The following is a 115,343-nucleotide window of genomic DNA, read 5'->3' as shown; positions in this document are numbered from 1 at the left end:
GAAATTTAGATAAGTTTGAATAAAATAATTCAAACTTTATTTACTAGCGCTATAATTCTATTTGTGACCTCTTCAATCGATAATCCTGTTGTATCAATTTCTACAGCGTCATCTGCTTTTTTTAATGGTGAAATTTCACGATTCATATCATAGGCATCTCTTTCGGCAATATCTTTTTTTAATTGTTCGATTGAGGATACAATTCCGCGTTCTTGGTTATCTTTGAAGCGGCGCTCAGCACGCTCTTCAACAGATGCAATCATATATACTTTCACTTCGGCATCAGGAAGAACAGTTGTGCCAATATCTCGGCCATCCATAACGATGCCTTTTTTAGCCGCTAATTTTTGTTGTGCTTGTACTAAAAACGCACGTACCTCTTTGATTGAAGCAACATAGGATACTTCTTGCGTGACATCGTTTTCTCGTAGAAAATCAGTGACATCTTCATCATTTAAATAGACACGCTGCCCTTTTTCTGGATCATATGCAAGATGTAAATCAATTTGATCCATCATTTTGTCAAAATGCACAATGCGGTCCTTATGTTGTAAGTAATAATAAGTGATCGCACGATACATAGCCCCTGTATCGACGTAGACCATTCCGAGTTGTCCTGCAACTCTTTTCGCTATAGTACTTTTACCAGCAGCCGCTGGTCCATCTAATGCAATGTTTATCGCTGTCATTTGTTACCTTCCTTGTCGTTTGTTTAACATTATTTTATCATAAGAATGGATGGCTTTACGAGGAGGAACTTATATGAAAAAATTATTAGTCATACATACAGGGGGCACCATAAGTATGTCGGAAGATGAATCGAATAAAGTCAGTACGACTGCTGACAACCCTATCTCACATCATCAGGATGTCATTGCGAAATATGCAAAAATTGATGAAATTATGCCTTTTAACGTGCCTTCGCCACATATGACAATAGAGCATGTGAAGATATTAAAAAATACGATTGAAACACCAGAAAACTTGAATTATTATGATGGCTTTGTCATTACTCACGGTACAGATACATTAGAAGAAACTGCTTTTTTATTAGATTTAACAGTTGCTACTTCTAAACCGATTGTTATCACGGGTGCCATGCGGTCTTCAAATGAAATTGGTTCCGATGGTCTATACAATTTTATCGCTGCAATTCGTGTTGCGATATCGGATGACTCTGAAAATAAAGGTGTAATGGTTGTATTTAATGATGAAATTCACACGGCACGTAATGTGACTAAAACACATACATCAAATACGAATACATTTCAAAGTCCCAATCACGGGCCGCTTGGTGTGATAACGAAAGCAGGCATTTACTTTCATCATAAACCTTATGAAAGCCAAAATTTTCATTTGATTGACTCTACACTGAACATTCCACTTGTTAAAGCGTATATGGGAATGGGAAGTGAAATGTTGCAATTTTATGCAGATACACAAGTAGATGGATTAATCGTCGAAGCATTAGGGCAAGGTAATCTGCCGCATACTGCAATGCAAGGGCTGAATGCATGTTTAGCACAAGGTATACCCATTGTGTTAGTTTCACGTTCTTTTAACGGTATTGTAAGTGCTGTGTATGCGTATGAAGGTGGCGGTCATCAACTGTATGAAAAAGGTGTTATCTTTTCTAATGGGTTAAATGGTCAAAAAGCTAGACTTAAATTGTTAGTGGCATTAAGTAATCAATTGACGCATCCACAAATACAAAACTATTTTAATGAATAAAACCATATAAATTGGATTTTTTAAGATAGGATAAAAGTGATTGTGGATGAGTCTAACTGGTGTTATGCGCGCACGCATTGACGAACATAAGTTTGTTCTTTAATGCGTGGACTGATTAATTTAAAATAAGCAAAAATTGGGGTTAATATACGTAAAACTGAATTTATGAGAAGATTATAAATAAACAACAGAGCAGTAGTTGTCTATGTCATGCTTGCCTTAGACAACTACTGTTCTGTTTAGATACGCTAAAGGCAGCGTATCATTTATGATTCTAGCGGCGCTTGCTTTTTAGTTAAAATATCTTGCGCAATTGCATCGCCATGATATTTGCCATTTTCTATAAAAATTGTGTTCGCATCATTTCCTGCTACAATAACACCTGCAATATAGCAATTTTCGATATTTGTTTCATACGTTTCGTGATGGTATACTGGCGCTGTTCCAAAATCGTTTGTATGCACTTCGATACCGATAGATTTCAAAAATTCATAATCTGGATGATAGCCAATCATTGCAAATACATAATCGTTTGGAATGGTGATACGTTCACCCTCTTTTTCAAAAGTAACATGACTGTCAGTAATTTGAGTGACAACACTATTAAAATGCATTTTTACGTTTCCTCTACGGACCAATGATTCAAAATTAGGTAAAATCCATGGCTTAATAGAAGGTGAATAAGCTGCACCACGATAGATTACGGTTACTCGTGCTCCCGCTTTTTCTAATTCAATTGCAGCATCGACTGCTGAATTTTTCCCACCGATAACAACGACATCTTGGTCAAAATAAGGATGGGGTTCTTTGAAATAATGCATGACTTTTGAAAGTTCAGCGCCTTCAACCTCTAATGTGTTATGTTGACCATAATAACCCGTTGCAACAGTTAAAAAACGACATTGATAAACATCTTTCGTAGTAGTTAAAGTGAAATGATCGTCCATTTTCTTCACTGTTAAAACTTCTTCAAAAGCATTAATATTTAACTGATGATACTTTACGACTTCTCTATAATAAACAAGTGCTTGATTTCTTCTAGGTTTAAGCTCCTCAACAATAAAAGGAACATCACCAATGCTGAGTTTATCACTTGAAGAGAAAAATGTTTGGTGTGTAGGGTAATGATAAATGGCATCTACTACATTACCTTTCTCAATAATAAGCGTTTCAATCCCTTTTTTCTTTTGTTCTATAGCAGCACTTAAGCCACAAGGACCGCCACCGATGATGATACTCTCTACAGTTTTCATTTTTAAACAAGAACATTAAAAAATGATGGTGAGTTACCACATATTATGCTACTTTAATGTTCTATATAGCCTCCTAATTCACATACTAGCACAGTATATTATAAGAACTGTTATTTTCCTTAAGTATTATAACAAGTTTTTTTATGAATCTAAATTGAAATGTATGTATAAAGTGTTAAATTTTTCAGGCTAATGAAGTGACTAGAATACTGGTTTATGCGTTTTTTCCTTCTTTTATATGACTTGTAATTTTGACTCCCTCAAAATTTAAAACATAAATAAGACTAGAAAATCTTAATTTATTTAGATTTCCTAGTCTTATTTTTAATCATCTGTATTGGCTGAGGATGATAGTACTGTATATGCGTCTTCCCAGTCATATAAAATATAATAATTATGGAATAATCAATTGTTGTCCATTTCTAATATTATTACCTTGGATACCATTTGCACGTCTAATTTTTTCGACATTTTCAGGAGAACCATTTCCATAGTATTGAATGGCAATGCGGTATAAGTTTTGGTTACCTGTTACCGTATGGGTATGGCCAGTATTATTTTGTGCTTGTTGATTATTCGCTTGACCATTTTGTTGGCCATATTGTTGATTACTTTGATTATATTGTTGTTGATTTTGATCTGTAGGATCTTGTGCACTGTTGTTATTTTGATCTGAAGCATTTGAGTCATCAGTGGCATTGTCATTATCAGCACTATTATTGTCATCTTGACTGTCTGATTGTGCTTTATCATCGTCTTTAGTCGATTTATCTTTCTCTTTATCTGATTTACTGTGCTCTTTCGTTTCATGTTTTTGAGCAACGTGTGATGCATGGTCGCCTTGTTGATTATGGTTAACGAGATAAATACCACCAAAAATCGCTAAAGTACCTAATAAAATAATCGCTGCTAATAAAGGTAACAATTTCTTGAATCTACCACCGCCTGATCTACCATTTGAAACATGTGTCTCATAAGCGGGTTGACTGTTTTCAGTACCTGTATGTGATGATTGATGTGTTTGTGACGCGCCTGCTCCTACTGCTGCACCACTTACTGCATTTTCTTTATCTGTTTTATTTTCATGCTGCGCTTTTTTATCGCTTGAAGATGCATCATCTTGGTTTGAATGGACACTTTCTGAAGACTCATGATGAGAGGTTGTTTTATTGTGATGATGTTTAGCGATAGCGCCACCCCCTACAGCGGCAGCACCTGTTAAGGCAGCTTTGTCTTTAGTATTGCTTTTTTTGTGATTGCCTGTCTGCGCAGTATGATTTTGATTATGTGTTTGCTCTGCTTTATGATCTTTTATACTTTGGTCATTTTGTTGAGCCTCTTGCGTTGAATGCTCTGTTGCCTCATCTTTGGCGATAGGTTGATCGTTTTTCGCTTTTGTATGTTCACCCTGATGATTGACAAAGCCCCCTACTTTCCCAGGTCTTTTTTGAGATTTTTCATTAGTTTCTTGTTCGCTCGAATCAATTTGTTGATCTGCTTGATTTTCGTCATTTACAGGTGATGGACCATGTTCTCTCTTTCTATGACGTCTTGATGCATTTCGAGGTGGGAATTGTTGGTTGTTTTCAGTTTGTTGTTCTGAATCGTCTACATGAATCTCACTTGATGGTTCATCATGATTATGAGATTTAATTTCTTGACGACTCTGTTCGAATTCATCCTTAAAATTATCTTTTGACACATACATTCATCCTTTCTACTTATATTAAATATATAGCTATATTTAAGGAATTTAAAACATGATAACCTCAATTATTAAAGAAAATTTACCAACCGTTTACATATCCCGATGATTGAAATAGCTATTAAGTATTTATATTGATTATAGCGGTTTTAAAAACGCTGTGTAAAGCATTGTGAAAACTAATGAAATAAATTTTCTAATTTTTCATTGTAGTCTAACTTTCGCTTCACTTTTTTCTTATTTTTTTCATATATAGGTTCGATTGTTTCACAACGATCACAACATTGTGACGTAGTTTCATTAGGCATTTGAAAATAAGAAAGGAGATGCTGTCTTCTACATTTTTGAGTTAAAACATAATGATGCATATGGCGGAAAGCGCGCAATTTTATTTCTTCATTTTGTTTGAAAATGGCACGTAATTGTGCGAGTGTAAATGCCTCGCTCAAAACATCTAAAATCTCTATTATTTCTGAGTCTATCAATTGTCCGAGTTCATATTGTTGAATATCTTCTTCTCTTATAATATTTCCTGTTGCCAGAGTTTCCATTAAATATTGGTCATCTGGCTGAAACAATGCAATCGCTTGGCTTTGTTGACCATCTCTACCAGCACGTCCAATTTCTTGCATATAGCTAGAAGGACTTGGAGAAAGATGAAAGTGAATGATTGTCCGGATATCTGGTTTATTAATTCCCATTCCAAAAGCACTCGTCGCTACAATGATGCGAATATCATTTTTTAAAAACTGCTGTTGTACCGTTAATCGTTCTTGATAAGATAAATCTCCATGATAAATTCCTGTTAAATACCCAGCTTGATAAATAGTCTGTGCAAGCGCTAAGCAAACTTTTTTTGAAGAGACATAAACGATGGTTGGTCCTGAATGCGCAATTTTGTTAATTAACCATGTAACTTTCTCTTCATGAGAAGCCATTAATTCTACGGATAGAGAAATATTAGGACGGTCCATTGAAAATTGAATCTTGTGCATCGGTTGTTGAATAACCCTTTCAATATCTTGTTGTAAGTGAGTTGTCGCTGTTGCTGTCAATGCTAAAACAGTTGCCTGTTCAAACTGTTGCGTTATCTTTCCGATTAAAGCATAATGCGGTCGAAAGTCAAACCCCCACTCAGAAAGACAGTGGACTTCATCTAATACCACAATGCCAAAGGAAATATTTTTAAATTGGTTGAAGTTATGCGGTTGTAAAATGAACTCTGGGCTCACAAAAACAAAACGCGAAGATTTTATTTGTGCAAGCGCTACTCTTTTTTCAGCATCTTCTAAACCAGAATGAATGGCAACAACCTTTTGCTCCCCTTTCATTTTCATTTGCATCACTTGATCGTCCATTAAAGAAATAAGAGGTGAGATAATAAGTGTTGGCTGTTGTTTTATATAAGTAGGCAATTGATAGCAAAGTGTTTTACCTGTACCGGTTGGTAAAATACCCAGCGTATTCTGATGTTGTAACACACTGGAAATGATTTCTTCTTGCCCTGGTCTAAATGATGTGAAGCCGAAAAATTGTTTTAAAGCTGCTTTAAGCATCTAATTCTCCTTTAGCAATACCTACAATTGCAAGTTTAATTTCGAAGTACGACATGTTATCAAATCGTTCTTTATAACGTTTTAAACGCTGATACGGTTCAGCATTATATTGATTAATAAATTCTTGATTAAAGTGATGGAGAAAATCCTGATAGTTATGCATTTGATTTTTCATAAATAAATCTAAAATATGATCCTCGATTGTATTTTCTCTCACACCTTCAATTTGAGCAATTTTTTGGAGGGTGTAGCCTTGATTCAATAGTTGCGCTGTCCGATGAACCGGTTGTGAAACGTCAAGTCTCAGTGCACATTGTGAAAGTATAGGAAAGTCACCGCTTTCGTTTATCATTATATAAATTTGAACAAGTTCTTCGTAAAACATTTTGAATAAATCGTCGCTCTCGATAGATTCAATCATACTGATTTGGGTAAAAGTATACATCGGCTCATCAAAACCTGTTAATAAATAATGGGTACAAATTTTTTCTCGTTGTGCTTCTAATTTTTGATAAAGCGTACGCAATTCTTGCTCTAATTGAGATAAAATATTTTCTGTTTGATCAGATTGATAAATTTGCTTTACAACATGATGGACTTCAGTTTGAGAAGAAATCGGTTGAAAAGTCATTTGATTGTGTCTGGCATATGAATAAGTTTGTATGAGTAGTTGTATTGCATTAAAAGAAGCTTGTAAACATGGAAAAGTAATTTGATTTGTTATTTTTAGGTCGGTTGTAACGGGTTCTTCTTTAATGATTTCTTCAAAAGTTTGCATTTTAAGCTTAGGTGCACAACCATATAAAGACAACAGATTTAAAGAGACAGCATCAAAAAAAGTTTGATGAGATTTTTTTCCTATGATAATATTAAAGATGCTTTTTTTAGTTTTGTAGGCTGATGCATGATGATATGCATAATTAATTAAGTGTTTCATCATTAGACCTCATTCTAAAACGAATATATTGAAAATTTAAGTACACAGAACTACAATAAAATTATAATGTTAGTGTGGCACTTTGAAAAGGGAGGCGAAAAAAATTGGCTAAATATACGATAGTTGATATGGATACTTGTATCGCTTGTGGTGCATGTGGTGCAGCGGCTCCAGATATTTATGACTACGACGATGAGGGTATCGCATATGTGATTTTAGATGACAACCAAGGTACAACGCCAGTACCAGAAGAATTGTATGAAGACCTTGAAGATGCTTTTGAAGGTTGCCCTACTGATTCTATTAAAGTTGAAGAGGAATCATTTGACGGCGATGCACTCAAATTTGAGTAGACAATAAACAGAGATGATTGCTAGAGACAAGATGTCTTTAATATAAATATAAAACAATTGAATGTCTAAGTATAGACAGAAGTTGAGTGGATGTTTTCATGTTGTACATCCTACTCAACTTATTTATTTTAAAGTTGTAAATGGTGCGTTCAGCTACACTTGTCATTAAAATTTCCGCATAAAAAAAGAGATGTATCTTCTACAATTTGTGAAGAGGCATCTCTTTTTTGTTTGATAACAACATCAACGTTAAGCAAAGTCATCTAGGTTGATTCGGCTTTGTGTCAGACTACCCACTCATGCGCTTCGTTTTGATATGTTTTTATTTTAGAATGTGGCCAATACGTCGATGTAACAATATAAAGATAACTGATACTAACGCACCTTTAATGATATTGAAAGGAATGATGCCCGCTGCAATGATAAGCTTTAGATTATTCGCTACATCGGCTAAATTCATAATCATTCCAAACAATGGAAGCAGTACGAAATAATTTAAAATGCTTAGTAAAATAGTCATAGCTAATGTCCCAACGACGAGGCCAATGATTAATTGATGTGTTGTTTGGCGTGATTGATATACCCAATAACTCACTAATAACAATGTTGTTCCAGCTAAGAAGTTGGCAACTGGTCCAACAGGATCACTCACATTGAAGAAGAAATTAAGTAAATTCTTAATTAATTCTACTAAAACGCCAGCAATGGGTCCTAAAGTAAAAGTAGCTAATAAAGATGGTACATCACTAAAGTCAATCGTTAAATATGGCGGTAAAAATGGAAGAGGGAATTTAATAAACATTAAGACAACCGATATGGCACTTAACATTCCCACAATAATCAAATGTCGTGTTTGCTTTTGTTTCATGAAAAAACCTCCTATTAAATTCATCTTAGTTGAATAGGAGGATTAAAAAGCAACACAAATAAACCTCCATCTTCTCCCATCCAGACTTTACTGTCGGCTCTAGAATCTCACTAGATCAGCCACAAAACATCAAGATTTTGATTTTTTGCAGGTCGCAGGCTTTAAATTTACTGCCGGTTGGGAATTGCACCCTACCCCGAAGATGAATTCGTTTTTCTATTTTAATGAGTATAGTGTACATGAGAATCCAGTCCAAAACAATGTTTTTGCAATCATTTGACAGTGAGCTTCTTTGAGAGGATGGTTTTATTTGAAATTTATACTATGATGCAATGCCGATTGTGATTGACGTAAAAAACAGATATAAGCGTATTATCTCTTTAATTATAAGTTGTCGGATACTTCTAATTGTAGAAAGGATTGTGCGCTTTTTGTATCAAATATGAATTTGGGAAATACAATATTTAATCACTTTTCCTTCTTGAACGCGCTTGCTTAGAGGACAAAAGCTATAGGCTAAGTTACTTCGTTATAAAAGCGAAGTTATACAATATGAAGTTTTATCATAAAAAGAAAGTGCTCAGACGATTTCTATTAAAAATCATCTGAGTACTATTGATTTTGGATTTGATGTCCTAATCTTATTGGTCTACTAAAGTGTGATAAGTATTAAGTAGATAAGAAAACGGTCACTTTATGATTTTTTAAACTTTATGCCTTCTTTTTAGGCAGTGTGATGGTAAAGATTGTTCCCTCGTTGATACGACTGTCAACATCGATGTGGCCACCATGCGCTTCAATAATCATTCGCGTGATAAATAGCCCAAGTCCAGTACCTTGTTTTCCGCGTTTACGAGCGGCATCAACTTTATAAAAGCGTTCAAAAACTTTTTCTAAATGTTCGGATGGAATACCCACACCTGTATCTTTAACGATCAAAATTTGTTGGTCTACAGTTGATTTCGCATGAATAGATATCGTATCCCCTGGTTGTGTGTATCGAGATGCATTATCAACTAAGTTAGTTAGTACTTGCTCCATACGATCAAAGTCATAATACCAAGGTGACGCCATTTCACCATCAAGTTGAAAATCAAGATGTAAATCGAGCTCATAAGCTTGTTGTCTATATTTAATCGCCATTTTTTTAATTAAATCACTCATAGGCTGGACTTCTTGCGTTACATTTAGGCCTTCAGCATCCATTTTTGCTACGTTTAACAGTTCATTAACGAGTCGACTGAGGCGCTTAGATTCATCTAAAACGATAGACAAAAATTCATTAATTTCATCAGGTTCTGTGACCACGCCATCAACAATTGACTCGGTATAGCCTTGTAATAAAGAAATAGGTGTTCTAAGTTCATGAGAGACACTAGCAATAAAATCTTTCTTCACTTGTTCAAGCTCATGTTCATTCGTCATATCTCTGATGATTACCACAAGTCCACCTTCACCATTCGTTTGAATATTATGAATGTAACTCATAATGACCACATAAAAACGTTGATTCATTTCATATTCTCTGAATTCTGTACTTTGACTTTTAAAAGTATCATCAATCTGTTGATCGAACATCTCTTTATCATGCGCGTTCATTTCTGACAACATCCGTTGCGCGAGCTGATTTGAGATGATAGTTTGTCGTTGGTGATTAATCCCTAGCACACCTTCAACCATTGAATTAATTAATGTATCTCGAATATTTTTAGAAGTGACTAATGCATCGATATGATTTTGGATGCTTCGACTCATTTTGTTAAAAGTCATCGCCAATTCGCCAATTTCATCTTTTGTTTGGACGGGGACACGCTTATCATAATTTCCACGTGCGACCTCTCTTGCCTGCGTTTTAAGTTGACGTAAAGGATGGGTAATACGTGTTGATAAGAAAAATGCGAAAACGGTCGTAACTGCTAAAAAGACGACAGCAGTAATTAAAATAATGATGGTAATAATGTTATTTGTTTCATCAATGCTTTTTAAGTCTTGATAAATAAAAATAACAGAAGCTTTGCCGGTTGAATCTTTCGACGGATACCCAAGCAATACAAAAGTGTGCTTTTTCCCATCAATATTAAACATGACATGTTGAAGTTTCGATTTGTTTTGTGTTAAAACTTTATCAAATAATGCATGGTGATTGATTTCTTTTAACATTTTAGATTTGACCATATCGTGCTCGTTGATATGAAGGCGATCGGGTAAGATAATGAGACCTTTATTATTTTCCAATAGGTCTTCACTATGTTCAATCGCAATTTTACGATTATGACTATTTTCAATCACTTTACTTACATTTTCAGCACTTTTATAGAGAGAGCGTTCTGTTTCTTGCGTAAAATAATATTGGAAAAATGTGATGAGCGCAGCACTTAATAAAATTAAAACTGTCGTTACTATTAATAAAATAGTTAACCACAGTTTTATAACGACATTATTGAGTCGTTTCATCCGACTGAATAACTTCAAACTTATAGCCTACTCCCCATACAGTTTGAATCATTTTAGCTGCATCTGCAGAAACTCGATTCAGTTTTTCACGCAAGCGTTTGACATGTGTATCCACAGTTCTTAAATCACCGTAAAATTCATAGTGCCAAACTTCTTTTAATAATTGCTCTCTATCAAAAACTTTATTTGGCGTTTTAGCTAAAAAGATGAGTAGCTCATATTCTTTAGGTGTTAAATTCACTGGTGTTTCATCCGCTAAAACTTTATGCGCATCATTGTCAATTGTGAGGTGTTTAAACTCAACCATGTCACGCGCATGAGGTTCATTTTGTTCAGCTGTTGCCGATTGTGTCCGGCGTAAAAGTGCTTTGACACGTAAAACGACTTCGCGAGGTGAAAAAGGTTTAACAATATAATCATCTGCACCGGATTCAAAACCTTCAACACGATTATTTTCTTCACCTTTAGCTGTAAGCATAATAATTGGCGTATCTTTCGTTTCGCGTAATTTCATCGCAACTTCAAGACCATCTAATTCAGGTAACATCAGGTCTAATAAAATACATGCATAATCGTATTTCGTTGCTAGTTCTAATGCTTCGCGACCATCACTCGCTTCAGCTATCTCGTAACCTTCTCTTTCTAAGTACAATTTTAATAATTTTCTAATACGATGTTCATCATCTACGACTAAGATTTCATTAGTCATCATGACATACCTCCCACACATGGTGACATTTATAACCTAAAGCTTATTATAGCATATCGAAATATCTGCTTGATAATAAAACAATGAATTTGAATTAAAATTCCATAAAAAAGAGTATGCCTGTAATTTTATTCTTAAAAAAGTATTATTTTTTAAAACAAAAGATTTAATAAGATGTGCTTGTTGGCCTCATACAAACAAAGTGCGTTCAATTATTGATTCGTTCCGCTTTCAGCGAGTTGTCTCAATGATTTAACTTCATGCGGTGATAGGATTCGACCCTCTCCTGCACCTAATCCTTTTAATGTCAATGGTCCAAATGAAACGCGAGATAGTTTTTGAACATTAAAACCAAAATGTTCAAACATACGTCTCACCTGTCTATTACGTCCTTCTGTAATTGTAATTTCTACTAAAGAACTGTTTTTCTCTTTATTTTGTTTTTTAACTTTCACTTTTGCAGGTTGTGTGAGTCCATCTTCAAGCTTAATTCCTTTTTCCAATGCTTTAACCTGATCTCTTAAAATATAACCTTCTATTTTAGCAACGTAAGTTTTTGGTATTTTAAAGCGAGGATGTGTCATTAGATGCGTAAAAGCACCATCATTCGTTAACAATAACAGACCAGAAGTATCATAATCTAAGCGACCTACTGGATATATGCGTGTTTCAAGGTCGTCGAAATAATCAGTGACTACTTTTCGACCACGATCATCTGAAACACTCGTAATGACTTGGGCAGGTTTATAAAATAAAATATATAATTTATCTTTCAGTTCAAGAGGAATCCCTTCTACACTGACTTCATCGGAAGGTCGGACTTTCGTTCCAAGTTCAGTGACTGTAACACCATTCACTTGGACCTTACCTTCTTGGATTAATGTTTCTGCTTTACGTCTTGACGTATAGCCGCTATTTGCGATCCGCTTTTGTAGTCTTTCTAATTCTTTGCTCATTATGATTCTCCTTTTTGATTCACTAACTGACTAAAAAAGGATTCGATTTCCTCTTCTTCCTCATCAGTTGTAGGCAATGCTTCTAAGTTTTCTAAGCCAAACACATTTAAAAACAATTCAGTTGTATATAATTGTTGACCTCGGGCTTCAGGGTTATTTCGAGGTTCAATTAGGCCTTTACCAATCAACGTTTTAACTGGACCATCTGAACTGACGCCTCTAATTAATTCTATATCATTTCTAGTAACAGGTTGATTATAAGCTATGATGGCTAAGACTTCCATGGCAGCTTGTGAAAGTTTTGTTGATGCTTTATTAATAATCAGCGACTCTATATAAGGTTCAGCTTCTCTTTGCGTTGTTAAAACAAAACGATTACCATATTGATGGATTTCAAGCCCCGGTATATTTAATTGAGAGATTGTCGTGTTTAACGTGTCTGAATCAATAGCTAGTGTTTCGAGTAATTGTGCTTCGTCAATGCCATCTTCACCGACTGTATACAAAATTGCGGAAAGTGCTTCTATTGTATTAAGTGTCATAATTAACCCCTTTACTGATTTCGATATTCTGAAATGCTTGGACTTGTTGTAATTGAATGATGCCATTTTTAGACATTTCTAACAAAGCTAAGAAATGCGTAACAACATGTTCAATAGATTCATGAAATGTAAACAAGTCAAAAAAAGAAATGCGAGTAGATGTTTTTAACTGATCATATATGTGTTGGGTGGATTGTTGAATCGTATATGTTTCTTTTCTTATATCTACTGTCGTTGGCTTTTTAAGTGCAACACGCGTTTTCATTTTTTGATATGCAACAATCAACTCAGTTAAATCGATTTGAGTATCGTGTGACATGCGCTCAGATTGCTCATAGTGTGACAAATCTGTTGGCGCTTTTGTATAATAATGCTCACGAAGTTCGCGTTGCTCGTTTAACATTTCAGAATAGGCTTTGTAATTTTGATATTCAATTAATTTTTCTACAAGTTCGTCACGTGGATCCTCTTCTAATAAATCCTCTTGAGGTGTGTCAGGTAATAACATTTTACTTTTAATCATTAAGAGTTCAGAAGCCATTAACAAATATTCACTTGCGATATTAATTTCAAGTTGCTTCATTGCATGAACGTACTGCATATATTGCTCTGTTAATTCACGCATAGGTATATCATAGATATCAATTTCGAATTCATTGATCAAGTGCAACAATAAATCCAACGGTCCGTTAAAGGCATCAAGTTTTACTTCATACATGGGTGATCCTCATTTCGTATTGCAAGTCATGTGCATAATAACAAAAAATATTATAGCATGTTTATGTATAACAATAAATTTTTGGAGTGATAAAATGAAAGAAAGTGATTTAGTTCATTTTTATTATCAATTTCATTATGAACAGCATTATTTTTTGTGCCATGATATTTTAGAGGAAGCGTGGAAACTGCAGTCTGAGTTTACCAAACAAGATGCTGTTGTAAGTTTAATCCTATTGGCTACAGGATGCTATCACTATCGTAGAGGTAACTATAAAGGTGCCCACAAAACCTTTAATAAGGCTTATCAAATCATTCAATCCTATAAACTGAATGAACTGGTATATTTAGGTTTAAATATTTCAGAATATAAGGAAGTATTAAAGCATTTAATACACGCAACATCTCTAGAAATCCCTTTTTCTCCAATTCAACTGCCTCTGACAAAAGAAATGGAACTACAAATTAAAGGGGAGTTTCCGAATTATTGTGTAACAAAGCATGTTGTTAGTACGCCTTATATTTTACATCATCATCAACTGAGAGATCGGACAGAAGTGATCGCAGCACGTCACCACGCACTAACACAAAGAAAAAAGGAATAAAACAGATGATTCTTAAATGAACTTCTGTTTTATTCCTTTTATTCTTTCATCTCTAAAGACCAAACGCTAACTTCAAACTAAGGACTAAGCTCTAGGATGATAGTCTTGGTAAATTTTACGAATCTGATTTTTAGTCACATGCGTATACAATTGTGTTGTAGAAATATCTGAATGTCCTAGCATGTCTTGTACAGCGCGCAAATCAGCGCCATTCTCCAATAAATGTGTAGCAAATGAATGACGTAATGTATGTGGTGTTAGTCTTTTGGTAATACCCGCTTTAAGCCCAACTTGCTTAATCATCTTCCAAACGCCTTGTCTTGACATTGGCTTACCATGCATGTTTAAAAATAAAACATGGGTAGTCGTATGTTTTAACAATTGTGGTCTTATCTCTTGTATATAATGCGCTAAACAATCGATGACCGTTTCACCTAAAGGCACAATTCTTTCTTTGCTCCCTTTACCAAACACTTTTGCAAAGCCCATGATAAGATTGACATCTTGGACTTCTATATGAATAAGTTCAGATACACGCATCCCAGTCGCATATAAAAGTTCAAGCATTGTTTTATCACGATAACCGTTAATTTTTGAAGTGTCAGGTGCCATTAATAATTGGTCAACCTCATCAATAGATAGTACATCAGGTAACTTTCTATCATATTTTGGTGTCGAGATAAGGACAGTTGGATCATGTGTCGTATAACCTTCTCTCAAAGCAAATTGATGAAAGCTTCGAATTGTCGAAGTGAATCTTGCAAGGGATTTCGCTGAACGTCCTTCGTCATGTAAAAAACCAAACCACTCTTGAATGATTTGCCGATTAACAAAATTTAAATGAGTAATTTTTTGCTCTTTCAAATAGCTTAAATAGTGGTTAAGATCACGACGATACGCAGCGATTGTGTTGTTGGACAAACCTTTTTCTATTTGAATAAATCTTAAATATTCATCTCGAATTTCTTCCATGCATTGACCTCAATTCTTGTCAATATCATTACATTTGCGCTTTTGTGCCTTTGCCCTCTTTTTGACACGCTTCACAAATACCATGAAATGTAAGTCTGTGATCTAAAATCTTAAAATTAAATTCATTTTCAACACGTTCTTCTACTTGTGGTAATAAGTCTTCTTCTATTTCATCTACTCTACCACACTCCATACAAACAAGATGGTGATGAAAATGCTTAGACCCCTCTTTTCGTAAATCAAAACGTGCAACACCATCACCAAAGCTCACCTTATCCACAACTTTTAAATCTGCTAAAAGTTCTAGTGTACGATAAACAGTGGCTAAACCAATTTCAGGTGCTTTTTCTTTTACTTTTAAGTAAACATCTTCGGCACTTAAATGATCAGTCTCATTTTCAATTAAAACACGCACCGTTGCTTCACGTTGCGGTGTTAATTTATATGAAGACTGCTGTAACTGTTGCTTCACGCGATTAAGTCTTTCCTCCACGGAAGCCTCACCCCTCTACTGAAAATTATAATTATTACAATTTGATTGTTTTACTTGTTATAAATTACCAGTAATTGAGAAAAAAAGCAACTCATAGCGGTTATTTATTTAGAATGATTATAATATAGTAATAGGTATTGGAATGCAATCAGCGTTTTAGCATCCTCTATTTCATGTGTTTCTACTGCACTTTTAACATCGGCCATTGAAAAATGTATTTTCTCAACAAACTCATCTTCATCTAAATGAACAGTGCCCTTTTGGAGTGAGTCCGTAAAATAAATAGATATTTTTTCATTTGCAAAACCGGGTGTACCATATACTTCGCCAATCAAATCTAATCGGTCAGTTTGATAACCTGTTTCTTCTTCAAGTTCTCTCATTGCTGCTTCTTTTCTATCTTCACCGGGTTCAAGCTTACCAGCAGGTATTTCTAATAATGTTTGTTCTAAAGGTTTGCGATATTGCTTCACTAGAATGACCTCATTTTCTGGTGTTACAGCACAAATCGCAACAGCACCATTATGTTTTACGACTTCTCTATAGGCTGTTTTTTGATTGGGTAAGCGAACTTCATGTTTCTCTACATTTATAATTTTGCCTTCGTAAATTGTTTCTTTTGATATTGTTTTTTCTTCAAAATTCATCAGTGATATGCCCCTTTTCAATTTTTCTCACAGTTTGCTATCATTAGTATACATAAATTTTATCGGAAGGAGCTTTAACATGCAAAAAAACACATTGAAAAGTGGTCTGACTTTATCAGAATTAGGATTGGGATGTATGAGTCTAGGTACAGATGAAAATGATGCTTCTAAAATTATAGAGACAGCCATTGAAGCGGGTATTACCTATTTTGATACGGCAGATATTTACGATAAAGGTGAAAATGAAAAGATTGTTGGGAAAGTTTTAAAAAAATATCAACAAAATAGTGATATTGTTATTGGCACAAAAGTCGGCAATCACTTAAAAGATAATGGAGAAACTTTTTGGGATCCTTCAAAAAAACACATTAAAAACAATGTTAAACAATCTTTAAAAAGACTTGGCTTAGAAACGCTTGACCTCTACATGCTTCACGGTGGAACAATTGAGGATCCATTAGATGAAACGATTAGTGCATTCGATGAATTGAAGCAAGAAGGACTGATCAAAGCTTCTGGTATTTCATCTATACGCCCTAATGTCATACGCTATTATTTGAAACATAGTCAAATTGAAACGATCATGTCGCAATTTAATTTAATTGATAATCGCCCGCTCGATTTACTTGACGAAATCAATCAAAAAGGTGTGAAACTTTTAGCTAGAGGCCCAGTTTTTAAAGGATTGCTCACCAACAAAGCGGAAGTCACTCTGAATAATAAATTTAAAGAAGGAATTTTTGATTACAGTTACGAAGAATTGAAACAAACAATTCAGTTGCTTCAACAGATGAATCCTCAGCTTACTGCGCTAGCCTTTGAATTCTTAAAGTCTCACGCAGTATTAGGATCGATCATCGTTGGCGCGAGCACACCTGAGCAACTGAGTGAAAATATTCAACAGTATCATTCAACGGTTACTAACGAACAACTTCAAGCTGCAATGGATGTTGTGAAACGCCTTCATTATGCAGAACATTGGGAAATGTAACTTACAGACCCTTCCTTTTCTTACCTAGAAAAAGAGGTTTAGCAAATTTTTCAATCCATCGGGGAGCAAGTTGATACCATTTCAACATTAAGTGGAGCCCTTTTGGAAGATTGACTTCAATTTTCTTTTGTCTCAGCGCTTTGATGATTTGTGCGGCTACAAATTCGGGTTGACGCATGATTCGTTTCACTTGATGTGCGTATTGTCCTGATGGATCCGCCTTACCATGAAAAGGTGTTTGAATCGGCCCTACGTTAACTGTCATAACGTGCCAATTAGGCTGTTCCATTCGTAACGCATTAAGCAGATGATTGAGCGCTGCCTTACTACCACCGTAATGAGCAGCGTAAGGTTGTGTAGCAAATGCAGCGAGGCTACTGATGCCTACAACAGTTGCATGGGCTTTAAAGAATGGTGCACATCGTTTAAGTAAAATCGCAAAATGCACGATATTGATTTGGTAAGTCTCTACCACTTCTACATCTTTATGCTGAAGCAATGATTTAAAATAGCCTAAACCTGCACAATGTATAAGACCCTCATATTGGATGTCTGGATTTAATTGAAGATTGATCTCACGCACTTGTCGGATATCAGAAAGGTCGCATTCAATCAAATGGACATTTTGATTCGAAAAGTACGCACGTGCTTTATTTTTATCTCGTACAATTAGTGTTAATTCACAATGGTCTTGAAGCATGGCTTGAGCCAATGCGAATCCGAGACCACTGGTACTACCAGTCATAATAAAATGTGGTTTTTGCATAAAATCACCCTTTATCTTTTAAATCGTTCCCATAGCGCTATGAATAACTGTAATGTAAAAGTACTAAATAAGGAAGTGAAATGTCGTATGAAAATCGTTTTTTATGGTGCCGGCAATATGGCACACGCCATTTTTACGGGTATTATTAATTCGAAAATTTTGGCGCCTGAGGATATTTATTTAACGAACCGTACTAATGAAGAAATGTTGCAATCTTATAAAGAAGATTTAGGTATTCAATATAGTTATGATGATGAAGCTTTATTAAAAGATGCCGATTATGTTTTTCTTGGATCAAAACCACATGATTTTGATCAACTTGCTACACGCATTAAAGGAAATATTCATAATCAAAATAAATTCATTTCAATCATGGCAGGATTACCGATTTCTTATATTAAACAGAAACTCGATACGCATGCTCCGATTGCGCGTATTATGCCAAATACAAATGCACATGTTGGCCATTCTGTAACCGGTGTGAGTTTCTCTTCGAATTTTGGTCCAACTTCTAAAGAAGAAGTTTTAGAAGTCATCAATGCATTTGGATCTGCAATCGAAGTTCAAGAAGCACATTTGCATCAAGTCACTGCGATAACAGGAAGTGGTCCTGCATTCTTATATCATGTATTCGAACAATATGTGATGGCAGGTACAAAATTAGGTCTTGAAAGAGCTCAAGTAGAAGAGTCTATACGCGAGTTGATTATAGGGACTAGTAAGATGATTGAGCGTTCTGACTTGAGTATGGAACAATTAAGAAAAAATATCACTTCAAAAGGTGGTACGACACAAGCTGGATTAAATGCATTGTCTGAATATAATTTAGAAGGTATATTTGAAGATTGCTTAAATGCAGCTGTCAATCGTAGCATCGAGCTATCAGCGCAAGAAGATGAATTGTAATTACAAAAGGTTTCATATATAAGTGTTGCAGTTGGGATATTAATTTTCACATAAATAGCGCTAAGATGAATTTTACTTGAAAATCGTCTTAGCGCTTCATTTTTATGATAAAACCTCGTATTGTATGACTTCGCTTTCATGGGCGACTGTCTTAGATTGTAGAGTTCGGATGTCCTGCTCCCGCCATTCTGCTTCAAATAAGCCAAATTGAGTTGAGATTTCAGTCCTCATGTAGCGAGTTCATGAATACAAGGTTTTCAAGAATTTTATGTCACGGACGCAACTTTTTGTTTGCGAGATCGCTATTAAAATGTATAACTATCAAAATCTTCAACAAACTGAAACGATTGTTCAGATTCTGCTTGGATTTGAGCTTCTATCAATTGAATGTCTTCTTTAGTGTAGCGTCCACTTAAGTGCGTCAACAACCCATGTTTAACTTGACCATCCGCCATTAATTGAAGGACATCTTCAATATGACTATGATGATAAGCATTGGCTAAAGACTTATCGCCTTCAATATATGTGGATTCATGAACTAATACATCAACGTGATGTGCAAGTTCGAGTGCATGCTCACTCGGTTTTGTATCACCGAAAATAGCAATGGTTTTCCCTGTTTTTTCAGGACCTTTGAATTGATTTGCATCATAGGTTTTGCCATCATATTCAAATGTATCTTGAGACTTAATCTTTTGATAGAGTGGGCCTGGCGGAATACCTAACGCTTTCAATTTCGAAACGTCTAATTTTCCTGGGGTATTCGGTGCCTTAATACGATATCCATAGCAAGGAATACCATGGTTTAAGGGCCTAGCATTAACTTCAAAATGATTAATACTTAAATCAAGACGCTTGTCTATTTCGATAATGTGTAACGGATAATTTAAATGTGAATAAGTTAATGATAAATTGTATTCAATAAAATCTTTTATGCCTTTTGGACCGATTACAGTCAGTGGCTTCGACTCTCCACCTTGAAATGAACGACTGGTCAAAATGCCCGGTAAGCCGAAAACATGATCACCATGCATATGTGTGATAAAAATGTGACTGACTTTTCCGAGTTTAATGGAATGGTGGAGTATTTGGTGCTGGGTTGCTTCCCCCACATCAAAAAGCCAAATATCTGTTAAATAAGGCTCAAGTTTTAAAGCGATAGATTGTGTATGACGCTCTTTAGTAGGTAACCCTGCACTGGTACCAAAAAATGTGATTTCCATGCTTCGTGCCTCCTTAGCGTTATATTACCATAATTGCCAATGAATCGGTAACGAAATCTGACTGTATAGCATGAAAGCAGAATTGTATGTCATTATGTACGATATGCTTTATAATGTACACATATTCAATATAAAAAGAATTGAGGTTTTGAATCTTGAATAAGACAAATAATCATATTCCAGCGCTTATTACCATATTCGGCGCAACTGGTGATTTAAGTCACCGTAAATTATTCCCTTCCCTTTTTCATCTCTATCAACAAGATAATTTAGATGAAAGAGTAGCGATTATTGGTATCGGTAGACGTCAATTGACTAACGATGATTTTAGAGCACAAGTAAAAGCATCTATTCAAGCGCATGTCCAAGATACAAAACATTTAGACAAATTTATGCAACATATCTTTTATCAACCCCATGATGTGAATGATGAAGCAAGTTATCAAACACTATTAGAGTTAAGTGAATCTTTAGATCGTACATTCTCTTTAGGGGGTAACCGTGTCTTTTATCTTGCGATGGCGCCCCAATTTTTTGGCATCGTAACAGATTATTTAAAATCTTCTGGCTTAACAAATACAGAAGGCTTTAAACGTTTAGTCATTGAAAAGCCGTTTGGTAGTGATTTGAAATCCGCGGAAGAATTAAATAAACAAATACGACGTTCTTTCAAAGAAGAAGAAATCTTTAGAATTGACCACTATTTAGGAAAAGATATGGTTCAAAATATTGAAGTTTTACGTTTTAGTAATGCAATGTTTGAACCTTTATGGAATAATAAATATATTTCAAATATTCAAGTCACTTCATCAGAAATATTAGGTGTTGAAGATCGTGGTGGCTATTATGAATCTAGTGGTGCTTTAAAAGATATGGTGCAAAACCATATGTTACAAATGGTAGCATTATTGGCAATGGAGCCGCCTATTAGTTTGAATAGTGCCGACATTCGAGCAGAAAAAGTTAAAGTTTTAAAATCTATGCACGTGTTAAAACCAGAAGAAGTACGTCAACAGTTTGTTAGAGGACAATATGATCGTGGAACGATTGACGGTCAACAAGTGAAAGCGTATCGTGAAGAAGATAAAGTTGCTTCTGATTCTAAGACCCCTACTTTTGTTTCTGGGAAAGTGCTCATTGATAACTTTAGATGGGCTGGCGTTCCATTTTATATCCGTACCGGTAAACGTTTAAAACGTAAATCAATTCAAGTTGTGGTTGAATTTAAAGAAGTTCCTATGAACCTTTATTATCAAAAAGATAAACATTTAGATTCTAATTTACTTGTCATCAATATTCAACCGAACGAAGGCGTTTCTATTCATCTGAATGGTAAAAAATATGTACAAGGAATTGAAACTGAACCCGTTCAATTGTCTTATGCGATGAGTGCACAAGATAAAATGAATACGGTCGATGCATATGAAAACTTGCTATATGATTGCTTAAAAGGTGATGCGACAAACTTTACGCATTGGGAAGAATTGAAATCAACATGGAAATTTGTCGATTCAATTCAAGAAGCTTGGGATAAATTTGAACCAGAATTTCCTAATTATGAATCTGGAACAGATGGTCCGTTAGATAGTGATTTATTGCTAAGCAGAGATGGTTTTAAATGGTGGAATGACATTCAATAATTTAAAAACATAAGGTTAATAGAAAATGAGCTAAGAGATACGGTTTTAGTATCACTTAGCTGTTTTTTGTTATATAATTGATAACTAGATACGAAAAATCGTATGTCGTGAGTTTTAAGAGTATAGGGAGTGAAAATTTTGGACGTTATCAAACAGTTGCAACGTGCTATAGTCTATATGGAAGATCATCTTTTAGAATCGTTTGATTTGCAAACATTAAGTGAATACGTTGAAATTTCTCCTTATCATTTAGAACAATCTTTTACGATGATTATAGGCCAAACCCCTCATGAATATTGTCGAGCTAGACGATTAACGTTAGCTGCCAAAGATTTAATTCAAGGTGCAAATCGGTTAATCAATGTGGCTAAACGCTATCATTATGAAGATGTGAATGATTTTGCACATGATTTTAGTGATTATCATGGGGTTTCGCCGTTACAAGCTAAATTGAAGCAAGATCAATTGAAAATGCAAGAAAGATTGTATTTGAAATTATCAACAACTTCACGTCCCCCACTTCCTTATCGTCTTGATAATATGGGAGGCTATACTTTAGTGGGACATTCTCGTTTTATCCCTTCTAATGAATTAGATAATCATTTTATTGTGCCTGACTTTCTTGAGGATTTGAAAGCAGATGGCCGATTGAAAGAGATGATCCGCTATAATGATCGCAGTCCTAGCGAATTATTTGTTGTAAGCTGTCCTTTAGACCAGGGCTTGGAAGTTTTTGTAGGTGTGCCAAGTGAGCGTTTGCCTGCACATTTAGAAGATCGTTTCTTTGCTGAACGTCAATTTGCATTGTTTAATTTACAAGGAGAGATTGATTATGTCACAAGTGAAGCTTGGCATTACATAGAAACTAGTTTACAACTGACTTTACCTTTTGAGCGTAATAGCCTTTACGTTGAAATTTATCCATTTGAGATTTCTTTTGAGGATCCATTTACGAAAGTACAACTTTGCGTACCAGTCAATATTGACGATGAATAATATTTGAAGTTACAGATAGCGTTTAAATAAAGATATTAAAAAGAGACTCGCAACTTATTGCTTGCGAAGTCTCTTTTTTTAATCAATTTATATCATCCAAAATGAATTACTCTGTCCAATGTGTATGGAATGTACCTTCTTTATCTTTACGTTGGTAAGTGTGCGCACCAAAGTAATCGCGTTGTGCTTGGATTAAGTTAGCAGGTAATTCAGCTGAACGATAACTATCATAGTAGTTAATACTTGCTGCAAAACCAGGAATTGCAATACCGTTTTGAACACTTGTTGCCACGACATCACGCAATGCAGATTGATATTCTGTAACAATATCTTTAAAGTAATCATCTAATAAAAGATTTTGTAATTGATTGTCTTTGTCGTAAGCATCTTTAATTTTTTGTAAGAATTGCGCACGAATGATACAACCTTCTCTCCAAATCATCGCAAGTTCGCCTAATTGTAAATTCCAATTATTGTCTTCACTTGCAGATTTCATTTGGTCAAATCCTTGCGCATATGAACAAATTTTACTCATGTATAAAGCGCGACGGATTTTTTCAAGAAATGCTTCTTTATCCCCATCAAATGAAGCAGAAGGACCATTTAAAAGCTTTGAAGCATTGACACGTTGTGTTTTTAATGAAGAAATAAAACGTGCAAATACAGATTCAGTAATGATTGTTAATGGTGCTCCTAATTCTAAAGCGTTAATCGATGTCCATTTACCAGTACCTTTTTGTCCAGCTTGGTCCATGATTTTTTCAACCAGGGGTTCGCCATTTTCATCTAATTTTGTAAAGATATCTCCAGTGATTTCAATAAGGTAACTTTCTAACTCGCCAGCATTCCAAGATTTGAATGTTTGAGAAATCTCTTCATGTTGCATACCGAGTAAATCTTTCATAATGATATAACTTTCAGCAATAAGTTGCATATCTGCATACTCGATACCATTATGTACCATTTTAACGTAATGACCAGCGCCGTTTGGTCCAATATAAGTCACACAAGGTGTTCCGTCTTTCGCTTTAGCAGAGATAGCTTCTAAAATGTCTGCCACTTTTTCATAAGCTTCTTTTTGTCCACCAGGCATCATTGAAGGACCAGTTAGGGCACCTACTTCACCACCAGAAACACCCATTCCGATAAAGTTAATACCACTTTCAGCTAATGCTTTATTTCTACGAATCGTATCTAAATAGTTTGTATTACCACCATCAATTAAAATATCGTCATTATCAAGTAAAGGTAATAAACTTTCGATTGTTTTATCTGTAGCTTCACCAGCTTTAACCATTAATAATATTTTACGTGGTTTTTCTAAAGAATTTACAAATTCTTCAATTGAATAAGTTGGAACAATGTTTTTTCCTTTAGATTCTTCAACCATTAAATCTGTTTTTTCAGAAGAACGATTAAATACTGATACACTGTAGCCACGGGATTCAATATTCCAAGCTAGGTTTTTACCCATTACGGCTAAACCTACTACACCAATTTGTTGTGTCATTTTACTAACCTCTCTTATTTATAAATTACGGACTTATTGTACCATATAATAAGTCATGAAACACTTTCGCAATCTTATTTAGCGATTTCAATGATTTTAAGAACGTAATTTGCTAAATCATTTAAAGATTGTTTAGAAATACGTTCTTCTGTCGTGTGTATTTTTTCATAGCCGACGCCTAAAATGACAGAAGGAATACCTAATTTATTAATGATGTTGCCGTCTGAACCGCCGCCACCGACATTGGCTTGCATATCAAAGCCAAGCGCACGGGAAGCTTGTTCAGCAATTTGATACACTTTGTCTTCAGGCTGAATTCGAAAGCCTGGATAAGAGAGTGAAGTTTCAACTTCTGCATGACAATTAAATTGCTCTGCAGTCGATTGAAAGGTTTTCTCCATATGTTCGATTTGTGCATCTAATTTTTCTTTTGAATGAGAGCGTACTTCTGCCCATATATTAACGAGATCAGTGACGACATTTGTGGGACCTCCCCCTTGGAACTTTCCAATATTTGCTGTTGTTTCATGATCAATTTGTCCTAATTTCATTTGACTGATGGCTTTTGCTGCAATATTGATAGCACTAATGCCTTCATCAGGTGTGCTCGCATGTGCTTTTTTACCATGAATTGTTGCATTAACTTTTGATTGATAAGGTGCTCCAGTAGTGATATGTCCGACTGGTACTGAAGAATCAATAGCGTACCCATAATCAGCATCTAGATCCTCTTTTCGTAATGCTTTAGCCCCTACTAAGCCTGATTCTTCTCCGACTGTAATCACAAATTGAATTTGTCCGTGTGGAAGATTTTTCTCTTGAATCACTTCAAGAACTTCAAATATAACGGCTAAACCTGCTTTATCATCTGCCCCTAAAACAGTAGTTCCATCTGAATAAATAAATCCATCTGCTTTGATAACAGGCTTCACACTTCGACCTGGCTCAACAGTATCCATGTGACTCGTAAAATAAATTTTGTCATACTCTGTATGAGTGGCTGGTAATGTACAGATTAAATTATTTGCACCAAATCCTGTTTCTTGTCGTGCTTGGTCTTCAACAACTTTTAATCCCAAAGTCTCGAATTTATGTTTTAAGATGGGTTGAATGATTTCTTCGTGCCCTGTTTCAGAATCAATTTGAACTAATTCAAGAAATGTATTTAACAATCTTTCTTCATTAACCATTATGTCACCTTCCTTTTAACTTTAATGTCATTTTATCGAAAAACCCACATTATGCAAAATATCTAATTTTGAAGCATAGTTAAAATTGCTTTGGCGTTTTGAATTAATGAATGTTATAATTTCGTTATTAGTCATTGATGATAAGCGTCAACGGTATTAAGTTCATTTAATAGTGACGTATTTAACGTAAGTATCAATGAATTGGCTATTTATTGTGATGTTATCGATGGTTTTCATCGAGGGATGAAGTACAGTTGATGTCATTTTTAAAACCATGAATGTATAGTCAAATTTCGAGATGATGACTTGGAGGCGTAGATTTTGTTAAATAAAAAGGTTAGAAAAGTTTTATTAATTGTCATGCTTTTAGCAATCGTCGCGTCACTTATTTTAACAGGTGTCGCACCTTTGTTAAGTATGTAGTGGATGTTAAAAAGCTGATGTCTCATGGGGACATCAGCTTTTTATATTTCTTTTATCGAATATTTCAGGCGACTATTGAACTTCGTGGTGCATTTTTAGTGATCCAAATTTAGATTTAATCGTTAAATATTCTTCAGTATCATATAAAATTTGTATCATACTTGAGCGTGTATGAAGCTCTTCATGTGTGGTGGGTAAAGGCAATTGTTCGATTTCCAAACGAATTTGGTAAAGTGTGTGAAGGCGTAACGCTGTATAGTTATTTTCATTCACATTTTCCGCCATTTCTTTAAATAAATGAGAGACACGTGCGCTCATGACATCATCAGCATGAATATGTTCGATATGATCCTTAATCCGTTTTAAAATTTCAACTTGGTCTTCTCGCATGTCGAAATAATGATAGTAACTATTTTCATTACGTACAAAGTGATTTTTAACATCTCTAAAAGCGAGTGATTTTGCTTCTTGTATTGTTTTAGAAAGAGAAACAAATGAAACATTAGGATGATTGTTATGTTGAGCGCAGGCATCGCTGTACACATAGAAAATCCGTTTAATTTGAGATTCTATCTCCCGCTTATATTTAGATAATGCGTGATCGAGATTTGGCATAATCGTATTCATTGTAAAAGCGATGGATAAGCCAACGATTAACAATAAAATCTCATTGATTACTAGGTCAAAATTGATTACTTTTGCATTAAAAAAGTGAAGTAAAATGACAATACTTGTGACGACACCTTCTTGCATGTTAATCATTACTGTTGTAGGAATAAAAAATAAAACAATTAAGCCGAGTACCCAAGCATGTTGACCGAGTAAAGTGAAAATCGTTGCTCCAAAGGCGATAGCGATAAGACAGGAAATAAAACGAGAAACGATGGCATGTACAGAGTTCATTTTTGTATCTTTGATACATAAAACAACTAAAATAGCACTAGATGCGTAATTATCCAACCCTAAAAGCTGTGCAATGATTACACCTAGTGCCATGCCTATCGCAGTTTTAATCGTTCTTAATCCGATACGGTATGGATTTAAACGTAACATGCGACGTCACCCTACTTTTCAACACAGTAGCGATCAAACAAACGTTGCAATTGAGTGATGACATCCATTGTATCGTGCCCCTCGATTTGGTGACGTTCCACCATTTCAGTAATTTTGCCATCTTTCATCAGTGCAAAAGAAGGACTAGATGGTGCATACCCTTCGAAATAATCTCTTGCACGTTGAGTCGCTTCTTTATCTTGACCGGCAAATACTGTAACAAGACGGTCAGGCAACACATCGTAATGTAAAGCGTGCATTGCAGCTGGACGTGCAATTCCTCCTGCACAGCCACATACAGAATTCACCATGACTAAAGTTGTACCCTCTTGCTTGAAAACTTGATCCACTTCTTCTTCTGTCGTTAATTGTTCATAACCAGCATGGTCCATTTCTGAACGCGCTTGCTGAACGACATTATTCATATATAAATCAAAATTTAAATCCATTTTGACATTCCTCCATACATTAGGCTTGAACTATTTTTATTTTACTAAACGTTCATGTGGACTGCAATCATTCTATGTCCGCTTTTAATGTCGAGCAAATATTCATACATAAGGTAACCGATATGATTCCCTATATAATACATCAAAAGCAGATGTATATTTTTCATAAAAAGAAAAAGTTGAGCGCTACATGCCCAACCTTTTCTTTATGATTATTATATAAAATGCTGATGCTTTTTTAAATAACTTAAATTGTATTATCCTAGACCTAGTACAACGAAAGAATTTAGCTTGTACTATAAGATTTGAATCGTTATTTTCAGATTAATATACTTGCGTATGCTCTACAGTGTAGCTTTCAATACGTTGTTTTACTTCATTTAGGAATTGCCCTGCTTGTAAACCATCAAGTATACGATGATCTATAGATAGACAGAGATTGACCATTTGACGGATTGCAATCATATCATCAATGACAACAGGTCGCTTTACAATCGATTCCACTTGAAGTATTGCAGCTTGTGGATGATTAATAATGCCCATAGAGCTTACAGAGCCGAATGTCCCTGTATTATTGACAGTAAAAGTACCGCCTTGCATATCTTCATGAGTTAATTGATGGCGACGTGCTTTTTGCGCTAATTCATTTATTTCACGCGCAATACCTTTGATGGATTTTTCATCCGCATGATGAATAACAGGTACGAATAGTTTGTCTTCATGCGCGACAGCGATTGAAATATTCACATCTGAATGAAGAATAATTTCATCTTCATGCCACGTACTATTGAGAAGTGGATATTTTTTTAAAGCTTCAGCAACAGCTTTTACAAAAAAGGCAAAATAAGTTAAATTATAGCCTTCCTGTGCTTTAAACTGTACTTTATAGTGATTTCTAGTTTTAGTTAATTCAGTGGCATCCACTTCTACTTTCATCCAAGCATGTGGAATTTCTTGAACACTTTGTACCATTTTTTTAGCAATTTGTCTGCGTACACCGTTAATTGGAATGGTTTGTGAATGCTTGTCATGTGAAGAAACATGCGTATTTTCATGATTTGTAGCTGGCTCCTGAATGACTGGTTCTTCAACAGTCTGGTTGTGTGTTCCAGATGTTTCGGATGTTTGCGTTGCTTGAGATGCTACCCCTTGGCCGGCGATATGCGCTTCAATATCTTTCTTTGTCACACGACCTTCAAAACCAGTACCTTCTACATTTGCTAAATCAATATTATGTTCCGATGCTAGACGAAATACGACTGGTGAAAAACGGCCGTTATTTTTAACTTTAGTATCCGCTTTATCTTGATTAGAAGCTACAGATTGAGCTGCATGTATGGCTTCAGTCGATGTTGATTCTTCTTGCTGTCCAATAGATGTACTTACGGATGAATCTGCATCATGATTTACAACTTCCATTTCGCATATCACTGCACCGACTTCGATTGTTTCGCCTGCTTGTGCAATAATTTTAGTGATTGTACCAGTATATGAAGAAGGCACTTCGGCTGTAACTTTATCTGTAATGACTTCGCATAAAGGATCATATTCTTCGATTTGATCGCCTTCATTGACTAACCATTGCTCAATCGTTCCTTCATGGACACTTTCTCCAAGTTTTGGCATTTTAATTTCCATGATGATCCTCCTTAAAAGCGCGCAAGTTCACGCATTTTATTTTTTATTTTATCTGGATAAATCATAAATTCGTCTTCGAGTGGAGGCGAAAATGGCATTGCTGGCACATCAGGACCAGCAAGTCGCATAATTGGCGCATCTAAATCAAATAAGCAATTTTCAGCGATAATTGCTGCCACTTCAGATAAAATACTTCCTTCTTTATTATCTTCAGTAACTAACAAACATTTACCTGTTTTTTTCGCGCAACGGACAATCGTTTCTTGATCAAGTGGATATACCGTCCGTAAATCTACAACCTCAACATCAATATTTTCATCTTTTAATACATCAGCGGCTTGTAAACAATAATTAACTGCAAGTCCATATGAAAATACTGTAATGTCTCTACCCTCACGCTTAACATCTGCTTTGCCTAACGGTACAGTGTAAAACGTTTCTGGTACTTCCTCTTTTAATAATCGATATGCCTTTTTATGTTCAAAAAAGAGCACAGGATCATTAGCTGCGATAGAAGCAAGTAATAAACCTTTCGCATCATACGGTGTTGAAGGAATGACAACTGTTAAACCTGGTGTTGACGCAAACACACTTTCAATACTTTGGGAATGGTATAAAGCGCCATGTATGCCACCTCCAAACGGGGCACGAATTGTTAAAGGTGCGTGCCAATCATTATTAGAACGGTAACGTAATTTTGCAGCTTCACTCATAATTTGGTTTGTTGCAGGTAGAATATACTCGGCAAACTGTATTTCAGCAATCGGACGTTTGCCCATCATGGCTGCACCTATAGCTGAACCGACTATATTTGATTCAGCCAATGGTGTATCTAATACCCGATACTTGCCATATTTCTCTTGTAAACCTGCTGTAACGCCAAATACGCCTCCCTTTTTACCCACATCTTCACCTAATATAAATGTTTGAGGGTCTTGTTCTAAAGAAAGATCCAACGCTTGTTTAATTGCTTCTAAGTAAGTAATTTTAGCCATGTTTAAAGCCCTCCTTCTTCATAGACATATTGGTAAGTTTCTGATGCATCAGGATAAGGTGAAGCTTCAGCCTCTTTTGTTGCTTTATTTACAATGGCTTGATTCTCTTGCTCGATTTCATCAAACCAATCACGATCGACTAATTCATTATCGATGAGATAAGATTTGAATTTTAAATTACAATCATTTTCTTTATCTTGCGCTTTTTCTTCATTAGAACGATAACGGTCATCATCGTCGGAGGAGTGTGCTGTTAATCGTGTACACATTGCTTCAATGAGTGTAGCGCCTTCACCGTTAATCGCGCGTTCTCGAGCAGCTTTAACAGCACCATAAACCGCGATAGGATCATTTCCATCAACTGTTTCTCCAAGCATACCATAACCTTTAGCACGGTCTGAGAGTTGTTCAGCGCCATACTGCAATTCTTTAGAAACTGAGATTGCATATTTATTGTTTTCTATTAAACAAATAAATGGTAAATCGTGAACGCCTGCAAAATTAAGCCCTTCATGAAAGTCGCCTTGGTTAGAACTTCCTTCGCCAAGTGTTGTCAACGCGACCTGTTGTTTGTTATCCATTTTAAATGTCAATGCCGCACCTACAGCATGTAATATTTGAGTGGCAACAGATGAACCTTGAGACATAATCCCTACTTCTTTTTTACTAAAATGTGAAGGCATTTGTTTTCCGCCAGAGCTAATATCATCTCTTTTACCGAATGCTGATTGCATTGTTTCTAATGGAGTCATCCCTAAATAAGTAACGAGTGCGAGGTCTCGATAATAAGGGGCTGTTACATCTCCTTTTTGAAGTGCATAAGCAGTCCCAATTTGAGTTGCTTCTTGCCCTTGACAACTAATTACGAATGGGATTTTACCTGCTCGATTTAATAACCACATTCGCTCATCAAGTTTTCTTCCTAAGTCCATTGCTTGATATATTATCTTTAAATCATCAACTTCTAGTCCTAGACTTTTATAATCTTTCATATTCATTTCCCTCCTTATATCTATATATGGATAGATTGATTATTCATTTTAAGACCGAGTTCCATCATTAATTCAGAAATCGATGGGTGTGCATGTGTAGATAAGCCCAATTCTAAAGCTGAACCATTCATAAATTGTAATACGCTGAGTTCATTAATTAATTCAGTCACATGTGGACCCACGAGTGTAGCGCCAATAAAACTTTCTGAATCTTTATCAAATAAAAGTTCAGCAAAGCCCTCAGGTTGATTGGCCGATTCAATCATCGCTTTTCCGTTCGCTCTAAATGGCGCCTTAACAATTTTAAAGTTCAATCCTTTTTGTTTCGCTGTTTCTTGGTTCACCCCTATAGATGCAATTTCTGGTGATGAATAAACACACTTTGGCATTTGATTATAGTCTATTGGTAATGGATTTTCATTAAACATATGTTCAACGGCTATAACGCCTTCCCGTGCAGCTACATGCGCTAATTGTAGATGACCAATCACATCGCCTGCAGCATAAATATGTTGATCCGCTGTCTGCATCCATGCATTCGTTAAAATCATCTGCTTTTCATTTAGCTCAACCTTTGTATTGTTAAGCCCAATGTCCTGCGTATTTACACTTCTACCGATTGAAACAAGAACTTTCTCAGTAGAGAAAGGATGTTCAACATTAAAAGTTACTTTATCAGTATGAATTTCAATATCTTCCTCATTGAGTGCTGTATTTGTATAGAAAGTGACGTCCTGTTGCTCTAATTCTTTTTGAATCAGACGACTACTCTGTTGACTTTCACTAGGAAGGATTCTTGGACCTGCCTCTATGACATAGACTTTGACACCAACGCTACTCAAAAATGATGCAAATTCTAACCCTATGACGCCACCCCCGATAATCGTCATTGACTGAGGTAGTGCGGTTAACGTCATCATGTCATCACTACTTAAAATTTGTTCGTGATCAAAAGGTAAAAATGGCAGCGCCAGTGGGTTTGATCCTGTTGCGATCAGAACATAATCATTAGGTAATAATTCAGAAGATCCGTCTTCATATTCAACTGAAACTGTTCCGCTTTGCGGTGTGAAAATAGAAGCACCTAACAAGCGACCAACCCCATCAAATACATCGATTTTATGTTGCTTCATTAAACTTTGAACGCCTTGATGCATTGTTTCTACAATTCGATTCTTGCGTTCCATCACTTGTGGGAGGCTAAACTGAAATGTAGAAGGTTCCGCTTGAATCCCATATTGATCGGCATTTTGCATTAAATGATAGACTTCAGCTGATTTGAGAAAAGATTTTGTTGGGATACATCCCTTATGTAAACATGTGCCTCCAACTTTTGATTTTTCTACTAAGGCCACATTTTTTCCTAATTGACTCGCCCTTATTGCAGCAGAATAACCTGCAATGCCACCACCTAAAATAACGACATCATATTTTTCTTTTGTCATAATATTTATCTCCTATCGATACGTTTGGATTGATATTTCTTGGTTAAATGCACGTTGTGATTGGTCGGCCAACGTTGTCATTTCATGTTCTCCGGCATAAACAGAAATAGGTGCGATCCAATCTACGTAAGTTGAGATCAATTCGACGAGTTGCTCATTATAAGTCATTCCACCTGTTAAAATAATTTGATCAACTTTTCCTTTCAAAATAGCAGCACGTTCTCCAATCACTTTTGAAATTTGAATTGCCATTGCACCAATGAAAAGTCGTACTTTTTCATCCGTATCGTAAGACATCATGATTTCTTTCAAATTTGAAGTCCCAAAATACGCAGTCAGTCCAGATTCACGACTGAGAATTGCATTTAACTTTTCAGCAGATAACTGATTCCTCTCCATATAAGTTATCAGTAAATCATTCGGTATACTTCCTGCTCTATCCATAGCCATTGGTCCTTCGCCATATAGTGCTTCGTTGACATCGATGACACGACCTTGTTGATGGGCACCAATACTAATCCCGCCACCCATGTGGGCGACTATCACATGGACATCTTCATAGTTTTTATTAATGCTTTTCGCATATTTGCGAGCCATCGCTTTTTGATTGAGTGCGTGAAAAACACTGCGTCGTTGGATATCCGGTATCCCTGTCACACGTACTTCATCGATTAATTCGTCTACAACAACAGGATCAGTTGTAAATACAGGAATATGATATTTTTGACCTAAACGATAACCAATCATTGCACTTAAGTTCGCAGCATGAGCACCATAATTAAATGATTTAAGGTCGTTATACATGGCTATATTCACTTCATAGGTTCCGCCTGACAATGGCTTTAGTAAACCGCCACGACAGGCAATAATATCTATATTATCAAGTGTTTGATGATGAGATAATAAATCTTGTTCAATCAATTGTTGACGTGTTTGTTCTTGTTCTAACAAAGTTTGATTAATAACTGAACTTGAATGTTTAATATTTTCATTTAAAATACATTCATCATTACGGTAGATTGCATATTTACTCGATGTACTACCAAGATTTAAAACGAGTGTCGTTACCATAGAATACCTTCTTTCAAAACTTCAACAAATTCCATTTTATATAATGGTTGCGAAACAGAACGCTAAATAAATTTTAGCGCAACCAATATTGAGTTCACTTTATTTTCTATACTATCTGCTCTAGATGTAAGTACAATAGGAAAGCGTGCGCCTAAAATCAAGCTCGCAACTTTTGCATGGCCAAAGTAAGTAAGCGATTTATAGAGAACATTTCCTGCATCAAGACCAGGTACGATTAAGACATCAGCATTGCCAGCTACTTTCGTGTGTATCCCTTTTTGGATTGCACTTTTCTTATCAATTGCATTATCTAAAGCATACGGCCCTTCAATTAGGATATCCTCATCGATTGGGTGCGACTCATAAAATTGCTGTAATGTTTGCGCTTTTAAAGTTGAAGGGATTTTGCTACTGACTTTTTCAACGGATGATAAAAGTGCAATATTTAATGAGTCATAGTCTAGTTGTCTCGCAAAACGGACAATATTATTAATCATTGCTTTCGTATCTTCAACTGAAGGGTCGATATTTAAGGCTACATCAGAAATCATGAGTAATTTGTGATAAGTCGGTATTTCACATATTGCAAGATGATTGAGGAAAGGTTTTGAATCCACTGCATTTCTTTTTAACACTGCTGATAAAATTTGAGCAGTCGGGATTTGCCCTTTCATCAAGATATGTGCTTTTTGATGATAGAGATCGTCTAAACAGTGTTCTATTGCTTCATCTTGAGATTCAAATGTATGAATATGAATGCGTGTTAATAACTCTGGCGATAGGTCAAATGAACGTATCATCTCTGAAGCATCTTGATAATTGTATAATATAAATTCCGCTTTAGTTTTATTCAAAACTTCAACAATCACGTTGATTAATGGCTCTTCAGTTGCATTAATCATTGCAATGGTTCCACTAAAATTTTGATGTCCTTTTAGTAATGCTTTAAAATTCATATCACATCATCCTTTAAGCCTTTGATTTTGTTCTATCATTTCTTTCGCATTTTGTTTTGTAAGATCAGTCACAGTCGCCCCTGAAATCATTCGAGCAACTTCAGTAATACGAGATTCCCCGTTTAGCTCTTGTACGGTTGTCGTTGTACGCCCCTCTTTTTCTTGTTTGGAGATATATAAATGATGGTCACTCATGGACGCAACTTGTGGCAAATGAGAAATACAGATGACTTGTATCACAACAGATATTTCTTTCATTTTTTCAGCCATTTTTTGAGCGGCCTGACCTGAAACACCTGAATCCACTTCATCGAATAGAATTGCTGTTTGTCCTCTAGAACGCACAAAAATACTTTTCAATGCCAGCATAATACGTGATAATTCGCCACCACTTGCAATTTTATTTAAACTTTTTAAAGGTTCACCTTTGTTTGGACTAATTAAAAATTCAACACGTTCAAGGCCTTCTTTTTGTGGTTGGTCGTATGGCTTAAATGATATTTCGAGATTTGCGTCCTTCATTTGTAAATTCTGTATTTCATTAACAATCCGATCTCTCAGTTGTCGGGCGACAAGTCTTCTTTCTTTGGACAAAACCTGACCATGCTCAATTAACTGAGCAGATAACTGCTTTATCTCATTTCGTAATTGTGAAGTGCTTTCTTCGTAGTTTTCAATCTTATCAATTTCCTCAGCGATTTTAGATTGATACGTGATTAACTCAGAAATGTCCTTTCCGTATTTTCTTTTTAAGTTGTTTAATAAATTCATACGTGATTCAAGTTCATTTAAATATTGCTCGTCGAAATCAGTTCGATTAATTTCATCATAGATCTGATGTTTTGCATCTTCTAAAGTATAGTAGAATTGGTCGACATCTTCTTTCAGTTTTTGAAATGTTTCTGGTAATATCTCATCAATTGTCTGCAAATGTGTGCTTAATGTATAAAGTCTATCAGGGATTGCTTGTTCGTCGGTCAACGTTTCATAAGCCGCATTAAGTGCAACACTTAAGTTTTCTGAGTTTTGAATTCGCTTAATATCAATTTCTAATTGTTCGATTTCGCCTTCTTTTAATTGGGCTTCTTTTAATTCGTCATATTGAAATTTCATTAAGTCCAGACGTTGTAACAAAGCTTGGTCTGCAGATTCAAGTGCTTCAAGCTCTTTAATTTTTGAGTGATGTTGATTAAATGTCTCTTCATATTGACTTAATGCTTCTGCATATTGTCCGTCTGAATAGCGATCAAGTAATTCGATATGATATTTTTGTTTAAGTAAAGTTTGAGTTTCGTGTTGTCCATGAATATCGAGCAGTGCCTGCATCACTTTCCTCAAATCTTGTAGCGTTACGGTTTGATTATTGATGCGGCAAATACTTTTACCCGAACTAAATATTTCACGTTTTACAATTAAGAAGTCTTCATTAATATCAATACCCAGCGCATTTAATTCTTGTATTGCCTCTTCAGCGTGATCAATATCGAAAATGCCTTCAATAATCGCTTTTTTCTCACCGTGTCGGACAAAATCGGACGATGCGCGCATACCAATTAATTGACCAATAGCATCGATAATAATTGATTTACCTGCACCTGTTTCACCACTTAATACTGTAAGTCCGTCTGAAAATTGAATATCTAGCGTTTCTATTATTGCAAATTGTTTTATAGAGAGACTTTGTAACATCTAACATCCACCCTTATAACATATTGAATATTCTTGCCTTAATTTCATCTGCCGATAAATGGTCTTTACAAATAATAAGGCATGTGTCATCTCCACAAATCGTCCCTAGAACTTCTTCCCAATCAATTTGATCGAGAATGGCACCTATTGATTGCGCATTACCTGGTAACGTTTTTAATACTAACAAATTGTTTGCACTATCAATTTTTACAAATGAATCCATAAGATAACGACCCAGCTTTTCTAAAGGATGATAGCGTCGGTCGTTAGGTAAGCTATAAATATATTGACCACTAGCGGCTGGAACTTTAATCAGTTGAAGTTCTTTAATATCACGAGACACAGTGGCTTGTGTTACATTCATTTCATAATCATTTAAGCGCTTTACAAGTTCGTCTTGTGTTTCAATTTGTTCATTAGAAATAATTTCTCTGATTTTTATATGTCTCACAGATTTTTTAGGCATATTTGACACCTCATAACGAATATTTATACATTGATTTTACCATAATCTTATATGATTTACCTAATCAAGACATGCGTAAGTATAGTCATTTATGCATACTAAGAATAACAAAAAGGGGTTGAGACTTCTTGGCGTCCCAACCCTGCTAAACCATACATATTTGACTACTGATTTTTATTTAAAAATTCTTGTACTGTATGAACAAGGGGTTGGCATGTTAAACCTAAATCTTCAAGAATTTGGTCTACATTCCCATGTTCGATATAAATATTATCAATACCTAGGCGCTTGACACGATTTGTAAATGAATGATCAGTGAAATAATTAGCAATTTGACTACCCAATCCACCATTAAGCATGCCTTCCTCTACAGTAAGTACTGGAATATTGATTTCACCTAATTGCTTTAATGTAGCCTCATCCATTGGCTTAATGTAGCGTGCATTAATAACACGGGCCTTGATGCCAAGTTTTGATAACTCATCCGCCACTTCCGTGAGTGTTGACACTGTAGGGCCGTAACTAATGAGAGCAATGTCGTCCCCTTCTGTTAGAGTTTCCCATGAGCCAATAGGGATATGACTGCGATTTTCATTAATTTTAACACCTAATCCATTGCCACGAGGATAACGAATTGCGATTGGACCTTGCTCATAATGCATAGCAGTATAAATTAAATCCTTCGCTTCATTTTCATCTTTAGGCATCATAACGGTCATATTTGGAAATTGCGTTAAGAAACCAACATCAAAGATACCTTGATGTGTTTCGCCATCAGCACCAACTAAACCTGAGCGATCAATACCAAAAATAACGTTTAAATTTTGACGATCTACATCATGTAACACTTGATCGTATGCACGTTGCAAGAAAGTTGAATAGATTGCAACGTATGGTTTCATACCTTCCATTGCAAGGCCAGCAGCCATTGTAACCGCATGTTGCTCTGCGATACCAACGTCAAAAAACTGTTCTGGGAGCTCAGATTGGAATTTAGTGAGTTTAGAACCGACTGGCATCGCAGGTGTAATCGCAACAACGCGTCTATCCTTTTTAGCATATGAAAGAATTTCGTCGCTCATCAATTGACTCCATGATGGTCCTACAGGTTGCCCTTTTATTTGCTCACCGGTATCAAGTTTATAAGGTCCAAGGCCATGCCAAGTTCCAATCTTATCGTTTTCGGCTGGATGATAACCTTTACCTTTTTTTGTTACCACATGAATTAATACAGGCTTATTAATCGAGTCGGCAGCTGTCAACGCATTTTCCAACTCTTCAAAATTGTGGCCATCAACAGGTCCGATATAACGAATACCTAATTCCTCGAAAAATGCACCATCTACAACTAAATATTTTAAACTATCTTTAATACGGTCAGCAGATTCACGTAATCGGCTCCCCCCAGGTAATCGACTTAACACGCTTTCTGCATCGATTTTAAGACGATTGTAGCTTTGATTCATTCTAATTCGGCCTAACATATTATGCATTGCACCCACGTTAGGCGCAATGCTCATCTCGTTATCATTTAATATAATCGTCATATTCGTACGATCATGGCCGATATTGTTTAAAGCTTCAAGCGCCATTCCTCCAGTTAGGGCACCGTCACCTATTACAGGGACAATGTGGTTATGCTTACCTAGTATATCTCGTGCTTTAGCCATGCCCATTGCTGCTGATAATGATGTGGAGCTATGCCCGGCTTCCCACACATCATGTTCAGATTCTTTTAATTTTGGAAATCCACATAATCCTTTATATTGTCTTAATGTATTAAAATCATGTCCACGACCCGTTAAAATTTTGTGCGTATAGCTTTGGTGGCCTACGTCCCAAATAATTTTATCTTCGGGGCTATTAAAATGCTTGTGTAAAGCAATCGTCAATTCAACGACACCTAGATTAGCACCGATATGCCCCCCGGTTACAGCACATGTTTGGATTAAAAACTGTCTTATATCGTGACTCAATGATTCAAGCTCACTTACAGAAAGACTTTTTAAAAATGAAGGATCCTGTATATTTCTTACGTCCATTGAAATCACCCTTAATTTTTATGTCATTATGATTATAACATTACATGACTTTTATAGTATAGATTGAAATTAATTCTGTCGCTGATAAAAAAGCGTTAATAATTGCATTAAATCGGTTGTGTTATAGTTTGTGGACAACTGATTTAACAGTGTTTCCGCATTTTGAATATGGTTTTGAAGTTGTACTTCAGCCTCAGCTTGACCTAGTAAAGAAACATATGTGCTTTTATGGTTGGCTTCATCACTACCTACAGGTTTACCTAACTGGTGTGCATCACCATAAACGTCCAAAAGGTCGTCTTTAATTTGAAATATGACGCCAAGATGCTTAGAAAATTGAATTAACTGCTGAGTTACTTCAACTGGGGGTTGTGCGATAATTGTTGCTGCTTCAATTGCAAATACAATAAGTGCCCCCGTTTTATGAGAATGAATTTGTTCCAATTGCTTAAGATCAATCGCTTGATTTTCACTTTGCATATCTAAAACTTGGCCACCCACCATACCTGTATGGCCACTTGCTTTACTAAGGGATTGAATCAATTTCACCTTTTTTTCTGCACTAATGTCTTCATTATTCGTAATCATTTCAAATGCCTTGGTAAGCAATGCATCACCAGCGAGTATTGCGAGCCATTCACCATAAACCGTATGATTTGTCGGTTTACCACGTCTTAAGTCATCATCGTCCATAGCAGGTAAGTCATCGTGTATTAACGAATATGTATGAACCATTTCAAGTCCTAAGGCGACACTAAAGCCACTTTTTAATTGCTTTGGATTTAACATTTGAAGGGTTGCTAGCAAGAGTAGGGGTCTAATACGCTTTCCTCCCGCTTCCAATGAATAACGCATACTTTCTTCTAAACGGGTTTTTAGACTCGTATCGTTAACTGAACGATGCAATACCTCGTTAAATTGGTCTAATAAGTTACTCAGATTTTGGTTCATCACTTTCATCTGCCTCTTCGTCCATAAGTTGTGAAACTTTCTTTTCTGCATTTTTTAAAGTTGTTTCACATGACTTTGATAGTGCTATTCCTTTTTGATACAGTTCTAATGATTTTTCTAAAGAAATCGTATCATTATCTAACTGATTCACAATTGATTCGAGTTCTTGCATCATTTCTTCAAATGAATTATTTTCTGTTGTCATTATTCCACCTTACCTTTTTAATTGTTGCATCTAGCTTCCCATCTTTCATTGTGACTTCAATATTGTCACCTTCGTGAATATCTTGGCTACTTGTGACTACATTATCGTCCTTCATCACAATCGAGTATCCTCTTAACATTGTTTTCGTTGGGCTTAAATTATCAAGCGTAAGCAACTTTTGTTCAAACTGCTGCTTCTTTTGTGTGATGATACGCTGCATTTGCTTATTCAATGCGCTTTTAAAATCTAAAGATTGCTGTTTTTGACGCTGAATATAATCATAAAAATACTTGATGCGAATACGTTGCTGAATGATATGAAGGCGCTGTTTTTCATATTGAAAACGATATTGCATAGACTGATGAAGCATTCGGTCTAAGTCGTCGCGCTTTTGTGTTTGTTGGTCGTACAAAAGCGAAGGTTGCTTAAATTTATAATAAGATTGATATTGATTCAATTGCTGTGTTGCTTGCTTTAAATATTGCTTTATAAAACGATTTAAGTAATGACGACTTTTTGCCAATATCTGCAAAAGCTCTTTTTGATCAGGTGTAGCTAACATAGCTGCTTGAGTCGGTGTAGCAGCCCGTAAATCTGCCACATAATCACTTAATGTGGTATCTGTTTCATGACCTACAGCAGAAATGACAGGTGTTTGGCATGAAAAAATAGCTTTAACCACTTCTTCTTCATTAAAGTTCCATAAATCCTCTATAGAGCCACCGCCACGACCTAAAATGATGACATCAACATCTAAACTATCTGCATATTGCAATTTTTCGATGATATCATTTTTAGCCTGACCCCCTTGTACAAGGGTACTGATTTTAATCTGTTCTGCCAAAGGATAACGGCTATTGAGTGTGTTTTGAATATCACGAATTGCAGCACCAGTGCTTGCGGTTAATATTGCAATTTTTTTCGGATATTTTGGCACTAATTTTTTATGTGATTGATCAAAATAGCCTTCTTTTGTGAGCTTAAGTTTTAACTGTTCGAATTTTTGATATAAGTTACCAACACCGTCAAGTTGCATTTTGTTTACATAGATTTGGTAATTACCACGACGTTCATAAACAGAGACACGTGCTTCAATGAGGACTTGATCGCCTTCTTTAGGTTCAAAATCCAAATGTGCCGCTTGGGCTTTGAACATCATAGCGGCAACAACGCTATCTGCATCTTTAACAGCAAAGTAAAGATGGCCACTGCTATGTCTTTTGAAATTTGAAAGTTCACCTTTGATTAGAACAGATTGGAGATGTGGATCTTGGTCGAATTTGAATTTAATGTATTTTGTTAACGCAGAAATTGTTAAATATTTTTCCATGTTATCACTCAATTTCTTTTGATATGACTTAATACGCCATTGATAAATTTATAATTGTCGTCATCACTAAATTGTTTAGCCAATTCAACAGCCTCGTTAATAATAACTTTTTCTGGTGTGTCACTATGATCAATTTCAAATGTCGCCATTCTTAAAATGATGCGGTCTGATTTTAGTAAACGTGGTATTGTCCAACCATTTAAATGTGGGCTAATCTTTTCATCTAACACATTTTGGTGGTCTTTGACACCAGAAACAAGCCATTTAATGAAGTCAAAATCTAAATCGGGATAGTCATCTTTAATAAAGCTAATGGCTTCATCGATTGTTAGTTCTGTATCTTTCATTTCTAGTTGAAATAATGTTTGAAAAGCTTGACTTCTCGCTTGTTTTCTACTCAATTTATTACGCTCCGTTCTTAAAAAATTAGTGACTATTTTTTAGCCATTTCTATATGTGTAATGTGAACATTAATTTGTTGTGGTGAAAGTGCAGTCATTGTATGAATAGCACTATGAATGGATTCTTGAACTTTCAATGCTGTTTCTGACACTTTAACGCCATATTGTAATGAACAATAGACATCGATAAAAATTTCATTGTCTTTCGTGTCAATTTTGATACCTTTGCTTAAATTTTTGCGTCCAAAACGTTCTAATGTGGAATTTTTCAAGTCAGAAAATACACCATGTACCCCTTTTACTTCTGAAACAGCAATACTAGCAATTAAGGAAATAACTTCGGGAACGATTTCGACTGTACCTAGATTTGGGTTAAAATTTTCAATTGATTTAACCATATGAAATACCTCCATTCAAATTAATCTTCATTATTCATGATATCGTATATCTCTAAAAACTTTGTGCTAAAGAAACCTTCATTAAAAACAGGATGGTTTAACAATCGGATATGAAATGGAATTGTTGTGTCAATACCTAAAACTACAAATTCGTTCAAAGCACGTAAACCAGACATAATGGCTTCTGCTCTAGTAGGTTGATGTACGATAAGTTTCGCAACCATTGAGTCATAGTACGGAGGTATTAAATAATTTGTATAACAAGCAGAGTCGATACGAACGCCAAACCCGCCTGGTGTCAAATATTGTTCGATTTTGCCAGGTGAAGGCATAAAGTTTTTATAAGGGTTTTCTGCATTGATACGGAACTCAATCGCATGCCCATTGATCTTGATATCTTCTTGTTTATAAGGGAGTTGCTCACCCATGGCAACTTTTATTTGTAGTTTCACTAAATCAACACCTGTTACCATTTCTGTAACAGGATGCTCAACTTGGATTCTCGTATTCATTTCCATAAAATAAAACTGGTTTTCATCCAAATCATAAATAAACTCTATGGTACCTGCATTAAAATAATTAACGGCTTTTGCTGCCCTTATTGCAGCATCGCCCATTTCTTTCCTTTTTTCTTCAGTTAAAATTGGTGATGGTGATTCTTCGACTAGCTTCTGCATGCGCCGTTGAATAGTACAATCGCGTTCTCCTAAATGAATCACATTGCCATGTTCATCCCCAATAACTTGTATTTCAATATGTCTGAAGTTCTCGATAAATTTTTCTAAATAAAGACCGCCATTACCAAATGCAGTTTCAGCTTCTTGTTGAGTCATTTTATAGCCATTAATCAATTCATCTTTGTCTCGTGCAATACGTATACCTTTACCGCCACCACCAGCTGTGGCTTTAATAATAACAGGATATCCAATTTTATCTGCAGTTTGAATCGCATCTTCTATTGTATTGACTAATCCTTCACTACCGGGTACGACAGGTACATTTGCGCGCTTCATCTCTTCTTTGGCAATATCTTTAATTCCCATTTTTTGAATAGATTCATAACTTGGCCCAATAAACTTAAGTTGAACCGCTTCACACAATTCAGCAAAATCCCCATTTTCTGCTAAAAAGCCATATCCTGGATGAATTGCATCGCAGCCAGTCGATGTCGCTATCGATAATATGTTAGGTATATTCAAATATGAATCTTTTGATTGCTTAGGTCCTACACAGTAGGCTTCGTCAGCTAGTTGAGTATGTAATGCATCTTTATCGCCTTCTGAATATATCGCTACTGTTTGGATACCTAATTCGTGGCACGCACGAATAATTCGTACTGCAATCTCACCACGGTTTGCAATTAATATTTTTTTCATGTTATTTCACCTTGAATAAGGCTTGGCCATACTCAACCATTTGTCCGTCTTCAACGAGAATTTCGACGATTTCTCCTGAGACTTCGGCTTGAATTTCATTAAACAATTTCATCGCTTCAAGAATGCAGACAGTCGTATCATTAGATACTTGATCTCCAACTTGAACATATGCGCTTTCTTCTGGTGAAGGTGATTTATAGAATGTACCAACCATTGGTGCGTTGATAGTTTGAAGTTGATCATCACTTGAAGTTGCTTGGTTCATATTTTGATCAGGTGTTGATGATACTTGTTCAGTAAATGTATTAGGAGCTCCAACAGGTTGCGTCGGTGCAATTTGTTGAGTGACAATTTCTTTTTCTTTTTTTAGATTAACGATAGTCCCTTTATCTTCTATATTAATTTCAGTTAAGTTAGAGTGATCTAGAATATCGATTAATTCTTTAATCTCTTTAAAATTCATTTTGGTTACTCCCTTATGATTGATTATTTCTACCTTACTATTTTACTTGAGTGAAAGGGGCAATTCAAGAAAAGTCGTAATTCATGTGTTGTCATATCGAAAAACATTAAATCAAAAAAAGACTTGCATCGGATGTATAAAACATGATGCAAGCCCTTTTTATTTAGGTATATGTTAGATATTGAACGATGAATACAATTACGCGCGTGAAACGTAACTTCCATCTGTTGTATTAATCACTAAGACGTCACCTTCGTTAACAAATAATGGTACGTTTAATGAATAACCTGTTTCAACAGTAGCTGATTTTGTTGCTCCTGTCGCAGTATCACCTTTGATACCTGGTTCTGTTTCAGTTACGCGTAGTTCAACAGTTTTTGGAAGTTCTACGCCAATTGTTTCGCCTTCATATGTTTGAATTTGAACATCCATATTAGCAACTAAAAACTTCAATTCATGTTCTAAATATTGTGTTGTAAGTTCTGTTTGTTCAAATGTTTCATTGTCCATAAATACATGGTTGTCTCCATCAGCATATAGATATTGCATACGACGGTTTTCAATCATAGCAGGTTCTACTTTTTCACCAGCACGGAATGTTTTTTCTTGAATTGCACCTGTTCTTAAATTACGTAATTTTGATCTCACAAAAGCAGACCCTTTACCAGGTTTAACATGTTGGAATTCTAAAACTTTCCAAATACCATTATCGACAGAAATGGTTAAACCTGTTTTAAAATCATTTACAGAAATCATTCAGTTTCCTCCTCAGATTCACTCTTCTTATAAAATAATAAGGTCTTTTCGACAATTAGTAAAGCATTGACCGCCATTTTCTGTAATTAAAATGTCATCTTCAATACGAACACCACCAAGACCATTTACATATATACCCGGTTCGATCGTAACACAGTGATTGATTTCAAGAACGGTATCAGATTTTTGAGAAAGCGCTGGTTGCTCATGTACATCTAATCCAATACCATGACCTAATGAATGACCAAAATTGTCGCCGTAGCCCGCATCAGTAATCACTTGACGTGCGATTGAGTCGATTTCTTTACCAGTCATACCTGCTTGAATCGCCTGGATTGCTGTTTCTTGACTTTTTAATACGATGTTATAAATTTTGATCATTTCGTCAGAAGGTTGCCCCACCGCAAATGTTCTCGTAATATCAGAACTGTAGCCTTGGTAGTAAGCTCCAAAATCTAAAGTAATCATATCCCCGGATTCGATTACTTTATCTGATGCGACGCCGTGTGGTAGTGCGCCTCTTTTACCAGAAGCAACGATTGTATCAAATGATGTATCATCTGCACCTAGATGTAACATTTTACTTTCCAAATGTGCTTTTAATTCTTTTTCTGTCATACCTGGTTTTGCCACAGTCAGAATATGTTCGTAAGCTTGGTCAACGATATCCGCTGCCTTTTGAATCAATTTAATTTCGTCCGCATCTTTTACGCGACGAATTTTTTCAATTTCATCTCCTATTGATATTAAATCGTGACGACCTTGATTTAATTTTAAAAAGGCATCATAAGAAACAAGGTGTCCTTCAAAGCCTATATTTTGAAGGTTTAATTCTTGAATTTGTGTGATTACACCAGAATAAAGATCGCTTTCTTGTTTAACAATTTCAAATAATGGTGCCTGTTCAGTTGCTTGATCGATATAGCGAAAATCCGTAATTAAACGGGCTTGATCCTGTGTAATTAATAAGCCGCCGCTTGTTCCAGTAAAGCCAGATAAATAACGTCTATTGAAATCTGTGAGAACAACTAGGCCATCTAAATGTTTTTCTTGTAATAGACTTCTTACTTTATTTATTCTATTTTTCATGATATTTTCCTCCTTGATATTTGTACTTAACTATATGATACCTTAAAATATAAACAAGTATAATGAAAAACTATTAATGTTTAGGAGTTTATTATGAAAAAAAGAATGTTTGCGAGTTTAGGGCTAACGTTGTTACTAGCGGGGTGTGGGAGTCAAAATTTATTGCCTATTGAAGAAAAAAGTACGGATTTGAGTGACAAAAATCATGATTTGAAATTAGAAAATCAAGAACTCAAAAATGAGAATCATAAAAAACAAAAGCAATTAGATGCGTTGAAAAAAGACTCAGAAAATACTGGACAAGCTAAAACAAACAAAAAAATTGCAGATTACTTACAAATATCTTCAAAATATTATAGCTCAGTAACAAAAACAATTAATGACTATCAAGCGATTGATAATCAAATTATGAAGAATAAAAAGGATCAAGATGTTATGGATCAACTTGATGGTGTTATTGAAGCGCATGATGATGCGATTAATCAATACAAAGAGAGCGTGAATGATTTATCGATTGTAAAAAAAGATGATAATGTAAAAAAACAACATAAACAAGTGTTGAAAGTACAAAAAGACATCAAAACAGCCTTAACTGAAATTAAAAAAGGTTATGCAAAAAAAGATTTGACTTCTATTCAAAGAGGACGTCAAAATTTGACAAACATTCAAGTAAAGAATGATAATTTGAAACAAAATTAAAGAGGTGTAAATAGAGATGAGTGCTTTGCAAAAAATCCTATTTGGTATCGTGATTATTATTGCGATAATCGGGTTAGTGTTGAATTTAGATCTTGTTTTATTTGGAATATTTAAATCAATTATCATGCTTATTGTGATGATTGCTGTGATTTATTTGATTTATTTCTTTTTCTTTTTAACGCCCGATCAAAGAAATTATAAATTGAGAGTGTGGAAAAATCGTTATCGACGCCGCAGATAATCCTTTAAGCGAGAAATATTAACTAAGAACAATAAAAAGCATGGCACAGTAATTCGTGTCATGCTTTTTATTCATTGATTTTATTTTCTGTATAAAAATGCTTCCGAGCGATATTTTTCTTCCAACGCTTTTACTTCTTCTTGTTGAGCCTCGGTCAATTCAAGCGGTTGATATTCCAAATCTAAAGCTTTTTTAAAGCCTTCTTTAAAGGCTACTTCCATTTCGGTTAATGATACATGACTATCAGACAAATCATTAATTGCAACCGCTTTTTCTACAAAAGCTTCCTTCATTTTGGCTTTTAATCGATCATTTTTAAAAATAAACATATCAAATAGATCATCGATATCGACATCTTGTAGTATTGAACCGTGTTGTAAGATAACACCTTTTTGACGTGTTTGCGCACTTCCGGCGATTTTTTTACCTTCGACAACAAGTTCATACCAGCTTGGCGCATCGAAACATACCGAACTTCGTGGTTGTTTAAGTTTCTCACGTTCCTCTTTAGAGCGAGGTACTGCAAAATATGCATCAAAACCGAGTGACTTGAAGCCTTCCAATAAACCTTCAGAAATGACGCGGTACGCTTCAGTTACTGTTTTAGGCATATCTGGATGAGACTCAGGAACGATCACACTATATGTTAACTCTTTATCATGTAAGACACCTCTACCTCCAGTTTGTCGTCTTACAAGTCCGTAACCTTTTTCTTTTACTTTGTCGATATCGATTTCTTTTGATAAACGTTGGAAATAACCAATCGACAATGTCGGTGGATTCCACGTGTAAAATCTGATGACGGGGTCGATTTCCCCTCTTGAGACAAAGTTTAATAATGCTTCATCTAATGCCATATTATAATATGGGTCATGGCTCCCTGTATTAATAAAATGCCAAGTTTCTGTCATTTGACTTAAAGCCTCCTATGAACGACTTTGGCATATGTAGTGATTATATAAAAATACTAACATATGTCACAATATAAAAATTTTGATAAATCAGTCTATCAGTCTTATAATAATAATATCGGTATTTTAGGGAGGATGCAAGATGAGTAACATAACATGGATTGTTTTGATTGTGTTGGCTGCCGTCATTATTTGGATGGTAATTAATTATTTGATTAATAAAAAATCTGTTACAGAATTGGATCAAGAAGCTTTTCAGCAAGGCATTCGAAAAGCACAAGTCATTGACCTTCGTGAAAAAGCAGATTATGACTATGGTCATATTAATGGTGCAAGAAACATACCTATGACCATGTTCCGTCAACGCTATCAAGGTTTGCGAAAAGACCAACCGATTTATTTGGTTGATGCCAATGGTATCGCAAGTTATCGTGCGGCAAGAACGTTAAAGAAAAAAGGATATAAAGACTTATACATGCTAAAAGGCGGTTACAAAAAGTGGACTGGCAAAATTAAGTCTAAAAAGTAATTTTTAAAGCTAGAATGCTCCAACTTGACGATGGGGGCTCTAGCTTTATTTTAATGCTCAGATAGGTTGGGCTCATCCTCCCTATGAGCTTGTGTTATATGTCATCGTGTTTAAATGTTACTGTTACTTTAATTGCACGCTTTAACTCAGTTCGATTGCGAATCAAACTGTGTATGCTTCGTATCCTATTGCAGTTAATCAAATCATTATATTCAATCAAAAGAACCCTAGCGTGTGCTGCTTTGCACGTACTAGGGTTATCTTTTTATTTTTCTTCTTTTAAATTCTCAAATTTTAATATAGGTTTACGTGCTGCTGTTGTTTCATCTAACCGGTCGATTATCGTTGTATGTGGCGCTTCTAAAACCTTATCAGGATCTTCTTCTGCTTCTTTAGCAATTTGAATTAAAGCGTCACAGAAATAATCTAACGTTTCTTTAGATTCTGTTTCAGTTGGTTCTATCATCATACCTTCATCAACAATGAGAGGGAAATAAACAGTAGGTGGATGAACACCAAAATCTAAAAGCCGTTTAGCCATATCTAATGTACGCACACCCAATTTTTTCTGTTTTGTACCGCTCAGTACAAATTCATGCTTACAATATTGGTCAAATGGAATGACAAAAGTATCTTTAAGTCTCGCTTTCATATAATTTGCATTAAGCACAGCTGCTTCTGACACTTCTCTCAAACCTTGGTAGCCCATTGAGCGAATATATGTGTAGGCACGTAAATAGATACCAAAATTACCATAAAACGGTTTAACGCGACCAATCGAATGTTTAATTTCATTATCGTATTCAAAACGATCTCCATTTTTAACAACAAGTGGTTTTGGTAAATATTCTCGAAGGGCCTTTTTAACACCAATTGGACCTGAACCTGGTCCACCGCCGCCATGCGGGCCAGTAAATGTTTTGTGTAAATTAAGATGTACAGCATCAAAGCCCATATCACCAGGTCTAACTTTATCCATTATGGCATTTAAATTAGCGCCATCGTAATAAAGCAATCCGCCTGCTTCGTGTACGATGTCTCGAATCTCCATAATATTAGTTTCAAATATTCCTAACGTATTAGGGTTTGTTAACATAATAGCTGCAGTTTTATCGCTGACTAATTCTTTAAGGTGATCTATATCGACTTCACCTTTTTCGTTAGATTTCACAGTGACTGCTTTAAAGCCAGCAAATACGGCTGATGCTGGATTTGTACCATGAGCGGAGTCAGGAACGATGACTTCATCACGCTGTGTGTCACCATTTTGTAAATGGTAGGCTTTGAAAATCATTAAAGCAGTCCACTCACCATGGGCACCTGCAGCGGGTTGTAAAGAAATTTCATCCATGCCGGTAATTTCTTTAAGCTCTTCTTGCAAATTGTAAATAATTTCTAATGAACCTTGAACTTGATTCACATTTTGAAGCGGGTGTGATTCAGCAAAGCCAGGTATGCGTGCGGCTTTTTCATTTACTTTAGGGTTGTATTTCATTGTACAAGAACCTAGTGGATAAAAGCCTGTATCTACACCGAAATTTTTATGAGATAGTTCTGTATAATGGCGAACAAGATCTAATTCTGATACTTCTGGAAATTCCGCCTTATTTTTACGAATGAATTTTGAATCTAGTAACTTTTCCGCGACATTCTCGTTTATCTCTTTTTTAGGTAATGCATAGGCAAAACGCCCTTCTTTTGAACGTTCAAATATTAATGGACTAGATTTACTTACCATTTAAATCACCCGCTTTCTTAACAAATGTATCAATTTCAGCTTTTGTTCTTAGTTCAGTTACAGCGACAAGCATATGATTTTTGTATTGGGGATCAACGACACTTAAGTCGAAGCCACCAATAATACCTTCTTCAAGTAATGATGCGTTTACTTCTTCGATAGGTTTGTTGAATTCAACGACAAATTCATTAAAAGAAGTGTCTTCATTGACTTTAAAACCATTGCTTTTAAACTGAGCTTTAGCATAATTTGCATTTTCAATATTTTGTTCAGCTATGTCATAAATGCCTTGTTTACCTAAAGCGGACATCGCTATTGAGGATGCGAGAGCATTTAAAGCTTGATTTGAACAAATGTTAGATGTAGCTGTTTCACGTCGAATATGTTGCTCGCGCGCCTGTAATGTTAAAACAAAACCGCGGTTACCTTCATCATCTTGTGTTTGACCTACTAAACGTCCAGGTATCTTTCTCATTAATTGCTTCGTTGTCGCAAAATATCCACAGTGAGGTCCGCCGAATTGAGAAGGGATTCCAAACACTTGTGTATCACCAACAACGATATCTGCACCAAATTCTCCTGGTGGCGTTAATAAACCTAATGAAAGTGGATTAGCATAGACAATAAATAAAGCTTTTTTGTCTTTAATAAGCGCTTGAATGGCTTCTAAATCTTCTATTGAACCATAGAAATTAGGATATTGAACAGCAACAGCTGCTGTGTCATCGTCGATTGCTGCTTCAAGTTTTTCTAAATCAGTGATTGTACCTTCTAAATCGACTTCCACAACTTCATATTGCTCACGAATTGCAGAATATGTGTGTAACACTTGTAATGCTTGATAGTGTAAGCCTTTTGAAACCACAATTTTACTTTTTTTAGTTTTTCCCCAAGCTAACAAACACGCTTCAGCAAAGCTTGTCATGCCGTCGTACATCGATGAGTTCGCTACGTCCATACCTGTTAACTCACAAATCATCGTTTGAAACTCAAATATAGCTTGTAGTTCACCTTGTGAAATTTCAGGTTGATAAGGTGTATAAGCAGTGTAGAATTCTGATCTAGAAATCATGGCATCTACCACTGCAGGTGCATAATGGTCATAAACACCCGCGCCAAGGAAACTTGTATGTGTTTCTTTAGTTGTATTCTTATTTGCAATTCGATTTAATCGCTTTAGCAATTGGGTCTCTGGTTCAGCCTCTTCGAGATTTAAATCTCGGTTTAGAAGTATATTTTCAGGAACGTCACTATATAAATCTTGAATTGAGTTTACCCCAATCATTTCTAACATGTCCTTCTCATCTTGTTCAGTTAATGGAATATAACGATGACTCACACGATTCACTCCCTATTTTTCAATTTGATTTTTTTTAACAATTTGCGCTTTTACTTGTTTTTTTCTAACTTGTATAATAATTTCTTTTCCCATTTCAAATTCATCACGTTGAATAATTCCCATGCCAATTGAATGTCCTGTAGAAGGGGACTGAGTTCCAGACGTGACTTCACCTATTTCTTTGCCTTCTAAATTGTAAATGGTATAACCTGTTCGAGGTATCCCTTTTTCAATCATTCGTAAGCCAATTGTACGTCTTGGCGCACCATTTTCTTTTTGTTCTTTGAGTACTGATTTTCCAATAAAATCGGCTTCAATGAGAGGTTTAGCGGCAAATGCAATTCCTCCTTCGTAAGGTGTAATCGTTTCACTTAAGTCTTGCCCATGCAGAGGTAAGCCAGCTTCTAAACGTAAAGTATCACGTGCACCTAAACCACAAGGTACCACATCAAGAGAAAGGAGCTTTTCCCAAATGGTAACAACGTCTGTACTATCGCAATATATTTCGAAACCATCTTCTCCTGTGTAGCCTGATTGAGATAAAATGACTTTTTTATCAAATAATTCTACCTCTTTTTTAAATTCAAACATTTTCATGTCGCTGATATCATCTTGAACCTGTGCTTGGATTAATTGACGTGCGTTTGGACCTTGTACAGCGAGTTGTCCGTAGCTTGATGATACATTTTCAATCTTTGCATCAAAATCTTGACTATGGTCAACAATCCATTGATAGTCTTTTTCTACATTTGCAGCATTAACAATAAGTAAATAACGTTGCGTATTCAATTGATAAATAACTAAATCATCAATTACACCACCGTGTTCATTGCACAATGCTGTATATTGCGCTTTTGAAAGTGTCAGTTGTTCTGTGTCGTTTGAAAGTACATACTGTACTAACTTTGCAGCATCAGGACCCTCGATGATAATTTCCCCCATATGACTCACATCGAATAACCCTACATTAGAACGAACAGCGTTATGCTCTTCTTTAATACTTGAAAATTGAACAGGCATTGCCCAACCACCGAATTCAACTATTTTTGCACCAGCATCAACATAGTGTTGATATAACGGGGTTTGTTTTAAACCTTCAGACATGAAAATACCCTCCTAATTGTTTAATAAAAAAACAGAAGAGTAGTTGAACTACTCCCCTGTTGAAATCCCTTCAGGAATGCGTCACAATATTATCCTTTTGCCTGAGAGATTCGTAATCCAAGTTACTTGCTCCTTCGGCGATGGCCCATGCCATGCTCTCTAATATTGATCGTTCGCAAATATTATGTTTTTAATTTCATTAAGTGTTTCTCGCAATGATATTTTGGATGAAATCTTAATGAATGCGATTTCATTATATCTTGAATTACGACTATAATACAAGCTTTTTAAGGTTTCATGACTTTTTTTGTTTGCATTAGGTCGATGCGCATCATTTTTGATGCGTTCATATAATATTTCAAAGGGGGCGTCTATCCAAACAACAGTTATTTGCTGTTTTTTTAGAAAATTGAATGTTTGATCATCTGATAGAATACCGCCACCTGTGGCTATAATATCATATTTTTCTAGTGCCTGTTTTAAATATTGATATTCATATTTTCTAAATGCTTTTTCACCTTCTAACTCAAAAATTTCTGGAATTGATTGATTCAATTGCGCTTCAATCAAGCTGTCTAAATCAGTAAATGAGCAATTGAGTTCATGTGATAAAATTTTGCCAATTGTGGATTTACCTGCGCCCATGAATCCTATTAGTACGATAGGCATTTTACTAGTTGTCTTCAATCGTTACTCACCTTTTTCTATTGTTTGCCTAATGTGATGTTCATAATCATCAGAAATAGCATCTATTGCTTGTAATTTTAGACTATAAATCATTAAATAAAAAGCATTAAATGAAAAATAAGCAGTAAATATAACGAGTAATAAAGGTAGTGTGAACCCTTTTTTAGAACAGAATTTCTTTTTCGTGAAAACCATTCCTTTCACGGTACTTTATATGCATTAAAATATATTTGTTACTAACTTTTGTGAAAACTACGTTCATAACCTCATTACATAGCGTAATATTTCCTCTATGATTTACAGTTTTAATAATCTTTTGATTTTGAAGATAATAAGTAATTTTAGATTGTTTGTTTTGAATTTCAATCCCCTTTTTTAGTATCAATACATCTTTAATATCAGTGCGGTTCAAATGGTCAGAGATATCTTTAATCATCATTTCTAAATCATAAGTTCTATCATCAAAGAGTGTGTGTTTAAGTTGGCTGAATGTCATGATAAAAAATGGCATGAGCATCATGATTAAGCATTGCGCTAGTAATGCAATCAAACTTTCAATGAGTGTGAATCCCCTTTTTGATATAACAATATTTTTGATGTGACTGTAAATTTTGTATACAAATCCTTTGTTTCTGAGGAATGACTTCATAATTTGCTATTCTTAACCTTTCATGTGGAATATTTTTTCTAACAATTTGGTATAGTGCTCGCTTTAGCTCCAATTGTTCGACTTGATTCCGGTAAGTGGCTAACATTTGTTGATTTAACGGAAGTATTTGATTCGTTAAAACAACTAAGATAGAAATCGCAAAAAGCGCTTCTATTAATAAGTAACCTTTTTTTATTTTAAATATTTGATACGGTACCTCCCTTGTTCAATATGAAAAATCAGAGCAATCGTTTGTCCTTGATATTCAAAATATAGCGTTCCAAACTTTGAAATTTGTCCTTTTTTATCAAATTTAAGATATGGTAGATTAGAACTCGTTTTTAAGTTAAGAGGATTTAATTTAAGCAAGCGTGTTGTTTGAGGATATGAAGTAACTATTTTAATGTCATTGTATTGTTTACGAAAAAGCATCAATATGGACTGATGATGTTTTATCGCCTGTGATTGATAGAAATCAATCTCGCTTGTAAGCTTTTTAATTTCATATTCACATTGTAGATGAGAGAAATCAAATTTTGGATGTGTAATCACAATGGATAGAAAAACTATGATAATTGATAACACAACTAGCATTTCTACAAGTGTATAGCCATCACGACGCAATCGCTTCGCCTGCATTTATAGAAATTGTTTCTCTGGATTTACATTGCTTTTGACTTTCTTTAATATAGCCTTCTCTAACTAAATCATCGATCGTTGCAGGTTTGTGATTGAACTTTAAAGCATAAGCTTCGATTTGACTATCTATCATTTTCAATTGTGCGCTACAGCCTGTTTTCTGAATGTGCTCAGATTGTTTAGCAATGTTAGGAATGATTAAAATTAGTAATACACTAATGATTAATAACACGAGTAACATTTCTATGAGTGTAAAGCCTTTTTTAACTAATAATTTTGTCATTATATTTTTAATCATATCAATATCTCCTATTCTTTTATCGTTTGCATCATTTCAAAAATGGGAAGCATCATGACTAAATAAACACATAATACGAGTAAGCCAATTAAGGTGAACATAATGGGCTGAATCCATTTAATGTGTTGGTGTAAAAAATATTCAATATGGTCAAGTAAAAATATGCTATACATTTGGAGTTCTACATCCAATTTATCTCGCATTTCACCATGTTGAATATAATGAATAAACTGATTTTCAAAACAATTGAGCTGGGTAAATATAGTTGAAAAGGAAACGCCATTTTGAAGTTGATATTGCAAAGTACGACCAATATATGTGAGAAATAAACTTTCTTGTTGATGGATATAAATTTGGACAATGTCATTCAATGTGATGCCATTTTTAAAAAATAAAACGAAATGATTTGTAATGTGATAGGTGTTGTAAAGTTTGTAGTATTTTCTGAGGAATGGGAAGCGGTTAATCCATTGAATTTGCTGACGAACAGTAAGTTGCTTAAAAAAGTGGCGAACTAAAAAGAAAATAGCGGTCAAACAAAGAAGTAGAGTTAATGAAGTGAGTGGGAAGTTTTGGATGAAAGCTTTTATGATTTTTTGTAATAATGAGGCTTCTAACTGCATATTGTCATACATTTGATTAAATTGAGGCATAACGGTGTGGTTCAAAGTCGTGATTAGCGCGAAAAAAATAAAAATAAGTACAATAGGATATTGTATTGTTTTAACAAATTGTTTTTTAAGCTTTCTGTTTTTACTATAAAATTGGTGGCATAATTGCAGTGTTTCTGGGAGAGAACCGTATTTTTCAGCGAAATATAATTGGAGTAATACGGTTTGCGGATAACCTAAAATACGGAAAACTTCATAGCATGAAGCACCTTGATTCAAGGCGTTGATCAATATTGAATGGAATCGTTTGTTTTTGATTTGGAGTTGATCATATATAAACTTCATCGCTTCAGCGAAAGTAAATCCATGCACTAATAGTTGTGATAGGCGTTCCATTATTAATAGATGATTTGAGTTTATATGACGTAATGTTCGCCTATGTTGAATATTTTCGTAATATTTTTTCATCGATCACGCCTTCTTGGTTTAAAGAATGTAACTTATCTACTAAGCTTTCAAATGCTGCAGGTAATTTAAAATTGTTTTTCAAGAAAAATTGAATTTCAGATTGATTCATTGTTTCATAAACAAGTTGTCGGTTATCTTTTTTAGTTGTAATTAAACGTTGGTTAATAATCATATTAATAGATTGTGACAAGTCTTGCTGTGACAGTCCCATTTCTATTAGTCTTAATAATACACCTGAGCAATCATTTGCATGAATTGTGGATAAAACTAAATGACCACTTAAACTCGCTTGAATGACGTCTCTGGCAATATATTTATCTCTTATTTCGCCAATTAGAATGACATCTGGATCGCATCTTAAAATGGCTTTCAAGGAAGAACTATAAGTGATATCTGCTTTTTCATTAACAGAAATTTGTGTAATCCCGTTTACGAGCTGTTCGACCGGGTCCTCAATGGTGATAATATTAAGATTTAATTTTTGCTTTGCATAAACGACCATTTGATACATCAGCGTACTTTTACCTGCACCGGTTGGACCACTAAATAATATGAGGCCCTGCTTTTTTTCCATTGTTGTTTTAATATCTATCACTGAGTCTATATTTGAAGTTTGGAAATATTGGGGTGTTAAGCGTATGACACAACTTTCAGTACCTAAATTAAGTGGTAATGTAGATACGCGGAGATAATATAAATTTTTATACTCATAAATATACCTACCGCTTTGTGCTTTGTGGCGTGTTGTAATATCAAGTCCAGCTTGAAACTTTAAAAGCGTGAGCAATTTTTGATAGGTTTCTTTATTCAATGTGTCATACATGATTAATTGGTCTTTAACTCTTAATTTCACCTCAACTTGTGATTGTGAAGGTATGAAATGAATATCACTTGCTTCACTTTGAATCGCATATTGAATGACATGGTCAAATAATAATTGCATAAAAATCACCTCTTACATCTATACACGTAAGAGGTGTTTAAATTACTTTAAAATTTTTAGCCATGAAGATAAGGATTCATATATTCATTTTCAACAGTCGTGAATGGACCATGCCCCGGATATAATGGCAACGTTTCATCTAAATTAAAAATCTTATCTTGAATTGAATCAACGAGTGTTTCATAGTCACCGCGGTATAAATCTGTTCTACCAATGCCATTATTAAATAAAGTATCTCCAACAACTGCAAATTCATCAAAAACATACGTCAAACTTCCTGGTGAATGTCCAGGTGTATGCAATGCATCAAATTGAAATTGTCCAATTTGATGATGACCCTCTTCAATTGCAGTAGGATTTGCATGGCTTGTGATGATTGGTAATCCATATGCTTGGAATTGAACAGAGCCATTTTTTTCTGGTTCAGAAAGAAAATCAAATTCTTCAGGATGCATATATACTGGCACGTCATATTGTTTTAAAACATCATCTAGTGCTGCAATATGATCAAAATGTGCATGAGTAAGCAAAATTGCTTTCAATTGCTTTTGAGATTGCTGAATACGATTTAATATTTTTTTGGATTCTGAAGATGGGTCGATTAAAATCAATTCGGTATCATTTTCAATAAAATACGTATTTGTACTGACTATCCCTAAAGTCAGGTTGGAAATTTTCATGTTTATCCCTCTCATTTACTGTAAATGTTTTCTCACTGATTCTAATTTATCATTCATCTTTCTATTTTTATCACGACGGTCATCGATTCTAATATTAGTGCAAACACGATCTAAACCTTTATCAAATGGTAGTTCATGAATGGCTTGAACAACTTCAAATAAATCAGATAGCTCGCCTTCAATCAATGTGTTCATGGGTGTTAATTGATAGTCGATCTTACCTTCTTGTTTGAATGCCTCTAATTTTGTTTGGATTTCAGCGATATATTTACTTACACTTGGTCCTTCAGTTCCAACAGGGATTACTACGACATCTACTATAGCCATTTAAACGCGCTCCTTTTCTATAATATAAGTTTTTATTAAACCAGCTGCACCGACAATACCAGCATCATTGCCGAGTTCTGCACGTACAATTTCTGTACCCTCTTGTGAAGGTGTAAATGCAAGATGATGATATTCTGTTTTAATATTTTCAATTAAAATATCTCCTGCATCCGACATACCACCGCCAAGAATAATATATTTCGGATTTGTCGTAACACTGATAATACTTGCTAAATAAGCAATGTATTGTGCAACACGTTCGGTAATAAATATACAAAATTGATCACCTGCTTTAGCAGCATCAAAAACTGCTTTAGCGGTGACTTTATTATCTTTAATCAATTGTAGAATTGATGATTTAAATGTCAATTTAGGATAATAGAAATTGACTAAATTAACGACGCCCGTAGCTGAAGCAACGGTTTCGATACAACCCGATTTACCACAGTTGCACTGGAAACGTTGGTCATGATCCACTCTGATATGTCCAAGTTCGGCACCTGAGCCATTATGGCCATGTACAATCTCGCCGTTTGAAATAATACCGCCGCCGAGTCCAGTACCTAATGTTATCGCAACAACATCGTCAGCATCTTTGCCCGCACCACTATGTTTTTCTCCTAATGCTGCAACATTGGCATCATTGTCGACATAGACCGGGAATGAAACCCACTCTTGCATGATCTCTGAAACATTGACACGGTCAGGCCAGTTAAGGTTGACTGCACCATTCACAATCCCAGATTTAAACATAACTGGACCGGGAACGCCTATTCCTAATCCAAGAACGTCATTCATTTCAAAGTTATATTTATCCATTTGGTTTACAAAAGCATCATATATTTGTCGTAATAAAACACGACCAGTAGGATCAGACGTATCGGTTTCAATCGACCATTTCGAAAGTTGTTCTAGATTATCATTAAAAATCCCAAGTTTACAAGTCGTACCGCCAATATCTGCTGCTAAAATCAAATGTTTACTCATCTCTGTTCATCCTTCTTTGGTTAATTAATAATTTAGATTGGAGAAATTCTTCTCTAGTTATTAATTTGTGTCGATATAACGTCTGAATTTCTTGTTCAATCATTTCTAGCATATCATCTTTATTATCAAAATAAATGATAAAACCATATTTTTTAAGTAATTGAAGTACATCATAAAATGTATTAAGTTGTGTCTGCATGTTAATCATCCAGTTCTTTTTTTAAATTGATATAATCCTTATTTTTAGGATCATTTTTTAGTACTTGTGATAAATATTTTTTTGCCTTTTTATTATCACCTAATGACCGGTTTGCTATGGCTAATTCATAATTGAGTGGTGTTGAATTTGGAAAGAGCTTGACACCGTGTTCCCATTCAGCCATAGCCTCGGCTTTTGAATATTGTGTTGCAATAATTAGGCCGGATAAATAATATGTCATGTCGTCTGCATAGCCATTATGGTAAGTCTGCTTAACCATATCTTTAGCTTCACTAAAATGATTGCTATACATCTCATCTTGAATGATTTGATTATAAATATTGATATCCGGTGTTGTATATATTTTCACGAGCATACCAATGGTAATCACAATTGTGAATGCGACTAAAATGTAAAAGTATTTTCGCATTGCTACAAATAAATAACCTAAATAAGTAATAAGTCCCCCACCTATTAATCCGCCTAAATGAGCGACCACGTTAACATTTTGAATGAGCAATGTAATTCCCGTCATAATGAGTACAGCAAGAATCATTTGTAACATCATTTTTCGTTCAAAACGTTTGCTGATAATCATCAATGCAAGTAATGCGCCAATTAATCCAAAAATAGCCCCACTCGCTCCTAATGAAAATCCCTTTGTAATAAACGATAACGATAATAAGTTGCCAAAAATTCCTGAGAAAAAGTAGATACCAAGCATTTTAAGTGATCCGACAAAGGATTCTACTAATTTCCCAAATATATAGAGTGACAACATATTAAAGAGTAAATGTTGAAAATCAATATGTAAAAATATCGAAGACAACAGTCGGTACCATTCTCCATGGACAACATTAAAATGGCTTAATGCGCCTAAGTTAATAATTTCATAATCTGTATGATGAGGTGTAAAAAAAGTTACGATAAGCCAAATAAGTACATTTATAAAAATCAAAACGTAAGTTACCGGAGTAAAACGATACATTGCACGTTCGATAATATTTGGATTCAATACACGCTTTTTGTACTCTTTTTCTGTTTTATTATCTTTATGTTTCAAATTTCTTTTGATTAGAAAGTGGTCACTCATTTGATCAAATGCTTTGATTGAATCAATACAATGAAAGCGAACCCGAACAGGTTGATGTACATTGAATTGAGTGGGATTAAACGATTTCTCCGTCATTACATATACATCATAACGATTGGCATTATAACCTATGAAGTTTGTGATATCATCATGATGTGAAATGAGGCGCTCTTTATCAAATTCTAATTCTTGGGTTGTAAAATGACCTTGTTTAAATATAATAATATGATTTTGTTTTTTATTGCCAAGCCAAATCTCGCCTTTATCTTGATCAAAGTGTATACATTCGTAGTTTAAGTATTTTATCCATAAAAAGCTTGCTTTCCATAAGTGCTTTTCTTCAAACATATAAATCCTCCAGTTATTTATGTTTCTGCGATGATTAATTCAGATACCGGGTAATCATGAGGCTCAACGGTCATCAAGTCTGTCATTTGTATATCATAAACGAGACTTAGATTCACTGGCTGATATTCTGACAAAAATCGATCAAAATAACCCCCGCCATAGCCAATACGATAACCATTTTGATTAAAAACAACTCCTGGTACAATTACCAAATCTAATGAATGATTGATAGGTGTTTGATGTTTAACATATCGGATCCCTCTCTCATCCATATCAACTTGATTTAAGTCAAACAGCTGTTGAAATACCATCTTTTTTTGTTGATAGTCAGTAGAAGGTACAAAAACTAATTTATCGTTTTGTAATGCATGTAAAATAATCGGGTCTGTATTGATTTCATGAGGCATGGACATTACAATACCGATACGATTGGCATGTTGATACTTTGGATGTGCAATTAATTGTTGAAATAGCCATTCGTCAGCTACCCATTTTTGCTGGGGTGAGAGTGATTTCATCTTATTTAAAGTTTCTAACCTCAATGATTTTTTGTTCAATTAACATCACTCCCCTTTTGTCACTATTATATCGTGCTTGTTAACTGGTGTCATGGAAATATCATTATATGACAATTGAATAAAGTATATAACAATTGATTTAATGTCGTAAAATAAGTGCTTTAGCTACATTTATAGTGGTACGTTCCAACATCCGATTATAGAATAATGAGCCAGAAACAGTTTCCTAAAGAAAGTAATAAAAAAAGGGGCTAAAAATACCTATGACTAATAGATATTTTTGCCCCCTTGGATAAACAAACGTCTAAAACTTGTAATAAAATCTTGTCTAGAAGTTTGAAATCTCCGTGATTTAAACTGATTTAATCATTAAAATGAGTTGAATTATTTATGTTCCAAACTCACTTACATGAAATGATTACTTAGTTTCACGATGTAAAGTTTTTTTATTATCTCGTGCACAGAACTTATTCATTTCAATTCGTTCAGGATTATTTCTTTTGTTTTTAGTAGAGATGTAATTGCGATCTCCACATTCTGTACAAGCTAATGTCACATTAACGCGCATAGCGGTATCCCTCCTATTCTTTCTTCAAAATACGACTTCATTATCATATCATTTAAAGCAGAAATTGGAAAGTGTTATTTCTCATAAGTCTCATATCGATTTCCTGTAATAAAATAATAAATATGTTCAGCAATTTTGACGACATGATCACCGATTCTTTCTAAATATCTTGCGACTAAATGTGCTTGTCCAGCAACGAAAGGATCGTTATCAATCAAGTATGTTGTATTAATAATTTGCTTATATAAATCATCAATATCAATATCACGTTCAATGATTTCTTTAACTAATTCTAAGTCATTATGACGTGTGGCCTCTTTTAAGTCTTTGAGCATCAACATAGAAAGATGTCCCATAGCTTCGAGCCGCATCATAATATAATGATCTGTAAATTGTGCCCGTGTGCGTATTTTAGCTATATTTGCAGCATTATCGCCCATTCTTTCAAATTCAGAAGCGATTTTAAGTGTTGAAATCATAAATCGTAAATCTTTAGCAATAGGCTGTTGCCGTGTAATTAGCATGACAACTTTCTCATTAATATCAGACTCCAATTTATTAATGTCTTCATCTCTTCTGATAACCTGTCTTGCATGGGTAACGTCTTTATCTGATAAAACTTTTATCGATTGTTGTATCATATCATAAACGTTTAAACCTAATCGACGAACATCTTTAAATAGGTCACTTAACTGGTCTTCATATCTTTTCCTAATGACAGTCATGATTATCCAAAACGTCCAGAAATGTAGTCTTCTGTTTGTTTATCAGAAGGATTTGAGAAGATTTTATCTGTATCGTCGTATTCATTCACATGACCATTTAAGAAAAATGCCGTTTTATCAGAAACACGCGCTGCTTGTTGCATATTATGTGTAACAATAATAATTGAATAATCTTTTTTCAAATCTTGTACGAGTTCTTCCACTCTTAAAGTAGAAATCGGATCAAGTGCAGAAGTTGGCTCATCCATTAAAATAACATCTGGTTCAATAGCAAGGCATCTAGCAATACAGACACGCTGTTGTTGTCCACCAGAAAGACCGTATGCATTTTGGTTAAGGCGGTCTTTTAATTCATCCCAAATTGCTGCACCACGTAACGATTTTTCAACAATTTCATCTAGTATTTTTTTATCTTTTATCCCATGAATTCTTGGGCCGTAAGTGATGTTATCATAAATTGATTTCGGGAACGGATTTGGCTGTTGAAATACCATTCCTACATTTGTACGCAATTTTTCAACAGGATAACGCTTGTCAAAAATGTTTTGATCTCGATAAAATACTTTTCCTGATGTTTTCACAGAGGGTACCAACTCCACCATTCTATTTAATGCTTTTACATAGGTTGATTTTCCTGATCCAGAAGGCCCGATAATGGCAGTAACATTTTTCTCTAAAATATCTAAGTTGATATTTTTTAATGAATGCTGCTCACCATACCATAAATCTAAATTCTGAGTAGAATAAACAATTTGACGATCTGCGTCTTTCAGTACATTGTCCTCTTGTTGTTGTGTTGTAGCAATAAATCTTTTATTTTCATTTTTAACTTTGCTATTACTGTTTACTTTGTTTGTTTCTGACTCTAGTGTATTAAGTTCAGTCATAGTAAAACCTCATTTCAAAACGATTTTAAAATTTTTCTTGTTAATATTTTTTAGAATACTTGTTTCTGATAATGACAGCGATTGTGTTTAATATTAATAAAATGGCTAATAGGACAATTATGGCTGCAGATGAAAGTGATTGAAAATCAAGCCCTGGTTTTCTTGCCCAATCATAAATTTGTAAAGGTAATGTTTGGAAAGAATCTAAAATGCTATTTGGTGTTCTTAACAAAATAGTCGGAATCCCAATTGCGACTAAAGGTGCTGTTTCTCCGATAGCTCTCGAAATTGCTAAAATAACCCCTGTCACAATACCAGGAATCGCTGCTGGCAAAACAACATTTTTAATCGTTTGCCATTTATTTGCTCCTAAACCATAAGAAGCTTCTTTAACTGAATTAGGAACGGCTTTCAAGGCTTCTTGGCTTGCTACGATAATAACGGGCAAGATGAGCAATGCTAATGTTAGTGCAGCAGCAATTACAGAATTACCGAGTTTCAACAAAGCCACAAATATTGTTGCCCCCAATAAACCATATACAATGGAAGGCACAGAAGCTAAGTTAGAAATGTTAACACGGATAAATTTAGTAAAAGCATTGTCTTTAGCATATTCTTCTAAATAAATGGCACTTCCAACACCAAGTACTAAAGCGATAGGAATAAGTGTCATCATGAGCCATAATGTCCCAATGACAGCACCTTTAACCCCCGCTGTATGCGCAGATGATGAAGAGAAATTTGTGAAAAAGTCACCAGTCATGACTGGAAGGCCTTTTCTTAAAATATCGATAATTAAGATAGCTAAAACAATTAAACCGATAAGTGTACATATCAAGAATATCGTTTTAAACACCTTATTCTTTGTCATACGGCCAGAGAGTTTTTTCTCAACCTCAGCTTGATTGATTAAATTCATTTTAATACTCCTCTCTGAAACGTTTTGTAATCATTTGCGAAATAAAATTCATTATTAATGTAAAAATAAATAATGTGAACCCAACTGCATAAATACTGTAGTATAAATCAGAGCCATTTGTTGCATCACCTTGTGAGACTTGGACAATATAAGCCGTCATCGTTTGGATAGAATGTGTTAAAGATAAATCAAACGACGGGCTTGACCCTGCTGCAAGGGATACGATCATTGTTTCACCAATTGCACGAGAAATAGCTAATACAATTGAAGCCATAATTCCTGATGTTGCTGCGGGTAAAATCACTTTGAGTATCATCTCTAATTTTGTTGAACCTAAACCAAGTGCACCTTCTCTTATTTTGTCAGGCACTGATGACATCGCATCTTCACTCATACTTGCAATCATCGGAATAATCATTACACCGACAACGAGACCTGGACTAATTGCATTAAAACTACTAATGCTAGGAAAAATTGCTCTAATCACAGGCGTTACGAATGTCAATGCGAAGAAACCATAGACAATTGTCGGTATACCGGCAAGAACTTCTAATATAGGTTTAATGATTTTACGTGCTCGTTTTGATGCATACTCGCTTAAATAAATAGCTGCACCTATTCCAACTGGAACAGCGAAAATTGTTGCGATTAATGTTATTTTCAGTGTTCCGAGAATAAGTGCCCAAATACCATATTTTGGTGTCGAACTAAATGGATTCCAATCGGTTTCTAAAAAGAATTTAGAGATGGGGACCCGTGTAAAAAAAGTAATCGTTTCAGTCAATAATGTAATGACAATCCCTATTGTTGTTAAAATAGAAATTGCTGCAATCGTAGCCAATATGATTGGCACAATTTTATCACTCAGTGATGAACCAGAATGACTCTTCTTTTGGATCATCTCTCTAATATTGTTTTGCGATTTCATATTACGCGCTCCTTTTCTAAAAAGGGCTGAGACATAATCATTTGATTATGAAACTCAACCCTTTGATACTGTCAATCATGATTACAACTTCAAGGTGGATTTTTGTAATCACTTCCGTAAATGAATATGCATGATTGTCAGAATATAAAACTTATCATATTATGACTGCTTCGATTATTTCTTTTTATCTCCAGTTAATTTATCAAGTTTTTTCATCTGTTCTTCATATTTATTCTTAGGTAATGCGACATAATCAACACCTTTAGATTCTGCTGCTTTACCTTTATCTTCTAATGTGTATTTTAAGAATTCTGCAAATGCATCATTTTTCTTAAGTTTTTCATTATTAGCATAGATGAATAACGGTCTACTTAAAGGATATGAACCATCTTGGATTGTTTTGTGATCAGGTGAAATGGCTTTACCATTTTTATCTTTAATTTTAACTGCTTTTAAATTCTTTTCGTTTTCTTTATAGAAGTTAAATGCGAAGAATCCGATACCATTTGGATTATCTTGAACTGATTTAACAATGACATCTGTATTTTGGTTTTTCTCAGCTTTAATATCTTGTTTGTTCATAACCTCTTCAGAGAAGAAGTCGTATGTTCCGTGAGATTGGTCAGGTGAAAAAGCTTTAATCTCTTTATTTGGATATTTAGAGTTAATATCAGACCATTTTTTAGCTTGGCCAGAATAAATCTTTTTCAAATCATCTAAAGATAATTCTTTTACAAAGTCATTATCTTTGTTAACTGCAATTGTTAAACCGTCTTTTGCAATTTCAAATTCTGTATAATCGATGTTTTTGTCTTTTAATTGATTTTTTTCTTCATCTTTGATTGGTCGTGACGCATTTGAAAAATCAGTTTTGCCAGCAATAAATTGTTTGAATCCATCACCAGTTCCTGAAGTCACGTTTTCAACTGTGATATTTTTATGATCTGAAGAAAAGTTTTCGTTTAATTTTTCAATGATAGGTGCTACAGTTGATGAACCATTACCTTTTACAGAGCCCTCAACATCCGAACCTTTAGAATCATTCCCTTTGCTATCATTACTTTGTCCAGCTCCGCCACACGCACCTAAAATTAATGAAGCGCTGATAACTGTAGTGCCCAATACTTGCCATTTTTTCATTGAAACATCCTCCTAGAATTAGTGGTTATCATATTGTTTACATCTTAAGGATACAAATCATTTATTAACTATGAATGAATGTAATGTAAAGTTTATGTTAATTATGAAATTTTGTAGTGTTTCTTTATGACATACACTGATTTTATCCTTGATTGCGCGTCGTTAAGATTGTACTCACATATTTGCGCTATTAGTCAATCATTTATGTCTAATCACTGAATACAGGTTGTTAGTATGAGATCTAGACAACGCATCACTAAAAATGATGGATATAAAACAGCTCTAAGATGATTGTTTCATCATCTTAGAGCTGTTTTGACTTCGTAACTAATATAAAAGTATTTGAGATTACAAAGCAAGTCTTTATCTTTATTTAAAGTAGTAATTAATAACATCTCGGCCTAAGTCGCCACCATTCAACCATGGTTCAGGAACAGGTTGGTTGGTATAAACGATTGAGAATGCAAGTTTCGGATCATCTTCAGGCGCATAACCAACATAAGTAGAATTAACGCGTGGTTCGCCATCTTGGAAAACTTCGGCTGTACCCGTTTTACCTGCAGAACGAACTTTTGTTTTGCTGAAACTCGCGTAACCTGTACCAGCAACTTTATTAAAGGCCATATCAAATCCGTCTTGAACTTCTTTTATTTCGTCCGGCTTGTTATTGACGCGGTTTAAAACTCTACCATTAATTTTATGTTTGACAGGTCCTAAATCATCATTTTTTGTTGCTTTTCGAATTTCTTTACCAATATGTGGCTGAATTCTAAAACCATTATTTGCAATTGTTGATACATATTGTGATAGCTGTAATGGTGAATAAGTATCATATTGGCCAATTGCGAGATCAAGATAGTTCCCTGGATTATTTTTTAAAGGTTCAATTTGTCCAGTGACTTCATTGGGTAAATCAATACCAGTTTTCACACCTAGACCGACTTGGTTTAAACCTTTTCGTAATTTTTGTCCAGGAATTGTTACATCTGTTGGTAAGGCCATGTTAGGTTGGTACTCAAGGCCAGCCAGTTTTAATGCCGTTTTAAACATAAAAACGTTGGATGAATGCATGAGTGCTTCTTTATCATTGATTAATTTTCTACCATCTTTGTTGAAGTAAGATCGTTTTGTAGAGCCGCCTTTAAAAGTTAAAGGTTCATCAATCATTTGTTCACCAACATGGATGACATTGTTTTGATAGCCAGCTAATAAAGTTGCCCCTTTAACAGATGAACCAACAGCGTATTGCGTCGTGAATGTGCCGATATCAAAATCTGTAAGTGAACCGTCTTTATCAATTTTTTTACCGACCATGGCTAAAATATCACCGTTATTAGGGTCTTGCACAACCATCATTGCCGTATCCATATCTTTAGCGCCTTCTGAACGTAATTTTCTAATTTGTTGTTCTAAATATTCTTCCGCTTTTTGTTGTAACTTAATATCTATCGTTAAGACTAAGTCATCACCGCGAGAACCTTCGTTTACCACTTCCGAATCAATGATGGCTCCAGATTTATCAGTGGTATAGCGCATTTCTTTCTTTTTACCTCTTAAAATATTTTCATATTGTAATTCTAAATAACTTTTACCCACACGGTCATTTCTTGAATAACCTTTAGATAAATATTCATCTGTTAATTCTTTTGGCAGACCTTCTTCAGGAGTTGAAACACTTCCTAATATACCTCTTAATGTTTTTCCATAAGGATATTTACGATCCCAATCCATTTCTGTATTAATACCAGGCAAATTTGAAAGTTTTTGTGATACAGAGGCATACTCTTCATCAGTGACCTTATCATTTTTAATTGTTCTCGGACTTAATGTTGAGCCCTGCATCATCTCTCTATAAATAGCCAACACTTGAAGATCTTTTTTAGATAAAGTGTCTAAATCTTTATCACTGATTTTATGGCGCAATGTGTTATCGTAATCATCTTGAGAAATATCACCGTTCTCATATAATTGTTGTTCTTTTTTCATTAATTTTTTGGCTTGATTAGGATTCTTTTGAATCCAAAAATCTTTTTTATCGCGTTCCGTGATTTTAGAAGTATCCATTTTAATTAATTGAGATAACTTTTTAGCGGTATCCATAATCTCATCTTGATTTGTATTTTTACCTCTAGTATATGTAATTGATTTTTTTGACGCATTATCTACGATGACATTACCATTACGATCTAAAATACGGCCTCTTGGCACAGACTCGTTCACTGTCACATTCTCGCTTTCACGAATCATTTGATTATATTGTGAACCTTGAACAATTTGTAAATAACCTAGCCTTAAGACAATGAGTACGAAAGCAAAAATAATGACTGCGAAAATAAAATTGACGCGCTTGTTCATTCGTAGACGCATCTTTTCATCATTTGTTTTTTCTTTTAATCGTTTTAACAAAACAACCGACCTCTATTCACCATAGTTCTTCTTAAAATAATATATGATAAAAATACATTTGGCTAATGTTTTGTGGTAAAAAGTATAAAAATATAGCAACCCTATCTCCTTATACTTATTTGCCGAAATATAATGTGAATGACGCTGATCTATGTATCGAGGTCCATTCTAAAATAAAAAAAAGAGGTTGATGGCCCATGAGCCTCAACCCCCTTCTATATCGCATATTATTTCGCTGCTTGATATAATTCGTCAACTTTTTCCCAGTTAACAACATTCCAGAAAGAATTGATATAATCTGGGCGTTTATTTTGATATTTAAGGTAATATGCATGTTCCCATACATCTAAGTTTAAAATTGGAGTTTGGCCATTAGTAAGTGGACTATCTTGGTTAGGAGTCGTTACGATTTCTAATTGACCATTATTCACTACTAACCATGCCCAACCTGAACCAAATTGACCTGCAGCTTTATCAGCAAATTCTTTTTTGAATGCATCTAAAGAACCCCATTGTTCTTTAATTTTATCTACAACTTCACCTTTTTCTTCTGAGTTAGGTGAAATAATTTGCCAGAAAAATGAGTGGTTTAAGTGTCCACCACCATTATTACGAACTGCAGTACGTTTATCTTCAGGTACACTGTCTAAATTAGCAATTAAATCTTCAATAGATTTATTTTCTAAATCTGTACCTTCAACTGCTGCGTTTAACTTTGTTACATACGTATTATGATGTTTGTCATGATGTAGCACCATTGTTTCTTTGTCAATGTGTGGTTCTAATGCATCATAGTCATATGGTAATTTTGGTAGTTCAAATGCCATAATTAATCATCCTCCTAAATTTGATTCCATGATAATTGTATCAACATTCATCATCTTGTCACAATTAATATGCTTACAAATTGATGAATATCATTTTGACTACATACTTTATTATAGCGCAATTTCAGCAGATTTAAACATTTTAATCATCAAATTATCTATATATAAAGTTTTTTAAATTGCTTGACACTTTTTATTTGTAAAATGTTATTGAACTAATTAATTGTTATCATGAAACATATTTTCAATGCTCTAATGGTAAATATTCACTTTACAATGTTTATGAAAAATTTATGACATTCTCAATCTAATTGTTTTGAATATGCAGGTGGGCTTATTGTATAATATGAAATAACGTTGAATTAATCGCCTCTTAGAAGTGCATTTTCAAGTTAAAACTATTCATAAAGGAGTTCCTATTATGGCTGAAATTACACATCGTAAAAATACGCGCCCTGTTAAAGTCGGTAATTTAACAATTGGTGGTGCAGATGAAGTTGTTATTCAGAGTATGACAACGACGAAAACTCACGATGTAGAGGCAACAGTGGCTGAAATTAAACGCTTAGAGGAAGCAGGTTGTCAAATTGTACGTGTTGCATGTCCAAACGAAGAAGATGCGTACGCTATTAAAGATATTAAAGCACAAATTAATATCCCTCTTGTAGTAGATATCCATTTTAATTATAAATTAGCATTGATTGCGATTGAAAATGGTGCGGACAAAATCCGTATTAATCCAGGTAATATCGGAAGACGTGAAAAAGTAGAAGCTGTTGTGGAAGCTTGTAAAGAAAAAGGAATCCCAATTCGAATTGGTGTTAATGCGGGTTCTCTTGAAAAACATATTCTAAAAAAATATGGTTACCCTACTGCTGATGGTATGGTAGAAAGTGCATTACATCATATTAAAATTTTAGAGGATTTAGATTTTCATGACATTATCGTGTCAATGAAAGCGAGTGATGTTAATCTCGCAATTGAAGCTTATACAAAGGCTGCACAAGCATTTGATTACCCATTACATCTTGGTATTACAGAAAGTGGTACATTATTTAATGGTACAGTTAAATCTTCTGCTGGTTTAGGCGCAATTTTATCTCTTGGTATTGGTAACACAATGAGAATTTCACTTTCAGCAGATCCAGTTGAAGAAGTTAAAGTTGCTAAGTCTTTATTAAAATCTTTTGGCTTAGCAAGCAATGCGGCAACTTTGATTGCATGTCCAACTTGTGGTCGTATCGAAATTGATTTAATTTCAATTGCAAATGAAGTAGAAGAATACATTGAGAAACTTCAAGTTCCTTTAAAAGTAGCAGTACTGGGTTGTGCCGTAAACGGTCCAGGTGAAGCGAGAGAAGCAGATATTGGTATTGCCGGCGCTCGTGGAGAAGGCTTGTTATTTATGAAAGGGAAAACAGTGAGAAAAGTACCCGAAGAAACAATGGTGGATGAATTAAAAATGGAAATTGATAAACTTGCTGCTGAATGGGAAGAAAACAAGAAAAAAGAAGCAACTGCAAATCAAAACTAGACATCACGTGTTTACCTTATTTTGCTGAACAAATATCAAAACCCGAACGTCAAAGAAAGCAAACGTTCGGGTTTTTACTATTTTTACAATACATTTCATTTTTTACTAAAGTAAATAGAGATCTCTCTAATTAAACAAGATGGTAGCCTTTTTGCTTACATTTTTCACACATACCGTAAACTTCTAATTTATGCATTTCAATGTCAACATTTGGTAGTTTTGCTTTGATTTCAGACATTGGACAAAAATCAATGACTTTTGTATCTCCGCATACTTTACAAATAAAATGGTGGTGATGATGAGAAGTGCATGCCGCACGAAACTTCATTTCTCCATCCATTTCTGTTCCTTCGATGATGCCTAAAGTTTTAAATAAGTGTAAGTTTCTATAAATTGTATCGAAAGATATACCTGGATAGTGCGCATTCATGTGTTGTTGGATGGTCTTAGCATTGATATATTTATCCTCATTAATAAACAGCTCAATCATATCTCTTCTTTTGTTCGTATATTTATGCCCATTATTTTTCAATATACGAATGGCTTCATTTGTTTTCATTCACATTCACTCCTTTAAATTTTCTGACTACAAAGGACTGATAAAATAGCGTTAACATTAACATGATGACTAAAATAACAACAATAATACCACCAGGTGAGATATTTAAATAAAATGCAGTAACCAGCCCAATAATGACAGAAAACTCACCAATCGTGATACTTAAGAATATAAATTGCTTAAACCCTTTTGTCCAACGCATTGCAATTGCAACAGGAAGTGTAATTAGCGCACTAACAAGCAATACACCAATAACACGCATAGAAGCAGATATCACTAAAGCGACAATAACGATAAATAAAAATTGAATCCACTTTGGTATACCGATAACTTGGCTGTACTCTGTATCAAAAGAGAGTATAAATAGCTCTTTATAAAATAACATGATATATAATAACACTAATACCGTAATTGTAATAATTGTAAACAAATCACTCAGCGATACAGCACTAATAGAACCAAATAAAAGCCCTAAAAGTTCCTGGTTAAAGCCTTTGGCTAAAGATATAAATATCGCACTTAATCCAATACCTGTACTCATAATAATAGGTATAGCGATTTCAGAATAGTTTTTATAAGATGTTCTAAGTTTTTCAATTAACAACGCACCAATAATTGCAAAAATAATACCTGTCCATATCGGATTTATAAATGCAAATACTGATGAGACAGTTAACAAGTACATGCCGAATGATATCCCACCAAGAGTCACGTGACTTAAAGCATCTGCAATTAATGATAAACGTCTTACAACAATAAACGTACCGATTAATGGAGCAATAACCCCTATCAATATACCACTAATAAAAGAATACCTGATAAATTCAAAATTCAATAATGCATCAATCATACACAACAATCCCTATCATGTTTATGGTCTACAAATTTAATGGGGTGGCCATAAATTTTAGAAATTTCAACTTCATCAAGTGATTTGAATTCACTTGTTGCCCCATGGAAGTGCAAATGTTTATTTAAACAAGCCACTTCAGTTGCTGTATCAACAACAACACCAATATCGTGTGTTACTAAAATAATTGTAACGCCTTCTTTTTTGAGGTGATCTAACGTCTCATAAAATTCACCGACATGTTTCGCATCTATACCATTAGTTGGCTCATCTAATACAAGTACAGAAGGTTCAGAGACAAGTGCTCGTGCAATTAATACACGTTGCTGTTGCCCTCCAGATAATTGTGCAATATTTTTATGTTTTAATTGCGATATATTCAATCGATTCAAGACCTGATCTACTTTCTGATCATCAGAGTTGCTAAACCATCTGAAAAGACGCTTTTTACGAGTTAAACCACTCAAAACGACTTCTTTTACAGTAGCTGGAAAACCAGATGTAACAGATGACGCTTTTTGTGAGACATAACTGATTTTATCGGTCGTCAATTTTTTGTGATATGACTCTCCATCAATAAGAATTTCGCCCTTTTGAATTGGCAAAATACCTAAAATTAATTTGAGCAACGTAGACTTACCCGCGCCATTAGGTCCAACAATTGCTAAAAATTCACCTTTATTGATACGAATGTTGATATTTTCTAATACTTTTTTATTGTCATAAAAAAAGTCTATTCCTTTTAATTCAAAGACTGATTGTGGCATCTTTTCACCTCAATTTTCACCATATTGATTTAAAGCATACAATGTAAATAGTAATCTTTCCGACTTCGATTTATTATAACATTAAATACGCGATTTTTATAATGTAAAAATTTAGTACTAATTCATTCGAAATTTAAAGGAGTGAGACTAAAAAATTAGCGCTCACCCCTATTTGTGCAACTTGTATATCTCAAGTGCACTTTTGAATTTAGATAACTGACACAATATGCCAGTTCAAAAAATCATTCTGAGCTATAGATTAAACTGACATAATCTTATTTTTCATTTCAGGATCGAATTTGTTGTTTTTGAAAGCTTCTATTTCATAACGATAAGGAGGTTTTTTATTTTTCTTATCTTCCCCAACGTATGGCGTTTCTAAAATTTTAGGAATATCCTTAAATTGATCATGATGTACGACATAATTGAGTGCATCAAATCCGATATGACCAAAACCAATGTTTTCATGTCGATCTTTATGAGCTGAAATTGGGTTTTTACTATCATTCACATGGACGACTTTAATACGGTCTACCCCTATAATACGGTCAAATTCGTCTAAAACACCATCAAAATCATGAACGACATCATATCCTGCATCGTGAATATGGCATGTATCTAAGCAAACAGAAAGTCGTTCATTGTGTGTAACACCATCAATAATTTGAGCGAGTTCTTCAAAAGTTCGGCCCACCTCTGAACCTTTTCCAGCCATTGTTTCAAGCGCAATTCTAACATCGTTTTGGTTGGTTAAGACTTCATTAAGTCCCTCAATAATTTTTTTAATACCGACTTCAGGACCAGCACCAACATGCGCACCTGGATGTAAGACGATATCTTTGGCTCCAATTGCCTCTGTACGCTCAATTTCATTCTGCAAGAAATTTACACCTAGTTCAAAGACTTCTGGTTTGTTCGTATTAGCAATATTAATAATATAGGGTGCATGTACAACAATATTTGATAAACCATATTTTTCCATTGTTGCTTTACCGTTTTCGATATTAAGATCTTCTATCGCTTTGCGACGTGTATTTTGGGGTGCTCCAGTATAAATCATAAATGTTGAAGCCCCGTATTGATGTGCCTCTTCAGCGGATGCTTGTAACATTTTTTTACCACTCATTGAGACGTGAGAACCTATTAACATAATTATCCTGTCCTTTTTTATCTTTTATTCTTTCTAGCTTGTCGTTTTTTACTTCTGCTAAACTGTCTTTTTTCTTGGCGTTTTATCTGTTCAAGCTCTTGCTTATATTTTTTCTTATACCCTGGTTTAACTTTTTTCTTATTATTACGTTTCACTTTATGTTTTACTTGTTGCGTAATGTGATCATCTTGTTTTTGACGTAGTTTTCTCGTATTGTGAGCTTTGATAGGTTTTAATTCACCATTTTTAATATCTACATTTTCAAACTGATATCCTTTTTGTTCAATTAAATGAATCAGTTCTTCTTCTTCAGGTGTATAAAGTGTAATTGCAATGCCCTTATAATTACCACGTCCCGTTCTGCCAACACGATGTGTAAAGAAGTCAATGTCTTTAGGTACATCAAAATTAATGACGTGACTGACCCCTTCAATGTCGATTCCTCTTGAAGCTAAATCACTTGCAATCACATATTGATAATCTAAGTTTCGGATTCGCTTCATTTGTTGTTTACGTTCGCGTGGAGACAAGCCACCATGAATCATACCAACTTGAATACCCTGTTGCTGTATCTCATTTGCGAGCGCATCCGCACTGTCTCTACTATTACAAAATATAATTGCGAGATATGGATTTAAAAGTTCAATTAGTGAAACAGTTTTATCTATCTTTTGTGCACCTTTTGTAGGAATAAGGAAGAATTCAATACTCTTTTTATTTTTCGATTCACTCTTAACTTCGATAAATTCTGGTTGCTCTAAATATTTATTTAAAAATGGATATAATGTCTTAGGAATTGTTGCACTAAAAACAGCCATTTTTGCTTGTTCATCAAGTTTAGACGCGATTTGATCCACGTCTTCGATGAGACCTAAATCAATCATTAAATCAGCTTCATCTACAACTAAATAGTTTGCTAAATGAACATGTAGCGCACCCGATTTAGCGAGATCGTTTATGCGCGTTGGTGTACCAATCACCAATTGGGGTTGAACCGTAGTCTTTTGTTTGTCTTTTTCAAAATCAGTTCCACCAATAAATAAGCTTACTTTTATATTCTTTTTAAATTGACTAAGGTGTTGCGCAGCTTGGTAAAGTTGCGTTGCTAACTCACGTGTTGGTGCAACGATAATGGCTTGTGGTTCCTCGTATGTGGGATCAATTTGTTGGAATAATGGTAAAAGAAATGCATGAGATTTCCCTGTACCCGTTTGTGATTGACCAATCAGATTTACACGTTTCATTATTTTTGGAATCACACGTTGTTGTATTTCAGTGGGTTGTTTAAAATTTAATGATTTAATTGCTTCAATTAAGTTTGAATCAAAACGAAATTGGTCAAATGGATGATTTGCCATGATTTGGCCTCCTTAAAGATTCGTCTCTATATTATAAATGAAATCATGTTTAATGAAAATAAGCAAAGTGCATGTTTTTAAATATGATTTTTACATTTGTAGTTGTGAGACTAAATCTAGATTTTATTTGTATTTTAATTTTAAAAGTACGGTGTTACTGATATAATGATGTATCGAAGGAGGTTCGTGTATAAAAATGGAAATTATTAAGATTACCCCTCGTGGTTATTGTTATGGTGTTGTCGATGCGATGGTGATTGCTAGAAATGCTTCGCTTGACCCTAATTTACCACGGCCTATCTATATACTTGGTATGATTGTTCATAACAAGCATGTAACGGATGCTTTTGAAACGGATGGTATTATTACATTAGACGGACCAAATCGATTAGAGATTTTAGAACAGATTTCAGAAGGTACTGTTATTTTCACTGCACATGGTGTTTCACCAGAAGTGAAAAAACGTGCTAAAGCTAAGGGGCTAACATGCATTGATGCCACATGCCCAGATGTTGAGAATACACACGCTTTGATTAGAGAGAAAAAGGCAAGTGGCTATCATGTCATATATATTGGTAAAAAAGGTCATCCTGAGCCAGAAGGTGCTGTCGGTGTTGCACCAGATATTGTTTATCTTGTTGAAACGAAAGAAGATGTAGAAGCTTTACCAGATACACTCAATGATTATCCTTTGATTGTAACCAACCAAACAACGATGTCTCAATGGGATGTTTTACATTTAATGGAGGATTTACAAGAGAAGTTCCCACACATTGAACAACATAAAGAGATATGTCAAGCGACGCAAGTGAGACAAGAAGCAGTTGCTGAGCAAGCTGGTGCAGCTGACCTACTAATTGTTGTCGGTGATCCAAAAAGTAATAATTCTAATCGCCTTGCACAAGTTTCTAAAGATATCGCACATACGCAATCTTATCGAATTGCAGACATTTCACAACTTAAACTTGAATGGCTTGAAGGTGTTGAGACTGTAGCTGTTACTGCAGGGGCTTCGACGCCAACGCCAATTGTAAAAGAAGTGATTAACTTCTTGAAAGATTACGATTCAATGAATCCTGAAACTCATACAACTCACTCTAATGTGCCTGTTGAGAAAATTCTACCTAAAATTAAAAAAGCTAAACCTGTTAAAATTATGGAATAACATATAAAAGTCGAAGCAGTTTGATACAATTGCTTCGACTTTTGCTTTAGTAAAAATAGATTTTAATTGACCATTAGCTAACTTTTCAGCTTTTGGTTGTGAATTTTATAAGATTTTTACACTATCTTTTATAAATAATCGTAAGGATCGGTATTGTGTGCGGAGGCTTCAATTTTGAATGAATGTTCCAGTTCTGGCTCTAACCAATTTCTTAACAAATGAACAAGCCCTTCTTTCATTACATATTCACTATAATGGTTAATATCTAATAAATTGATACCTGCTATTTTTGCATCTAATGCATCATGATGTTTAATATCTCCTGTTATAAAAAGGTCCGCACCAGATTGATGTGCTTGCACCTCATTACCCATTCCAGATCCACCAATAATTGCAACGCGTTGAATTGAAGCGTTAATATCTCCAATAAATCTTACACTTGGCATTTGTAAAGCATTTTTAACCTGATTGACGAAGGAATTGACCGTCATTTTATGTTCAAGATTTCCAATCATCCCCAGACCATGATGAGATGTTCGTGTCATTAGAATGACATCATAGACGGGTGTTTCGTACGGGTGGTATTGATGAATTAATGCTTCTGCTAGAGAACGTTGATGAGATTGAACCATAAATTCAATTTTTTGTTCTTGCACCGTCTCAACTCTACCAACTTCACCAATATGAGGATTTGCGTTTTCTAAAGGCTTAAATTGCCCCTTTCCATTTGTATTAAAGAAACAGTACGCATATTCTCCCTCTTGGGCAAGACCATGCTGTGATAAAGTATCTTTAAAAGCCTCAGCATTTTCTTCAGGAATATATATTTGAATTTTATAATAATGCTCTTTTTCTTTGTTAAGAAGTTCAAAATCTTTTAGACCAATCTTTTCAGCAAGCATGGCATTTACGCCTTCAGGATGAACGTCTAAATTGGTATGCAATGCAATTAAATTAATGTTATTTTGAATTAAGCGGTATATAATTGACCCATATGCATCATCATCAATAATTTGTTTGATGCCTTTAAATATAAGAGGATGATGCGCAATGATGGTGTTTATATTCTTTTCTATAGCTTCATCGACAATTTCACCCGTACAATCAAGCGCGGTTAAGATACCTGTAACTTCGCTCTCTTTATTGCCAATTAATAAACCTACATTATCCCATGATTCAGCAGTATGGAATGGGACATTTTTATTTAAAATTTCTAAAAGCTTTTTGAGTTGCATTGTGGTAACACCTCTTTTATGTCACTTTCTAAATTGTTTATCTCGTTCCAACGTTGTTTATGCTTTTCAGGATTGAGATTTTTCTTAATGTCCGATAATGCCTCTAACTCTCTTTCCCACTTTTCAATAAATAAATCATTAGGTGATGGGTGTAAAAATGGACCAAATTTTAAATCTCGTTCAGACAGCTGCATTTTACCGGGATCCGCAACTATGATTTCATAAATATGCGCACGCTCTTTCATTAATGTTTCTGTAGTAATTTGATAGCCATTTTTTTGTAAAAATTCGCGTATAGGCTGACTTTGAATATTAGACTGCAAAACTAATCTCGGTTGATTTTGAATGTATGCGGCACCTTGTTTTAAAATTCGAGCAATCAATGGCCCGCCCATGCCACATATCGCCACGGTATCTATCTTGTCGTTCTCAGTTAGAATAGTTAACCCATCTCCAAGGCGTACATCAATTTTAGATTGATAGCCGTGAAGCTGTACACTTTTAACAGCAGATTGATATGGCCCTTTAATGACTTCTCCTGCAATAGCATGATCTATCAAACCATTTTCAATACAAAACATAGGTAAAAAAGCGTGATCTGAGCCAATATCAGCAAGGACATCACCGGTAACATATTCACTGACCTTTTTTAGTCGTTTATTTATTGGAATGATAGTAATCCCTCCTCTATGTAAAATGCTAAATAAAATGACGTATCAATTAGATGTTGATACAAAAAAAGAGTGGGATAGAAATCTAAACTGAATTTAAATTTCATAGTCCCACCTTAACAAGGCTGACTAAAGCATTAATTCTTTTTAAGTCGTATGAAGCACTTTAGTCGAATTTGAAATAAAGCCTTTATTCATCTATCCCATTGTTATATGTGCTTTTAGTCTTAGTCCATGAAATCTTTCAAACGTTTACTGCGACTTGGGTGTCTAAGTTTACGTAAAGCTTTAGCTTCAATTTGACGAATTCGTTCACGTGTCACACCAAATACTTTACCGACTTCTTCTAATGTACGTGTTCGTCCATCATCAAGACCAAAACGTAAACGAAGTACATTTTCTTCACGGTCTGTTAAAGTATCAAGGACATCTTCTAATTGTTCCTTCAATAATTCATACGCTGCATGATCAGAAGGGCTTTGAGCTTCTTGATCTTCTATGAAATCACCTAAATGGCTGTCATCTTCTTCACCAATAGGTGTCTCTAAAGACACAGGTTCCTGTGCAATTTTTAAAATCTCACGCACTTTTTCAGGAGGTAAATCCATTTCCTCACCAATTTCTTCAGGTGCTGGATCACGACCGAGGTCTTGTAATAATTGACGTTGTACGCGGATTAATTTATTGATTGTCTCTACCATATGAACAGGAATACGAATTGTTCGCGCTTGGTCGGCAATTGCACGTGTAATCGCTTGTCTAATCCACCATGTAGCATACGTAGAAAATTTGAATCCTTTACTAAAATCGAATTTTTCTACCGCTTTGATTAAACCCATATTACCTTCTTGAATTAAGTCAAGAAACAACATGCCACGTCCGACGTAGCGTTTTGCAATACTTACAACAAGACGCAAATTCGCTTCAGCTAAGCGTGCTTTCGCCACTTCGTCACCTTGCTCAATACGTTTCGCTAATTCTATTTCCTCTTGTGCACTCAAAAGATCCACACGACCAATTTCTTTCAAGTACATTCTTACAGGGTCGTTAATTTTAACCCCTGGTGGTGCACTCAGGTCGCCAGGATTTAATTTATCATCTGTATCTGAACTATCTTTTTCATTTACAAGTTGGATGTCATTATCATTAATCATATCGAAAAATTCATCCATTTGGTCAGAATCCATATCAAAGTTTTGTAATTTATCTGCTACCTCTTCATGGCTTAGATGACCTTCTTTTTTACCTTTTTCAATAAGTTGTTTTTTTACATCTTCTAATGTGAGTGTCGGATCAATGGTTTCTTTTTTTATTACTTTTACCTGGTTATCTGACATAAAAAGGCCTCCCGAAATTATTCTTGACTCTTCAATCTAGCTCTATTTTTATTGACAATCATCTCTAAATAGTATTTTTGAGATTCTGTATCCCCGATTCGGGTTGCTTCGCGCAACTTTTCATGGAGTGTTTCAATCGATTCTGAAAATCGATGTTCAGTCATCAACTTAATATAATCAGTGATTTCATTTTCAAACGGTTCACTGTTAAGTGGATAATCTACTAAATGTATCAACACTTCTTTTAATTCTTCCTGATTAACATAAGTGATAAAGTCACTCATCACAAAGGAATCATTATTTGAATAAAACTCCCGTAAAATACTAAATATACGTTTAAAATGTTGATTTGTAAAGTCTGTTTCTTCAATATCTTGATAAAAGCTTAAAAATACTTCTTTATCACTGATAAAATGTTTTAAAAGTGCACGCTCGGCTTTTTCATATTTAGTAAGTGTTGTGTATTGTGGTGTTTCATGCTGAACTTGTCTGGGTGCAACATTTTGTTGTGGATTTATTCGTTCTACTTCTTTATTTAGACTCTCAGCACTTATTTTAAACACTTGGGCAGCATCTTGTATCACTTTATTTCTTAAAATTTTTGAATTGATGTGTGCTGCATCTTCTATAAAAGTTTTATAATATTTCTCATAAGATAAATCGTTGTTTTGTATTTCGCTTTGGTTAAGATGAAGTTTAAAGCTTACAAATGATTTTTTCTCTTTATTAACAAAGTCACGGAACTTTTCTGCACCAAATTTACTTATATACTCATCAGGGTCCATTTTAGTGGGCAATTGAACGACATAAACATTAAATTGTTGCTGTAGCAGCGTTTGACCCGTTTTTAACGCTGCGTTTATCCCAGCATTATCACCATCATACATAATTGTAATATGACCACACAGTTTTTTTAGAAACGTAATATGCTCATTTGATAGTTGTGTACCCATACTGGCAACTACATTTTTTAAGCCCGCGCTATCAGACTTGATGACATCCATAAATCCTTCGAGTAAAATAACTTCATCATTTTGACGGATGCTTTTACGTGCTTTGTCTAAATTATAAAGCATCTTTCTTTTTTGAAATATAGGAGATTCAGGACTATTTAAATATTTAGGTTCTTGACCCGTGTACGTTCTACCCGAATAGCCAACAATACGACCTTGAGCATTGGCAAGTGGAAAAATAATACGATCACGAAAACGGTCATAATAGTTAAATTCTGTTTCATTTCGTGATAATATACCTGCTTCATACGCAAGTTGTAAATCATAGCCCTTTTTTTCCATAAAGTTCGTTGCAAAATGTGATGAATTTGGTGCGAATCCTATCTTACGCTCGTCTATGATTTCATCTGTAAAGCCACGATCATATAAATATTTGAGCGCTTTCTCACCTTCAACGGTTTTTTTCAATAAATAGTGATAATAATCAAGCAATGATTCATGCATTTGAATCATTGTTAAATCATCTGATGCAATGTGCTCTAACTCTTTTGATTCACCGGTATCTACTTTAATATTGACCCGTGCGCCTAATTTTTTAACAGCATCTGTAAATGAAACATTTTCAATTTCTTGGATAAATTGAAACACGTTCCCTCCTTTTTTACATCCAAAGCAGTGGCAAATTTGTTTGTCCTCTGAAACGGTAAAAGAAGGTGTTTTTTCGTCATGAAAAGGACACAAACCGATATAATTGCGCCCCCTCTTTTCAAGTTTGACATATTCGCTCACTACGTCTAATATGTCCGATTGTGTCTTAATTTCGTCAATCGTACTTTGTGGAATTCTCATTTCATCACCTTATATTACAATTTACTGCATCATAATTTTGTGAATGATTAAAAGACAGCTGTATTATTATACAATTTATCCATTAAAAAAGGAATTATTATGCTCAATGATTTGAATAATATTATTGGCAGTTTCCTCAATCGCTTTATTAGAAACATCTAAAACTGGACAGCCTATCTTTTCAACTATTTGATTAAAGTATTCAAGTTCTTCTGTAATACGTTGATCTGTCGCATAACGTGCGGAATCAGATAATCCTAACTGTTTAAGTCTTTCTTTACGAATTGCATTTAATTTTTCAGCACTTATTTTCAACGCAATACACTTCTGCGGATCTATTTCAAATAACGCATCAGGAGGTGTCACTTCAGGGACGATAGGAACATTCATCACTTTGTATCGTTTATGTGCTAAATACTGTGAAATAGGTGTTTTTGAAGTGCGTGATACCCCAATTAAAACAATATCTGCTTTAGGTAACCCTTTAGGGTCTTTGCCATCGTCATATTTAACAGCAAACTCCATAGCCTCTATTTTTTTGAAATAATCTTCGTCAAGCTGATGTACAATTCCGGGTTCGTTTAATGATTTTTGGTTAAATGTTTTTTCCATCACTTGAATCATAGGACCCATAATATCAACAGATTTGAGATCGTATTGCTCTATTAATTCTTGCATATAACTGCGGATATCAGGGCGCACAAGTGTGTATATAATGATAGAATCGACTTCTCTTGCTAAGGCAATGATTTCGTCGATATTTTCTTTTGTTTCTATATAAGGATAGCGTAATATGTCAGATGAGTGATCGCTATGTTTAAATTGAGAAATACATGCTTTAGCTACTAGTTCAGCAGTCTCTCCCACTGAATCTGAAGCAACAATTACTTTTACATTTTTCATAGATTATCCTCCTAATGATCAAATAGCGATACGAATAGTTTAGTGATTGTGGTTTTCGAAATACGACCTGTCACTTCAAACTTGCCATTTTCTTTTGCTCGTACTATAGGTATTGAGTCTATTTCTTTCGTTATCATTTGTCGTGCTGCATACAAGACTAAATCATTCTCATTGAGCAAGACAATATTAGGCATTCTTGTCATAATAATATTGACTGGCATGGTGTGTATGTCTTGCCCTGCCATTGAAGCTCTAAGTAAATCTTTTCTCGAACAAACACCAACGAGTTCATTTTCATTATTAACAATGAATAATGTTCCTACATCTTCAATAAATATCGAGCAAATCGCATCATAAACTGTCACATCGCTTTTTAAAATCACTGGATGTGATTGGTAATCTTTAACGATATATTGTTTTAATTGTTCAGTTAAAAGTTGTGATCCTGACTTACCAGAATAAAAGTAACCGACTCTAGGTCTTGCTTCTAAATATCCAGCCATCGTTAAGATAGCTAAGTCAGGTCTCAGCGTAGCACGAGTTAAATTTAACTGTTCTGCTATCTTTTCACCTGTAATTGGTCCGGAAGACTTAACAATTTCTACAATATGGGCTTGTCTTTGACTAAGTTCTATATGAGTCTCTAACTATTTAAAACCGAAAACGGTTATGCTAATTAAATAGCAGAAGTGCCTCCTTTTTGCATACTAGCACTATATTTTTATCTGTTGGCAAACCAGTAACATTAAATTGTTAATATTGCATCGATTATGGAAAACGATATATTGAAAGTTTATAGAAGTAAAACATAGTCCCTCATATAAACTTTGAGTTGGCATGCAATCAAAATTAGATTGACTTTGCATTTTTAGTACAATATTCATTATAACTTGTATTCGAAAGTGATACAATTATGATTTTACTTGCCTTTCTAATTCGTATAATTTAAAATTAATAATAAAGCGAGTTAAGGATGGTGGAAGCTTAACACACTGATTTGGCGTATGATTTGAATTGAATAAAAGTGAGTGGCGACACTAATTTGGGTGGAACCGCGGATTATTATTATAATTCGTCCCAAGGCAAAGTTGATTCTTTGGCTTGGGGCTTTTTTATTGTTAAGGAGTGTAAACTGAAATGGATAAAAACATGGATACTATTGTACAATTAGCCAAACACAGAGGATTTGTTTTTCCTGGTAGTGAAATTTATGGTGGTTTAGCAAATACTTGGGATTACGGTCCATTAGGTGTTGAATTGAAAAACAATATTAAAAGAGCATGGTGGAAAAAGTTCATTACGCAATCACCTTATAATGTAGGTTTGGATGCTGCTATTTTAATGAACCCTAAAACTTGGGAAGCATCAGGACATTTAGGTAACTTTAATGATCCAATGATCGATAACAAAGACAGTAAAATAAGATATCGTGCTGACAAATTGATTGAAGACTATATGTTAAACGAAAAAGGTGATGAAAACTTTATTGCAGATGGTTTAAGTTTTGATGAGATGAAACGTATTATTGATGAAGAAGGCATCACTTGTCCTGTAAGTGGTACTGCGAATTGGACAGACATTCGACAATTTAATTTAATGTTTAAAACATTCCAAGGTGTTACTGAAGATTCAACAAATGAAATCTTCTTACGACCTGAAACAGCTCAAGGTATTTTTGTAAACTATAAAAACGTACAACGTTCAATGCGTAAAAAACTACCATTTGGTATTGGGCAAATTGGTAAATCTTTCCGTAATGAAATTACACCAGGAAACTTTATTTTCCGTACACGTGAATTTGAACAAATGGAATTAGAATTTTTCTGTAAACCTGGTACAGAAATCGAATGGCAAAACTATTGGAAAGAATTTGCTGCGAATTGGTTAACTAATTTAGGTCTTAACAAAGACAACACACGATTACGTGACCACGATGAAGATGAATTATCTCACTACTCAAATGCTACAACAGATATCGAATATCGTTTCCCGTTCGGTTGGGGCGAATTATGGGGTATTGCTAGTCGTACGGATTACGACTTAAAACAACACAGTGAACACTCTGGAGATGATTTTAGATATCATGATCCAGAAACAAATGAAAAGTATATCCCTTACTGTATTGAACCTTCATTAGGTGCCGATCGTGTAACATTAGCGTTTTTATGTGACGCTTATGATGAAGAAGGTGTTGAAGGAAGTAAAGATGCACGTACAGTATTACACTTCCACCCTGCCATTGCACCATATAAAGCAGCAATTTTACCATTAAGTAAAAAACTTTCTGCAGATGCAATTAAAGTTTATGAACAACTTAGTGAAGATTTTGTAGTAGATTTTGATGGATCTCAATCTATTGGTAAACGTTATCGTCGACAAGATGAAATTGGTACACCTTACTGTATTACATTCGACTTTGATTCACTTGAAGATCAACAAGTAACCGTGCGTGATCGTGATACAATGGAACAAGTTCGTATGCCAATTAGTGAATTAAATGCATTTTTAGCAGAAAAAGTTAAATTTTAAATAAGAAAATGGAGTGGATCACATTGATGTGATTCACTCCCATTTTTATATTGTTAAATTTTTCTTTATGCCTCTACACTTATTAGTGAATAAACAAACCTTTCATCGATCAAAATTTTGATTCATTTCAAGCCGATGTAATTGATTAATGAGCCTTTGACTTCTAAAATACATGCCAGCATACTCCTTATACAGGAGTAAAATAAATTGAGACATTTCGTCAATAATGGCATCTTGAATATGAATTTCTTTGATTTTATTCAAGGGTAAATTTTTTAAGACTTGAGTAAGATAGATTGTTTTATTTGATAATGGATAGGCATGTTCATCTTGAGAGGCAGCCTGTTGGGATAAAACGCCGTTAAATTTAAAACTATAATGTGAAAAATGACCTGGATGGGTATCTCTTGTTACCACACATTGAGACAAGTTTACATCAAAACCAAAACGTGACATACATTTTAACATCACAATATTTGCTACAAGCTGTGGAGAGACACCTTTATGAATTCGTTCAAATACAAAAATAAGTAATGCGTACATATTCCGATTGACTTCATCTACTTCCATTGAGCGATCAATCGCTTCTAGACAAAGACTGGCATAACTATTAGTATAAATATCTTGACGCAATTCATAATTCAAATCAATTACATCAATAGATGTCAGCGTTCCCATACCTTTCCATTTGTTGTATATGAACAAACCTTGTACAAAAAGTTGAGTAGTAGCTTGAAGTCCTGATTTAACTTTTTTGGCACGCTTTACCATAAGGGGAACTTTAGCGCCATGTTCATTTAAAATGGTAATAATTTTATCAGATTCACCATAATCTACAGATTTAATGATGATGCCTTTTTGTTTCACTAACATGTCGCCACCACCCTATTTACAAAATCATTCGTCTTCAACGTAACCCATTTGCTTAATAAATGTAGCCTTGTTTCGCCAATCTTTTTGGACTTTCACCCATAAATCAAGGTATACTTTTGAGCCGAGTAGATGTTCAATATCAAGCCGCGCTCTTTTACCGATTTCCTTTAATTTTTTGCCGCCTTTTCCAATGACAATCCCTTTCTGTGAATCACGCTCTACAAAAATCGTAGCCTCAATATGAACACGATCTTCAGATTCTTTGGTCATACGCTCAACATTGACGCCAATAGCATGAGGGATTTCTTCAGAAGTTGTTTGTAGAATTTTTTCACGAATGAGTTCACTCACGACAAATTGTTCTGGGTGATCTGAAATTTGACCGTCTGGATAATATTGTGGTCCTTCAGGTAAATAAGATTTTAATACATTTAGAAAATGTTTGACATTATGGCCTTCTAGCGCAGAAATAGGTACGATTTCCGCAAAATCCATATAAGTTTGATATTGTTCGATTTTTGGCATTAATGCATCAGGATGCACTAAATCAATTTTATTTAAGACTAAAAAAACAGGTGTTTTTACCGTTTTTAACATCTCCATGATATATTGATCGCCTCGACCAATCTCTTCATTGACATTGACCATAAACATTACTGCATCAATTTCAGAAAGTGTATTTTTAGCCACTTTCATCATGTAGTCCCCTAACTTATGTTTAGGTTTGTGAATACCCGGTGTATCCAGAAAAACGATTTGTGCATCTTTTTCTGTCATGACCCCTTGTATTTTATTTCGTGTCGTTTGTGCTTTGTCTGACATAATCGCAATTTTATGACCGATGACACGATTAACAAATGTAGATTTACCAACATTGGGACGGCCAATGATAGTTACAAATCCTGATTTATATTCATTCATTATTTAAATCCTTTCCAGAAAATCCATAAGGTAAAAGTTCAGCAACAGTAGACGTTCTTACTTCTCCTGTTTGATTCGTCATATACACAGGCATATCATCATCACATAATTCTTTCATCACCTGTCTGCAAGGACCACATGGTGAAGCAAGTTCAGGACTATCCACTGTTATCGTAATCGATTCAAAATCTCCAGGGCGATAACCTTGAGAAATTGCAGCAACTAAAGCTGAACGCTCAGCACAAATTGATGATGGATAAGCGGCATTTTCAACGTTTGCACCATGGAATGTATGTCCATCTTTCGTGATAAGATATGCACCAACTTTAAATTTACTATAAGGTGCATATGCTTTTTGTTGCGCTGCTCTAACTTCTTTGTAGTATTCTTCTGTATAAGCCATGTTTTTTAGCTCCTCTTATATCAATTTAGGTATAAAAATCATACAACCAATAATTATAGCAAAAATAGATGCTAGCAACACACTGAATGCTGAAATATCTTTTGCGTTTTTTGCAAATATATGAAATGAACCTGTTGTCAAATCTACAGCGTACTCAATTGCTGTATTAATCGTTTCTGTAATGAGAACTAAAAATATTGCTAGTAAGATTAACATCCATTCGATTCGATTTAACGACAAGAAACTTCCAAGAATTATAATTAAAACCGCCAATATAAGATGGTATAAAAAGTTTCTATCTTTACGCAACAATGTGAGACCACCTTGGAATGCGTATTTAAAACGATTCATCATTGATCCCTAGTTAAACCAAAGCCTTCTAGTATTTCTTTTTGGCGGCTAAACATAATTTTTTCCTCTTCTTCAGTCATGTGATCATAACCTAATAAATGCAAAAAGCCATGTAGTGCTAAAAATCCTAACTCACGCTCAAATGAATGGTTATACTGTTGCGCCTGTTCTTGTGCCACATCAGTACAAATGATGATATCTCCTAAAATACGTGGCATATCCATGCCTTCAAAAATGTCTTCTTGTTCTTCAAACGCAAAAGATATAACATCTGTGACACGGTCTTTATCTCTATAATCACGATTAATAGATTGAATTTCATCTTTATCTGAAAATGTCACTGATAGCTCAGCTTCTTCATTTATACCTTCTTCAGTTCTTGCGTAATCTAACAACGCATTAATTTGTTCATACCATTCTGCTTTCACTTGTCCTGTATGATCACTAAAATCAATTGTAAACATGGATTAATCCTCCTCGTATCGACTGATTATTCTTCCAACTAAAGGATGGCGGACGACATCAGCTTGATCTAAATGTAGAATTGATAGTCCTTTAATATTTTTAAGTCGTTGTTCTGCCTCTATTAAGCCACTTTTCACGCCTTTAGGTAAGTCGATTTGTGTTTTATCTCCAGTTACAACCATTTTTGAGCCGAAACCAAGTCGTGTTAAAAACATCTTCATTTGAGCGTGGGTTGTATTCTGCGCTTCATCTAATATGACAAATGCATCATCTAACGTTCTCCCTCTCATATAAGCTAAAGGTGCAATTTCAATAATACCTCGTTCGATAAAGCGTGCGGTTTGCTCAACGCCAAGAACTGTATTCAGACCATCATATAAAGGACGAAGGTAAGGATCCACCTTTTCTTTTAAATCGCCGGGTAAAAAACCTAGGGATTCCCCTGCCTCTACGGCTGGGCGAGTAAGTACAAGTCTTTTCACTTGACCAGCACGCAAAGCTTTTGCGGCATAAACAACTGCTAAAAATGTCTTCCCGGTACCGGCTGGACCAATACCAAAAACTAAGTCATTCTTTTTCATTGCATGAATATACATACGTTGCCCCATCGTTTTGGCACGAATGGTTTTTCCAAATGCATCTTTAGTGATTTCTTCTTCGTATAAATCAATAAGATGTTCGATTTGTCCATTTTTCGCCATTTTGATTGCCGCTTGTACATCTTTAATTGTAACTGATGCACCTTGCTCAATCACTTTTAGTAAGTTGATGAGTACAGATTCCGCTTCAGTAACAGCATCCAGCTTTTCACCTTTGACTGCTACTTCTTGTCCTCTTGCATGTATGACAACATCAAACGCGTCTTCAATTAGTTTAATATGTTCATCATTATTCCCTAATAAAGCTTGTGCTTGATTGATATCGTCAATCTGAATAATTCCAGGCATATAGTAGCTCCTTTACATGTATTGTTATTACAAATGTATCAAATTTAAATTGTATGTTGCAATTGTTCTTTTATCGCTATAGGTTTATTATATCATGTTTGCTATATTTCAACCGTAAATCTAACATGAAATGACATAAACTTGTCAGCTTGTTAGCAGGAGATTACTGTTATCATTGTGGCCATTAAGGCCAACTAATAACGATGAATGTAATAATATCAATTAGAAAATGAACTTATAAAAATAACCAAAGGGAAAATCCCTTTGGTTATTAGAGTGAGTTTATTTTAATTGTTTAGGTTTGGTTAAAACTTCCGACCAAATCAAACCGTTTACTACCTCATTTTCTGAAAAGGTTAAGTCCCCTTTTAAAACTGGGGCTGGTTCTCTTCTCTCAGTGAGTTGTTGTAATTTCATTCGCTTAGTACGATTAGATAAATACTCATCTTGAATAATTTCTTTTGCCTTACGTTCCATGCGTTCAAACTGTTTAAGACGCTCTTTATTAAGTTGGGCGTCGATTTCATCCATTTGAGATTGTAACAGTTCTTTGAGTTGCTTCGACGTATCTTCTTGCTTTTTTTGTTCTGACACTTTAGGTTTTATTGGCTCAACTTGCATTTTAGGTACAGGTTGTTGTGAAGGTTGATATTGCTTTTCTTGCTGAGGGACGTGTTCAGGTTCTGAAAATTCTTTTTCAAATTCTTCTAGCTTTTCTTGTACTTTATCTAAAAAGCTTTTTTGATTCGTGTTTTCGGGTTTAATATGTTTTTGTTGAGGAGGCTTACGATTTTGGCGTTTCTCATGACTTTTATCATTAACTGCGCTAATGATTGAAACAACGACAGAAATGATAAATATGATCACTCCTATACTCATAGAATCACCTCAATTAATGTTCTGATGTAGAGTTATCATTATTTTGAGTGCTTTTATTAATCGCTTCTCTCATACCTGTATCAGCTTCTATATTTTTAAGGTTGTAATAATCTTTGACACCTAAATTTCCTGAACGTAAAGCTTCAGCTAATGCAAGTGGAACTTCTGCTTCCGCTTCTACCACTTTTGCATGCATTTCTTGTACGCGTGCTTTCATTTCCTGTTCTTGAGCAACAGCCATCGCACGGCGTTCTTCTGCTTTTGCTTGCGCAATGTTTTTATCTGCAATTGCTTGTTCAGTTTGTAAGTCTGCACCGATATTTTTACTAATATCAACATCAGCAATATCAATTGATAAAATTTCAAATGCTGTTCCAGAGTCAAGACCTTTACTTAGCACTGTTTTAGAAATATTATCAGGATTTTCTAAAACTTGTGTATGGTGCTCACTTGAACCAATCGTTGAAACGATACCTTCACCGACACGTGCAATAATTGTGTCTTCTCCAGCACCACCGACTAAGCGTGAAATATTTGCACGTACTGTAATACGCGCTTTCGCTTTTACTTCAATCCCGTTCATTGCTACACCTGCGATAAAAGGTGTTTCAATAACTTTAGGGTTTACAGACATTTGGACCGCTTGTAAAACGTCACGCCCTGCTAAATCGATAGCAGCACCACGTTCGAATGGTAAATTGATGTCAGCACGTTGAGCGGCAATGTTGGCATCAACAACGCGGTCTACATTACCTCCAGCTAGATAATGTGATTCAAGTTGGTTCGTTGTAAGGTGTAAACCGGCTTTATGTGCTTTGATTAATGGACCAATGACTTTGCGTGGTGATACACGACGTAAGCGCATCCCAACTAAAGTTCCAATGCCGACTTTCACACCGGCTGCAAGTGCAGATATCCATAATCCTACTGGTACAAATGAGAATAATATGATAAGTGCGACAATTATAAGTGCAGCGATGATAATAAATGATATAAATCCAGTTGTTAACATTGCATTCTCTCCTTTATATTTAGTTTTCTCTTACTACAACACGCGTACCTTCGACTTCAATAATTGTGACTTCAGAATCCTTATTGATAAAAGAGCCCTCTGAAACAGCATCTATACGCTCGTGATTGTATATAATAATTCCTGAAGGTCTCAAATCGGTATACGTAATGGCTTTCTTGCCCACTAAGTCTGATCGATCATTGTGAGAAGTATAGCCAGATTCTTTATTCGTTGAATCTTTTAAAACAACCTTATCAAAGATAGAAATACTCTTTTTAAAGAATTTCACTAAAATCACCCATTCAATTAATGTCAAAATTAGTGCAACGACAACATTGAGCAGCATCATCGGCAAATCATTACCCATCGTAATCAAGCTGATAATGATTAAAATCATACCTATGATACCAAGAACTGCACCAAAAACAAATAGTTCTATGATTACTAAAATTGCTCCAATTGTAAATAACATAATCGTAATCACAGATAAACTACCTTCTATGATAAAACCTAAAAATATAAGTAATAAAGCGAACAAGGCAATAATACCAGCAAAATTAATTTTACGAGAATAAAGTTGATATAAAAAACCAAGAAAGACTAGACAGGTTAGTACTAACGAAATACTTTGTGTGGTTAACCATGAGCCAATATGCTCAAAGCCGCTTTGATTTGTTACCTTATCAATCATATTCAAATTATGTATGACGAATTTAATTGTTCATACACCTCACTCTCTTCTTTGTAGTATACATGAAATTACAGCTGACATGTAGTAGTTATGCATTTTTATTTTTTAATGTTAAAAAGCCTAGAACACGATGTTCTAGGCTTTTATATATCATTATTTGAACGTTGAGGGAGTTCAACACAATGAAATTATCTGAATTTACGTTTACGAGCAGCTTCAGATTTCTTTTTACGTTTTACGCTTGGTTTTTCATAGAATTCGCGTTTGCGAACTTCTTGAATTGTACCGCTTTTAGAAACTGAGCGTTTAAAACGACGTAAAGCATCTTCTAATGATTCGTTTTTGCGGACTACTGTTTTAGACATCTGTATTTCCCTCCCTCCAAATATCAAAAAAACTTTTATTCATCAGTACATGGCTATGAACCATATACACAATAGTATAAATTAAATCTCTATTTCGGTCAATCTTCAAATTTACATTTTTAAAGATAAACGAAATCTTTTTTAATATACGATTACAAAGGATATAGAAGACAAAAGGATAGAAACATGCTATTTGATAAGGATAACGTCCATTGAAAACTGTATAAACGAACAAGATATATACTAAAGTTTTTAATAATCTGTGGAAATCTATAAATTAATGTTAGTTTGATACAACTTACTTTAATTATATAAGTACATGCTCGTGTTCGGAAGCGTTTGAAGCATGCGTAACCACACGTAATAAAGAACCTTGATTTATAGGATAGCCGGCCTTTGTAATTTTAACCTTACAAATTTGACCAATTAAAGAAGTATCTCCTTCAAATTCAACTTTCATATAATTATCAGCATAACCAACCAATACATTGTCGTGCGATCCTTTTTCTTCAGGGATTACTTCTAATACGTCATTTTCAAATTGAGAAGCATACGTTTTTGCGAGTTGATTACTCAATTCGATTAACTTATGAACACGTTCGTTTTTGATTTCTTCATCTATTTGATCGTCCATACGGGCTGCAGGTGTCCCAATTCTCGGTGAATATGGGAAAACATGTAGTTCAGAAAAATGATGATTAACAATAAAATCATAAGTTTCTTGAAACTCTGCTTCCGTTTCACCTGGAAAACCAACAATAACATCACTTGTTACAGCTAAGCCTGGTAGTGCTTCGTGTAATTTTTGAATACGTTCAGAAAAATGAGACATAGAATATTTACGACGCATACGTTTTAATACACTGTCTGAACCAGATTGAAGTGGCACGTGCAAGTGTCTCACCACTTTATGTGACTGTTTTAATACTTCTATTACTTCATCAGTCAGCTGACTTGCTTCTATAGATGAGATTCGGATACGTTCAAGGCCATCAACAGTTTCAAGATCTCTAAGCAATTGTGCAAGGTTATAATCTTTTAAGTCTTGTCCATAACCTCCTGTATGAATGCCGGTTAAAACAATTTCTTTATAACCGGAATTAACAAGCTGTGTTGCTTGTTCAATTACTTTTTTAGGGTCTCTTGAACGCATTAAGCCACGTGCCCATGGTATGATACAGAAAGTACAGAAATTATTGCACCCTTCTTGAATTTTTAAAGACGCACGTGTGCGGTCTGTAAAATATGGGACATCTAATTCTTCATAAGTACGATTTTTCATAATATTACTTACGCCATTAATAGGTTGGCGTTCTTTTTGATATTCGTTTATATAACCAAGTAATTTATGTCTGTCTTGCGTACCTACAACAATGTCAACACCGGGAATTTCCATAATTTCGGCAGAAGAAGTTTGTGCATAACATCCTGTCACACACACGACAGCTTCTGGATTACGTCGAATGGCACGACGAATCACTTGTCTACTTTTTTTATCGCCTGTATTTGTTACAGTACATGTATTAATTACAAAAACGTCTGCATTTTGTTCAAAATCAACACGTTCATAGTTTTCTTCTTTGAATAATTGCCAAATTGCTTCTGTCTCGTAGTGATTTACTTTACAACCTAATGTGTGAAAAGCAACTGTACTCATATACTCACCCCATCAATTCTATTTCATAACTTATGGCACTTAATGCATATAATGGTGCTGTTTCAGCACGTAAAATTCTTGGGCCTAAACCAATACAAGTTGCAACTTTTTCAAAAGCTGCCACCTCTTCATCAGAAAAGCCACCTTCAGGACCAAATAGCATTAAGACACGAGCACCTGGCTTTAATTGTTGAATCTTAGTCTTAAAAAATGCCCGTTCATTTTCTTTTGCAGATGCCTCATAAGCCATAAGCACACAATCATATTGATTTATCATACCATAAATGTCTTTTAAATTCGAGGTAAAGTTAACTTCAGGGATGATTTGACGATAGCTTTGTTCAGCTGCTTCTTTAACGATTTTTTTCCAACGTTCTACTTTTTTATCGGCTTTTTGCTTATTTAATTTAACAATAGATCGGTCCATTTGAGTTGTGATGAATGCACTTGCACCAAGCTCAGTCGCTTTTTGTAACAACCACTCATATTTATCGCCTTTAATAAGACCACTACAAATAGTGATAGAAATAGGCAATTCACTCGCTATATCAACTTGTGCCTGACATTCGATTGAAATGTCGCTATCAGATATTGCTATAATTTTACAGCGAAACGTTTGAGCATCTAAAAAATTAACGATAATCTCATCGCCTATTGATAAACGCATAACATTTTTAATATGGTGTATATCATTTTTATCTGTGATAAAAAAACGCTGATGAAGTTCAGCGTTTTTATGAATAAAGTATCTTTGCATATTAAATCTCCTTACGCGCTATAATGCAAACCCAACCTTCTTGTAACTCAGTGTTAATAATTGTAAAACCAGCTGCTTTCATTTGCGCTTGTATTTCATCACGCTTTTCTTCAATAATACCAGATGCAATGAAATAACCGTTAGGATTCAATCGCGCATAAGCGTCTGTAATCATTTTTTCGATAATATGTGCCAATATATTAGCAATGATAACGTCATATTGTTCGGTTTCATTGACCAATAAGTTGCCTGTGCCTGTTTGTATAGCGTCAAGACAATGATTTTTTTCGAAATTTTCTTGTGCAACTTTTACAGCCATTTCATCTAAATCAATTGCTTTAATTGCTTTAGCACCAAGTAAATAAGAGGCGATACTTAAAATACCAGACCCTGTGCCCACATCTATAACGCGATGTTCAGGTTGTATTGTTGTCTCTAAAGCACTTAAGCACATACTAGTTGTTGGGTGATCACCTGTACCAAATGCCATACCTGGGTCTAACTCAATATAGAGATGATCAGATGTACGGTCTACTGACTCCCAACTCGGCACTATATAGAAACGATTTGAAGCTTGAAACGGATGAAAATAGTTTTTCCACTCATTCTCCCAATCTGATTCCTGAATAGTCTTTTCACTTAAAGCTAGGATGGATTGATCAATTAAAGGCGCATGCGTAAATTGGGATTTAATATTTTCTTTTAAGGTTTCATCATATTGAAAATCATTAAAATAGGCTTTAATAATCATGTGTCTCTCTGGGTAGTCTTCTGGATTCAGTGCAAAAATCTCTCCAAATCGATCTTTGCGTTCTTTTGAAAGCTCTCCCGAATCTTCAATCGCAACACCACTCGAACCGGCTTCTTGAAGAATTTCAGTAACAACGGCTTCTGCGTCTTGGTTTACGGTTACAGAAAGTTCAATCCATGTCATTGACTAATCTCCTTTGAAAAAGCGACGTGCTTTATCTTTAAAATTAGATGGCTGTTCAGTAATATTTTCTCCTGATTCACTCGCAAATTCTTTTAAAATTTCACGTTGTCTTTCAGTTAAGCGTGTAGGCGTTTGTACACGGATATTTACAAATAAATCACCGTATCCGTAGCCATGTACATTTTTAATCCCTTTACCTTTAAGTCTGAACTGTTTGCCAGTTTGTGTACCTTCTGGAATGGTTAACATGACATGCCCATTTAATGTTGGGATTTTAACTTCATCACCTAATGCAGCTTGTGCAAATCCAATATCATGGTGATATAAAATGTCATCGCCTTCACGTTGGAACTTATCAGATGGTTTAACGCGGAATACGACAAATAAATCACCAGCAGGACCACCATTTTCACCTGGCGAACCTTGACCTGCTAAACGAATTTGTTGATCATTATCGACACCTTCTGGAACAGTCACTTCAAGTTTGACGTTTTTAATTTCTGTTCCTTTACCTTTACAAGTTGGACATGGTTCTTCAAATTCTTCGCCAGTTCCATTACATTCAGGACAAACTTTCTCAGTTCTTACACGTCCAAGTATTGTGTTTTGCTCTACTGTTATATGGCCTTTACCTTTACAGTATGAACAAGTTTTCTTTTTAGTTCCTGGTTTGGCACCTTCCCCACCACACGTATGACAAGTAACTTCTTTACGGATAGAAATTTCTTTTTTCGTACCGAATACAGCTTCCTCAAAAGAAATAGTCATTGTATATTGAAGGTCGTCACCTTTACGTGGGGCGTTTGGATCACGCTGTCTTTGAGCACCACCAAAAAATGAGCTAAATATATCTTCAAATCCTCCACCAAATCCTGAAAAGTCCTGGCCACCAAAACCTTGACCAAATCCACCTTGAGGTCCAGAATGACCAAATTGATCATAATTTGCGCGTTTATTATCATCGCTAAGTACTTCATAAGCTTCACTTATTTCTTTAAACTTAGCATCTGCGCCCTCTTCTTTATTAATATCTGGATGATATTTTTTTGACAATTTGCGGTAAGCCTTTTTAATTTCATCCTTGCTTGCGCTTTTGCTTACACCAAGAACTTCATAATAATCTCTTTTTGCCAATGCCATCTCTCCTTTATATGCAAATTATGATTAAAAAGGGGCTGGGACGATTGAATGTCCTAGCCCCTTTGAGCGACTTTTTACAGTCAATATATACTTAGTGACATGACCTATTTTTGTGATTGATCGTCGTCATTTACTTCTTTAAATTCGCCGTCTTCAACTGTGCTTCCTTGTTGAGATGCATTGTCTTGACTAGCTTGAGCTTGTTGCTGTGCTTGCTCATATACTTTCATAGAGAGTTGTTGTACAACTTGTTCTAAAGCTTCTTTTTTCGCTTTAATGTCTTCGATATCGTTACCCTCTAAAGCAGTTTTAAGCTCGTCTTTTTTCGCTTCAGCATCTTTTTTATCATCTTCGCTTACGTTTTCACCTAAGTCTTTTAATGTTTTATCTACTTGGAATACAAGTTGATCTGCTTCATTTCTTAAGTCTACTTCTTCACGACGTTTTTTGTCAGCTTCAGCATTTTGTTCAGCATCTTTAACCATACGATCGATTTCTTCATCTGATAACGCTGAAGAAGATTCGATTGTAATGTTTTGCTCTTTATTTGTACCTAAATCTTTAGCAGTTACGTTTACAATACCGTTTTTATCAATATCAAAAGTAACTTCGATTTGAGGTACGCCACGTGGTGCTGGTGGAATATCAGTTAATTGGAAGCGACCTAATGTTTTATTATCAGATGCCATCGGACGTTCACCTTGTAACACATGAATGTCTACAGCGGGTTGATTGTCAGCGGCAGTAGAATAGACTTGAGATTTTGATGTTGGAATTGTTGTATTACGTTCAATTAAAGTGTTCATACGGCCACCCATGATTTCAATACCAAGTGAAAGTGGCGTAACGTCTAGAAGTACAACATCTTTAACGTCACCAGTAATTACACCGCCTTGAATTGCAGCACCCATAGCTACAACTTCATCAGGGTTAACACCTTTGTTTGGTTCTTTACCAATTTCTTTTTTGATTGCTTCTTGTACTGCTGGGATACGTGTAGAACCACCTACTAAGATAACTTCATCAATATCAGCTTTTGAAAGACCAGCATCTTGCATTGCTTGACGTGTTGGACCCATTGTTTTTTGAACAAGTGAATCTGCTAATTCTTCAAATTTAGCACGTGTTAATGTTGTTTCTAAGTGTAATGGTCCAGATTCTCCTGCAGAAATAAATGGAAGTGAAATTTGTGTTGAAGAAACCCCAGATAAATCTTTTTTCGCTTTTTCAGCTGCATCTTTTAAACGTTGTAATGCCATTTTATCTTGAGATAAGTCTACACCGTTTTCAGATTTAAATTGCTGAACAAGATAATCAATAATGACTTGGTCAAAGTCATCCCCACCAAGTTTATTGTCACCTGCAGTAGCAAGTACTTCGAACACACCGTCACCTAATTCTAAGATAGAAACGTCAAATGTTCCGCCACCTAAGTCAAATACTAAAACTTTTTCATCTTTTTCTGTTTTATCTAAACCATAAGCTAATGCTGCAGCTGTAGGCTCGTTAATAATACGTTCAACTTCTAATCCAGCAATTTTACCAGCATCTTTAGTTGCTTGACGTTCAGCATCATTGAAGTAAGCAGGTACTGTAATAACAGCTTTTTCTACTTTTTCGCCTAAATAGCTTTCAGCAGTACTTTTTAGATTTTGCAAAATCATTGCTGAAATTTCTTGTGGTGTATAATCTTTGCCATCGATATTTTCTTTGTGATCAGTACCCATGTAACGTTTAATAGATTGAATTGTATTTGGGTTTGTAATTGCTTGACGTTTAGCAACTTCACCGACTTGTGTTTCTCCACCTTTAAAAGCAACTACAGATGGTGTTGTACGCGCACCTTCAGGGTTTTGAATTACTTTTGGTTCGTCTCCCTCTAAAACTGATACACAAGAGTTAGTAGTACCTAAATCAATTCCAATAACTTTACTCATAGTCTAATTCCTCCTAAATTTCAAACATTGTTATTTTTACATAAATGGTATTTTCAGTCAAAATTATTGATTTACTTTTACCATTGAAGCACGTAATACTCTGTCATTCAATTTATAACCTGGTTGTAACTCTTCTGTGATTTGTCCAGATTCATAATCCGGATGATCATCTTGAATTACAGCTTGATGATAGTTCGGATCAAATTGTTCGCCTTCTGTTTTGATACGTTCTAATCCGTTATCCTCAAGTGCTTTAGTAAGGCTATCATAAACCATTTCTACACCTTTTTTAAGTGAATTGAATGATTCATCATCACCTTCTATTTTTAAAGCGCGCTCAAAATTATCTAATGCAGGCAATACATCAGTAAGTACACTTTGAGCTTGATATTTCTTTTGAATTTGTGCTTCATTTTGAATACGTCGTTTATAATTTTCAAATTCAGCATACAAACGAAGATACTGTTCTTCTTTTTCATCTAGCTTAGATTTTAAAGATGCAATTTCTTCATCTCTTGGATCTACTGTTTCAGTCTCTTCGCTATTTTCTGAACTACTTTCATTTTCAGTTTGAACATCTTCTACAGGTTCAGAAGATAAATTTTCATTTCCATTCTGTTCCGGTTCAATTTTTTCTTCGTTATCACGAATGTCTTTTTCCTCTGACATTTTCAAACCTCCATTACGTATAAGCATGCGTGTATGCCTATTTTATGATATTCGACTAAGCAATTGTATCACGTTTTGATAACGCATTGCTGTAGGACCGATGACGGCGATATAGCCATTCAAATCTTTTTCGATTTGATATGGGCTAGTAAGAATGGCTACACCATGCAAATTGTTCTCAATTTCAGTACCAATGCGTATATTGATTGGATGATTAGAAACTTTATGAATAAATTCTGTAATCTGCTCAGACTCAATATACTTCAAGATAGGTTGAATGGATGCTACATTTGATTCATTTAACCCTTCAATTAATTGATGTTTGCCACCTAAGTAGACATGAGATGATTCGTCTTTATTGTATTGTTCAATTAACTGATAAATATGCATGATTAAGTTGATTTCTTTATCATCAAAGCCTAACATACGATACATTTCAAAATGATGATTTTGGCCATCGTTGAGAAATGTATGAATACTTTGAGAAAGATAATTTGAAACTTTGATAATAGATTGATCATCAATGGTTTGCTGTGTGGAAACATGTAAATGTTTAACATGTCCAGTTTTATAAACCAGTACAACAATTAAATGATGAGGGTTTACCTTCATTAAATGTACATCTAAAATAGTGGACTTTGAATGATCAGGTCCTATTACAAGAGTTGTGTAATGTGTTTGAATTGAAAACACTTTTGCAAAGTTATCTAATGTAGATGAAATATCATAATGATGATTGACAAACATTTCATGTAAACTGAGATGACTTTGCTCATCTGAATCTAATGACGCCTCTAACAATCGATTGGCATATAGCCTAAACCCTTGTTCAGAGGGCACGCGCCCAGAAGAAAAATGTGTTTTTTTAATTAAATCATTTTCTTCTAAAGACTTCATGTCGTTTCTAATTGTCGCAGGACTAACATCAACATTATGTCTTCGTATTAGTGTATTAGAACCGATTGGTTGTCCTAATTCAACATAATCTTCAACAATCGCATTTAAAATGCTTAATTGTCTTCGTGTAATCATGTTTTTCACCTCATTAGCACTCTTTTGTTTCAAGTGCTAACTATAATTTATCAAATTGGTCAAAGTAAGTCAATGTTAAAGCATCAAATATCAAAAAAAGATTTTACACCTGTATAAATGCTTCAAAGACTTCATTTCCTACTATTCGACCTTTATCTGTAAGCTTTATTTCCGTAGGTGAATTTTCAATGAGTCCTTGTTTTTCCAATTTTAAAATTTCTTTAGAATATACGTCTTCTAAACGTCGTTGATACTTCATTTGGAATGTATCTTTATTGACACCTTGGTTCATTCTAAGTCCTAAAAACATTTCTTCTTCAATCTGTTCTTGTTCAGTAGGTTCTGTTTCAGATAACCTTGGTTTCAAACCTTGGTTGACTTTTTTAATATAATGATTAACGGGATTTACATTTGTATATCTAATCCCGTCAATATAGCCACTTGCGCCAGCACCAAACCCATAATAACTTTCATTTTTCCAATAAACTTTATTATGTGCAGATTCATGATTGTCTTTTGCGAAATTAGAGATTTCATATTGGTGTAATTCACTTTTTTTGATTCGATTCATCAAGAAATTATACATTTCAGCACCAATATCTTCATTAGGAAGCTTTAACTTTCCTTTTCGATATTGGTTATAAAATTGGGTCTGAGGTTCTAAAATAAGTCCATAACTTGATAAATGATCAATATTCAAAGATAAAGCTTCATCAAGACTAGTTTGAAATTGTTTTAAAGTTTGACCCGGCAAATGATACATCAAATCTAAACTAATAGATGGAATGTCATAATATCTTGCATTTTCAACTGCTTGATAAATATCGGATTTTTGATGACTACGCCCTAAAGTTTTGAGTAAATCATCATCAAACGTTTGGACACCAAGTGACAAACGATTGACCCCATATGATTTGAGTAAAGCTACTTTTTCAGCCGTTAATTCATCTGGGTTAGCCTCAAAAGTGTATTCTCCTAAAATTTTAAATTGTTGTTGAATCGTTTCTAATAGGTATGTGAGTTGCTCTACTGACAAAGCTGTAGGGGTCCCTCCGCCCACGAACAAAGTCTCTAATGTAGAGGCATTTGATTGCTTTATTTCCTCTCTTAAGCATTGTAAATAAGCATCAACTGGTTGATTTTGAATGAAATATTTATTGAAATCACAATAAGTACAGATTTTAACGCAAAAAGGAATATGAATATATGCACTTTTCACTATCATCATGTCACCCCATAAAATATGCCCCCTAAACACCTTAATGTATGGGGAGCATATAACAAAATTTTATTCTTCATCCATTTTTAATACGGCTAAGAAAGCGTCTTGAGGTATTTCAACATTACCTACTGCTTTCATTTTCGCTTTTCCTGCTTTTTGTTTTTCTAATAATTTACGTTTACGACTAATGTCGCCACCATAACATTTAGATAGCACGTTTTTACCCATTGACTTAATATTTGTACGCGCCACAATTTTATGTCCAATTGCAGCTTGAACAGGCACTTCAAATTGTTGACGTGGAATAAGCGTTTTTAATTTTTCAACTAAAACTTTACCTCGTGCATATGCAAAATCACGGTGAACGATAAAACTTAAAGCATCAACTTTATCTCCGTTTAAAAGGATATCCATTTTAACAAGGTTGCTTTCTTTATTTTCGATAAACTCATAATCAAATGACGCGTATCCTTTAGTATTTGATTTGAGTTGATCGAAGAAATCAAATACGACTTCAGATAGTGGAAGTTCGTATACAATATTTACACGTATATCATCTAAATAATCCATGTTGATAAATTGACCACGTTTACGTTGACATAATTCCATAACTGCACCTACGTAATCGTTTGGTACCATCATTGTTGCTCTTACATAAGGTTCATATATTTTATCAATTTGATCTCTCTCTGGCATTTGAGCTGGGTTGTCGACTTGTAGCTGATCACCATTTCTCAATACCACAGTGTAAATAACTGAAGGCGCTGTCGCAATCAATTCAATTCCAAATTCTCGTTCAATTCGTTCTTGAATAATTTCCATGTGTAACATACCTAAAAATCCAGTTCGATAACCGAAACCGAGTGCCTTTGATGATTCGGGCTCAAATTCAAGAGAAGCATCATTAAGTTGTAATTTTTCTAATGCTTCACGTAAATCATTATAATCTTTATTATCAATTGGGAATAAGCCACAATAAACCATCGGATTCATTTTCTTATACCCTTTTAATGGTGTCTCAGCAGGGTTTTCCGCATGTGTGATAGTATCCCCAACTCGAGAATCGTCTACATTTTTAATGCTTGCAATAATATAACCTACATCGCCTACTGTTAATTCGTCTACAGGCAATTCTTTTGGTGTATTAATTCCGACTTCAGTCACTTCGAATGTTTTTCCTGTCGCCATCATCTGAATGCGGTCGCCTGCTTTAACGACACCGTCAACGACTCTAATAGATGAAATAACCCCTCTATATGGATCATACTCTGAGTCGAAGATTAAAGCTTTTAAAGGTGCACTAGGGTCACCATCTGGTGGTGGTACCATTTCAACAATTTTTTCTAAGATTTCATCTATACCTATGTTTGATTTTGCACTTGCTAATACTGCATCGTCTTTATCTAAACCGATGACGTCTTCTACTTCTTGTTTGACGCGTTCAGGTTCTGCGGCAGGTAAATCTATTTTATTAATAACAGGAATAAGCTCTAAGTCATTATCCAATGCTAAATATACATTCGCTAATGTTTGTGCCTCTATTCCTTGAGCAGCGTCAACGACTAAAATCGCACCTTCACACGCAGCAAGAGAGCGAGAGACTTCATAAGTAAAGTCGACGTGACCTGGTGTATCAATAAGATGGAAAGTATAAGTTTCACCATCATTGGCTTCATATTTTAAGCGAACTGCATTTAATTTAATTGTGATCCCACGTTCGCGTTCTAAATCCATTGAATCTAATAGCTGTGCTTGCATTTCGCGAGATTCTACTGTTTTCGTATTTTCCAGTATACGATCTGCTAAAGTGGATTTTCCGTGATCTATATGTGCTATGATCGAAAAATTCCTGATATATTTACGTCTATTTAAACGTTCTTGATTATCCATATCATCATACTCACTTTCATAAAATTACCCGTCAATTAACGATTACATCTTTGCTATAATAACGTTTTTAAGTTATAAATGCAACTGAGTCTAGAGGTGTTTAATGTTAATATTTCTATTATAACCTATTTTCTTAAACAATCCTGAATAGGCCTTATATTTCGTGAGTTTTTATTGAATTATCAAAAAATACAGCTACACTTGAATTAATCGTTGCACATTGATTTGAGTTTTGATAGAATGAATCTTGTTGTAATCAAATTATTTTGATACCAAGATGATTATAGGAGGTGTCTTTCATGCCCAATATTAAATCTGCAATTAAACGTGTGAGAACAACTCATACAGCTGAAAGCAAAAACATTTCTCAAAAGAATGATATGCGTTCTGCAGTCAAAAATGCTAAAAAAGCTATTGAGACAAATGCCGATAATAAACAAGAATTAGTAAGCAATGCAATTAAACGTATTGATAAAGCTGCTCAAAAGAATTTAATTCATTCTAACAAAGCTGATAGAATGAAATCTAAATTGATGTCAGCAAAATAATTCAATATTTGTTTGAAAGTTATAGATTATGAGTGTGGGACATTCGTTCCCTCTAGCATTAATCATTAAAAGTTTTTATTAAGCATTAATGTGGTTATTTATTGCTAATTTCATTAATTTAATAACTTTCATAGGTTGAGACTTACCAATGTCTCAACCTTATTTTTTTGCAACAAAATCTTAGTCATTTAATCAACCATTAGAAAAATATTAACGGTTGATTAAATAAACACTTAAAATGTAATGTGGTTCGCCATAAAAAGTTGAATGAAGAAAACGCACCGTAGCACATAACTATTTGAGAGTGTCGCGGAACTAATCGCCATACGCTACAAGCTAAGTATAAATAATTCTAAAATTAAAACTTTATCCATATAGGAAGACTTAAGTTTATAATCTGTTTCAGTGCATCGATCAATAATCGATAATAATGATTCTAATTGATATCTTTTAACTTGGTTGAGTGCTAATTTAACTCGATAAGGGTGTGCACCAACAGTTTTAGCAATTTGTTGCCCAGAATATCCTTTTTGACTCAAAATTTTGGTTTGATAATACAATCGATAATTACTAGTGATAAGTGCTAATAATTTAATAGGTTCTTCTTTAAGCTGAATTAAATCTTTAATGAGTTGAATTGCCTTATCCTTTTGACCTTTTTGAATATATTCGGTTAATAGAAAAACATTTTGCTCAAGACTTCTATTAACAATCATTTGTATATCGTCTTTATTTATGACGGGGCGCTCTCCTACAAATAATAGCAACTTATCAAGCTCTTGTTTTATAACACGATATTGTACGCCTGTTAATGATAATAAGTGCTCTAATGCATCTTGTTTAATTTCCTTATAAGATGTATTTAGATACGTTTTAATCCAATTCAACATTTCTTGTTCTGACATTTGTTCAATTTTTTTAATTGATGCATGCTTTTTTAAAGTTTTTACAAGCTTCTTTCTCTCATCTAATTTCGCTGATTGGACTTGAAATATCAGTAAAGCTTCCCCATCGTATTTTTCTATAAATGCTTGTAACGCATCTGTATGAGCAATGTAATCTTTAGGTGGTTTTTCTCCTGTAAAAACGAAACTATTTTGAACAACAATCACTTTTTTATTTGAAAATAGCGGAAGTGTCAAAGCTTCTTCGATAATTGTATGAATATTGACCTCATATAAATTATACTTTACATAATTAAAATCATCCTTAGGTTCATTATCAAGATAATGATCGATGAGTTGATATGTTTCGCGGTCTATTAACTCAGGGACTTCCCCATGAATGACGTGAATGTTTGACATACATATACTTCCTCTCTTATTTCTCAATCGTATTTATACATTATATCATGAAAAGTAAAGGTGATTCCTATTTATGAAGCTTTCTCAGTATGAATTTGATACGATGTCTTACCTTTATCATTAAATTCGATATTTATATGATGATTATCAGCGGTGTTATATACTTTTGCATGAATGGCCCTTAGCTTTTGAATAGTAGTTGGATGTGGCAAATGATAGACATTATTTCTACCTGCTGATATCAGTGCGATTTGAGGTCGTATTTCATTGATAAAGGATGTTGATGAACTCGTTTGACTTCCATGATGTCCTACCTTTAAGATTTGAATTTTCGGTAAGCGATAATTAGCGAGTAGCTTCAGTTCATTTTTTTCTGTAGCATCCCCCATTAGTAAGATATGGGTTTGATCAATCGATGCTAAAGTAATGATTGAATGTTCATTTGGGTCAGCACTGTTTTCAATATTTGTATCCAATAGAGTAAATTTAAATGCGCCTAAATCGATAAAAGAAATGTCTTTATAGGACAGTAATTTTGTATGTTGGCTTCTCGCAATATTTTGAATCCATTGCAACTTTTCTTGGTTAAAATGAGAAGGATTAATAATAATATTTTTGATTTTGATATACTTTGAAATATGCGCAAGTTCGCCTAAATGGTCATTATGATCATGAGTGATAATTAAATAATCAACATGATGAATACCCCTCTTTTTAAATAACGGATAAGTTGATTTTTCCGTGATGTTGTAGTTTTGTTTTTTCATGCTCCCATGTTCAGCTAAACCGCCAGTATCAATTAGGAGTGTTTTACCATTTTTATTTTGGAAGAATATGGCATCGCCTTGTCCAACATCTAAAATCGTCATTTGGTTAGGATAATTTGGATGTAAGTGAGTCGCTATAAATAGGAAAGAAACAGCAGTCAAAAAGAACAAGAGATATTTTTCATTAGAAAGGAAGTAAAGAAGAATAAAAGTAACGATTGTAATCATTAAAAACCCAACTTCTCCAAAATCTGCAATGGGAAAATGATACTGCGTAAGCGGTTGTAAACCTTTTAAAATGAAATTTTGTATCGTGAAAATAATCATCGACAAAGGCTTAAAAAGGAATAACAAAGAGGGATATATTAATGCACATAGACCTACAATGAATGAGAAAGGGATGATGACAAAACTATATAGTGGAATAAAGATAATATTGCTGATAATCCCCTGCCATTGTATTTCATTAAATTGGAGATAGTTGATTGGCAAAACCGCAACAATTGAAATCACAGATGCTAAAATAAGCGAATAGACGAACTGATACTTATTTAAAAGATCTTTCATCAAAATAAGAACACTACTAATGAGAAACGAATAGATAAAACCTAGATGATGGTGATATTGAATATTCAAAAACGACATGAAAATATACACACATGCTAATGCTTGTATCGACGTGAAATGAAAGTATTTTGAAAGTATTAAAATTAACATTGTCATTAATACAGCTCTTTGTGCACTGGGGCTTGCATTAACAAATATAAGGAATAAGGGTAGAAAGAGAAGTAATAGAGATTCAATCACATAAATGGGAATGGGTAACCGCTTAGTGAACATATAAAAAAGCGCAATTAATATACTCACATGTGTCCCACTAATCGCATATAAATGTGATATACCCAAGTCTCTCGCTCGTGCCTTGATTTCACTAGACATATCATCTGTGGAGCCTGTAGCAATTGCTAATATTTCACCTTGGCCTATAAAATGATGCGCTCTAATGCGTTCAATCAAACTATTACGTGCATACACGATATAGTCTTTAAATTTGGGTTGCATGCTTATACATCTATTAAAATCAATTTTTTTAACAAAAAGAACTTCCAATTGTGAAAGGTGTTGAGGATCACGATATATTCCCTTCACCGGACAAGCATGGTTCAGAAAGAAATTAGCATTTGGAACGTTGATTTTAGTTTTAAAAGGCGCTTTTAAAACTAACTGTTTATTAAAGTCTGATATATTTGCCGTAAGTAATCCTTCCTTGATTAAAGGAAGAGAAGAAAAATGAATCAATACGTTCTTTTTCTCATTTGGTTGTTGAGTATAGGAAGGTTGAATATGTTCTAAAGGCGCATGTTGCTTTTTTTCAATTCCATACCCTATCGATACGATTAAAAAACTGATCACCATCAATAATTTGTTTTTTCTTTTCCTATACATAGTAATTAATATAATGAAAAATAGAAAAAGCGCAGCCATTAAATGATGATAAGCGATTTGACCAATAATATAGCATAATAAGAGATAGGTCATTTTGTATTAAGAAGATAATTAGCAATAGTTTGAGCATTAAAGTCGATCTTTTCAAAATTAATTCCAGATTGCTTTAATAACTGGATTGCATAGGGATGATTATGGTAATCTTCGGCATAATAAACGGTTTTGATTCCGGCTTGAATTATAGATTTTGTGCAATTTAAGCATGGAAAATGCGTCACGTAAATTGTAGCCCCCTCTGTTGAGACACCTTGCTTGGCGCATTGCAATATTGCATTCATTTCTGCATGAATCGTTCTAATACAATGACCATCTTCTAACAAACAACCTTCATAAATACAGTGGACTTCTCCTGAAACTGAGCCATTATAGCCTCCAGCAATAATCCGATTGTCTTTAATAATAGTTGCACCGACTGATAATCGAGTACAAGTTGATCTCAATGCAAGTAAATGTGATTGTGCCATGAAATAGTCATGCCATTGAATACGTTTCAATTTAAGCCACTCCTCGAAGTTATTTCAAATGATTCTTTATTAAATTATAACTTTTTCTATAGTATTTCACTAGTTAGATTCTACAATCAGACTGAAAAGTAAGATTTGATTCTCTGGTTTTACCTCAATAATCACCCGTTATAACACATCTGAATGAGATTTCAGCATATAGATAGGTTTTACATATGAATTCACCAAAAATGATAAAGTATAAAAACGGTTTCTATACGGTTCGATCTCATACACTTTATGAGAGATTATTTAGGTTTGGATTGTTCAACGGTAGACGCTACACCACCGTCAGCACCTTTATGTGCATCTTGTATTTTCATACAAGCACAGACTATATCTTTTCCGTTGGCATTATCCAATACGGCGAAACCACTTCCACACGCTTGTGTGTACTTCCCTCAAGAGGAATAGTCGTTGAACCTTCCTATTTCTAGGCTTGGCTGCTAGTTGCCCATTGTAAAAACACTTAGGTTTTAACCTTATGTCATCCTGCTTATTTTTTCTGCAGTTTCGCAACCTTCACGCTTGAGTTTGATTATCTCTACGTTGTGGTCAAGCAGGCTTTAGGGTTTTCAAGCAATTCAATTTCTTTGTTGGACAGTCGTACTGTCACGATGTGCAGATTTCTCTACACACTGAATAAAAGAGGCGCTTTGACTTGAAACATCTTAAATGTCAAAAGCTGGGGTCTTTTCATTATTCAAACGTTTTATCACCGATACCTTTAATTTCTTTCAATTCATCAACAGCATTAAAGCCATTGTGTTCTTCTCTATATTTAATGATTGTTTGGGCTTTCGAAGGTCCAATTCCAGGAATTTGGGTCAAGTCTTTTTCTTCTGCTGTATTTAAATTAATGACTTGATTTGAATCTGAAGTCTCATGCTCTTTACCTAATGATTCAGCATGTGCCCCAACTTGTTGTTTATCGTTAACAGTTGGAATATAAATCATCTTTTGATCACGTAACTTTTCGGCTAAATTAACCGTTGATAAATCTGCGTTCTTAAGTGGCTCAGCTTTATCCAATAAATCCTTTATACGCGCGTTAGGTTTCATTTCGTATGTTCCCGCATGCTTTATTGCACCTTTTATATCGACTATGACGGTTGAAGGCATCGTCTGTTCATTTGGCTTGGATTGCTTATCTTTCCCAACACTTGACTCTATCAAATCACTTTGATGTGGCAGAGATATAACATCTTTTGATTCTTTGCTGTCAAATCCCGTAAAAAAGAATATAGAACAAAGAATAATGATTAATGAAGAAATACATAGACATAAGTGAATCTTATAGTGCTTAAGCAAATCAAAAACATGTTGTGTAGATCGCATAAAAAAACCTCCTTGCGTTTATTTACACGCAAAGAGGGATGGTTTTACTTCTATTTTTTTGCTATAAAAAAGAGTCGATCACTCTCACTATTTTTATTACTATAATCGAAATCATAAAATGTTTCAATATCTTTAAAACCAACTGCTTTAAGCATTTCTATATACTGGGCTTTTTCTAACGTCCGTTGAAACTGTGATTCATCTCTTCTTAAATATTGACCGTCTTCTGTTCGGATGAAAAATGTTAAATCATGCCAAACACTATGAGGTAATTCGCCAGTTTCGGTTTGCCATACGAGCGTTAAGTCTTCACGATCATCTAAATAAACTTGTTGGTTGAACTGTGTATCCATTTTATAAATACTGTGCACATCAAAGATAAAACTTCCTTGTTGTTTGAGATGATGGAAGACATGATTAAAAGTTGCCATTACATCCGCTTCTTCTACAACGTAATTTAAACTGTCACAAAGAATCGTCACTAAATCAAATTGGCGATTTAAGTTAAATGCTGTCATATCCCCTTGTATCCAGTTTACATGTTCAGATTTTTGCTGTGCACGTGCTATCATCTCAGGACTTAAATCCATTCCTACTACCTCGGTCGCTAGTTGTGGTAAAAACTGTGTTAAATTACCAGTCCCGCAACCAATATCTAAGATGGAATGAGCTTGAGCGGCATGAAGCGTATCCTTTATAATGGCAAGCCATTTATCATAAGGCTGATCATCAGTTAATCGATCATAAAATACACTTAAATTCTCATATTGCATTATGAACTCATAACCTCTTTATATCCCATCATTTCTACATCTTGATAAAGTTTTTCTAAATTGTAATAACTGCGTTCATCTTTATGGAAAACATGAACAACAACATCTGCTAAATCAATTAAAATCCATCGGCCTTCATTGAAACCTTCTATACGTTTCACTGTAACGCCTTGTTCTTCCGCTTGTTCTTTAACAGCTCTTGCGATAGCTTGAACTTGTCTTTCATTGTTTCCATGACAAACAACAAAGTAATCTACAATATCAGAAATGCCATGCATATTAAGTGAGATAATATCTTCGCCTTTTTTATCGTCTGCAGCTTTAACAGCTAACATGAGTAAGTCTTTTACGTTCATTGAATCATCCTTTAATTAGAGTCGTTTAAATTGTAATAATTAAGACAATCAATAGTTGATTGAAAAACATTAACATCTTTGTTCACAAGAAACAATACTGTACGTTTGGATATTTCATATATTGTTCTATCTAAGCCTACACCATTATAGACCATATCGCGTATTTCATCTACACCGGGTGTTTTACGTCCAGGTTCGATATAGTCAGCGATAAACACTAGTTTTTCAGTTTTCGTCATTTTTTTACGACCTGTTGTATGATTATAGATTGCTAATAAAATTTCTTTATCGTTTAGACCATATTGATGTTTCATCAATGCCGCACAAACAGGACCGTGTAAAATCTCAGAACCATAACCTAAAAGCTCGTGATCTAACTGATAGCGCGTCACTTGTTGATATAAAAAGCTGAGGTCGTCATATTTACAAAAATCATGTAAAATACCTGCTAATTCCGCTTTTTCTTTATCCCCTTCATAAATATCTGCTAACTTAACAGCTGTTTCTGCAACACGCATTGAATGTTCGAATCTTTTTTTAGGTAACTTTTGCTTAACCAATTCAATTGCAAACGCTTGATCCATATAACCCCTCCTTAAAAATATACTGTTCGACATTTAACGGTACCCACATATGAATCGTTTTGTCTTGCTTACAACGTTCACGAATTTCAGTTGAGCTGATTTCGATATTAGGAATATCAATCGGTTGGATAGATTCTGATTGTGATTGGATTGGATAGCCTCTATTAACAACAATAAAAGTAACGATTTTCTTTAATTCCCCAATTTTATACCACTTGTCTAATTGTTCATATTGGTCAGTGCCAATTACAAAATAGAGTTGCGCGTCTGGCGCTTCATTTTTAATTGCGACTAATGTATCGTAAGTGTAACTTTTTCCTTTACGATGTATTTCGTCTAAACGAAGTGTGCCAAATCCCAGATTTTGAATGACAAGTTCGACCATTTTTAAACGATGTTTGACATCGATTAAACCGGTCGGTGTCTTTAAAGGCGACATGTAACTCGGTATAAAATAAAACGCATCCGGTCTAATCTGGTCATTCACCTCGCTCGCAACCATCTCGTGACCACTGTGAATTGGATTAAACTGTCCTCCATAAATAACGATTTTTTTCATATTAAGGGAGTTCAATCGTTTTATTTTCTTTAGATTCCTTATAAAGAACAATCATAGATCCAATCAGTTGAACCAATTCACTTTGAGTTTCATTTGCTATTGTTTCTGCAAGTGTGGCCTTATCTTCTAAATTATTTTGTAAAATATGAATTTTAATTAATTCTCGTTTTTCAAGAATATCTTTAATTTGAACAATCATATTTTCATTTATACCTGATTTTCCAATTTGAAATGTAGGGTCAACATGATGTGCTTGACTCCTTAAATATCTCTTTTGTTTTCCTGTTAACGCCATAATAGCCTCCTTATTAATTCGTGTCATTTAATTTCTTTAGTACAGCTTGTCTCATTTCTGAAATGTTACTTTCTAGGCCCGTCCAAATCTTAAAACTTTCTGCGCCTTGAAAAACAAACATATCCAAACCATTGTATATCCTATACCCTTTTTGAGCAGCTTGCTTTAAAAATGAAGTTTGTAAAGGGTTATAAATGATGTCACATACAAGTACACTAGGCTTTAATTTTTGAAAAGTAATGATACTATCAGTAGATTGATGCATGCCTACTGGCGTTGTATTAATAATAATATCAAATGTCTCCAATAGAGGATGAACCTCATTCAAAGTATACTTAAGCACATCAAATTTCCAACTGTCAAAGCGTGCCATTGTCCTATTGGCAACCGTAATTGGAAGTTTGCATACTTTTTTTAATGCATACGCGATTCCCTTACTCGCCCCACCTGCACCTAAGATAAGGATTTGTGCGTCACTTAAATCTCCATATTTTGATTGCAATCCTTTAACAAAGCCGAGGCCATCAGTATTGTGCCCAATCCACTGATTATTGATAATTTGAACAGTATTCACTGCACCAATTGCTTGCGCCTCTTCAGTAAGTGAATCTAAAAAAGGGATGATACGCTCTTTATGAGGAATAGTGACATTAAAACCATCTAAATCTCTTTCGGAAATGATATCTTTAATATGGTGAAAATCCTGTTCTGGAATATTAAGCGCTTCATATTGATCGTTTAAATTTAAACTTTTAAAATTTGTCTGATGCATGATGGGTGATAAAGAATGGTCGATTGGATGCCCGATAACTGCAAATTTCATACATGCTCACTCCTTACATAATGGAAGGTCTTAATGTCACTTCAACATTTTTAGGAACCGTCACATCTAACTCTGCACCAGCGTCAACGGTAACGAAGCCTAAACCAGAAATCATGATGTCTTTTTTCTCATTTCCTGTATTCAAATGAATCGTATTGAGTTGTTCAAAATCAAAGTCTTGAGGTTGGGACGGTGGTGTTAATAGTGAACCAAGTTGAGTTTTCCATAATTGATCAGCTTTTTCTAGCTTAGTTCTGTGGATGTGAAGCTCGTTAGAAAAATAACAAACTAGAGGTCGTTTTCCTCCTTTTAAATAATCGACACGAGCCAACCCTCCAATAAACAAGCTTTGTAATTCATTGAGTTGATAAACGCGCTGTTTAATTTCTTTTTTAGGCATAATGATATTGAGCTCTTTTGTTGTTACAAAATGTGTCATTTGATGTGCCTGTATAATACCTGGTGTATCATACATGTCACTTTGATCATCAATTGGGATATCTATCATATCAAGTGTTGTACCTGGTACTTTAGATGTTGTGACAACATCTTTTTCTCCTACGCTTTGTTCTATTAAGCGATTAATCAATGTCGATTTCCCGACATTTGTTGTGCCAACAATATACACATCTTGCCCGTCACGATGCTTTTCAATCGTTTGGAGAAGTTCATCAATACCGAACCCTTTATGTGCAGAAATGAGACATACATCTTCAGGATATAAGCCATAATTTTTAGCAGATTTTCGTAACCACTCCGTTACACGACGCTTATTAATTTGTTTTGGTAATAAATCAACTTTATTCGCTGCTAAAATAATTTTTTTATTTCCTACAATTCTTTTAATTGCATTAATAAACGAACCTTCAAAATCAAACACATCTACTAAATTAACTACAATTCCAGGTTTGTTCGATAGGCTATTCAATAATTCAAGAAAATCATCACTATCCATACCGACATCTTGAACCTCATTGTAGTTCTTTAAGCGGAAACAACGTCGACAAATGACGTCTTCTTTTCCCATGCTTGCTTTTGGGACGTAACCAGGTTTTTGAGGGTCAGTCGATTGTAGGACTGCACCACAACCGATACACTTTAAAGTTTCAGTCAATTAAGATTCCTCCCATTTAATATAACCTTTTCGCTTGAAATGATTTAATAAGCGTCTCTCTAATAGCCGGTTAAACTTAGTGATAAATCCATCTGAATTTTTAACTGGGACAACCATAATTGTATATAAACCACTGCGATTTCCACCAAATACATCTGTTAACATTTGATCTCCAATGACTACGACCGTATCTTTCTCTAACCCCATTTGATGTGTTGCACGTCTTAGAGATTTTCCACGTGGTTTTTTAGCTTTAAAAATATAATCTACATTTAAGTTTTGGCAAAAAGATTTCACTCTTTTTTCATTATTATTAGAAACAATCGTTACTTTCATGTTTCTATCTTCAAGGCCTTTAAACCATTCCTGAACTTTAGGTGTGGGATCTGCTTCATCCCAACCTACTAATGTATTATCTAAATCTGTAATGACACCTTTAATATTTAGTGCGTGTAATTCGTCAAAGTCGATTTCATGAATTGATTTGACATATTGGTTAGGCAAAAATAATCGCTTGATAATACCCATTATAATCCTCCATTTTAAAATACTTCATTCGTAGTATTATAACACAATATCTTCTTAAAAGCGCTTTGTTTATAATTCTTTGACTAATTCACTAACCATTTTGCTTGAAGACTGTGAGGCTACTTTTAAAAATGCTTCAAAAGTCATTCCTGCTTCTTCATCTGCTAAATCAGATATTGCACGTGTAATGATAAATGGCGTATTAAATTGGAAACACGTTTGAGCGATGGCTGCAGCTTCCATTTCAGCTGCTAAAGCATGTGGGAATGAAGCTAAAATTGTTTGACGTTGCGCGTTGGTACCAATAAAGCTATCTCCCGATACAATAAGGCCTTCTTTACCATTTTGGCTTAAAGATTTTAAAACTTTATCTACTTTTTCAAATAATTCTTGATCCGCTTTGTACGTTGCTGGCATGCCAGGTATTTGCCCTATTTCATAACCAAAAGCGCGTGCATCAGCATCATGATATGCCACCTCCGAACTAATGACAACATCCCCTAATGACAAGCCAGGTTGAAGTGCACCTGCTGATCCAGTATTTATAATATACGCTGGTTTAAATTCGTTGATTAATAATGCCGTTGAGATAGCAACATTGACTTTACCAATTCCGCTTTGTGTTAAAATAATCTCTTTGTCATTTAAAAAGCCTTTATAGAAAACAGTGTGTGCGATTTTGATCTCTTCTAACCCCACCATCTGAGATTTTAAAATTTCTATTTCTTCTTCCATAGCACCAATAATGCCAATCATAATATTTCCTCCTGTTACACATGTTGAATTATTACTATTTAATCGATAAAAGGTATAATTTTAATTATAAAAGTTTAAGTTGCTTATAAATTTAGGATGTCGCATAGTTTACACAATTCTCATCATTGTATCTAGTAAAGTGCCATTAATTCAAAACAAGAAATACACATCTATAAAATACAACACCCTAACTATCCTCACACATCCGATACCTTACCTTTGCTATTTTATCACACTTAGACCTACAACTTCATAATAAAAAATGGGA

Annotated in this window: 119 protein-coding genes, 1 pseudogene and 2 riboswitches; of the genes and pseudogenes, 15 read left to right on the top strand and 105 right to left on the bottom strand. The window is 34.7% G+C overall.

Annotated elements, in window-relative coordinates; translation table 11 throughout:
- Positions 1-29: 29 nt before the first annotated feature.
- Positions 30-689, bottom strand: coding sequence for a (d)CMP kinase (gene cmk, locus KM149_RS06525; RefSeq protein ID WP_165545471.1), 660 nt, complete (start codon positions 687-689; stop codon positions 30-32).
- Positions 690-762: 73 nt separating this feature from the next.
- Between cmk and KM149_RS06520 the strand changes: the two genes are divergently transcribed.
- Positions 763-1,731, top strand: coding sequence for an asparaginase (locus tag KM149_RS06520; RefSeq protein ID WP_241415200.1), 969 nt, complete (start codon positions 763-765; stop codon positions 1,729-1,731).
- A 266-nt stretch (positions 1,732-1,997) separates the two neighbouring features.
- On the opposite strand, the gene ypdA is transcribed toward KM149_RS06520, so the two are convergent.
- The 4 genes from ypdA to KM149_RS06500 all read right to left on the bottom strand — a co-directional run bounded on the left by ypdA (position 1,998) and on the right by KM149_RS06500 (position 7,182).
- The gene (ypdA, locus tag KM149_RS06515; protein WP_241415199.1) at positions 1,998-2,984 is read right to left on the bottom strand and encodes a bacillithiol disulfide reductase YpdA; all 987 of its coding nucleotides are present in this window, start codon (positions 2,982-2,984) and stop codon (positions 1,998-2,000) included.
- Between the two features lie 394 nt (positions 2,985-3,378).
- The gene (locus KM149_RS06510) at positions 3,379-4,686 is read right to left on the bottom strand and encodes a LysM peptidoglycan-binding domain-containing protein (protein ID WP_241415198.1); all 1,308 of its coding nucleotides are present in this window, start codon (positions 4,684-4,686) and stop codon (positions 3,379-3,381) included.
- Between the two features lie 182 nt (positions 4,687-4,868).
- Positions 4,869-6,245 (bottom strand): RecQ family ATP-dependent DNA helicase, encoded by a 1,377-nt coding sequence (locus KM149_RS06505; RefSeq protein ID WP_060829886.1) that lies wholly within the window; start codon positions 6,243-6,245, stop codon positions 4,869-4,871.
- Entirely contained in the window at positions 6,238-7,182 is a 945-nt protein-coding gene (locus KM149_RS06500) for a helix-turn-helix domain-containing protein (protein ID WP_165545476.1), read from the bottom strand. The genes KM149_RS06505 and KM149_RS06500 overlap by 8 nt, the downstream gene beginning before the upstream one ends.
- A gap of 104 nt (positions 7,183-7,286) precedes the next feature.
- On the opposite strand from KM149_RS06500, the gene KM149_RS06495 reads away from it, so the two are divergent.
- On the top strand, positions 7,287-7,535 hold the full coding sequence (locus KM149_RS06495) for a ferredoxin (protein ID WP_014613875.1): 249 nt from the start codon (positions 7,287-7,289) through the stop codon (positions 7,533-7,535).
- A gap of 322 nt (positions 7,536-7,857) precedes the next feature.
- On the opposite strand, the gene KM149_RS06490 is transcribed toward KM149_RS06495, so the two are convergent.
- From KM149_RS06490 to KM149_RS06465, 6 genes are all read right to left on the bottom strand, one after another.
- Positions 7,858-8,403, bottom strand: coding sequence for an ECF transporter S component (locus KM149_RS06490; RefSeq protein ID WP_182280382.1), 546 nt, complete (start codon positions 8,401-8,403; stop codon positions 7,858-7,860).
- Positions 8,404-8,467: 64 nt separating this feature from the next.
- Positions 8,468-8,611, bottom strand: a riboswitch (FMN riboswitch).
- 503 nt (positions 8,612-9,114) lie between these two features.
- Positions 9,115-10,857, bottom strand: a complete 1,743-nt coding sequence (locus tag KM149_RS06485; RefSeq protein ID WP_060829884.1) for an ATP-binding protein — start codon at positions 10,855-10,857, stop codon at positions 9,115-9,117.
- Positions 10,841-11,566: a response regulator transcription factor gene (locus KM149_RS06480; protein ID WP_050331964.1), complete on the bottom strand. Its 726-nt coding sequence runs from the start codon at positions 11,564-11,566 to the stop codon at positions 10,841-10,843. The genes KM149_RS06485 and KM149_RS06480 overlap by 17 nt, the downstream gene beginning before the upstream one ends.
- Positions 11,567-11,778: 212 nt before the next feature.
- The gene (locus tag KM149_RS06475; RefSeq protein ID WP_241415197.1) at positions 11,779-12,522 is read right to left on the bottom strand and encodes a pseudouridine synthase; all 744 of its coding nucleotides are present in this window, start codon (positions 12,520-12,522) and stop codon (positions 11,779-11,781) included.
- Positions 12,522-13,064, bottom strand: a complete 543-nt coding sequence (gene scpB, locus KM149_RS06470; RefSeq protein WP_050330851.1) for an SMC-Scp complex subunit ScpB — start codon at positions 13,062-13,064, stop codon at positions 12,522-12,524. Before scpB ends, KM149_RS06475 begins: the two co-directional genes overlap by 1 nt.
- The gene (locus tag KM149_RS06465) at positions 13,054-13,782 is read right to left on the bottom strand and encodes a segregation and condensation protein A (RefSeq protein WP_050330850.1); all 729 of its coding nucleotides are present in this window, start codon (positions 13,780-13,782) and stop codon (positions 13,054-13,056) included. Before KM149_RS06465 ends, scpB begins: the two co-directional genes overlap by 11 nt.
- 94 nt (positions 13,783-13,876) lie before the next feature.
- On the opposite strand from KM149_RS06465, the gene KM149_RS06460 reads away from it, so the two are divergent.
- Positions 13,877-14,386: a DUF309 domain-containing protein gene (locus tag KM149_RS06460; RefSeq protein WP_165545481.1), complete on the top strand. Its 510-nt coding sequence runs from the start codon at positions 13,877-13,879 to the stop codon at positions 14,384-14,386.
- Between the two features lie 84 nt (positions 14,387-14,470).
- Here the strand turns inward: KM149_RS06460 and xerD are convergent, their stop codons facing one another.
- The 3 genes from xerD to KM149_RS06445 all read right to left on the bottom strand — a co-directional run bounded on the left by xerD (position 14,471) and on the right by KM149_RS06445 (position 16,498).
- Positions 14,471-15,358 carry a site-specific tyrosine recombinase XerD gene (gene xerD / locus KM149_RS06455; protein ID WP_241415196.1) on the bottom strand — a complete coding sequence of 296 codons (888 nt, stop codon included), beginning with the start codon at positions 15,356-15,358 and terminating at the stop codon, positions 14,471-14,473.
- Positions 15,359-15,386: 28 nt separating this feature from the next.
- Entirely contained in the window at positions 15,387-15,851 is a 465-nt protein-coding gene (fur, locus tag KM149_RS06450) for a ferric iron uptake transcriptional regulator (RefSeq protein WP_016425130.1), read from the bottom strand.
- A gap of 104 nt (positions 15,852-15,955) precedes the next feature.
- A complete protein-coding gene (locus KM149_RS06445; RefSeq protein ID WP_241415195.1) occupies positions 15,956-16,498 on the bottom strand; it encodes an NUDIX hydrolase in 543 nt (180 codons plus the stop codon).
- Between the two features lie 79 nt (positions 16,499-16,577).
- Between KM149_RS06445 and KM149_RS06440 the strand changes: the two genes are divergently transcribed.
- The gene (locus tag KM149_RS06440; protein WP_241415194.1) at positions 16,578-17,489 is read left to right on the top strand and encodes an aldo/keto reductase; all 912 of its coding nucleotides are present in this window, start codon (positions 16,578-16,580) and stop codon (positions 17,487-17,489) included.
- Between the two features lies 1 nt (position 17,490).
- On the opposite strand, the gene KM149_RS06435 is transcribed toward KM149_RS06440, so the two are convergent.
- Complete coding sequence (locus tag KM149_RS06435; protein WP_165545485.1) at positions 17,491-18,255, bottom strand: SDR family NAD(P)-dependent oxidoreductase; 765 nt, start codon at positions 18,253-18,255, stop codon at positions 17,491-17,493.
- Positions 18,256-18,342: 87 nt separating this feature from the next.
- On the opposite strand from KM149_RS06435, the gene proC reads away from it, so the two are divergent.
- Entirely contained in the window at positions 18,343-19,161 is an 819-nt protein-coding gene (proC, locus tag KM149_RS06430; RefSeq protein WP_050330845.1) for a pyrroline-5-carboxylate reductase, read from the top strand.
- Between the two features lie 305 nt (positions 19,162-19,466).
- Here proC and rnz read toward each other — a convergent pair whose 3' ends face one another.
- Positions 19,467-20,384, bottom strand: coding sequence for a ribonuclease Z (rnz, locus tag KM149_RS06425; RefSeq protein WP_241415193.1), 918 nt, complete (start codon positions 20,382-20,384; stop codon positions 19,467-19,469).
- 155 nt (positions 20,385-20,539) lie between these two features.
- On the opposite strand from rnz, the gene zwf reads away from it, so the two are divergent.
- Both zwf and KM149_RS06415 read left to right on the top strand, forming a co-directional pair.
- On the top strand, positions 20,540-22,024 hold the full coding sequence (gene zwf, locus KM149_RS06420; RefSeq protein ID WP_050330843.1) for a glucose-6-phosphate dehydrogenase: 1,485 nt from the start codon (positions 20,540-20,542) through the stop codon (positions 22,022-22,024).
- A 138-nt stretch (positions 22,025-22,162) separates the two neighbouring features.
- Positions 22,163-23,020, top strand: a complete 858-nt coding sequence (locus tag KM149_RS06415) for an AraC family transcriptional regulator (protein ID WP_241415192.1) — start codon at positions 22,163-22,165, stop codon at positions 23,018-23,020.
- 106 nt (positions 23,021-23,126) lie between these two features.
- On the opposite strand, the gene gndA is transcribed toward KM149_RS06415, so the two are convergent.
- Together gndA and KM149_RS06405 are read right to left on the bottom strand one after the other, a co-directional pair.
- Entirely contained in the window at positions 23,127-24,530 is a 1,404-nt protein-coding gene (gene gndA / locus KM149_RS06410; protein ID WP_182363392.1) for an NADP-dependent phosphogluconate dehydrogenase, read from the bottom strand.
- Positions 24,531-24,604: 74 nt separating this feature from the next.
- The gene (locus KM149_RS06405) at positions 24,605-25,720 is read right to left on the bottom strand and encodes a tripeptidase T (protein WP_182280389.1); all 1,116 of its coding nucleotides are present in this window, start codon (positions 25,718-25,720) and stop codon (positions 24,605-24,607) included.
- Positions 25,721-26,041: 321 nt separating this feature from the next.
- Here KM149_RS06405 and prli42 point away from each other — a divergent pair, with 321 nt between their 5' ends.
- Positions 26,042-26,143, top strand: a complete 102-nt coding sequence (gene prli42 / locus KM149_RS06400) for a stressosome-associated protein Prli42 (protein WP_155976431.1) — start codon at positions 26,042-26,044, stop codon at positions 26,141-26,143.
- 72 nt (positions 26,144-26,215) lie between these two features.
- Here prli42 and KM149_RS06395 read toward each other — a convergent pair whose 3' ends face one another.
- From KM149_RS06395 to KM149_RS06300, 20 genes are all read right to left on the bottom strand, one after another.
- The gene (locus tag KM149_RS06395; protein WP_103356223.1) at positions 26,216-27,196 is read right to left on the bottom strand and encodes an aromatic acid exporter family protein; all 981 of its coding nucleotides are present in this window, start codon (positions 27,194-27,196) and stop codon (positions 26,216-26,218) included.
- 11 nt (positions 27,197-27,207) lie between these two features.
- A complete protein-coding gene (gene brxB, locus KM149_RS06390) occupies positions 27,208-27,645 on the bottom strand; it encodes a bacilliredoxin BrxB (RefSeq protein ID WP_016425141.1) in 438 nt (145 codons plus the stop codon).
- Positions 27,646-27,969: 324 nt separating this feature from the next.
- Complete coding sequence (locus tag KM149_RS06385; protein ID WP_214969872.1) at positions 27,970-29,283, bottom strand: dihydrolipoamide acetyltransferase family protein; 1,314 nt, start codon at positions 29,281-29,283, stop codon at positions 27,970-27,972.
- Positions 29,284-29,294: 11 nt separating this feature from the next.
- Positions 29,295-30,278 (bottom strand): alpha-ketoacid dehydrogenase subunit beta, encoded by a 984-nt coding sequence (locus tag KM149_RS06380; RefSeq protein ID WP_241415191.1) that lies wholly within the window; start codon positions 30,276-30,278, stop codon positions 29,295-29,297.
- Positions 30,279-30,280: 2 nt separating this feature from the next.
- Positions 30,281-31,270: a thiamine pyrophosphate-dependent dehydrogenase E1 component subunit alpha gene (locus KM149_RS06375; protein ID WP_281060238.1), complete on the bottom strand. Its 990-nt coding sequence runs from the start codon at positions 31,268-31,270 to the stop codon at positions 30,281-30,283.
- 20 nt (positions 31,271-31,290) lie between these two features.
- The gene (gene lpdA / locus KM149_RS06370) at positions 31,291-32,715 is read right to left on the bottom strand and encodes a dihydrolipoyl dehydrogenase (protein ID WP_241415190.1); all 1,425 of its coding nucleotides are present in this window, start codon (positions 32,713-32,715) and stop codon (positions 31,291-31,293) included.
- A gap of 12 nt (positions 32,716-32,727) precedes the next feature.
- Positions 32,728-33,786, bottom strand: coding sequence for a butyrate kinase (gene buk / locus KM149_RS06365; protein ID WP_241415189.1), 1,059 nt, complete (start codon positions 33,784-33,786; stop codon positions 32,728-32,730).
- 62 nt (positions 33,787-33,848) lie between these two features.
- Positions 33,849-34,742, bottom strand: a complete 894-nt coding sequence (locus tag KM149_RS06360) for a phosphate acyltransferase (RefSeq protein WP_241415188.1) — start codon at positions 34,740-34,742, stop codon at positions 33,849-33,851.
- Positions 34,743-34,748: 6 nt separating this feature from the next.
- Positions 34,749-36,431 (bottom strand): DNA repair protein RecN, encoded by a 1,683-nt coding sequence (gene recN, locus KM149_RS06355; RefSeq protein ID WP_182280393.1) that lies wholly within the window; start codon positions 36,429-36,431, stop codon positions 34,749-34,751.
- 13 nt (positions 36,432-36,444) lie between these two features.
- Positions 36,445-36,897 carry a transcriptional regulator AhrC/ArgR gene (gene ahrC / locus KM149_RS06350; protein ID WP_050330830.1) on the bottom strand — a complete coding sequence of 151 codons (453 nt, stop codon included), beginning with the start codon at positions 36,895-36,897 and terminating at the stop codon, positions 36,445-36,447.
- A gap of 164 nt (positions 36,898-37,061) precedes the next feature.
- On the bottom strand, positions 37,062-38,939 hold the full coding sequence (gene dxs, locus KM149_RS06345; protein ID WP_050330829.1) for a 1-deoxy-D-xylulose-5-phosphate synthase: 1,878 nt from the start codon (positions 38,937-38,939) through the stop codon (positions 37,062-37,064).
- A gap of 69 nt (positions 38,940-39,008) precedes the next feature.
- On the bottom strand, positions 39,009-39,890 hold the full coding sequence (locus tag KM149_RS06340) for a polyprenyl synthetase family protein (RefSeq protein ID WP_182280406.1): 882 nt from the start codon (positions 39,888-39,890) through the stop codon (positions 39,009-39,011).
- On the bottom strand, positions 39,871-40,095 hold the full coding sequence (locus KM149_RS06335) for an exodeoxyribonuclease VII small subunit (RefSeq protein WP_016425152.1): 225 nt from the start codon (positions 40,093-40,095) through the stop codon (positions 39,871-39,873). Before KM149_RS06335 ends, KM149_RS06340 begins: the two co-directional genes overlap by 20 nt.
- A complete protein-coding gene (gene xseA, locus KM149_RS06330; protein WP_165545496.1) occupies positions 40,079-41,425 on the bottom strand; it encodes an exodeoxyribonuclease VII large subunit in 1,347 nt (448 codons plus the stop codon). Before xseA ends, KM149_RS06335 begins: the two co-directional genes overlap by 17 nt.
- Before the next feature lie 8 nt (positions 41,426-41,433).
- Positions 41,434-41,826: a transcription antitermination factor NusB gene (nusB, locus tag KM149_RS06325; RefSeq protein WP_050330826.1), complete on the bottom strand. Its 393-nt coding sequence runs from the start codon at positions 41,824-41,826 to the stop codon at positions 41,434-41,436.
- A gap of 32 nt (positions 41,827-41,858) precedes the next feature.
- Entirely contained in the window at positions 41,859-42,224 is a 366-nt protein-coding gene (locus tag KM149_RS06320) for an Asp23/Gls24 family envelope stress response protein (protein WP_050330825.1), read from the bottom strand.
- Between the two features lie 20 nt (positions 42,225-42,244).
- Positions 42,245-43,600 (bottom strand): acetyl-CoA carboxylase biotin carboxylase subunit, encoded by a 1,356-nt coding sequence (gene accC / locus KM149_RS06315; protein WP_050345583.1) that lies wholly within the window; start codon positions 43,598-43,600, stop codon positions 42,245-42,247.
- 1 nt (position 43,601) lies between these two features.
- Positions 43,602-44,063: an acetyl-CoA carboxylase biotin carboxyl carrier protein gene (gene accB / locus KM149_RS06310; protein ID WP_050330823.1), complete on the bottom strand. Its 462-nt coding sequence runs from the start codon at positions 44,061-44,063 to the stop codon at positions 43,602-43,604.
- A gap of 198 nt (positions 44,064-44,261) precedes the next feature.
- A complete protein-coding gene (efp, locus tag KM149_RS06305; protein ID WP_016425158.1) occupies positions 44,262-44,819 on the bottom strand; it encodes an elongation factor P in 558 nt (185 codons plus the stop codon).
- Positions 44,820-44,846: 27 nt separating this feature from the next.
- On the bottom strand, positions 44,847-45,908 hold the full coding sequence (locus tag KM149_RS06300; RefSeq protein WP_214969879.1) for a M24 family metallopeptidase: 1,062 nt from the start codon (positions 45,906-45,908) through the stop codon (positions 44,847-44,849).
- Positions 45,909-46,001: 93 nt separating this feature from the next.
- Here KM149_RS06300 and KM149_RS06295 point away from each other — a divergent pair, with 93 nt between their 5' ends.
- Together KM149_RS06295 and KM149_RS06290 are read left to right on the top strand one after the other, a co-directional pair.
- Positions 46,002-46,607: a hypothetical protein gene (locus KM149_RS06295; protein ID WP_214969891.1), complete on the top strand. Its 606-nt coding sequence runs from the start codon at positions 46,002-46,004 to the stop codon at positions 46,605-46,607.
- Between the two features lie 25 nt (positions 46,608-46,632).
- Complete coding sequence (locus KM149_RS06290) at positions 46,633-46,848, top strand: SA1362 family protein (protein WP_037559273.1); 216 nt, start codon at positions 46,633-46,635, stop codon at positions 46,846-46,848.
- 80 nt (positions 46,849-46,928) lie between these two features.
- On the opposite strand, the gene KM149_RS06285 is transcribed toward KM149_RS06290, so the two are convergent.
- Positions 46,929-47,759 carry a lipoate--protein ligase family protein gene (locus tag KM149_RS06285; RefSeq protein ID WP_060829864.1) on the bottom strand — a complete coding sequence of 277 codons (831 nt, stop codon included), beginning with the start codon at positions 47,757-47,759 and terminating at the stop codon, positions 46,929-46,931.
- A gap of 196 nt (positions 47,760-47,955) precedes the next feature.
- On the opposite strand from KM149_RS06285, the gene KM149_RS06280 reads away from it, so the two are divergent.
- Entirely contained in the window at positions 47,956-48,288 is a 333-nt protein-coding gene (locus KM149_RS06280; RefSeq protein WP_371317743.1) for a rhodanese-like domain-containing protein, read from the top strand.
- A gap of 265 nt (positions 48,289-48,553) precedes the next feature.
- Here the strand turns inward: KM149_RS06280 and gcvPB are convergent, their stop codons facing one another.
- The 23 genes from gcvPB to KM149_RS06165 form a co-directional block, all read right to left on the bottom strand.
- The gene (gene gcvPB / locus KM149_RS06275; protein ID WP_214969897.1) at positions 48,554-50,026 is read right to left on the bottom strand and encodes an aminomethyl-transferring glycine dehydrogenase subunit GcvPB; all 1,473 of its coding nucleotides are present in this window, start codon (positions 50,024-50,026) and stop codon (positions 48,554-48,556) included.
- Positions 50,016-51,365, bottom strand: coding sequence for an aminomethyl-transferring glycine dehydrogenase subunit GcvPA (gene gcvPA, locus KM149_RS06270; protein WP_060829863.1), 1,350 nt, complete (start codon positions 51,363-51,365; stop codon positions 50,016-50,018). Before gcvPA ends, gcvPB begins: the two co-directional genes overlap by 11 nt.
- Before the next feature lie 12 nt (positions 51,366-51,377).
- Positions 51,378-52,469: a glycine cleavage system aminomethyltransferase GcvT gene (gene gcvT, locus KM149_RS06265; RefSeq protein WP_103356230.1), complete on the bottom strand. Its 1,092-nt coding sequence runs from the start codon at positions 52,467-52,469 to the stop codon at positions 51,378-51,380.
- A gap of 79 nt (positions 52,470-52,548) precedes the next feature.
- Positions 52,549-52,642: riboswitch (glycine riboswitch) on the bottom strand.
- A complete protein-coding gene (locus KM149_RS06260) occupies positions 52,629-53,156 on the bottom strand; it encodes a shikimate kinase (RefSeq protein WP_231909480.1) in 528 nt (175 codons plus the stop codon). Its footprint overlaps the riboswitch before it by 14 nt.
- Positions 53,157-53,319: 163 nt before the next feature.
- Complete coding sequence (locus KM149_RS06255; RefSeq protein ID WP_082165724.1) at positions 53,320-53,805, bottom strand: prepilin-type N-terminal cleavage/methylation domain-containing protein; 486 nt, start codon at positions 53,803-53,805, stop codon at positions 53,320-53,322.
- Positions 53,806-53,997: 192 nt separating this feature from the next.
- On the bottom strand, positions 53,998-54,444 hold the full coding sequence (gene comGD, locus KM149_RS06250; RefSeq protein ID WP_103356232.1) for a competence type IV pilus minor pilin ComGD: 447 nt from the start codon (positions 54,442-54,444) through the stop codon (positions 53,998-54,000).
- Entirely contained in the window at positions 54,419-54,742 is a 324-nt protein-coding gene (comGC, locus tag KM149_RS06245; RefSeq protein ID WP_241415187.1) for a competence type IV pilus major pilin ComGC, read from the bottom strand. The genes comGD and comGC overlap by 26 nt, the downstream gene beginning before the upstream one ends.
- An 11-nt stretch (positions 54,743-54,753) precedes the next feature.
- Positions 54,754-55,821, bottom strand: coding sequence for a competence type IV pilus assembly protein ComGB (gene comGB, locus KM149_RS06240; RefSeq protein WP_165545500.1), 1,068 nt, complete (start codon positions 55,819-55,821; stop codon positions 54,754-54,756).
- Entirely contained in the window at positions 55,790-56,764 is a 975-nt protein-coding gene (comGA, locus tag KM149_RS06235) for a competence type IV pilus ATPase ComGA (protein WP_214969903.1), read from the bottom strand. Before comGA ends, comGB begins: the two co-directional genes overlap by 32 nt.
- Before the next feature lie 56 nt (positions 56,765-56,820).
- Positions 56,821-57,444: an MBL fold metallo-hydrolase gene (locus KM149_RS06230; protein ID WP_165545502.1), complete on the bottom strand. Its 624-nt coding sequence runs from the start codon at positions 57,442-57,444 to the stop codon at positions 56,821-56,823.
- Positions 57,445-57,459: 15 nt separating this feature from the next.
- Positions 57,460-57,771, bottom strand: a complete 312-nt coding sequence (locus KM149_RS06225) for an MTH1187 family thiamine-binding protein (protein WP_050330811.1) — start codon at positions 57,769-57,771, stop codon at positions 57,460-57,462.
- A complete protein-coding gene (locus KM149_RS06220; RefSeq protein ID WP_050330810.1) occupies positions 57,772-58,758 on the bottom strand; it encodes an ROK family glucokinase in 987 nt (328 codons plus the stop codon).
- Positions 58,751-58,957, bottom strand: a complete 207-nt coding sequence (locus KM149_RS06215) for a YqgQ family protein (RefSeq protein WP_214969906.1) — start codon at positions 58,955-58,957, stop codon at positions 58,751-58,753. Before KM149_RS06215 ends, KM149_RS06220 begins: the two co-directional genes overlap by 8 nt.
- Before the next feature lies 1 nt (position 58,958).
- Positions 58,959-60,398, bottom strand: coding sequence for a rhomboid family intramembrane serine protease (locus KM149_RS06210; RefSeq protein ID WP_214969922.1), 1,440 nt, complete (start codon positions 60,396-60,398; stop codon positions 58,959-58,961).
- Positions 60,399-60,415: 17 nt separating this feature from the next.
- Complete coding sequence (locus KM149_RS06205; protein ID WP_214969926.1) at positions 60,416-60,955, bottom strand: 5-formyltetrahydrofolate cyclo-ligase; 540 nt, start codon at positions 60,953-60,955, stop codon at positions 60,416-60,418.
- Between the two features lie 379 nt (positions 60,956-61,334).
- Positions 61,335-61,484, bottom strand: a complete 150-nt coding sequence (gene rpmG, locus KM149_RS06200; protein ID WP_016425180.1) for a 50S ribosomal protein L33 — start codon at positions 61,482-61,484, stop codon at positions 61,335-61,337.
- A 74-nt stretch (positions 61,485-61,558) separates the two neighbouring features.
- The gene (phoU, locus tag KM149_RS06195; RefSeq protein ID WP_050330807.1) at positions 61,559-62,209 is read right to left on the bottom strand and encodes a phosphate signaling complex protein PhoU; all 651 of its coding nucleotides are present in this window, start codon (positions 62,207-62,209) and stop codon (positions 61,559-61,561) included.
- Positions 62,210-62,211: 2 nt separating this feature from the next.
- Positions 62,212-63,096: a phosphate ABC transporter ATP-binding protein PstB gene (gene pstB / locus KM149_RS06190; protein ID WP_050330806.1), complete on the bottom strand. Its 885-nt coding sequence runs from the start codon at positions 63,094-63,096 to the stop codon at positions 62,212-62,214.
- A 40-nt stretch (positions 63,097-63,136) separates the two neighbouring features.
- Positions 63,137-64,015, bottom strand: a complete 879-nt coding sequence (gene pstA / locus KM149_RS06185; protein WP_050330805.1) for a phosphate ABC transporter permease PstA — start codon at positions 64,013-64,015, stop codon at positions 63,137-63,139.
- 1 nt (position 64,016) lies between these two features.
- Positions 64,017-64,916, bottom strand: coding sequence for a phosphate ABC transporter permease subunit PstC (gene pstC / locus KM149_RS06180; RefSeq protein ID WP_371317744.1), 900 nt, complete (start codon positions 64,914-64,916; stop codon positions 64,017-64,019).
- 201 nt (positions 64,917-65,117) lie between these two features.
- On the bottom strand, positions 65,118-66,083 hold the full coding sequence (locus KM149_RS06175; RefSeq protein WP_050330803.1) for a PstS family phosphate ABC transporter substrate-binding protein: 966 nt from the start codon (positions 66,081-66,083) through the stop codon (positions 65,118-65,120).
- A gap of 369 nt (positions 66,084-66,452) precedes the next feature.
- Positions 66,453-68,489, bottom strand: coding sequence for a peptidoglycan D,D-transpeptidase FtsI family protein (locus tag KM149_RS06170; RefSeq protein ID WP_165545507.1), 2,037 nt, complete (start codon positions 68,487-68,489; stop codon positions 66,453-66,455).
- A gap of 227 nt (positions 68,490-68,716) precedes the next feature.
- A complete protein-coding gene (locus KM149_RS06165; protein ID WP_050330802.1) occupies positions 68,717-69,316 on the bottom strand; it encodes a superoxide dismutase in 600 nt (199 codons plus the stop codon).
- A 430-nt stretch (positions 69,317-69,746) separates the two neighbouring features.
- Here KM149_RS06165 and ispG point away from each other — a divergent pair, with 430 nt between their 5' ends.
- The gene (gene ispG, locus KM149_RS06160; protein WP_171839466.1) at positions 69,747-70,850 is read left to right on the top strand and encodes a flavodoxin-dependent (E)-4-hydroxy-3-methylbut-2-enyl-diphosphate synthase; all 1,104 of its coding nucleotides are present in this window, start codon (positions 69,747-69,749) and stop codon (positions 70,848-70,850) included.
- A 130-nt stretch (positions 70,851-70,980) separates the two neighbouring features.
- Here ispG and KM149_RS06155 read toward each other — a convergent pair whose 3' ends face one another.
- From KM149_RS06155 to KM149_RS06135, 5 genes are all read right to left on the bottom strand, one after another.
- Positions 70,981-71,409 carry a Fur family transcriptional regulator gene (locus KM149_RS06155; protein ID WP_050330800.1) on the bottom strand — a complete coding sequence of 143 codons (429 nt, stop codon included), beginning with the start codon at positions 71,407-71,409 and terminating at the stop codon, positions 70,981-70,983.
- On the bottom strand, positions 71,396-72,259 hold the full coding sequence (locus tag KM149_RS06150; RefSeq protein ID WP_050330799.1) for a metal ABC transporter permease: 864 nt from the start codon (positions 72,257-72,259) through the stop codon (positions 71,396-71,398). The genes KM149_RS06155 and KM149_RS06150 overlap by 14 nt, the downstream gene beginning before the upstream one ends.
- Complete coding sequence (locus tag KM149_RS06145) at positions 72,256-73,026, bottom strand: metal ABC transporter ATP-binding protein (protein ID WP_214969929.1); 771 nt, start codon at positions 73,024-73,026, stop codon at positions 72,256-72,258. Before KM149_RS06145 ends, KM149_RS06150 begins: the two co-directional genes overlap by 4 nt.
- 259 nt (positions 73,027-73,285) lie before the next feature.
- On the bottom strand, positions 73,286-74,176 hold the full coding sequence (locus tag KM149_RS06140) for a deoxyribonuclease IV (RefSeq protein ID WP_050330797.1): 891 nt from the start codon (positions 74,174-74,176) through the stop codon (positions 73,286-73,288).
- A gap of 17 nt (positions 74,177-74,193) precedes the next feature.
- A complete protein-coding gene (locus KM149_RS06135) occupies positions 74,194-75,534 on the bottom strand; it encodes a DEAD/DEAH box helicase (RefSeq protein WP_182280251.1) in 1,341 nt (446 codons plus the stop codon).
- Positions 75,535-75,730: 196 nt separating this feature from the next.
- On the opposite strand from KM149_RS06135, the gene KM149_RS06130 reads away from it, so the two are divergent.
- A complete protein-coding gene (locus tag KM149_RS06130) occupies positions 75,731-76,699 on the top strand; it encodes a 4-hydroxy-3-methylbut-2-enyl diphosphate reductase (protein WP_050330795.1) in 969 nt (322 codons plus the stop codon).
- A gap of 128 nt (positions 76,700-76,827) precedes the next feature.
- On the opposite strand, the gene KM149_RS06125 is transcribed toward KM149_RS06130, so the two are convergent.
- The 6 genes from KM149_RS06125 to ccpN all read right to left on the bottom strand — a co-directional run bounded on the left by KM149_RS06125 (position 76,828) and on the right by ccpN (position 83,282).
- Positions 76,828-77,934 (bottom strand): Nif3-like dinuclear metal center hexameric protein, encoded by a 1,107-nt coding sequence (locus KM149_RS06125; protein ID WP_214969931.1) that lies wholly within the window; start codon positions 77,932-77,934, stop codon positions 76,828-76,830.
- Positions 77,913-78,608 (bottom strand): tRNA (adenine(22)-N(1))-methyltransferase, encoded by a 696-nt coding sequence (locus KM149_RS06120; protein ID WP_165545541.1) that lies wholly within the window; start codon positions 78,606-78,608, stop codon positions 77,913-77,915. Before KM149_RS06120 ends, KM149_RS06125 begins: the two co-directional genes overlap by 22 nt.
- 224 nt (positions 78,609-78,832) lie before the next feature.
- Complete coding sequence (rpoD, locus tag KM149_RS06115; RefSeq protein WP_016425197.1) at positions 78,833-79,942, bottom strand: RNA polymerase sigma factor RpoD; 1,110 nt, start codon at positions 79,940-79,942, stop codon at positions 78,833-78,835.
- Positions 79,943-79,959: 17 nt separating this feature from the next.
- Positions 79,960-81,744 carry a DNA primase gene (gene dnaG / locus KM149_RS06110; protein ID WP_214969933.1) on the bottom strand — a complete coding sequence of 595 codons (1,785 nt, stop codon included), beginning with the start codon at positions 81,742-81,744 and terminating at the stop codon, positions 79,960-79,962.
- Between the two features lie 75 nt (positions 81,745-81,819).
- The gene (locus KM149_RS06105; RefSeq protein ID WP_050330791.1) at positions 81,820-82,647 is read right to left on the bottom strand and encodes a pyruvate, water dikinase regulatory protein; all 828 of its coding nucleotides are present in this window, start codon (positions 82,645-82,647) and stop codon (positions 81,820-81,822) included.
- 11 nt (positions 82,648-82,658) lie between these two features.
- Complete coding sequence (gene ccpN / locus KM149_RS06100) at positions 82,659-83,282, bottom strand: transcriptional regulator CcpN (RefSeq protein WP_081635142.1); 624 nt, start codon at positions 83,280-83,282, stop codon at positions 82,659-82,661.
- Between the two features lie 502 nt (positions 83,283-83,784).
- On the opposite strand from ccpN, the gene KM149_RS06095 reads away from it, so the two are divergent.
- Positions 83,785-85,176 (top strand): glycine--tRNA ligase, encoded by a 1,392-nt coding sequence (locus tag KM149_RS06095; protein WP_241415186.1) that lies wholly within the window; start codon positions 83,785-83,787, stop codon positions 85,174-85,176.
- 102 nt (positions 85,177-85,278) lie between these two features.
- Here the strand turns inward: KM149_RS06095 and recO are convergent, their stop codons facing one another.
- The 19 genes from recO to lepA form a co-directional block, all read right to left on the bottom strand.
- On the bottom strand, positions 85,279-86,049 hold the full coding sequence (gene recO, locus KM149_RS06090) for a DNA repair protein RecO (protein WP_214969934.1): 771 nt from the start codon (positions 86,047-86,049) through the stop codon (positions 85,279-85,281).
- Positions 86,050-86,073: 24 nt separating this feature from the next.
- The gene (gene era / locus KM149_RS06085) at positions 86,074-86,970 is read right to left on the bottom strand and encodes a GTPase Era (protein WP_165545514.1); all 897 of its coding nucleotides are present in this window, start codon (positions 86,968-86,970) and stop codon (positions 86,074-86,076) included.
- Positions 86,963-87,373, bottom strand: coding sequence for a cytidine deaminase (gene cdd, locus KM149_RS06080; protein ID WP_165545515.1), 411 nt, complete (start codon positions 87,371-87,373; stop codon positions 86,963-86,965). Before cdd ends, era begins: the two co-directional genes overlap by 8 nt.
- A 15-nt stretch (positions 87,374-87,388) precedes the next feature.
- On the bottom strand, positions 87,389-87,727 hold the full coding sequence (locus KM149_RS06075) for a diacylglycerol kinase family protein (RefSeq protein WP_082704412.1): 339 nt from the start codon (positions 87,725-87,727) through the stop codon (positions 87,389-87,391).
- A complete protein-coding gene (gene ybeY, locus KM149_RS06070; protein WP_060829840.1) occupies positions 87,724-88,188 on the bottom strand; it encodes an rRNA maturation RNase YbeY in 465 nt (154 codons plus the stop codon). Before ybeY ends, KM149_RS06075 begins: the two co-directional genes overlap by 4 nt.
- A gap of 3 nt (positions 88,189-88,191) precedes the next feature.
- Positions 88,192-89,136, bottom strand: coding sequence for a PhoH family protein (locus KM149_RS06065; RefSeq protein WP_241415185.1), 945 nt, complete (start codon positions 89,134-89,136; stop codon positions 88,192-88,194).
- Between the two features lie 282 nt (positions 89,137-89,418).
- A complete protein-coding gene (locus KM149_RS06060; RefSeq protein ID WP_165545516.1) occupies positions 89,419-90,015 on the bottom strand; it encodes a hypothetical protein in 597 nt (198 codons plus the stop codon).
- Between the two features lie 13 nt (positions 90,016-90,028).
- Positions 90,029-91,027 carry a flotillin-like protein FloA gene (floA, locus tag KM149_RS06055; protein ID WP_016425210.1) on the bottom strand — a complete coding sequence of 333 codons (999 nt, stop codon included), beginning with the start codon at positions 91,025-91,027 and terminating at the stop codon, positions 90,029-90,031.
- Between the two features lie 19 nt (positions 91,028-91,046).
- On the bottom strand, positions 91,047-91,718 hold the full coding sequence (locus KM149_RS06050; RefSeq protein WP_050330784.1) for an NfeD family protein: 672 nt from the start codon (positions 91,716-91,718) through the stop codon (positions 91,047-91,049).
- Between the two features lie 188 nt (positions 91,719-91,906).
- The gene (rpsU, locus tag KM149_RS06045) at positions 91,907-92,083 is read right to left on the bottom strand and encodes a 30S ribosomal protein S21 (protein ID WP_002471046.1); all 177 of its coding nucleotides are present in this window, start codon (positions 92,081-92,083) and stop codon (positions 91,907-91,909) included.
- A gap of 307 nt (positions 92,084-92,390) precedes the next feature.
- Positions 92,391-93,740, bottom strand: coding sequence for a tRNA (N(6)-L-threonylcarbamoyladenosine(37)-C(2))-methylthiotransferase MtaB (gene mtaB, locus KM149_RS06040; protein ID WP_050330783.1), 1,350 nt, complete (start codon positions 93,738-93,740; stop codon positions 92,391-92,393).
- Between the two features lie 4 nt (positions 93,741-93,744).
- Positions 93,745-94,497, bottom strand: a complete 753-nt coding sequence (locus KM149_RS06035; protein WP_060829836.1) for a 16S rRNA (uracil(1498)-N(3))-methyltransferase — start codon at positions 94,495-94,497, stop codon at positions 93,745-93,747.
- A 1-nt stretch (position 94,498) separates the two neighbouring features.
- Positions 94,499-95,431, bottom strand: coding sequence for a 50S ribosomal protein L11 methyltransferase (gene prmA, locus KM149_RS06030; protein WP_241415184.1), 933 nt, complete (start codon positions 95,429-95,431; stop codon positions 94,499-94,501).
- A 3-nt stretch (positions 95,432-95,434) separates the two neighbouring features.
- Entirely contained in the window at positions 95,435-96,565 is a 1,131-nt protein-coding gene (gene dnaJ / locus KM149_RS06025; RefSeq protein WP_016425215.1) for a molecular chaperone DnaJ, read from the bottom strand.
- 110 nt (positions 96,566-96,675) lie between these two features.
- Positions 96,676-98,508: a molecular chaperone DnaK gene (gene dnaK / locus KM149_RS06020; RefSeq protein ID WP_182280270.1), complete on the bottom strand. Its 1,833-nt coding sequence runs from the start codon at positions 98,506-98,508 to the stop codon at positions 96,676-96,678.
- Between the two features lie 63 nt (positions 98,509-98,571).
- Entirely contained in the window at positions 98,572-99,177 is a 606-nt protein-coding gene (gene grpE / locus KM149_RS06015; protein WP_050330779.1) for a nucleotide exchange factor GrpE, read from the bottom strand.
- A gap of 42 nt (positions 99,178-99,219) precedes the next feature.
- A complete protein-coding gene (gene hrcA, locus KM149_RS06010; RefSeq protein ID WP_165545522.1) occupies positions 99,220-100,209 on the bottom strand; it encodes a heat-inducible transcriptional repressor HrcA in 990 nt (329 codons plus the stop codon).
- A 103-nt stretch (positions 100,210-100,312) separates the two neighbouring features.
- Positions 100,313-101,434, bottom strand: a complete 1,122-nt coding sequence (hemW, locus tag KM149_RS06005) for a radical SAM family heme chaperone HemW (RefSeq protein ID WP_060829833.1) — start codon at positions 101,432-101,434, stop codon at positions 100,313-100,315.
- Between the two features lie 63 nt (positions 101,435-101,497).
- Positions 101,498-103,321 carry a translation elongation factor 4 gene (gene lepA / locus KM149_RS06000; RefSeq protein WP_050330776.1) on the bottom strand — a complete coding sequence of 608 codons (1,824 nt, stop codon included), beginning with the start codon at positions 103,319-103,321 and terminating at the stop codon, positions 101,498-101,500.
- A gap of 299 nt (positions 103,322-103,620) precedes the next feature.
- Between lepA and rpsT the strand changes: the two genes are divergently transcribed.
- Positions 103,621-103,869 carry a 30S ribosomal protein S20 gene (gene rpsT / locus KM149_RS05995; RefSeq protein ID WP_016425221.1) on the top strand — a complete coding sequence of 83 codons (249 nt, stop codon included), beginning with the start codon at positions 103,621-103,623 and terminating at the stop codon, positions 103,867-103,869.
- Positions 103,870-104,198: 329 nt separating this feature from the next.
- On the opposite strand, the gene holA is transcribed toward rpsT, so the two are convergent.
- The 13 genes and pseudogenes from holA to KM149_RS05930 form a co-directional block, all read right to left on the bottom strand.
- Positions 104,199-105,173: a DNA polymerase III subunit delta gene (gene holA, locus KM149_RS05990; protein ID WP_182280273.1), complete on the bottom strand. Its 975-nt coding sequence runs from the start codon at positions 105,171-105,173 to the stop codon at positions 104,199-104,201.
- A 71-nt stretch (positions 105,174-105,244) separates the two neighbouring features.
- Complete coding sequence (locus KM149_RS05985; RefSeq protein ID WP_241415586.1) at positions 105,245-107,356, bottom strand: DNA internalization-related competence protein ComEC/Rec2; 2,112 nt, start codon at positions 107,354-107,356, stop codon at positions 105,245-105,247.
- 119 nt (positions 107,357-107,475) lie between these two features.
- Entirely contained in the window at positions 107,476-107,940 is a 465-nt protein-coding gene (locus tag KM149_RS05980; protein WP_241415183.1) for a ComE operon protein 2, read from the bottom strand.
- Positions 107,941-108,648: 708 nt separating this feature from the next.
- Complete coding sequence (locus tag KM149_RS05975; protein WP_214969940.1) at positions 108,649-109,287, bottom strand: helix-hairpin-helix domain-containing protein; 639 nt, start codon at positions 109,285-109,287, stop codon at positions 108,649-108,651.
- Positions 109,288-109,337: 50 nt separating this feature from the next.
- A complete protein-coding gene (locus KM149_RS05970; RefSeq protein ID WP_241415585.1) occupies positions 109,338-110,063 on the bottom strand; it encodes a class I SAM-dependent DNA methyltransferase in 726 nt (241 codons plus the stop codon).
- Positions 110,060-110,416, bottom strand: coding sequence for a ribosome silencing factor (gene rsfS / locus KM149_RS05965; protein ID WP_016425228.1), 357 nt, complete (start codon positions 110,414-110,416; stop codon positions 110,060-110,062). The genes KM149_RS05970 and rsfS overlap by 4 nt, the downstream gene beginning before the upstream one ends.
- 3 nt (positions 110,417-110,419) lie before the next feature.
- Positions 110,420-111,000: pseudogene (yqeK, locus tag KM149_RS05960) on the bottom strand (bis(5'-nucleosyl)-tetraphosphatase (symmetrical) YqeK); the annotation flags it as partial.
- The gene (gene nadD, locus KM149_RS05955) at positions 110,978-111,559 is read right to left on the bottom strand and encodes a nicotinate (nicotinamide) nucleotide adenylyltransferase (RefSeq protein WP_060829827.1); all 582 of its coding nucleotides are present in this window, start codon (positions 111,557-111,559) and stop codon (positions 110,978-110,980) included. The gene nadD and the pseudogene yqeK, both read right to left, overlap by 23 nt.
- Before the next feature lies 1 nt (position 111,560).
- Positions 111,561-111,854, bottom strand: coding sequence for a ribosome assembly RNA-binding protein YhbY (yhbY, locus tag KM149_RS05950; protein ID WP_050330768.1), 294 nt, complete (start codon positions 111,852-111,854; stop codon positions 111,561-111,563).
- Positions 111,855-111,867: 13 nt separating this feature from the next.
- Positions 111,868-112,677 (bottom strand): shikimate dehydrogenase, encoded by an 810-nt coding sequence (aroE, locus tag KM149_RS05945; protein ID WP_214969946.1) that lies wholly within the window; start codon positions 112,675-112,677, stop codon positions 111,868-111,870.
- 13 nt (positions 112,678-112,690) lie between these two features.
- Complete coding sequence (gene yqeH, locus KM149_RS05940; protein ID WP_050330766.1) at positions 112,691-113,791, bottom strand: ribosome biogenesis GTPase YqeH; 1,101 nt, start codon at positions 113,789-113,791, stop codon at positions 112,691-112,693.
- Positions 113,792-114,319: a YqeG family HAD IIIA-type phosphatase gene (locus tag KM149_RS05935; RefSeq protein WP_165545531.1), complete on the bottom strand. Its 528-nt coding sequence runs from the start codon at positions 114,317-114,319 to the stop codon at positions 113,792-113,794.
- Between the two features lie 69 nt (positions 114,320-114,388).
- Complete coding sequence (locus KM149_RS05930) at positions 114,389-115,075, bottom strand: 5'-methylthioadenosine/adenosylhomocysteine nucleosidase (protein WP_214969949.1); 687 nt, start codon at positions 115,073-115,075, stop codon at positions 114,389-114,391.
- Between the last annotated feature and the right edge of the window lie 268 nt (positions 115,076-115,343).

The organism is Staphylococcus coagulans, assembly GCF_022557135.1.
GTDB classification, from domain to species: domain Bacteria; phylum Bacillota; class Bacilli; order Staphylococcales; family Staphylococcaceae; genus Staphylococcus; species Staphylococcus coagulans.
Note: the sequence above shows the minus strand (reverse complement) of the source record. Positions and strands in the feature narration are given on the sequence as shown.

Bases quoted from the DNA above. Each gene is read 5' to 3' on its own strand.
- efp (WP_016425158.1), bottom strand. From the start codon at position 44,819: ATGATTTCTGTAAATGATTTTAAAACAGGTTTAACCATTTCTGTCGAT.
- comGB (WP_165545500.1), bottom strand. From the start codon at position 55,821: ATGAAAAAATATTACGAAAATATTCAACATAGGCGAACATTACGTCAT.
- hemW (WP_060829833.1), bottom strand. From the start codon at position 101,434: ATGATAGTGAAAAGTGCATATATTCATATTCCTTTTTGCGTTAAAATC.
- ybeY (WP_060829840.1), bottom strand. From the start codon at position 88,188: ATGTTTACAATTGATTTTAGTGATCATACAGGACAAGTGAAAGCAGAA.
- KM149_RS06375 (WP_281060238.1), bottom strand. From the start codon at position 31,270: ATGAAAGATTATAAAAGTCTAGGACTAGAAGTTGATGATTTAAAGATA.
- aroE (WP_214969946.1), bottom strand. From the start codon at position 112,677: ATGAAATTTGCAGTTATCGGGCATCCAATCGACCATTCTTTATCACCC.
- KM149_RS06095 (WP_241415186.1), top strand. From the start codon at position 83,785: ATGGATAAAAACATGGATACTATTGTACAATTAGCCAAACACAGAGGA.
- lepA (WP_050330776.1), bottom strand. From the start codon at position 103,321: ATGGATAATCAAGAACGTTTAAATAGACGTAAATATATCAGGAATTTT.
- KM149_RS06135 (WP_182280251.1), bottom strand. From the start codon at position 75,534: ATGGCAAATCATCCATTTGACCAATTTCGTTTTGATTCAAACTTAATT.
- floA (WP_016425210.1), bottom strand. From the start codon at position 91,027: ATGTTAACAACTGGATTTATATCATTTATTATCATCGCTGCACTTATA.
- buk (WP_241415189.1), bottom strand. From the start codon at position 33,786: ATGGTAACGACACTCGTTTTAAATCTTGGTAGTACATCGAGTAAATAT.
- KM149_RS06385 (WP_214969872.1), bottom strand. From the start codon at position 29,283: ATGGAAATTAAAATGCCAAAACTTGGAGAAAGTGTCCATGAAGGAACG.
- dxs (WP_050330829.1), bottom strand. From the start codon at position 38,939: ATGGACGTAAGAAATATACAGGATCCTTCATTTTTAAAAAGTCTTTCT.
- comGA (WP_214969903.1), bottom strand. From the start codon at position 56,764: ATGCAATTATTATTTGACCATGTCATTCAATATGCGATTCAAAGTGAA.
- pstA (WP_050330805.1), bottom strand. From the start codon at position 64,015: ATGAATTTAATCAATCAAGCTGAGGTTGAGAAAAAACTCTCTGGCCGT.
- scpB (WP_050330851.1), bottom strand. From the start codon at position 13,064: ATGACACTTAATACAATAGAAGCACTTTCCGCAATTTTGTATACAGTC.
- ahrC (WP_050330830.1), bottom strand. From the start codon at position 36,897: ATGCCTAAAAAATCTGTGAGACATATAAAAATCAGAGAAATTATTTCT.
- KM149_RS06130 (WP_050330795.1), top strand. From the start codon at position 75,731: ATGGAAATTATTAAGATTACCCCTCGTGGTTATTGTTATGGTGTTGTC.
- rsfS (WP_016425228.1), bottom strand. From the start codon at position 110,416: ATGAACGTAAAAGACTTACTCATGTTAGCTGTTAAAGCTGCAGACGAT.
- KM149_RS06050 (WP_050330784.1), bottom strand. From the start codon at position 91,718: ATGATTGATAAGGTAACAAATCAAAGCGGCTTTGAGCATATTGGCTCA.
- KM149_RS06320 (WP_050330825.1), bottom strand. From the start codon at position 42,224: ATGGTTAAATCAATTGAAAATTTTAACCCAAATCTAGGTACAGTCGAA.
- comGC (WP_241415187.1), bottom strand. From the start codon at position 54,742: ATGATTAAAAATATAATGACAAAATTATTAGTTAAAAAAGGCTTTACA.
- KM149_RS06295 (WP_214969891.1), top strand. From the start codon at position 46,002: ATGAAAAAAAGAATGTTTGCGAGTTTAGGGCTAACGTTGTTACTAGCG.
- KM149_RS06300 (WP_214969879.1), bottom strand. From the start codon at position 45,908: ATGAAAAATAGAATAAATAAAGTAAGAAGTCTATTACAAGAAAAACAT.
- xerD (WP_241415196.1), bottom strand. From the start codon at position 15,358: ATGGAAGAAATTCGAGATGAATATTTAAGATTTATTCAAATAGAAAAA.
- era (WP_165545514.1), bottom strand. From the start codon at position 86,970: ATGAATGAATATAAATCAGGATTTGTAACTATCATTGGCCGTCCCAAT.
- hrcA (WP_165545522.1), bottom strand. From the start codon at position 100,209: ATGATTACACGAAGACAATTAAGCATTTTAAATGCGATTGTTGAAGAT.
- KM149_RS06065 (WP_241415185.1), bottom strand. From the start codon at position 89,136: ATGCCTGGAATTATTCAGATTGACGATATCAATCAAGCACAAGCTTTA.
- KM149_RS06340 (WP_182280406.1), bottom strand. From the start codon at position 39,890: ATGAACCAAAATCTGAGTAACTTATTAGACCAATTTAACGAGGTATTG.
- KM149_RS06505 (WP_060829886.1), bottom strand. From the start codon at position 6,245: ATGCTTAAAGCAGCTTTAAAACAATTTTTCGGCTTCACATCATTTAGA.
- gndA (WP_182363392.1), bottom strand. From the start codon at position 24,530: ATGACACAACAAATTGGTGTAGTAGGTTTAGCCGTAATGGGTAAAAAC.
- KM149_RS06490 (WP_182280382.1), bottom strand. From the start codon at position 8,403: ATGAAACAAAAGCAAACACGACATTTGATTATTGTGGGAATGTTAAGT.
- KM149_RS06125 (WP_214969931.1), bottom strand. From the start codon at position 77,934: ATGCAACTCAAAAAGCTTTTAGAAATTTTAAATAAAAATGTCCCATTC.
- KM149_RS06480 (WP_050331964.1), bottom strand. From the start codon at position 11,566: ATGACTAATGAAATCTTAGTCGTAGATGATGAACATCGTATTAGAAAA.
- pstC (WP_371317744.1), bottom strand. From the start codon at position 64,916: ATGATCCAAAAGAAGAGTCATTCTGGTTCATCACTGAGTGATAAAATT.
- pstB (WP_050330806.1), bottom strand. From the start codon at position 63,096: ATGACTGAACTTAATACACTAGAGTCAGAAACAAACAAAGTAAACAGT.
- KM149_RS06500 (WP_165545476.1), bottom strand. From the start codon at position 7,182: ATGAAACACTTAATTAATTATGCATATCATCATGCATCAGCCTACAAA.
- KM149_RS06280 (WP_371317743.1), top strand. From the start codon at position 47,956: ATGGTAATTAATTATTTGATTAATAAAAAATCTGTTACAGAATTGGAT.
- KM149_RS06335 (WP_016425152.1), bottom strand. From the start codon at position 40,095: ATGACAACAGAAAATAATTCATTTGAAGAAATGATGCAAGAACTCGAA.
- rpoD (WP_016425197.1), bottom strand. From the start codon at position 79,942: ATGTCAGATAACCAGGTAAAAGTAATAAAAAAAGAAACCATTGATCCG.
- cmk (WP_165545471.1), bottom strand. From the start codon at position 689: ATGACAGCGATAAACATTGCATTAGATGGACCAGCGGCTGCTGGTAAA.
- recN (WP_182280393.1), bottom strand. From the start codon at position 36,431: ATGTTACAAAGTCTCTCTATAAAACAATTTGCAATAATAGAAACGCTA.
- KM149_RS06220 (WP_050330810.1), bottom strand. From the start codon at position 58,758: ATGAGTAAACATTTGATTTTAGCAGCAGATATTGGCGGTACGACTTGT.
- KM149_RS06360 (WP_241415188.1), bottom strand. From the start codon at position 34,742: ATGAATTTTAAAGCATTACTAAAAGGACATCAAAATTTTAGTGGAACC.
- KM149_RS06075 (WP_082704412.1), bottom strand. From the start codon at position 87,727: ATGATGAATCGTTTTAAATACGCATTCCAAGGTGGTCTCACATTGTTG.
- holA (WP_182280273.1), bottom strand. From the start codon at position 105,173: ATGTCAAACATTCACGTCATTCATGGGGAAGTCCCTGAGTTAATAGAC.
- comGD (WP_103356232.1), bottom strand. From the start codon at position 54,444: ATGCAGGCGAAGCGATTGCGTCGTGATGGCTATACACTTGTAGAAATG.
- gcvPB (WP_214969897.1), bottom strand. From the start codon at position 50,026: ATGGTAAGTAAATCTAGTCCATTAATATTTGAACGTTCAAAAGAAGGG.
- rpsU (WP_002471046.1), bottom strand. From the start codon at position 92,083: ATGTCTAAAACAGTAGTCCGCAAAAACGAATCATTAGAAGATGCTTTA.
- KM149_RS06210 (WP_214969922.1), bottom strand. From the start codon at position 60,398: ATGTTTGAAGAAAAGCACTTATGGAAAGCAAGCTTTTTATGGATAAAA.
- KM149_RS06445 (WP_241415195.1), bottom strand. From the start codon at position 16,498: ATGAATTTTGAAGAAAAAACAATATCAAAAGAAACAATTTACGAAGGC.
- KM149_RS05935 (WP_165545531.1), bottom strand. From the start codon at position 114,319: ATGGGTATTATCAAGCGATTATTTTTGCCTAACCAATATGTCAAATCA.
- KM149_RS06255 (WP_082165724.1), bottom strand. From the start codon at position 53,805: ATGAAGTCATTCCTCAGAAACAAAGGATTTGTATACAAAATTTACAGT.
- nadD (WP_060829827.1), bottom strand. From the start codon at position 111,559: ATGAAAAAAATCGTTATTTATGGAGGACAGTTTAATCCAATTCACAGT.
- rpmG (WP_016425180.1), bottom strand. From the start codon at position 61,484: ATGCGCGTTAATGTGACATTAGCTTGTACAGAATGTGGAGATCGCAAT.
- KM149_RS06380 (WP_241415191.1), bottom strand. From the start codon at position 30,278: ATGGCTAAAATTACTTACTTAGAAGCAATTAAACAAGCGTTGGATCTT.
- KM149_RS06395 (WP_103356223.1), bottom strand. From the start codon at position 27,196: ATGTTACGTTTAAATCCATACCGTATCGGATTAAGAACGATTAAAACT.
- phoU (WP_050330807.1), bottom strand. From the start codon at position 62,209: ATGACTGTCATTAGGAAAAGATATGAAGACCAGTTAAGTGACCTATTT.
- KM149_RS06035 (WP_060829836.1), bottom strand. From the start codon at position 94,497: ATGCAAAGATACTTTATTCATAAAAACGCTGAACTTCATCAGCGTTTT.
- accC (WP_050345583.1), bottom strand. From the start codon at position 43,600: ATGAAAAAAATATTAATTGCAAACCGTGGTGAGATTGCAGTACGAATT.
- KM149_RS06475 (WP_241415197.1), bottom strand. From the start codon at position 12,522: ATGAGCAAAGAATTAGAAAGACTACAAAAGCGGATCGCAAATAGCGGC.
- KM149_RS06060 (WP_165545516.1), bottom strand. From the start codon at position 90,015: ATGAGTATAGGAGTGATCATATTTATCATTTCTGTCGTTGTTTCAATC.
- dnaG (WP_214969933.1), bottom strand. From the start codon at position 81,744: ATGAGAATTCCACAAAGTACGATTGACGAAATTAAGACACAATCGGAC.
- KM149_RS05985 (WP_241415586.1), bottom strand. From the start codon at position 107,356: ATGGTGATCAGTTTTTTAATCGTATCGATAGGGTATGGAATTGAAAAA.
- KM149_RS06460 (WP_165545481.1), top strand. From the start codon at position 13,877: ATGAAAGAAAGTGATTTAGTTCATTTTTATTATCAATTTCATTATGAA.
- yhbY (WP_050330768.1), bottom strand. From the start codon at position 111,854: ATGGCGTTAACAGGAAAACAAAAGAGATATTTAAGGAGTCAAGCACAT.
- KM149_RS06230 (WP_165545502.1), bottom strand. From the start codon at position 57,444: ATGAAAATTTCCAACCTGACTTTAGGGATAGTCAGTACAAATACGTAT.
- dnaK (WP_182280270.1), bottom strand. From the start codon at position 98,508: ATGAGTAAAGTTATTGGAATTGATTTAGGTACTACTAACTCTTGTGTA.
- KM149_RS06175 (WP_050330803.1), bottom strand. From the start codon at position 66,083: ATGAAAAAATGGCAAGTATTGGGCACTACAGTTATCAGCGCTTCATTA.
- KM149_RS06485 (WP_060829884.1), bottom strand. From the start codon at position 10,857: ATGAAACGACTCAATAATGTCGTTATAAAACTGTGGTTAACTATTTTA.
- KM149_RS06465 (WP_050330850.1), bottom strand. From the start codon at position 13,782: ATGTATGAAGTAAAACTTGATGCCTTTAACGGACCGTTGGATTTATTG.
- rpsT (WP_016425221.1), top strand. From the start codon at position 103,621: ATGCCCAATATTAAATCTGCAATTAAACGTGTGAGAACAACTCATACA.
- KM149_RS06105 (WP_050330791.1), bottom strand. From the start codon at position 82,647: ATGAAAAATGTAAAAGTAATTGTTGCTTCAGATTCAGTGGGAGAGACT.
- mtaB (WP_050330783.1), bottom strand. From the start codon at position 93,740: ATGAGTACAGTTGCTTTTCACACATTAGGTTGTAAAGTAAATCACTAC.
- xseA (WP_165545496.1), bottom strand. From the start codon at position 41,425: ATGGAAAAATATTTAACAATTTCTGCGTTAACAAAATACATTAAATTC.
- KM149_RS06440 (WP_241415194.1), top strand. From the start codon at position 16,578: ATGCAAAAAAACACATTGAAAAGTGGTCTGACTTTATCAGAATTAGGA.
- KM149_RS06405 (WP_182280389.1), bottom strand. From the start codon at position 25,720: ATGGTTAATGAAGAAAGATTGTTAAATACATTTCTTGAATTAGTTCAA.
- lpdA (WP_241415190.1), bottom strand. From the start codon at position 32,715: ATGACAAAAGAAAAATATGATGTCGTTATTTTAGGTGGTGGCATTGCA.
- KM149_RS06520 (WP_241415200.1), top strand. From the start codon at position 763: ATGAAAAAATTATTAGTCATACATACAGGGGGCACCATAAGTATGTCG.
- KM149_RS06435 (WP_165545485.1), bottom strand. From the start codon at position 18,255: ATGCAAAAACCACATTTTATTATGACTGGTAGTACCAGTGGTCTCGGA.
- KM149_RS06165 (WP_050330802.1), bottom strand. From the start codon at position 69,316: ATGGCATTTGAACTACCAAAATTACCATATGACTATGATGCATTAGAA.
- grpE (WP_050330779.1), bottom strand. From the start codon at position 99,177: ATGTCAGAGGAAAAAGACATTCGTGATAACGAAGAAAAAATTGAACCG.
- proC (WP_050330845.1), top strand. From the start codon at position 18,343: ATGAAAATCGTTTTTTATGGTGCCGGCAATATGGCACACGCCATTTTT.
- recO (WP_214969934.1), bottom strand. From the start codon at position 86,049: ATGTTAGTGAAACAAAAAGGCATCATCATTAAATCTGTAGATTATGGT.
- ypdA (WP_241415199.1), bottom strand. From the start codon at position 2,984: ATGAAAACTGTAGAGAGTATCATCATCGGTGGCGGTCCTTGTGGCTTA.
- KM149_RS06140 (WP_050330797.1), bottom strand. From the start codon at position 74,176: ATGTTAATAGGTTCTCACGTCTCAATGAGTGGTAAAAAAATGTTACAA.
- KM149_RS05930 (WP_214969949.1), bottom strand. From the start codon at position 115,075: ATGATTGGCATTATTGGTGCTATGGAAGAAGAAATAGAAATTTTAAAA.
- KM149_RS06285 (WP_060829864.1), bottom strand. From the start codon at position 47,759: ATGACAGAAACTTGGCATTTTATTAATACAGGGAGCCATGACCCATAT.
- KM149_RS05975 (WP_214969940.1), bottom strand. From the start codon at position 109,287: ATGCGATCTACACAACATGTTTTTGATTTGCTTAAGCACTATAAGATT.
- KM149_RS06155 (WP_050330800.1), bottom strand. From the start codon at position 71,409: ATGAAAACAAATGAAGCCATTCGTATATTGAAAAATAATGGGCATAAA.
- prmA (WP_241415184.1), bottom strand. From the start codon at position 95,431: ATGACATGGATTGAACTTTCTGTAACCGTAAACCAAGACGCAGAAGCC.
- KM149_RS06145 (WP_214969929.1), bottom strand. From the start codon at position 73,026: ATGCCACAATCAGTCTTTGAATTAAAAGGAATAGACTTTTTTTATGAC.
- KM149_RS06225 (WP_050330811.1), bottom strand. From the start codon at position 57,771: ATGGCTATAGTAGATGTCGTAGTAATCCCTGTTGGAACTGAAGGACCA.
- accB (WP_050330823.1), bottom strand. From the start codon at position 44,063: ATGAATTTTAAAGAGATTAAAGAATTAATCGATATTCTAGATCACTCT.
- brxB (WP_016425141.1), bottom strand. From the start codon at position 27,645: ATGGATTTAAATTTTGATTTATATATGAATAATGTCGTTCAGCAAGCG.
- KM149_RS06150 (WP_050330799.1), bottom strand. From the start codon at position 72,259: ATGATTGATGCATTATTGAATTTTGAATTTATCAGGTATTCTTTTATT.
- gcvT (WP_103356230.1), bottom strand. From the start codon at position 52,469: ATGTCTGAAGGTTTAAAACAAACCCCGTTATATCAACACTATGTTGAT.
- cdd (WP_165545515.1), bottom strand. From the start codon at position 87,373: ATGGCTTATACAGAAGAATACTACAAAGAAGTTAGAGCAGCGCAACAA.
- KM149_RS06215 (WP_214969906.1), bottom strand. From the start codon at position 58,957: ATGCAGACACAACTTAATACATTTTATGATGTACTTCAATTACTTAAA.
- rnz (WP_241415193.1), bottom strand. From the start codon at position 20,384: ATGGAAATCACATTTTTTGGTACCAGTGCAGGGTTACCTACTAAAGAG.